Annotated in this window: 108 protein-coding genes, 2 tRNA genes and 2 pseudogenes (1 of these 112 running past the window's edge); 41 read left to right on the forward strand and 71 right to left on the reverse strand. The window is 66.5% G+C overall.

Annotated elements, in window-relative coordinates:
* Positions 1 to 900: the 3' portion of a YccS family putative transporter gene (gene yccS, locus BMY69_RS06475; RefSeq protein WP_090176225.1), read on the forward strand. It extends 1,191 nt beyond the left edge of the window; only the last 900 of its 2,091 coding nucleotides appear in the window; its start codon lies beyond the left edge, outside the window; the stop codon is at positions 898 to 900.
* 80 nt (positions 901 to 980) lie between these two features.
* A complete protein-coding gene (locus BMY69_RS06480) occupies positions 981 to 2,138 on the forward strand; it encodes an isovaleryl-CoA dehydrogenase (protein ID WP_090052399.1) in 1,158 nt (385 codons plus the stop codon).
* Positions 2,139 to 2,207: 69 nt separating this feature from the next.
* Here BMY69_RS06480 and BMY69_RS06485 read toward each other — a convergent pair whose 3' ends face one another.
* Positions 2,208 to 5,060 carry a S8 family serine peptidase gene (locus tag BMY69_RS06485; protein WP_177191089.1) on the reverse strand — a complete coding sequence of 951 codons (2,853 nt, stop codon included), beginning with the start codon at positions 5,058 to 5,060 and terminating at the stop codon, positions 2,208 to 2,210.
* 173 nt (positions 5,061 to 5,233) lie between these two features.
* Positions 5,234 to 8,047 carry an autotransporter serine protease gene (locus BMY69_RS06490; RefSeq protein ID WP_143070399.1) on the reverse strand — a complete coding sequence of 938 codons (2,814 nt, stop codon included), beginning with the start codon at positions 8,045 to 8,047 and terminating at the stop codon, positions 5,234 to 5,236.
* A gap of 186 nt (positions 8,048 to 8,233) precedes the next feature.
* On the opposite strand from BMY69_RS06490, the gene BMY69_RS06495 reads away from it, so the two are divergent.
* The 5 genes from BMY69_RS06495 (at position 8,234) to BMY69_RS06515 (ending at position 14,665) form a co-directional block, all read left to right on the forward strand.
* The gene (locus tag BMY69_RS06495) at positions 8,234 to 9,409 is read left to right on the forward strand and encodes a thiolase family protein (protein ID WP_090176232.1); all 1,176 of its coding nucleotides are present in this window, start codon (positions 8,234 to 8,236) and stop codon (positions 9,407 to 9,409) included.
* 166 nt (positions 9,410 to 9,575) lie between these two features.
* Complete coding sequence (locus BMY69_RS06500) at positions 9,576 to 9,959, forward strand: hypothetical protein (RefSeq protein WP_090052390.1); 384 nt, start codon at positions 9,576 to 9,578, stop codon at positions 9,957 to 9,959.
* Positions 9,960 to 10,132: 173 nt separating this feature from the next.
* On the forward strand, positions 10,133 to 11,740 hold the full coding sequence (locus tag BMY69_RS06505) for a carboxyl transferase domain-containing protein (protein ID WP_090176235.1): 1,608 nt from the start codon (positions 10,133 to 10,135) through the stop codon (positions 11,738 to 11,740).
* A gap of 74 nt (positions 11,741 to 11,814) precedes the next feature.
* A complete protein-coding gene (gene xseA, locus BMY69_RS06510; protein ID WP_090176238.1) occupies positions 11,815 to 13,161 on the forward strand; it encodes an exodeoxyribonuclease VII large subunit in 1,347 nt (448 codons plus the stop codon).
* Between the two features lie 73 nt (positions 13,162 to 13,234).
* Positions 13,235 to 14,665, forward strand: a complete 1,431-nt coding sequence (locus tag BMY69_RS06515) for an aldehyde dehydrogenase family protein (RefSeq protein ID WP_090176240.1) — start codon at positions 13,235 to 13,237, stop codon at positions 14,663 to 14,665.
* Here the strand turns inward: BMY69_RS06515 and BMY69_RS06520 are convergent.
* Together BMY69_RS06520 and BMY69_RS06525 are read right to left on the reverse strand one after the other, a co-directional pair.
* Entirely contained in the window at positions 14,643 to 16,025 is a 1,383-nt protein-coding gene (locus tag BMY69_RS06520; RefSeq protein WP_090176243.1) for an FAD-containing oxidoreductase, read from the reverse strand. The two genes, BMY69_RS06515 and BMY69_RS06520, sit on opposite strands and share 23 nt — an antisense overlap.
* 81 nt (positions 16,026 to 16,106) lie before the next feature.
* Positions 16,107 to 16,183, reverse strand: a tRNA-Arg gene (locus tag BMY69_RS06525).
* Positions 16,184 to 16,404: 221 nt separating this feature from the next.
* On the opposite strand from BMY69_RS06525, the gene BMY69_RS06530 reads away from it, so the two are divergent.
* From BMY69_RS06530 to BMY69_RS06560, 8 genes are all read left to right on the forward strand, one after another.
* Positions 16,405 to 17,820, forward strand: coding sequence for a hypothetical protein (locus BMY69_RS06530; protein WP_090176245.1), 1,416 nt, complete (start codon positions 16,405 to 16,407; stop codon positions 17,818 to 17,820).
* 90 nt (positions 17,821 to 17,910) lie between these two features.
* Positions 17,911 to 19,047 carry a hypothetical protein gene (locus tag BMY69_RS06535; protein ID WP_090176248.1) on the forward strand — a complete coding sequence of 379 codons (1,137 nt, stop codon included), beginning with the start codon at positions 17,911 to 17,913 and terminating at the stop codon, positions 19,045 to 19,047.
* A gap of 9 nt (positions 19,048 to 19,056) precedes the next feature.
* Complete coding sequence (locus BMY69_RS19560) at positions 19,057 to 22,041, forward strand: RHS repeat domain-containing protein (RefSeq protein WP_177191090.1); 2,985 nt, start codon at positions 19,057 to 19,059, stop codon at positions 22,039 to 22,041.
* Complete coding sequence (locus BMY69_RS06540) at positions 22,038 to 24,275, forward strand: RHS repeat-associated core domain-containing protein (protein WP_177191091.1); 2,238 nt, start codon at positions 22,038 to 22,040, stop codon at positions 24,273 to 24,275. Before BMY69_RS19560 ends, BMY69_RS06540 begins: the two co-directional genes overlap by 4 nt.
* Before the next feature lie 66 nt (positions 24,276 to 24,341).
* The gene (locus tag BMY69_RS06545; RefSeq protein WP_090176250.1) at positions 24,342 to 25,091 is read left to right on the forward strand and encodes a hypothetical protein; all 750 of its coding nucleotides are present in this window, start codon (positions 24,342 to 24,344) and stop codon (positions 25,089 to 25,091) included.
* A gap of 12 nt (positions 25,092 to 25,103) precedes the next feature.
* Positions 25,104 to 26,657: an RHS repeat-associated core domain-containing protein gene (locus BMY69_RS06550; RefSeq protein WP_143070400.1), complete on the forward strand. Its 1,554-nt coding sequence runs from the start codon at positions 25,104 to 25,106 to the stop codon at positions 26,655 to 26,657.
* A gap of 95 nt (positions 26,658 to 26,752) precedes the next feature.
* A complete protein-coding gene (locus BMY69_RS06555; protein ID WP_177191092.1) occupies positions 26,753 to 28,066 on the forward strand; it encodes an aminotransferase class I/II-fold pyridoxal phosphate-dependent enzyme in 1,314 nt (437 codons plus the stop codon).
* Between the two features lie 99 nt (positions 28,067 to 28,165).
* Positions 28,166 to 28,678 (forward strand): hypothetical protein, encoded by a 513-nt coding sequence (locus BMY69_RS06560; protein ID WP_090176258.1) that lies wholly within the window; start codon positions 28,166 to 28,168, stop codon positions 28,676 to 28,678.
* Between the two features lie 197 nt (positions 28,679 to 28,875).
* Here the strand turns inward: BMY69_RS06560 and BMY69_RS06565 are convergent, their stop codons facing one another.
* Entirely contained in the window at positions 28,876 to 29,136 is a 261-nt protein-coding gene (locus tag BMY69_RS06565) for a DUF2188 domain-containing protein (RefSeq protein ID WP_090176261.1), read from the reverse strand.
* Between the two features lie 205 nt (positions 29,137 to 29,341).
* Here BMY69_RS06565 and BMY69_RS06570 point away from each other — a divergent pair, with 205 nt between their 5' ends.
* The 7 genes from BMY69_RS06570 to BMY69_RS06600 all read left to right on the forward strand — a co-directional run bounded on the left by BMY69_RS06570 (position 29,342) and on the right by BMY69_RS06600 (position 40,393).
* A complete protein-coding gene (locus BMY69_RS06570) occupies positions 29,342 to 30,877 on the forward strand; it encodes an L-piperidine-6-carboxylate dehydrogenase (protein ID WP_090176264.1) in 1,536 nt (511 codons plus the stop codon).
* A 16-nt stretch (positions 30,878 to 30,893) separates the two neighbouring features.
* Complete coding sequence (locus BMY69_RS06575) at positions 30,894 to 31,661, forward strand: class I SAM-dependent methyltransferase (RefSeq protein WP_090176267.1); 768 nt, start codon at positions 30,894 to 30,896, stop codon at positions 31,659 to 31,661.
* A complete protein-coding gene (locus BMY69_RS06580; RefSeq protein WP_090176270.1) occupies positions 31,661 to 32,689 on the forward strand; it encodes a quinone-dependent dihydroorotate dehydrogenase in 1,029 nt (342 codons plus the stop codon). Before BMY69_RS06575 ends, BMY69_RS06580 begins: the two co-directional genes overlap by 1 nt.
* Positions 32,690 to 32,706: 17 nt before the next feature.
* On the forward strand, positions 32,707 to 33,726 hold the full coding sequence (gene murB / locus BMY69_RS06585; protein WP_090176952.1) for a UDP-N-acetylmuramate dehydrogenase: 1,020 nt from the start codon (positions 32,707 to 32,709) through the stop codon (positions 33,724 to 33,726).
* Positions 33,727 to 33,917: 191 nt separating this feature from the next.
* Positions 33,918 to 36,239, forward strand: coding sequence for an RHS repeat-associated core domain-containing protein (locus BMY69_RS06590; protein ID WP_090176273.1), 2,322 nt, complete (start codon positions 33,918 to 33,920; stop codon positions 36,237 to 36,239).
* Positions 36,240 to 36,343: 104 nt separating this feature from the next.
* Positions 36,344 to 38,503: a polyphosphate kinase 1 gene (ppk1, locus tag BMY69_RS06595; RefSeq protein ID WP_090176277.1), complete on the forward strand. Its 2,160-nt coding sequence runs from the start codon at positions 36,344 to 36,346 to the stop codon at positions 38,501 to 38,503.
* A 180-nt stretch (positions 38,504 to 38,683) separates the two neighbouring features.
* Positions 38,684 to 40,393 (forward strand): GGDEF domain-containing protein, encoded by a 1,710-nt coding sequence (locus BMY69_RS06600; protein WP_090176280.1) that lies wholly within the window; start codon positions 38,684 to 38,686, stop codon positions 40,391 to 40,393.
* A 13-nt stretch (positions 40,394 to 40,406) separates the two neighbouring features.
* Here the strand turns inward: BMY69_RS06600 and BMY69_RS06605 are convergent, their stop codons facing one another.
* Genes BMY69_RS06605 through BMY69_RS06615 form a run of 3 tightly spaced genes read right to left on the reverse strand, consistent with a single transcriptional unit; the run spans position 40,407 to position 44,476 of the window.
* Positions 40,407 to 42,671, reverse strand: a complete 2,265-nt coding sequence (locus BMY69_RS06605) for a thiamine pyrophosphate-dependent enzyme (protein ID WP_090176283.1) — start codon at positions 42,669 to 42,671, stop codon at positions 40,407 to 40,409.
* Positions 42,672 to 42,691: 20 nt separating this feature from the next.
* The gene (locus BMY69_RS06610; protein ID WP_177191093.1) at positions 42,692 to 43,303 is read right to left on the reverse strand and encodes a glutathione S-transferase family protein; all 612 of its coding nucleotides are present in this window, start codon (positions 43,301 to 43,303) and stop codon (positions 42,692 to 42,694) included.
* 3 nt (positions 43,304 to 43,306) lie between these two features.
* Positions 43,307 to 44,476 (reverse strand): acyl-CoA dehydrogenase family protein, encoded by a 1,170-nt coding sequence (locus BMY69_RS06615; RefSeq protein ID WP_090176288.1) that lies wholly within the window; start codon positions 44,474 to 44,476, stop codon positions 43,307 to 43,309.
* 190 nt (positions 44,477 to 44,666) lie between these two features.
* Here BMY69_RS06615 and BMY69_RS06620 point away from each other — a divergent pair, with 190 nt between their 5' ends.
* Positions 44,667 to 45,218 carry a hypothetical protein gene (locus BMY69_RS06620; protein ID WP_090176290.1) on the forward strand — a complete coding sequence of 184 codons (552 nt, stop codon included), beginning with the start codon at positions 44,667 to 44,669 and terminating at the stop codon, positions 45,216 to 45,218.
* A gap of 77 nt (positions 45,219 to 45,295) precedes the next feature.
* The gene (locus BMY69_RS06625) at positions 45,296 to 46,171 is read left to right on the forward strand and encodes a DMT family transporter (protein ID WP_090052358.1); all 876 of its coding nucleotides are present in this window, start codon (positions 45,296 to 45,298) and stop codon (positions 46,169 to 46,171) included.
* A gap of 7 nt (positions 46,172 to 46,178) precedes the next feature.
* Here the strand turns inward: BMY69_RS06625 and BMY69_RS06630 are convergent, their stop codons facing one another.
* From BMY69_RS06630 to BMY69_RS06640, 3 genes are all read right to left on the reverse strand, one after another.
* The gene (locus BMY69_RS06630; RefSeq protein WP_090176293.1) at positions 46,179 to 47,108 is read right to left on the reverse strand and encodes a 5'-nucleotidase; all 930 of its coding nucleotides are present in this window, start codon (positions 47,106 to 47,108) and stop codon (positions 46,179 to 46,181) included.
* A gap of 42 nt (positions 47,109 to 47,150) precedes the next feature.
* Positions 47,151 to 47,909 carry an NAD kinase gene (locus BMY69_RS06635; RefSeq protein WP_090176296.1) on the reverse strand — a complete coding sequence of 253 codons (759 nt, stop codon included), beginning with the start codon at positions 47,907 to 47,909 and terminating at the stop codon, positions 47,151 to 47,153.
* A gap of 196 nt (positions 47,910 to 48,105) precedes the next feature.
* Entirely contained in the window at positions 48,106 to 53,025 is a 4,920-nt protein-coding gene (locus tag BMY69_RS06640; RefSeq protein WP_090176299.1) for an NAD-glutamate dehydrogenase, read from the reverse strand.
* 270 nt (positions 53,026 to 53,295) lie between these two features.
* Between BMY69_RS06640 and BMY69_RS06645 the strand changes: the two genes are divergently transcribed.
* From BMY69_RS06645 to BMY69_RS06655, 3 genes and pseudogenes are all read left to right on the forward strand, one after another.
* Complete coding sequence (locus BMY69_RS06645; protein WP_090176301.1) at positions 53,296 to 53,952, forward strand: TetR/AcrR family transcriptional regulator; 657 nt, start codon at positions 53,296 to 53,298, stop codon at positions 53,950 to 53,952.
* The gene (locus tag BMY69_RS06650; RefSeq protein WP_090176304.1) at positions 53,949 to 55,175 is read left to right on the forward strand and encodes an efflux RND transporter periplasmic adaptor subunit; all 1,227 of its coding nucleotides are present in this window, start codon (positions 53,949 to 53,951) and stop codon (positions 55,173 to 55,175) included. The genes BMY69_RS06645 and BMY69_RS06650 overlap by 4 nt, the downstream gene beginning before the upstream one ends.
* Before the next feature lie 12 nt (positions 55,176 to 55,187).
* Positions 55,188 to 58,349: pseudogene (locus tag BMY69_RS06655) on the forward strand (multidrug efflux RND transporter permease subunit); the annotation flags it as partial.
* Between the two features lie 760 nt (positions 58,350 to 59,109).
* Here the strand turns inward: BMY69_RS06655 and BMY69_RS06660 are convergent.
* Entirely contained in the window at positions 59,110 to 60,294 is a 1,185-nt protein-coding gene (locus BMY69_RS06660; protein ID WP_343124094.1) for an acyl-CoA dehydrogenase family protein, read from the reverse strand.
* Between the two features lie 145 nt (positions 60,295 to 60,439).
* Here BMY69_RS06660 and BMY69_RS06665 point away from each other — a divergent pair, with 145 nt between their 5' ends.
* From BMY69_RS06665 to metH, 3 genes are read left to right on the forward strand one after another with little or no spacing between them, the layout of a single operon-like run.
* Positions 60,440 to 61,378: an ArsR/SmtB family transcription factor gene (locus BMY69_RS06665; RefSeq protein ID WP_090176312.1), complete on the forward strand. Its 939-nt coding sequence runs from the start codon at positions 60,440 to 60,442 to the stop codon at positions 61,376 to 61,378.
* Positions 61,378 to 62,460 carry a homocysteine S-methyltransferase family protein gene (locus tag BMY69_RS06670; RefSeq protein WP_090176315.1) on the forward strand — a complete coding sequence of 361 codons (1,083 nt, stop codon included), beginning with the start codon at positions 61,378 to 61,380 and terminating at the stop codon, positions 62,458 to 62,460. The genes BMY69_RS06665 and BMY69_RS06670 overlap by 1 nt, the downstream gene beginning before the upstream one ends.
* On the forward strand, positions 62,457 to 65,156 hold the full coding sequence (gene metH / locus BMY69_RS06675) for a methionine synthase (RefSeq protein WP_090176317.1): 2,700 nt from the start codon (positions 62,457 to 62,459) through the stop codon (positions 65,154 to 65,156). Before BMY69_RS06670 ends, metH begins: the two co-directional genes overlap by 4 nt.
* 30 nt (positions 65,157 to 65,186) lie before the next feature.
* Here metH and BMY69_RS06680 read toward each other — a convergent pair whose 3' ends face one another.
* The 8 genes from BMY69_RS06680 to pilV all read right to left on the reverse strand — a co-directional run bounded on the left by BMY69_RS06680 (position 65,187) and on the right by pilV (position 73,417).
* Positions 65,187 to 65,516, reverse strand: a complete 330-nt coding sequence (locus tag BMY69_RS06680; protein WP_090052338.1) for a lipid-A-disaccharide synthase N-terminal domain-containing protein — start codon at positions 65,514 to 65,516, stop codon at positions 65,187 to 65,189.
* Between the two features lie 458 nt (positions 65,517 to 65,974).
* Positions 65,975 to 66,049, reverse strand: a tRNA-Val gene (locus BMY69_RS06685).
* A gap of 38 nt (positions 66,050 to 66,087) precedes the next feature.
* Positions 66,088 to 66,720 (reverse strand): GspH/FimT family pseudopilin, encoded by a 633-nt coding sequence (locus BMY69_RS06690; RefSeq protein WP_090176320.1) that lies wholly within the window; start codon positions 66,718 to 66,720, stop codon positions 66,088 to 66,090.
* Positions 66,720 to 67,157, reverse strand: a complete 438-nt coding sequence (locus tag BMY69_RS06695) for a type IV pilin protein (RefSeq protein WP_177191110.1) — start codon at positions 67,155 to 67,157, stop codon at positions 66,720 to 66,722. The genes BMY69_RS06690 and BMY69_RS06695 overlap by 1 nt, the downstream gene beginning before the upstream one ends.
* Positions 67,147 to 70,872: a pilus assembly protein gene (locus BMY69_RS06700; protein ID WP_090176325.1), complete on the reverse strand. Its 3,726-nt coding sequence runs from the start codon at positions 70,870 to 70,872 to the stop codon at positions 67,147 to 67,149. Before BMY69_RS06700 ends, BMY69_RS06695 begins: the two co-directional genes overlap by 11 nt.
* Before the next feature lie 10 nt (positions 70,873 to 70,882).
* Positions 70,883 to 71,497, reverse strand: a complete 615-nt coding sequence (locus tag BMY69_RS06705) for a pilus assembly PilX family protein (protein ID WP_177191095.1) — start codon at positions 71,495 to 71,497, stop codon at positions 70,883 to 70,885.
* Positions 71,498 to 71,519: 22 nt separating this feature from the next.
* Entirely contained in the window at positions 71,520 to 72,872 is a 1,353-nt protein-coding gene (locus BMY69_RS06710; RefSeq protein ID WP_090176332.1) for a PilW family protein, read from the reverse strand.
* Entirely contained in the window at positions 72,869 to 73,417 is a 549-nt protein-coding gene (gene pilV, locus BMY69_RS06715; RefSeq protein WP_218143130.1) for a type IV pilus modification protein PilV, read from the reverse strand. The genes BMY69_RS06710 and pilV overlap by 4 nt, the downstream gene beginning before the upstream one ends.
* Positions 73,418 to 73,591: 174 nt before the next feature.
* On the opposite strand from pilV, the gene BMY69_RS06720 reads away from it, so the two are divergent.
* The 3 genes from BMY69_RS06720 to BMY69_RS06730 all read left to right on the forward strand — a co-directional run bounded on the left by BMY69_RS06720 (position 73,592) and on the right by BMY69_RS06730 (position 74,578).
* Entirely contained in the window at positions 73,592 to 73,945 is a 354-nt protein-coding gene (locus BMY69_RS06720; RefSeq protein WP_090176338.1) for a hypothetical protein, read from the forward strand.
* 70 nt (positions 73,946 to 74,015) lie between these two features.
* Positions 74,016 to 74,198, forward strand: coding sequence for a hypothetical protein (locus BMY69_RS06725; RefSeq protein ID WP_090176341.1), 183 nt, complete (start codon positions 74,016 to 74,018; stop codon positions 74,196 to 74,198).
* 119 nt (positions 74,199 to 74,317) lie between these two features.
* Complete coding sequence (locus BMY69_RS06730; protein WP_090052322.1) at positions 74,318 to 74,578, forward strand: hypothetical protein; 261 nt, start codon at positions 74,318 to 74,320, stop codon at positions 74,576 to 74,578.
* A 15-nt stretch (positions 74,579 to 74,593) separates the two neighbouring features.
* On the opposite strand, the gene BMY69_RS06735 is transcribed toward BMY69_RS06730, so the two are convergent.
* Positions 74,594 to 75,154 carry a GNAT family N-acetyltransferase gene (locus BMY69_RS06735; RefSeq protein WP_090176343.1) on the reverse strand — a complete coding sequence of 187 codons (561 nt, stop codon included), beginning with the start codon at positions 75,152 to 75,154 and terminating at the stop codon, positions 74,594 to 74,596.
* Positions 75,155 to 75,308: 154 nt separating this feature from the next.
* On the opposite strand from BMY69_RS06735, the gene BMY69_RS06740 reads away from it, so the two are divergent.
* Complete coding sequence (locus BMY69_RS06740; protein WP_090176346.1) at positions 75,309 to 75,743, forward strand: hypothetical protein; 435 nt, start codon at positions 75,309 to 75,311, stop codon at positions 75,741 to 75,743.
* Positions 75,744 to 76,067: 324 nt separating this feature from the next.
* Here the strand turns inward: BMY69_RS06740 and BMY69_RS06745 are convergent, their stop codons facing one another.
* Positions 76,068 to 76,295 (reverse strand): hypothetical protein, encoded by a 228-nt coding sequence (locus BMY69_RS06745; protein ID WP_090176348.1) that lies wholly within the window; start codon positions 76,293 to 76,295, stop codon positions 76,068 to 76,070.
* Between the two features lie 279 nt (positions 76,296 to 76,574).
* Between BMY69_RS06745 and BMY69_RS19565 the strand changes: the two genes are divergently transcribed.
* On the forward strand, positions 76,575 to 76,742 hold the full coding sequence (locus BMY69_RS19565; protein WP_177191096.1) for a hypothetical protein: 168 nt from the start codon (positions 76,575 to 76,577) through the stop codon (positions 76,740 to 76,742).
* On the forward strand, positions 76,742 to 76,930 hold the full coding sequence (locus tag BMY69_RS06755; protein ID WP_090176354.1) for a hypothetical protein: 189 nt from the start codon (positions 76,742 to 76,744) through the stop codon (positions 76,928 to 76,930). The genes BMY69_RS19565 and BMY69_RS06755 overlap by 1 nt, the downstream gene beginning before the upstream one ends.
* A gap of 386 nt (positions 76,931 to 77,316) precedes the next feature.
* Here BMY69_RS06755 and BMY69_RS06760 read toward each other — a convergent pair whose 3' ends face one another.
* Positions 77,317 to 77,640, reverse strand: a complete 324-nt coding sequence (locus tag BMY69_RS06760; protein ID WP_090176357.1) for a hypothetical protein — start codon at positions 77,638 to 77,640, stop codon at positions 77,317 to 77,319.
* Positions 77,641 to 77,733: 93 nt separating this feature from the next.
* Positions 77,734 to 78,012, reverse strand: a complete 279-nt coding sequence (locus tag BMY69_RS06765) for a hypothetical protein (RefSeq protein ID WP_090176360.1) — start codon at positions 78,010 to 78,012, stop codon at positions 77,734 to 77,736.
* A 165-nt stretch (positions 78,013 to 78,177) separates the two neighbouring features.
* On the opposite strand from BMY69_RS06765, the gene BMY69_RS06770 reads away from it, so the two are divergent.
* Positions 78,178 to 78,459, forward strand: coding sequence for a hypothetical protein (locus tag BMY69_RS06770; RefSeq protein WP_143070402.1), 282 nt, complete (start codon positions 78,178 to 78,180; stop codon positions 78,457 to 78,459).
* Between the two features lie 6 nt (positions 78,460 to 78,465).
* Here the strand turns inward: BMY69_RS06770 and BMY69_RS19570 are convergent, their stop codons facing one another.
* The 10 genes from BMY69_RS19570 to BMY69_RS06820 form a co-directional block, all read right to left on the reverse strand.
* Positions 78,466 to 78,615, reverse strand: coding sequence for a hypothetical protein (locus tag BMY69_RS19570; protein ID WP_177191097.1), 150 nt, complete (start codon positions 78,613 to 78,615; stop codon positions 78,466 to 78,468).
* Positions 78,616 to 78,674: 59 nt separating this feature from the next.
* Positions 78,675 to 78,854, reverse strand: coding sequence for a DUF3606 domain-containing protein (locus tag BMY69_RS06780; protein WP_090176368.1), 180 nt, complete (start codon positions 78,852 to 78,854; stop codon positions 78,675 to 78,677).
* A gap of 64 nt (positions 78,855 to 78,918) precedes the next feature.
* Complete coding sequence (locus BMY69_RS06785) at positions 78,919 to 79,608, reverse strand: SOS response-associated peptidase (protein WP_090176372.1); 690 nt, start codon at positions 79,606 to 79,608, stop codon at positions 78,919 to 78,921.
* Between the two features lie 34 nt (positions 79,609 to 79,642).
* Positions 79,643 to 80,137 (reverse strand): hypothetical protein, encoded by a 495-nt coding sequence (locus tag BMY69_RS06790; RefSeq protein WP_143070403.1) that lies wholly within the window; start codon positions 80,135 to 80,137, stop codon positions 79,643 to 79,645.
* Positions 80,134 to 81,021: a hypothetical protein gene (locus tag BMY69_RS06795; RefSeq protein ID WP_090176378.1), complete on the reverse strand. Its 888-nt coding sequence runs from the start codon at positions 81,019 to 81,021 to the stop codon at positions 80,134 to 80,136. The genes BMY69_RS06790 and BMY69_RS06795 overlap by 4 nt, the downstream gene beginning before the upstream one ends.
* A 7-nt stretch (positions 81,022 to 81,028) precedes the next feature.
* The gene (locus BMY69_RS06800; RefSeq protein ID WP_090176379.1) at positions 81,029 to 81,724 is read right to left on the reverse strand and encodes a hypothetical protein; all 696 of its coding nucleotides are present in this window, start codon (positions 81,722 to 81,724) and stop codon (positions 81,029 to 81,031) included.
* The gene (locus BMY69_RS06805; protein ID WP_090176381.1) at positions 81,724 to 82,023 is read right to left on the reverse strand and encodes a hypothetical protein; all 300 of its coding nucleotides are present in this window, start codon (positions 82,021 to 82,023) and stop codon (positions 81,724 to 81,726) included. Before BMY69_RS06805 ends, BMY69_RS06800 begins: the two co-directional genes overlap by 1 nt.
* Positions 82,023 to 85,517 carry a TipJ family phage tail tip protein gene (locus BMY69_RS06810; protein ID WP_177191098.1) on the reverse strand — a complete coding sequence of 1,165 codons (3,495 nt, stop codon included), beginning with the start codon at positions 85,515 to 85,517 and terminating at the stop codon, positions 82,023 to 82,025. The genes BMY69_RS06805 and BMY69_RS06810 overlap by 1 nt, the downstream gene beginning before the upstream one ends.
* A 73-nt stretch (positions 85,518 to 85,590) precedes the next feature.
* Entirely contained in the window at positions 85,591 to 86,331 is a 741-nt protein-coding gene (locus BMY69_RS06815) for a phage antirepressor KilAC domain-containing protein (RefSeq protein ID WP_090176385.1), read from the reverse strand.
* Positions 86,328 to 86,627 carry a hypothetical protein gene (locus BMY69_RS06820; RefSeq protein WP_090176388.1) on the reverse strand — a complete coding sequence of 100 codons (300 nt, stop codon included), beginning with the start codon at positions 86,625 to 86,627 and terminating at the stop codon, positions 86,328 to 86,330. The genes BMY69_RS06815 and BMY69_RS06820 overlap by 4 nt, the downstream gene beginning before the upstream one ends.
* A 406-nt stretch (positions 86,628 to 87,033) precedes the next feature.
* Between BMY69_RS06820 and BMY69_RS06825 the strand changes: the two genes are divergently transcribed.
* The gene (locus BMY69_RS06825) at positions 87,034 to 87,552 is read left to right on the forward strand and encodes a helix-turn-helix domain-containing protein (protein ID WP_143070405.1); all 519 of its coding nucleotides are present in this window, start codon (positions 87,034 to 87,036) and stop codon (positions 87,550 to 87,552) included.
* Position 87,553: 1 nt separating this feature from the next.
* Here the strand turns inward: BMY69_RS06825 and BMY69_RS06830 are convergent, their stop codons facing one another.
* The 37 genes and pseudogenes from BMY69_RS06830 to BMY69_RS19265 all read right to left on the reverse strand — a co-directional run bounded on the left by BMY69_RS06830 (position 87,554) and on the right by BMY69_RS19265 (position 110,998).
* Positions 87,554 to 88,237 carry a tail assembly protein gene (locus BMY69_RS06830; protein WP_218143131.1) on the reverse strand — a complete coding sequence of 228 codons (684 nt, stop codon included), beginning with the start codon at positions 88,235 to 88,237 and terminating at the stop codon, positions 87,554 to 87,556.
* A 39-nt stretch (positions 88,238 to 88,276) separates the two neighbouring features.
* Positions 88,277 to 88,636, reverse strand: a complete 360-nt coding sequence (locus tag BMY69_RS19255) for a hypothetical protein (protein WP_143070406.1) — start codon at positions 88,634 to 88,636, stop codon at positions 88,277 to 88,279.
* 30 nt (positions 88,637 to 88,666) lie between these two features.
* Positions 88,667 to 89,068 carry a C40 family peptidase gene (locus BMY69_RS19880; protein WP_255364477.1) on the reverse strand — a complete coding sequence of 134 codons (402 nt, stop codon included), beginning with the start codon at positions 89,066 to 89,068 and terminating at the stop codon, positions 88,667 to 88,669.
* Between the two features lie 103 nt (positions 89,069 to 89,171).
* A pseudogene (locus BMY69_RS19885) lies at positions 89,172 to 89,402 on the reverse strand (C40 family peptidase); the annotation flags it as partial.
* On the reverse strand, positions 89,402 to 90,109 hold the full coding sequence (locus BMY69_RS06840; protein WP_090176394.1) for a phage minor tail protein L: 708 nt from the start codon (positions 90,107 to 90,109) through the stop codon (positions 89,402 to 89,404). The pseudogene BMY69_RS19885 and the gene BMY69_RS06840, both read right to left, overlap by 1 nt.
* Entirely contained in the window at positions 90,106 to 90,441 is a 336-nt protein-coding gene (locus tag BMY69_RS06845; protein ID WP_090176955.1) for a phage tail protein, read from the reverse strand. Before BMY69_RS06845 ends, BMY69_RS06840 begins: the two co-directional genes overlap by 4 nt.
* Before the next feature lie 2 nt (positions 90,442 to 90,443).
* A complete protein-coding gene (locus BMY69_RS06850; protein ID WP_090176396.1) occupies positions 90,444 to 93,260 on the reverse strand; it encodes a phage tail tape measure protein in 2,817 nt (938 codons plus the stop codon).
* Positions 93,257 to 93,568, reverse strand: coding sequence for a DUF1799 domain-containing protein (locus BMY69_RS06855; RefSeq protein ID WP_177191099.1), 312 nt, complete (start codon positions 93,566 to 93,568; stop codon positions 93,257 to 93,259). The genes BMY69_RS06850 and BMY69_RS06855 overlap by 4 nt, the downstream gene beginning before the upstream one ends.
* Positions 93,569 to 93,576: 8 nt before the next feature.
* Positions 93,577 to 93,885, reverse strand: coding sequence for a phage tail assembly chaperone (locus BMY69_RS06860; RefSeq protein ID WP_090176402.1), 309 nt, complete (start codon positions 93,883 to 93,885; stop codon positions 93,577 to 93,579).
* Positions 93,885 to 94,541 (reverse strand): phage tail protein, encoded by a 657-nt coding sequence (locus BMY69_RS06865; protein WP_218143132.1) that lies wholly within the window; start codon positions 94,539 to 94,541, stop codon positions 93,885 to 93,887. The genes BMY69_RS06860 and BMY69_RS06865 overlap by 1 nt, the downstream gene beginning before the upstream one ends.
* A gap of 82 nt (positions 94,542 to 94,623) precedes the next feature.
* Positions 94,624 to 94,974 carry a tail completion protein gp17 gene (locus BMY69_RS06870; protein ID WP_090176405.1) on the reverse strand — a complete coding sequence of 117 codons (351 nt, stop codon included), beginning with the start codon at positions 94,972 to 94,974 and terminating at the stop codon, positions 94,624 to 94,626.
* Positions 94,967 to 95,500: an HK97-gp10 family putative phage morphogenesis protein gene (locus BMY69_RS06875; protein WP_343124093.1), complete on the reverse strand. Its 534-nt coding sequence runs from the start codon at positions 95,498 to 95,500 to the stop codon at positions 94,967 to 94,969. Before BMY69_RS06875 ends, BMY69_RS06870 begins: the two co-directional genes overlap by 8 nt.
* Complete coding sequence (locus BMY69_RS06880) at positions 95,481 to 95,822, reverse strand: phage head closure protein (RefSeq protein WP_090176411.1); 342 nt, start codon at positions 95,820 to 95,822, stop codon at positions 95,481 to 95,483. Before BMY69_RS06880 ends, BMY69_RS06875 begins: the two co-directional genes overlap by 20 nt.
* 2 nt (positions 95,823 to 95,824) lie before the next feature.
* Positions 95,825 to 96,148 carry a head-tail connector protein gene (locus tag BMY69_RS06885; RefSeq protein ID WP_090176414.1) on the reverse strand — a complete coding sequence of 108 codons (324 nt, stop codon included), beginning with the start codon at positions 96,146 to 96,148 and terminating at the stop codon, positions 95,825 to 95,827.
* Positions 96,141 to 96,467, reverse strand: coding sequence for a hypothetical protein (locus BMY69_RS06890; RefSeq protein WP_143070407.1), 327 nt, complete (start codon positions 96,465 to 96,467; stop codon positions 96,141 to 96,143). Before BMY69_RS06890 ends, BMY69_RS06885 begins: the two co-directional genes overlap by 8 nt.
* Positions 96,468 to 96,516: 49 nt before the next feature.
* Positions 96,517 to 97,761 carry a phage major capsid protein gene (locus BMY69_RS06895; protein ID WP_090176419.1) on the reverse strand — a complete coding sequence of 415 codons (1,245 nt, stop codon included), beginning with the start codon at positions 97,759 to 97,761 and terminating at the stop codon, positions 96,517 to 96,519.
* A 14-nt stretch (positions 97,762 to 97,775) separates the two neighbouring features.
* On the reverse strand, positions 97,776 to 98,714 hold the full coding sequence (locus BMY69_RS06900) for a head maturation protease, ClpP-related (protein ID WP_218143133.1): 939 nt from the start codon (positions 98,712 to 98,714) through the stop codon (positions 97,776 to 97,778).
* On the reverse strand, positions 98,666 to 99,967 hold the full coding sequence (locus BMY69_RS06905; RefSeq protein WP_218143134.1) for a phage portal protein: 1,302 nt from the start codon (positions 99,965 to 99,967) through the stop codon (positions 98,666 to 98,668). Before BMY69_RS06905 ends, BMY69_RS06900 begins: the two co-directional genes overlap by 49 nt.
* Entirely contained in the window at positions 99,967 to 101,643 is a 1,677-nt protein-coding gene (locus BMY69_RS06910) for a terminase large subunit (protein ID WP_090176425.1), read from the reverse strand. The genes BMY69_RS06905 and BMY69_RS06910 overlap by 1 nt, the downstream gene beginning before the upstream one ends.
* A gap of 4 nt (positions 101,644 to 101,647) precedes the next feature.
* Positions 101,648 to 101,920 carry a hypothetical protein gene (locus BMY69_RS06915; RefSeq protein WP_143070408.1) on the reverse strand — a complete coding sequence of 91 codons (273 nt, stop codon included), beginning with the start codon at positions 101,918 to 101,920 and terminating at the stop codon, positions 101,648 to 101,650.
* A gap of 328 nt (positions 101,921 to 102,248) precedes the next feature.
* Positions 102,249 to 102,563, reverse strand: coding sequence for an HNH endonuclease (locus BMY69_RS06920; protein ID WP_218143135.1), 315 nt, complete (start codon positions 102,561 to 102,563; stop codon positions 102,249 to 102,251).
* Positions 102,564 to 102,572: 9 nt separating this feature from the next.
* The gene (locus BMY69_RS06925) at positions 102,573 to 102,800 is read right to left on the reverse strand and encodes a hypothetical protein (protein ID WP_090176433.1); all 228 of its coding nucleotides are present in this window, start codon (positions 102,798 to 102,800) and stop codon (positions 102,573 to 102,575) included.
* Positions 102,801 to 103,040: 240 nt separating this feature from the next.
* A complete protein-coding gene (locus tag BMY69_RS06930) occupies positions 103,041 to 103,322 on the reverse strand; it encodes a hypothetical protein (protein WP_090176436.1) in 282 nt (93 codons plus the stop codon).
* Positions 103,319 to 103,621: a hypothetical protein gene (locus BMY69_RS06935; protein ID WP_090176438.1), complete on the reverse strand. Its 303-nt coding sequence runs from the start codon at positions 103,619 to 103,621 to the stop codon at positions 103,319 to 103,321. Before BMY69_RS06935 ends, BMY69_RS06930 begins: the two co-directional genes overlap by 4 nt.
* Positions 103,621 to 104,127, reverse strand: a complete 507-nt coding sequence (locus tag BMY69_RS06940) for a lysozyme family protein (protein ID WP_143070409.1) — start codon at positions 104,125 to 104,127, stop codon at positions 103,621 to 103,623. Before BMY69_RS06940 ends, BMY69_RS06935 begins: the two co-directional genes overlap by 1 nt.
* Positions 104,124 to 104,672 carry a glycoside hydrolase family 19 protein gene (locus BMY69_RS06945; protein WP_090176443.1) on the reverse strand — a complete coding sequence of 183 codons (549 nt, stop codon included), beginning with the start codon at positions 104,670 to 104,672 and terminating at the stop codon, positions 104,124 to 104,126. The genes BMY69_RS06940 and BMY69_RS06945 overlap by 4 nt, the downstream gene beginning before the upstream one ends.
* A gap of 152 nt (positions 104,673 to 104,824) precedes the next feature.
* Positions 104,825 to 105,457, reverse strand: coding sequence for a hypothetical protein (locus BMY69_RS06950; protein ID WP_090176446.1), 633 nt, complete (start codon positions 105,455 to 105,457; stop codon positions 104,825 to 104,827).
* A 35-nt stretch (positions 105,458 to 105,492) separates the two neighbouring features.
* Positions 105,493 to 105,711: a hypothetical protein gene (locus tag BMY69_RS06955; RefSeq protein WP_090176449.1), complete on the reverse strand. Its 219-nt coding sequence runs from the start codon at positions 105,709 to 105,711 to the stop codon at positions 105,493 to 105,495.
* Positions 105,708 to 106,058 (reverse strand): hypothetical protein, encoded by a 351-nt coding sequence (locus BMY69_RS19260; RefSeq protein WP_143070410.1) that lies wholly within the window; start codon positions 106,056 to 106,058, stop codon positions 105,708 to 105,710. The genes BMY69_RS06955 and BMY69_RS19260 overlap by 4 nt, the downstream gene beginning before the upstream one ends.
* A complete protein-coding gene (locus BMY69_RS06965; protein WP_177191100.1) occupies positions 106,055 to 106,558 on the reverse strand; it encodes a Ref family recombination enhancement nuclease in 504 nt (167 codons plus the stop codon). The genes BMY69_RS19260 and BMY69_RS06965 overlap by 4 nt, the downstream gene beginning before the upstream one ends.
* Positions 106,555 to 106,953 carry a hypothetical protein gene (locus tag BMY69_RS06970; protein ID WP_090176455.1) on the reverse strand — a complete coding sequence of 133 codons (399 nt, stop codon included), beginning with the start codon at positions 106,951 to 106,953 and terminating at the stop codon, positions 106,555 to 106,557. Before BMY69_RS06970 ends, BMY69_RS06965 begins: the two co-directional genes overlap by 4 nt.
* The gene (locus tag BMY69_RS06975; protein ID WP_090176458.1) at positions 106,950 to 107,294 is read right to left on the reverse strand and encodes a hypothetical protein; all 345 of its coding nucleotides are present in this window, start codon (positions 107,292 to 107,294) and stop codon (positions 106,950 to 106,952) included. The genes BMY69_RS06970 and BMY69_RS06975 overlap by 4 nt, the downstream gene beginning before the upstream one ends.
* Positions 107,287 to 108,675, reverse strand: a complete 1,389-nt coding sequence (locus BMY69_RS06980) for a replicative DNA helicase (RefSeq protein WP_090176460.1) — start codon at positions 108,673 to 108,675, stop codon at positions 107,287 to 107,289. The genes BMY69_RS06975 and BMY69_RS06980 overlap by 8 nt, the downstream gene beginning before the upstream one ends.
* On the reverse strand, positions 108,672 to 109,427 hold the full coding sequence (locus BMY69_RS19575) for a Pyocin large subunit (protein WP_177191101.1): 756 nt from the start codon (positions 109,425 to 109,427) through the stop codon (positions 108,672 to 108,674). The genes BMY69_RS06980 and BMY69_RS19575 overlap by 4 nt, the downstream gene beginning before the upstream one ends.
* Positions 109,427 to 109,660, reverse strand: a complete 234-nt coding sequence (locus tag BMY69_RS06990; protein WP_090176462.1) for a hypothetical protein — start codon at positions 109,658 to 109,660, stop codon at positions 109,427 to 109,429. Before BMY69_RS06990 ends, BMY69_RS19575 begins: the two co-directional genes overlap by 1 nt.
* A gap of 438 nt (positions 109,661 to 110,098) precedes the next feature.
* Positions 110,099 to 110,554 (reverse strand): phage regulatory CII family protein, encoded by a 456-nt coding sequence (locus BMY69_RS06995; RefSeq protein ID WP_090176465.1) that lies wholly within the window; start codon positions 110,552 to 110,554, stop codon positions 110,099 to 110,101.
* Positions 110,555 to 110,734: 180 nt separating this feature from the next.
* Entirely contained in the window at positions 110,735 to 110,998 is a 264-nt protein-coding gene (locus BMY69_RS19265; protein WP_143070411.1) for a helix-turn-helix domain-containing protein, read from the reverse strand.
* Positions 110,999 to 111,017: 19 nt separating this feature from the next.
* On the opposite strand from BMY69_RS19265, the gene BMY69_RS07000 reads away from it, so the two are divergent.
* From BMY69_RS07000 to BMY69_RS07010, 3 genes are all read left to right on the forward strand, one after another.
* The gene (locus BMY69_RS07000) at positions 111,018 to 111,731 is read left to right on the forward strand and encodes an XRE family transcriptional regulator (RefSeq protein WP_177191102.1); all 714 of its coding nucleotides are present in this window, start codon (positions 111,018 to 111,020) and stop codon (positions 111,729 to 111,731) included.
* 30 nt (positions 111,732 to 111,761) lie between these two features.
* The gene (locus tag BMY69_RS07005; protein ID WP_143070413.1) at positions 111,762 to 112,157 is read left to right on the forward strand and encodes a hypothetical protein; all 396 of its coding nucleotides are present in this window, start codon (positions 111,762 to 111,764) and stop codon (positions 112,155 to 112,157) included.
* A gap of 283 nt (positions 112,158 to 112,440) precedes the next feature.
* Complete coding sequence (locus BMY69_RS07010) at positions 112,441 to 112,923, forward strand: hypothetical protein (RefSeq protein ID WP_090176473.1); 483 nt, start codon at positions 112,441 to 112,443, stop codon at positions 112,921 to 112,923.
* The last annotated feature ends 456 nt before the right edge of the window (positions 112,924 to 113,379 follow it).

Genomic DNA, 113,379 nt, shown 5'->3' on the forward strand with positions numbered 1-113,379 from the left:
GCGCTGGTGCAGGCGCTGCATCCCGGCCATGGATTCTGGGTGCTGCTGACCACGCTCTTCGTCTGCCAGCCCAGCTACGGCGCCACGCGTCGGCGCACCCTCCAGCGCATCGCGGGAACGACGATCGGCCTCGTCGTCGGCTGGGCACTCCTGCGCCTGCTACCGGGAGGAGAATGGCGGCTGCCGGTCATCGTCGCCGCCGGCGCGGCGTTCTTCGCGTTCCGGTTGCGCCGCTATACCGCGGCGACAGCGGTGATCACGCTGTTCGTCCTGCTCTGCTTCGATCTCGTCGGCGCGGGTTACGCGGCCATCGGCCCGCGCCTGCTGGACACGCTCCTCGGGGCGCTCGTCGCCGTCGCGGTCCTCCACTACGTGCTGCCCGACTGGCGCGTCCGCCGGCTCGACGACATCGTCGCCGACGCGCTACTGGCGTACGCTCGTTACCTGCAGGCCATCGCGACACAGTACGTGGACGGCCGCGCGGACGACCTGCCCTACCGCGTCGCGCGGCGCGACGCCCATGCCGCCCAGGCAGCCGTCGCGGGAAACGTCGCGGAACTGCTCGCCGAACCGGGCCATCCGCGCGAGCGGGGCGAGCGGGGGTTGCGCCTCGTGGCCGAGCTCCAGGCCGGGCTCTCGCACCTGTCGACGCTCGGCGCGCACCGGCAGGCGCTGCCCGCGGCGGACGCCGCGACGGCCACGGCGCTCGCCACCGCGATCGCCCATCGGTTCGATGCCCTGGCGGAACACGTGCGGGCGGGCACGCCCGAGGCTCCGATGGATGGCGCCAGCGTCGCCGATGAGGGTACCGACGCTCCCGACGCGCTGCGACTGTTCACCGCTCAATGCCGCCTGCTGACCCAGGTACACGACCGGATCGCCGCCCTCCCGCCCGTCTGATGCTGCGACGCGCCGTGGCTTGACGGCCGCCCCACGCTACGATGGGTAGCTTTTTCCACGCTTACCCCGGAGTTGCACCCATGCGTCCGTTCTCCCTCGGTGAAGACCTCGACCTCCTGCGCGAAAGCGTGCACGCCTTCGCGGAGAAGGAGATCGCGCCGCGCGCCGACCGCATCGACCGCGAGAACGTGTTTCCGGAAGACCTCTGGCGCAAGTTCGGCGACATGGGCCTTCTTGGCGTGACCATTCCCGAAGAGTTCGGCGGTTCCGGTCTCGGCTTCCTGGCCCACATGATCGCGATGGAGGAGATCTCGCGCGCGTCCGCGTCCGTGGGTCTTTCCTATGGCGCGCACTCGAATCTGTGCGTGCAGAACATCTACCACAACGGCAACGACGCGCAGCGGCGCAAATACCTGCCGAAACTCGCCAGCGGCGAGTGGGTGGGCGCGCTGGCGATGAGCGAGCCGGGCGCCGGGTCGGACGTGGTCGGCTCGATGAGCTGCCACGCGGAACTCGTCGGCGACGTGTGGGTGGCGAACGGCAGCAAGATGTGGATCACGAACGGCCCCGACGCCGACGTGCTGCTCGTGTACATGCGCACGGCGCCGCGTCCCGCGGGCAGCCGCTGCATGACCGCCTTCATCGTCGAGAAAGGCATGAAGGGCTTCTCCACCGCCCAGAAGCTCGACAAGCTCGGCATGCGCGGTTCGAACACCTGCGAACTGGTGTTCGACAACTGCGAGATTCCCGCCGAGAACATCGTCGGGGAGGTCAACGAGGGCGTGCGCGTGCTTATGGGCGGCCTCGACACCGAGCGCCTCGTGCTCTCCGGCGGCCCGATCGGCATCATGCAGTCGGCCATGGATCTGGTGCTGCCCTACGTGCGCGAGCGCAAGCAGTTCAACGCGCCGATCGGCACGTTCGGCATGATGCAGGCGAAGGTCGCGGACATGTACACCGCGCTGCAATCGTCGCGTGGCTTCGCTTACATGGTGGCCCAGCAGTTCGACAACGGCGTGAAGTCGCGCATCGATCCCGCCGCCTGCCTGCTCAACGCGTCGACCAACGCGGTGCAGGTCGCGCTCGAGGCCATCCAGGCGCTCGGCGGCAACGGCTACATCAATGAATTCCCGGCCGGCCGGCTGCTCCGCGACGCGAAGCTCTACGAGATCGGCGCCGGCACCAACGAGATCCGCCGCATGCTGATCGGCCGCGAGTTGTTCCACGGCAAGTCCTGAAGCGACCGATGCGATAACCGATGTCCTGTGGGAAGCCCGCTCGCGGGCTTCCCACAACCGATTCTCGACTTACCACTTCATCCGGAACGTCGCGCTCGCCGAGCGCGCGTGATCGCGATCCGCGAAGCGCTGGTCCACGTCGAACCCGATCTGCGTCCGGTCGCTCACGTCCCATCCGAGCGTCATGCCCGCCGTGCCGGCGCGACGCGACAGACCGATGCCGTCCACCGGTGCCCACTGGGCGATGCCGGTGTAGCGCGCGGAGAACACTTCGCCCTTCGTCGCGAACGCGTTCTGCCAGCCGAGTTTCGCATCGAGGTGCAGCTTGCCCATCGACGTGAACCACGACGCACCGGCGCGCAGGCCGAAGCCGGCCTGCCAGCGCGAGGTCGTCTGCCCGTTCGCGCTGAGGCCGAAGCCCTGGCCGCCCGTTTCCTCGAAGGCGTCGCGACGGATGCTGGCGTGCTGCACGTTGGCGAACGGCGTCAGCGAGAACGCGCCTGCATCCGTACGATAACCGACCTCGCCGTAAGCGACGTTGTAGTGCCCGGTGTTGTCGCCGCCGGCGAACGCGGCCTGGTCGCCGAAGCGCAGCAGGCGTTGCGTGTTCCCGCGGAAGTTGCCGAAGCCGAGCCGGCCGACGCCGTACCAGTTGGCGCCACGCGAGCCGGCGTAGAGCATGCTTTCGGTCGAACGGTTGCGCTGGCGATCGAAGTTGCCCGACAGCTGCCCGTTGCTCTGCATCTGCGCGAACGCGACGCCCGCGAAACCGTTGCTGCCGATGCGGATGTCGTTACCCGCCAGGCCACCGTTGAGCTGGAAGCCGACGTTGCCGAAGCCCGATCGGCTGAGGCCGCCCTGCCCGTCCAGCGACTGCATCCACGCGCCGCCGGCACCCTGGCTGTCCAGGTGGCTCATCAGCGCGTCGTTACCGGCCTCGATGCCGGCGAGGGTCACCGCCGTGCTCGCGGCGTAGAGCTGGCCCGAGAGCGATTCGAGCGATGCGCGCGCCGTCGCCGTGTCGCGCGACTGCTGGATGCCGCCGGCCGCCACGAGCGTGCCCTGCGCCACCGCGCCCGCCGCGGAAGGCGACGTGAGCACCTGGTCGAGCTTTTCGAACGCGCCATCGAGACGCTTCGCCGACGAAACCGCCGCGGCCGAATCGGCCATGGTCGTCGTCGCGACGTTGATGACCTTGATCTGCGACGTGTCGACCCAGACTTCGCTCGCGCCGTACTGCAGCGTCGTCGCCAGGAAGATGTTCGGCTCCGTCGTGAAGCTGGTGAAGCTGCCGTGCACCGCGCTCGCCGTCAGCACCTGCTGGTGCATCGTCGGCACGTAGCCGTCCGTCACCCCGGCGACGTGGAACTCGCCCGCGAGCGTCGCGATACCGTGCACGACGAGTGGCGCGCCGAGTGTCTGCACCAGCGTGCCGGTGCTGGTCTGGGTGAAATCGCCGTCGATGCGCGCGCCCGCCGCGGTCGTCTGCACGCGGCCGCTGTTGGACACGGTGCCACCGATGTTGCGGCGCGCGATCAGCGACCCACCTTGTTTCACCGTGGCGCTACCCGGGAAATCCCAGAGCGCGTCGAGCGTCGCAGCCGCGTTGATCGTCGACGTGCCCGTGAACGTGTTGTTGTTGCTGGCGAGCACCAGCTTGCCGGTTTTCGCCCCGTTGCCGGCGCTGTTGCCGTTGACGAGGAATCCGCCCGTTCCCGCGATGTCGTTATAGAACGTGACATCGCTCTCGCCGAGATCGACGGCCATCTGGCCCCAGTCGAGACGGCCAGGGCCACGGATGGCCTTGCCCACGTTGAGCCGGCCGTAGCCGAAGACGGGATCGACGCCCGGATCGCCGAGGTCGTCCGCCGTACCAAGGAGGATCTCGCGCACCGTCGACATGGAGAACGTGGGGAACACGCCCTTGACCACGGCGGCCGCGCCGGACACCTGCGGCGCGGCGAACGACGTGCCCGACGCCGTCACGTAGGCCGGCTTATCCGCCGTCGAAGTGGCCGCGAGGGCCACGACATCGCCAGGGGCGGCGAGGCAGTAGTTCATCGCCTTGCCGCAGTGGTTCGAGTACGAAGCCAGCTGGTCGGGCTTGTTGCCATCCAGCGCCACCACCGCAAGCCATCCCTGCTCGAGCGCCGGCACGCGGAACGGCAGGGCCGCGAGGTCGGAGGGGTCAGCCTTGCTCTTGTTGCCGGCGGCGAACACATAAAGCGCACCGCCGGCCGCGGCACCGTAGGCGTTGGCGAAGCTGTTCGTGGTGTCGGTGGAACCGGCATCCCAGTAGAGCCCGTCCCACGAATTGTTGATGATCTTCGCACCCGCCGCGATCACGTCGCTGTTGATCGAGCCCAACGGGTTGGCGGAGGTGACGACATTACCGTTGCCCGAACCGTCGTCGGTCGGCGCCTTGTCGGCGATGATGCGGGCGGACACGATCTTCGCACCGGTCGCGATGCCGCCGGTGAACGTGCCCGACGCCGCGCCCGCGGCGAGTTCGGCGACGACGGTGCCGTGACCCACCGCGTCCGGCACCGAAACATTGTTCGCCACGGGATCGACGTAGGTCAGGTTCGCCGCGACGCGACCGGCGAGCGCGGGGTTGGCGCCGTTCACGCCGGAATCGACGATACCGATGACGACATCGGCGCCGGTCGCGCCCGCCGCGTGCGCGGCCGCGCTGTTCGTGGCCGTGATCTGCACGTCCACCGGGAAGGCGTAGGTAGGGGCGGCCGGGGTCGACGGGGTGGTCGTGGCCGGCGGGGCGGCCGGTGTCGTCGGCGCGACGACGGCCGGGACGTTGTAGCTGTTCTTGCTACCACCACCGCCGCCGCCACAGGCGGTCAGGCCCACACTCACGGCAATGGCCAGCGCGAGGTCGCGCTGACGCAGCTGAATGATCGTATTCACGTTGTCCCCTGGTCTTGACGTCAATGTCGTGCACCGCGATCCGTGGTGCCCCTGGCGCGGATAGTGCCACATTTTTTTAAGAAAAAACTCAACGATCATGTCACGTTTTCGCGGTCCTGCCGTTTTTTCTCGATAGGCCCTTTCCAGCGGGCGGCAGCGCGCGGCAACGCCCGCTACCACGCCTTCCGATAGCTCAATCTGCCGGACCGCGACCTGTCCCGGTCAGCGAAGCGCTGATCGAGGTCCAGCGCCAGCTGGCTGCGTTCATCCATATCCCAGGCCAGGGCCATGCCAGCGGTGGTGGCGTGGCGCGACAGGCCGATGCCCTCGACCGGCGCCCATTCGGCCAGCCCCGTATAGCGCGCCGAAAACACCTCGCCACGGGTGACGAACGCGCCCTGCCACGCGAGCTTGCCAACGAGCCGCAGGCGCCCCGCCGATGTCAGCCACGTGGCGCCTCCGCGCACACCGAATCCCGCCTGCCAGCGCGAGGTCGTCTGGCCGACGCTGCTGAGGCCGAAGCCGGCACCGCCGGACTCCTCGAACCCGGACCGGCGGATGGACGCGAACTGGACGCTGGCGAATGGCGTCACGGAGAACGCACCGGCGTGCGTGCGATAGCCGGTTTCGCCATAGACGACGTTGTAGCGTCCTGTGCCTTCGCTGCCCGCGAAGGCTGCCTGTTCGCCGAAACGGAGCAAGCGCCGCATGTCGCCCCGGAAGCTGCCGTAGCCGAACCGCCCGACGCCGTACCAGCGGTCGCCACGCGATCCGGCATAGAACATGCCTTCGGTCGCGCGGTTGCGCTGACGGTCCACGTTGTCCGACAGCTGGCCGCTGCTGCGCATCTGCGCGATCGCGACACCGGCGAAACCCATCTGCCCGAGCCGTACGTCGGCGCCAACGAGGCTGCCGCCGACACTGAAGCCGACGCTGCCGAAGCCGCCGCGGCTGAGGCTGCCCTGCGTCCCGAGCGACTGGGTCCACGCACCCGTGGCTTCCTGGGCATCGAGGTGCTCGATGAGCGCGTCGTTGCCCGCATCGATACCGGCCAGCGTGACCGCCGTACCCGCCGCGTAAAGCTGGCCCGAGAGCGACTCGAGCGAACGTCGCACCACCTGCGTACTGCCCGACTGCTGGACGTTGCCCGCCGCGACCAGCATCGAAAGGTTCTGCATCGACGGGTCGATCGTCCCGTCCGCGAGGCCGCGATCGATCCGTGCGAACGCGCCGTCGAGCCGGCGCGCCGACGACTGCGCCGCTACCGATTGCGGCATCGTTGTGGCGGCGACGTTCGCCACGCTGAGGGTACGCGTGTCGAGCCACGCTTCCGTCGGCGTGTACTGCAGCGTCGCCGAGAGCAGCACGCCGGTACCCAGCGTCATGGTCTGGAACGCACCGTCGATGCCACCGGCCTGCACCACGGTCTGGTGCGAGGTGGGCACGTAGCCGGGCACCGCTCCGGCGATGGTGAGATCGCCGGTCAGGTGCGCGGTGCCGGCGACGATCAGGGGCGCGCCGAGCTTCACGGTGAGTTTCCCGAAGTCGGGCGTCGGCCAGAAATCCTTACCAACGTGGACCGTCGTGTCGCCGGTCACCAGCTCATGATCGATAAAGAGGTTCCCGCCGATGTCGCCATGCGTGACGACCCTTCCGCCCGCATAGAGGTCGGCGGGAAAACCGTGGAGACTTTCGACGTTCCCGTAGACGCTGGTCCGGCCTTTATAGGTATTGGTGCCGGCGAGGATGATCGTCGTGTCGGCATCGGTCTGCAGGCGCAAGGCACCCTTGCCACCGATATCGTTGCGGAAGGTGACCGAGTGCCTGCCGGTCGCCGTCAGGTCGAGGAGCTCGTCGTCGATGCTCGCCGGTCCGCGAATGGCCCGCGCCACGTTCAGGCGACCATTGCCGAATACCGGATCGATGCCGGGCGCGCCCAGATCGTCGGCGGTAGACAGCAGCACCTGCCGCAGCGAGTCGTAATTCATCTCGGGAAACGCCTCCAGCACGAGCGCGGCGGCTGCGCCCACCTGCGCGGCGGCGATACCCGTTCCGCTACGGACTTCGTACACAGGACGGTCTTTCGTCGACGTCGCGGCGAGCGTGATCACGCTGCCAGGCGCGGCGAGGCAATAGTTCGCGGTCGCGCCGCACTGATTCGAATCCGCCGCCAGCTTCGTCGGGTCCGTGCCGTCGAGCGCCACGACCGTCGTCCAACGCCTCCAGACACCGGTGTTCCGATAGGCCGGTAGCGTCGGAAGCGCCGCGACGTTGTTCGGATCCAGCTTTCCCGCGTCGCCTGCGGCGAACAGATATAGCGCGTTGCCACCGTAGAGCGAGGAATACCATTTCTGCGTCAGGCTCGTATCGGATGTATCCCAGTCGGCTCCGCCCCAGGAATGAACGTCGACGCGCGAATACAGGTTGCCCGACGAACCGTTCTTTACGTTCGTCAGCATCTCGGGAGTCACCGTCGACGTGGGCAGGCCGACGGGAGCCTTGTCCGGCACGATACGCGCGGAGCGGATGCGTGAGCCCGGCGCGATACCACCGCCGAAATCGCCCAGCGCGGATCCCGCGATGATCTGGGCGACCGCGGTGCCGTGGCCCGAGACGTCGCCCTTGCTCGTGTCGTTGGTCGACGGGTCCACGATCGACGTCTGATAGGCGATCTTCCCCGTGAGCGCGGGGTTGGTCGCATCGACGCCGGTGTCGTAGATCGTGACGTCGAAACCGGTACCGGTGAAGCCGGCGGCATGGGCCGCGTCGGCGTGGGTCAGCGAAAGGTGCGCGTTCAGGCGTGGATCGACGGTGGGCGTGGCCGGCGGCGTGACGGGCGGCGGCGTCGTGGGCGGAGCTACGACAACCCCGGAGCCTCCGCCTCCTTTCGTCCCACCACCACCGCCACCACCGCATGCGGTCAGTACCATGCACACGCACACCGCCAGCGCAAGCTCGCGCCTGCGCGGAAAAGCCACGTACTTCATCCGGATCCCCTTGTCGACGTCATTGTCGGGCCGGCGCCCCCGCGCGGCCTCCCCTCGCAAGATCTTGGCACAGGCGTGAGGATCCCCGCCATGCCGCGGCGCAGATTGCCCCGCCACCGGCCGGCTTGCGATACTCGAACGGTTTTCCGCCCGATCGGGCGGCCTTCCGAGCATCACGGAGTCACCATGTCCGACATCGTCATCGCGGGTGCCAAGCGCACCGCCATCGGTTCCTTCCTTGGCCAGTTCACGGGCGTCCCCACCCCCAAGCTGGGCTCCATCGCGATCAAGGCCGCGCTCGAACAGTCCGGCATCGCGCCCGCCGACGTCAGCGAAGTGATCATGGGCTGCGTGCTGCCGGCCAACCTCGGCCAGGCGCCCGCCCGCCAGGCCTCGCTCGAAGCCGGTCTGCCGACCGCCACCGGATGCACCACCATCAACAAGGTGTGCGGATCCGGCATGAAGGCCCTGATGCTCGGCCACGACCTGATCAAGGCCGGTTCGGCCAGCATCGTCGTCGCCGGCGGCATGGAGTCGATGACCAACGCGCCGCACATGATCGCGGCGCGCACGGGCATTCGCTACGGCGACGGCCAGCTCGTCGATCACATGGCGTGGGACGGACTCACCAATCCGTACGACGGCAAGGCCATGGGCATCTTCGGCGAGCAGTGCGCCGACAAGTACCACTTCACCCGCGAAGAACAGGACGCCTACGCGATCGCGTCGGTCGAGCGCGCGCAGGCGGCGCAGAAGGCGAACGCCTTCGCCAACGAGATCGTTCCCGTGACCGTGCAGGGCCGCAAGGGCGCGCAGGACTTCGCCGAGGACGAGCAGCCCGGCCGCTCCGACGTCGCCAAGATTCCCACGCTGCGCGCCGCCTTCCGCAAGGAAAACGGCACGATCACCGCGGCGAGCTCGTCGTCGATCTCCGATGGTGCCGCGGCGCTCGTCCTGCTTTCCGCGGACGACGCGAAGGCGCGGGGCGTCACCCCCCTCGCCCGCATCGTCGCCCACGCCACGCACTCGCAGGAGCCGGAGTGGTTCACCACCGCGCCGGTCGGCGCCATTTCGAAGGTGCTCGACAAGGCCGGCTGGAAGGCTGGCGACGTGGATCTGTTCGAGATCAACGAAGCGTTCGCCGTGGTGCCGATGGCCGTCATGCGCGAACTCGGCGTGCCGCACGACAAGGTCAACGTGCACGGCGGCGCCTGCGCGCTGGGTCATCCGATCGGCGCCAGCGGCGCCCGGATCGTGGTGACCCTTCTCAATGCGTTGACGGCACGTGGGGCAAAAAGGGGTGTCGCCGCGCTGTGCATCGGTGGCGGCGAGGCAACGGCGATCGCCATCGAATTGGTGTGAACCGGATGTCTACGACATAAGGCGGAACGTTTCAGGAAAAGGATCACGCCATGTGCATGGGCTTTAATGCCCCCTGAAGCGACACGGCCCCTCATATAGCTAAGCAATTAGAACTGAGCTATTAATACGCCCGCCTAACGGCATTCCACGGCTAAGGAGAACCACAATGAATTTGACGCGTACCCTTCTCGCCTCTGCGCTCGTCGCGCTTCTGGCAGCTTGCAGCAACGGCGCGCAGGATTCCGCGCAAGACGCCCAGAAGTCGGCTGCAGATGCCCAGCAGCAGGCGGACAAGGCCCAGCAGGCCGCCGACCAGTCGGCCAACGCCGCGACCAACCAGGCTGCCGACCAGGCTCAGCAGTCGGCTGAGCAGGCCAAGGACGCCGCTTCGCAGGCCCAGGCCGCCGCTTCGGCTTCGACCGCCGGTGGCGCTTCCGACGCCGCGAAGGACGCCGCTTCCAACGCCGCCGACCAGGCTGAAAAGTCGGCCGACCAGGCGAAGGACGCTGCCGACAACGCCAAGAGCGCTGCGGACGATTCCAAGAAGTAAGCCCTCGCGCTTGCATGTTGGATCAGGAAACGGCCACCTTCGGGTGGCCGTTTCTTTTGCAATCTCCAGCTCCCACCTCCCATCTCCCATCCCCCGGGCATTGCCGCGCCGCAACGTTCTCCATTAGCCGCCGCCCGCTATCATTCGCGTTTCGTCCTCGCGCGAACGCCTCCATGCCCATCATCACCTCGCAGCTCGACACCCGCTCGGCCGATTACCATGCGGCGAGCCAGCGCCTTCGTAGCCTGACCGACGATCTTCGCGAAACGCTCCGGCGCACGGCCGAAGGCGGCGGTGCGAAAGCGCGCGAAAAGCACGTCGCCCGTGGGAAGCTGCTGCCGCGCGAGCGCATCCGCGCGCTGCTCGACCCGGGCTCGCCGTTCCTGGAAATCGCGCCGCTCGCCGCGCACGACATGTACGACGGCGCGGCGCCCGCCGCTGGCGTCATCGCGGGCATCGGCCGCGTGATGGGCCAGGAGGTCGTGGTGCTGGCGAACGACGCCACGGTCAAGGGCGGTACGTATTTCCCCATGACGGTGAAGAAGCATCTTCGCGCGCAGGAAGTCGCGATGGAGAATCGCCTGCCCTGCATCTACCTCGTGGACTCCGGCGGCGCATTCCTGCCGCTGCAGGACGAGGTGTTTCCCGACCGCGAGCACTTCGGCCGCATTTTCTACAACCAGGCGCGCATGAGCGCGCAGGGCATTCCGCAGATCGCCGTGGTGATGGGCTCGTGTACCGCGGGGGGCGCCTACGTGCCGGCGATGAGCGACGAGACGATCATCGTCCGCGAGCAGGGCACCATCTTCCTAGGGGGGCCGCCGCTGGTGAAGGCCGCGACGGGCGAGGTCGTCGATGCCGAGGCGCTGGGCGGCGCGGACGTCCACACGTCGGTCTCGGGTGTCGCCGACCATTTCGCCGAGAACGACGCGCACGCGCTGTCGATCGCGCGCGACATCGTCGGCTCGCTCAACCACGTCAAGAAACAGCCGCTGGCGGTGCGTGCGCCCGTGGAGCCGCGCTACGCGGCGGAAGAACTCTACGGCGTGATTCCCGAGGACACCCGCCGCCCGTTCGACATCCGCGAGGTGATCGCGCGCCTGGTCGACGACTCCGAGTTCCACGAATTCAAGGCGCGCTACGGCAAGACGCTCGTCACCGGCTTCGCGCACATCCACGGCTACCCCGTCGGCATCGTGGCGAACAACGGCATCCTCTTCGGCGAATCGGCGCAGAAAGGGGCGCACTTCATCGAACTGTGCAACCAGCGCAACGTGCCGCTCGTGTTCCTGCAGAACATCACCGGCTTCATGGTCGGCCGCAAGTACGAGAACGGCGGCATCGCGAAGGACGGCGCAAAGATGGTCACCGCCGTCGCCTGCTCCCACGTGCCCAAGTTCACGGTCGTCATCGGCGGCAGTTTCGGCGCCGGCAATTACGCCATGTGCGGACGCGCGTACGGCGCGCGCTTCCTGTGGATGTGGCCCAACGCGCGCATCAGCGTGATGGGCGGCGAGCAGGCCGCGTCGGTGCTGGCCACCGTCCGCCGCGACGGCATCGAGGCCGGTGGTGGTTCGTGGAGCAAGGAAGACGAAGAAGCCTTCAAGGCGCCGGTGCGCGAGCAGTACGAGAAGCAGGGCCATCCGTACTACGCGAGCGCCCGCTTGTGGGACGACGGGATCATCGATCCGGCCGATACCCGCCGCGTGCTCGGCCTGGCGATTTCGGCGTCGCTCAACGCGCCGATCGAACAGGGACGCTTCGGTGTGTTCCGGATGTAGCCGACACCTGAGGAATGTCACCTAAGTCCCCGCCCCATCGACATTCCCTCCGGCCGTGATACCCTCGTCGACCCATGTCCGCCTTCGACGACCGCGCGCCCGCTGAGATCTTCACGCCCTCCGGCCTGAACCGGCTGGTGCGCGATCTGCTGGAGCACGCCCTGCCGATGGGCGTCTGGATCGAAGGCGAGCTCTCCAACGTGGCGCGCCCCGCGTCGGGACACGTGTACTTCACCCTGAAAGACGCCAACGCGCAGGTACGCTGCGCGATGTTCCGCACGGCCGCCTCGCGGCTGCGCTTCCGTCCGGTCGACGGCATGCACGTGCTGATGCGCGCGAAAGTCGGCCTTTACGAAGCGCGCGGCGAGTTCCAGCTGGTGGCCGACCACATGGAGCCGGCCGGCGAAGGCGCGCTGCAGCGCGAGTTCGAGCAGCTCAAGGCACGCCTCGGTGCCGAGGGCCTGTTCGCGCCCGAGCGCAAACGCGCCCTGCCCGCCTTCCCGCGCCGTATCGGCGTCGTCACCTCGCCTTCCGGCGCGGCGATCCGCGACGTGCTGAGCGTGCTCGCCCGGCGCTGCCCGCTCGCCGAGGTCGAGGTACTGCCCGTGCCGGTGCAAGGACGCGAGGCACCGCCGGCGATCGCCGCGATGTTGCGACGCGCGTCGGCGAGCGATCGCTACGACGTGCTGCTGGTGACCCGTGGCGGCGGCTCGCTCGAAGACCTCTGGGCGTTCAACGACGAGACCGTCGCCCGGGCGATCCATGCGAGCGCGGTCGCCGTAGTCTCCGCCGTGGGCCACGAGGTGGATTTCACCATCGCGGACTTCGTCGCCGATCTTCGCGCCGCCACGCCTTCCGCCGCCGCGGAACTGCTCGTGCCCGACCGCGCCGACCTGCAGCGCCGGCTCGACCGCCTGCGCCAGCGCATGGCCACCGTCATGTCGCGTCGCCTGCAGGCCGCCGCGCAGCGTGCCGATCAATGGCAGGCGCGTCTTTCGGCGCAGCGTCCGCAGGCGCGGCTCGCGCGCGATGCGCAGCGCCTCGTGGCGTTGCGACGCCGGCTCGAGCTCTCCATCGGCCAGTCGAACCATCTCCGCCGCGCGCGCCTGGAACGTTTGCAGGCACGCCTCGCCGCGCAGCATCCGCGCCTGCGCCTGACCCCGTCGCGCGTGCGCCTCGCCGAACTGCGGCAGCGCCTCGCGACCACCATCGAACGCCGCCTGGAACGCGACCGGCTGCGCCTCGCGCAGCAGGCACGCACGATGCACGCCGTGAGCCCGCTCGCGACGCTGGAACGCGGCTACGCGATCGTGTTCGATCAGCGCGACGCCGTGGTCCGTCGTGCCGGCGACGTCGCCGTCGGCGACCGCCTGCGGGTCATGCTGGGCAGCGGCGAGATCCAGGTCCGCCGCGAGGACTGATATCCCGCGTCGACGGCGGATGAACGTCGCAGGCGCGACACTCCGGCCATACCGACCCCATCGAGGCATCGCCATGCTCGACAAGAGCTACCCCTATTACCTCGCCAACCGCGCGGTGAAGTCGACCCGCAAGGTCGACGTCGTCGACAAGTACACGGGCAAGATCGCGACTCGTGTGGCGCTCCCCGACGAGGGAGCCCTCGACAAGGCGATCGCCGCCGCGCACGCCGCCGCGCCAGCGATGAAGCGGTTCCGTCCGTACGAACGCCAGGCGGTGCTCGAGCACTGCGTCACGCGCTTCACGCAGCGCCGCGACGAACTCGCCTACGCCCTCTGCGTCGAGGCCGGCAAGCCGATCAACGACGCGAAGGGTGAGGTGACTCGCCTCGTCGAGACGTTCAAGATCGCGGCCGAGGAATCGGTGCGGATCAACGGCGAAACGATCAACCTCGAACTCTCGCAGCGATCGGCGGGATACCACGGTTATACGCGCCGCGTGCCGCTCGGACCCGTCGGTTTCATCACGCCCTTCAATTTCCCGCTGAACCTCGTCGCGCACAAAGTGGCACCGGCGATCGCCGCGGGCTGTCCGTTCGTGCTCAAACCGTCGGAGCGCACGCCGCTCGGCGCGTTGATCATCGGCGACGTGCTCGCCGAGACGGACCTGCCGCGCGGCGCGTTCTCGATCCTCCCGCTGGACGGCAAGCACGCCGATCCCCTGGTGACCGATCCGCGACTGAAGCTCCTGTCGTTCACCGGCGGCCTGGTCGGCTGGGACCTGAAGGCCCGCGCGGGACACAAGAAGGTGACGCTGGAGCTTGGCGGCAACGCCGCCTGCATCGTCGATGCCGACCAGGGCGATCGTCTCGATGCCGTCGTCGACCGCCTCGTCTTCGGCGCGTTCTATCAGTCGGGCCAGAGCTGCATCAGCGTGCAGCGCATCCTCGTCCACGACGACGTCTACGACGCGCTGCGGCGCAAGCTGGTCGCGAAGGTGAAGGCGCTGAAGGCGGGCGATCCGAAGAAGAAGTCGACCTTCCTCGGGCCCATGATCGACGAGACGGCGGCCGAGCGGCTGGAAGGCTGGATTCGCGAGGCGAGGAAGGCCGGCGCGCGCGTGCTCTGTGGCGGCGGGCGCAAGGGCAGCATGCTCGAAGCCACGCTGCTGGAGAACGTGCCGCGCGACGCGAAGCTGCAGCGCATGGAGGCCTTCGGTCCCGTGGCGCTCCTGCAACGCTTCATGACTTTCGACGAGGCGCTCGCGATCGCCAACGACTCGGATTTCGGCCTGCAGGCCGGGGTGTTCACCAACGACCTGCGCCACGCCATGCGCGCATGGGACGAACTGGAACAGGGGGGCGTCATCGTCAACGACGTCCCGAGTTTCCGCGTGGACAACATGCCCTACGGCGGCGCCAAGTCGTCGGGCATCGGCCTCGAAGGCGTGCGTTACGCCATCGAGGACATGACCGAGCTCCGGCTCATGGTGATGCGGGAGGCCTGAGGTCGCCGATGACGGTCGGGATCAGCTCCGACACCGTCGGATGGATCGGCACCGCCCATTGCAGGGTGTCGATCGGGGCATCGGCGTTCATCATGTCGAGGATGCCGTGGATCGCTTCGTCACCGCCGGTACCCAGGATCGCGGCGCCAAGGATGCGCTTCGTTTCCGCATCGGCGACGATCTTCATGAAGCCGTACGTCTCGCCTTTCTCGACCGCGCGCCCGATGCGCTTCATCGGGCGCTTCGACACCAGCAACTGCCGCCCGCTCGCACGCGCCTGCGTTTCGGTCATGCCGACCCGCCCGAGCGGCGGGTCCACGTAAAGCGCGTAACCGAGGATGCGGTCGCTCACCTTGCGATCGCCACCGTCGAGCAGGTTCGCGGCCACGATCTCGTAGTCGTTCCACGCCGTGTGCGTGAACGCGCCCTTACCGTTGCAGTCGCCCATCGCCCAGACCCCTTCCGCGGTCGTCGCCAGATGGTCGTCGGTGACGATGTAGCCATGCTTGTCCACCTCGACGCCCGCCTTGTCCAGGCCGAGATCGTCGGTGTTCGGCACGCGGCCGACGGCGAGCAGCACGTGCGAGCCGGTGACGACGGGCGCGCCTTCGGTACAGTCGACGCCCACCGCGACGCCATCGGCGTGCTTCGCGAGCGTGATGCAACAGGCGCCCGTACGCACCGCGATGCCCTCGTCCTCGAGGAAGGCGCGGATCTCGGCGGAGACGTCCTCGTCCTCCCGCTGAACGAGGCGCGGTCCCTGCTCGACCACCGTCACCTTCGCACCGAACCGGCGGTACATCTGGGCGAACTCGAGCCCGATGTAGCTACCGCCGACGACGATCAGGTGCTCCGGCACCGACTCGAGCGGAATGATCGTGCTGTTGGTGAGGTAATCGACCTCGTCGACACCCGGGAAATCGGGAACGCGTGCGCGGCCGCCGACGTTGAGGAAAACCTGTGAAGCCTCGAGCGTCTCGCCATCGACCTCGATCCGGCGCGGTCCGGTGAACCGCGCGTGCCCACGGATCAGCGTGAGACCCGGCATGCCCGCGAGCCAGTCCTCGTTGCCCTTGCGCGAATCGAGGATCACCTTCCGGGCGCGCGCCGCGACGGTCGGCATGTCGATCGTGATCGTCCCGACACCGACGCCGTACTCGGCACCGCGCTGCGCGAGGCGCGCGGCGTAGGCGCTGGCGACGAGCGTCTTGGTGGGCTTGCAGCCGGTGTTCACGCAGGTACCGCCGACGAGGTGGCGCTCGATGAGGGCGACGGTTTTCCCGGCTCCGGTGAGGCGGTTGGCCAGCGCGGGCCCGGCCTGGCCGGCTCCCACGATGATGGCGTCGAACGTACGGGCCACTGTGCTTTCTCCGGAGGCGATGACCCGCCCATCGTAACGGATGGCGGGAAATATGCCTTGCACGAAGCCGCGATGCGGGAATGGTGACCCCGGCCCGATTCGAACGGGCGACCTTCCCCTTAGGAGGGGGACGCTCTATCCAGCTGAGCTACGGGGCCTCGGCATGCCTGCCCGGCCGAGATGGCCTTCGTGCATATGCTACCGGATGCCCCCCGGGAGGACAAAACCCGAGCGTCGGCATGGCGATGCAACAGGCAAGCTCCGCACGTTCCGGATCCGCCTATCGAATAGGGTACCGCCCGTCGTTGGCTCGGTGTAGCGTGGGATCCACACAGGCCCGACACGGCCAACCACACCTCAAGGACGAGGGGATATCCGGATGAATCAGCCGTCAGATCTGCGTGACTTCGATAAGATCGTTTATTTTCGGATCAGAAAGGAAAATCCGGACCAGGACACAACGCAGCACCACACGACCGTTGTCTTCAAAAATCACTTCCAGATGTGTCCGATCATCATCGAGGTCCTTGCCTACAAGGGGGATCAGCCGGTCGAGATCGACCCCTCGCTCATCTCGATCATCGACATGGGCACCCGCGAAGACCTCCTCGTATACGACGAGGGGGGGCTCTGGCCTCTGGACAAATGGCACTGGTCCAGGAAGCGTCGATACGAAGGAACGATCCTTTACGACGAGAGCTTCATACATAGGGTCGACAAACTCGTCCTGGACGCTCGGCTTGCCATCGAGCACCCCGCCCTGCCGATGACGGTCCGGGGCGGTCGTTACGAGTCGCTGACGTCCCCTGGAACGACGTGGGAAAAGCAGTGGTTCGATGGCCTTGTCGACTACCATCGGACGCACAAGACCGGCCACGGAAGCCTCAGTTCGTTCGAAACGACCGACGAACAACGCAAGCGCCTGAACGCATGGGCGCGACGGGCGGGAGCAGCAGACGATATGTCTCGAGACGAGGCGCTGCATACGATCGTCAAGGACGAAGACACGCAGGTCGTCGGTGCACAAGTCTTCCGGTTCTATGTCTCCTGTCCCGGCAGAGCGCCTGATGACCCAATCACGATCGCGGCGGGCGTGCGCACCTCTGTCGGCGATACAGTCTACAAATCGACGACCGCGAACAAAGACATCGAAGATGAAGATGGTCAGGGCGACGGTTCGGGCCGATTCTATTCGACCGTGACGATCAACGCGGTAACCATGCCACACCTGGGACTGGCGTCGTATGGGGTGAAAATGACGGGATCGGTAAGCACGCTTCACTACTCGCACACGGGAATCACGGATGACACAGCGCGGTCATTCTGGCACCACCTCAACGTATCTTTCGACGCCATACCCATTCCGCTATGGAAGCTGTGCGCCGTCGACGATCCCTACGCCGACTTCCCGCCGGCCGGTGGTGGGCTTCTGCGGCACACCGGCAAGGACAATGGCGCCGAATGGTCCACCGTCATGACCCAGTCTCCCGATTCAGGCACCGACTGGGAGCGCGACGCGGCCGGTATGGAAGCCGTCGGGGGAGGAGAAAGCCTCTCGATGCTGGAACTGCGCCAGCGCTACATCAAGAATGATTACAGCGGCCCTACGGCCGCTGGCCTGGTCATGATCATGGGAGGGAAGCACTGTCAGTTCCGCACCGAAAACCATGTCACTCTCGACGACTCCAGGTACCGCAGCAGGTTATTCGCTCTTCTGGATGTCCATGGCAACAGCAACCTGATACGCGTCAGCATCGACACGATGAACTTCATCGACATCCATGATCCCTGGTAACCACGACGAACGTTTTCGCAGCGCCTGACGTCAGCGTTCCGATCGCATCAGGCGACCGGATCCAATCAATTCGCCGCACAAGGACGTGCCATGAAGCAGCCCGCAAGTCGCCCATCGACCGTGCGTACCGAGACGTACGTTGAAACCCGCCTCGAAGCGCGCAAGGAGACGCGTGTCGAAGTCAGGGAAGCGGCGCCCGATCGATCCGCGTCGCCTCCGCCGCGTGACGAAGGTCCTGCGGCCATCCCGACGAACCGCATCACTTTCATGGACATCCATCTTGCAACCGTCGCCGTCTTCGCGAACGGCAGGCAGCAGATCCAGGTCGACCTCGAAGTCTGGGCCGTCGATGAGTTGGGCTTTGAAACCCATCTCACCGATGAGGAAAAGAAGTCGATCAGGCTGATCGACTACCGATACCCGGACCAGATCGTCCCTGATAGCTCGCAAGTCCCCCCGAGTGATTATCGGGGATGGGCCTCGCAGACCTTCTCGCTTGGGTACGCCCCGTTCCCCGGGCCTGCGCCCGAGGCCGACCGCGACCGACACAGGGACGGACTCCCGCGCGAGATAAAGGACTTCGAGACCCGCTACCTGACGTCGAACGGCAGATCCATGGAGTCGCTCGTGGTCGCGTTTTCGGTGCTTGGCCAGGACGGCGTCACGTATCGCAGCAACGGTACGAAGCTGGTTGACGGGCACGAGTACAACTTGACCGGCTGCGATGCAAAGGACCGGATCGTCAGCCCCCAGGCGCCGGAGCATTTCGCGTCGGATCGATTCGTTCTGACAGGCCTCGCCGAAGGCGAAAGCAACTGGTTCGACCGCAAGCTGAAGCTGTGGATAGGCGATTACGCGGGGCCATCGCTCGGCATCCGCTCCGGGGAATGCAGACCGGGAGGCATCCTCCTGTGGGACGACTTCTCGGATAGCCATGCCCAGTTCACCGGGTACGCGGGCCCTGCGTCCAGCGCGCTGCAGTGGCATCCATCGATAGCGTATCCCGAAGATCTGCGCCTTCCCGAACTCGTCACCGAGCCGGGCGACGAACGTATCTGCGTGATCGAGCTGTGCGGACGCGACAACTTCTACCCGAAACCCGTTCTTCCCGGTGGCGAGCCCCTGCCAAGCGAGATGACGGTCCACATGATCGACATCTACGGCACCGACCAGTCGTGCCGTCTTCGTCTGGTCAAGCGGAAGTGGGGATTCCTGGAAATCTACTGAGGACGAGCCATGGATCGGCAGACTTACGCATCAGGGCCCGGCGGCGAGGACATGTACTCGACCGCGTACAATTTCTACAGCCACATCTCTGCCAACGTGGACACGCGCACGGGCACCTACACGGCCAGCGTCGAGCTGACGACGGGCGAGGGCAACCTGTTGCGTGGACCGCACTTCGTGTTCCGGCTCGTTTTCAACCCCTTCAGCGCGCGAAACGACGGCTTCGGCGCCGGCTGGGAGCTCGACGTCAGCCGGATGGATCGCGAGCCGACCATTACGTTGCTGAGCGTCGGCGGCGGCGAGGTTCATAGAGTCGAAACCCTCGACGGCGGGCAACCGGCGAGGTTCCCGGACCGGAAGCTCGACAGTTTCCGGATGACACCCAGCGCCGATTCGAGCACGGCGACGATAGAGCACGTGACAGGCATGGTCGAAGAGCTGCGCTCCGTCGTCGGCGAACCCGGGAGGGTTTTGCGGCTTCACCGCATCGCGCAACCGAATGGCGATGCCCTCGAACTGAAATGGGCCATCCCTCCGTCCACAGGCATAGTGAGCCTGGTCAGTGTCGTCGATGCCGATCAGACGGAACTCCTCAACATCCAGTACCCGAACAGTCGCGATATCGTTCTTACGTTGCGCCGCGGGGGAGGCGATTCGCTCGAACTACATTTCATGCGCGAAGGTCCTCTGCTGACCAGGATCAGCATGCCGACCCTGTATGCACTGAATGCGCGAACGGTCGCCGCGGAGGAGCAGGCCTCCTGGGAGTTCGGATATACCCAGATCGGCTCGCCGCCGCTGACGCTGCTCAGATCCGTGACGACTCCGAACGGCGTGATCGAGACGGTGACCTACGACCAGGACGGACTCACGCTGCCCCCTCGCGGCCCCCGCGCAACGGTTCCTTGCGTCGACGGGAAGATACAGCGCCTCGCGTCGAACCCGGCCGTGGTGCTGACCTCCCATCAGTATTCCCTCGACCGCAACCACAACCATTACGGATACGGTGTGGTCGGCGACTGGCAAGACCGAACGGACCAGCTTCTTCACATGCCCCTGGGGCGATACGACTACGGTTCCCGGGAAATCCAACTGGACGACAACGGTGGGTATGCCGTCATTCGCGATCGTATCTACAATCACTTCCACCTGATGGTGCGGGAGACGACGCGGCGCAGCAAAGTCGTCCAGGAGATCGAAACGATCTACGGCGAGCTGCCCGGCCTGTCGTTCGAGGACCAGCCAAAGGCGCTTCAGCTACCTCATGCGGTGATCACCAGGCGCTGGCACCTCGACGCTCCCGACGCCGTGGCGGTGAGTCGGACCGACACCGATTACGACGCGTTCGGCAACGTCGTTCGCACATCGGACAGCACATCGGGCATTGTCGAAGTGTCCGACTATTACCCGCCGGAAGGCGAGAGCATCGGCGACGAAGTGCTATGCCCGCGGGATCCGCTGGGCATGGTGCGGAGGCTGAAGTCCCGCACGGTGAAGCCAGGCCCGGGAGGCGGCCACGAGCGCCGTGTGTCATACAGGTACTGTGAGGTCGACGTCCTCGCCAGCCCCATCGAGGGCGAGCAGGCCAGGGACGTCTACGTTCAGGCTTGCGCGGAAGTCGAGGAAGTGGCTGAAGACGGACTCTGGCGCACCCTCAGCGATAGCCGGCAGGGCTTCATCGACGATCACGGCGATCAGCATGGGTGTGTACGGGCCGAGATGAAGACCGTGGACGGCCTGAACGAGTATCGGGACTACGAATACTCCATCGATCCGGAAAGGACCCAACGCACCAGGGTCGTCACGCATACCGTCGATAACGGCACCGATCGTTATGGCATGCCCAGGCGAATCGTCAATCGATGGAGTGAGACGGAGCGCCTGATCGATGGACTCGTCACCGAAACGGTGGATGCGGCCGGCAACCGGTCCGTGACGGCGTTCGACGCGCTCGGTCGGCGCATCCGCGAGACTCTGCATCCGGGTGACGTCGATTACGAGACCTCGAGCCATTGGAGGTACATGCTCTCCCGATCCGAACGGTGGATCGAGCGCACAGGCGTCACCGGGCTGAAGCACCGCCAGTGGTTCGACACGGCCGGCCGGCCCATCGGGTCCGACGAACCGCTTGCCGACGGCGGCTCGTATCAGGCGCTGCAGCAGTCGTACGACACGCTGGGTCAGTGCACGATGGACATCGTGACCGATCCCATGACCGACGCTCCCGATATCGTTCTTACGACGGCATACGCGTATGACGATTGGGGACGTTGCGCGCGCACCTCGCTACCCGATGGAAGCCGCGTGGTTACCGAGACGATGCTCGTCGATCTGCCTGACCAGGACGGCAACGCGCGCATCGTCGAGCGGGTCCGGCAGTGGCAGGAGGAGGAAACCGGCGTACGTCCCGCCGGTTGGAGTGCCACCTACACCGATGCGGCAGGCCGAAAGATCCGCGCGGAAGCTGGCACATGGGTGCCCGGCTCGGGCGCCGACGACCCGCCGGTGCCCGAGCCGGTGGCGGTACAGTCATGGCTGTACGACGGGCTTGGGCGTTGCGTCGTCTCGATCGATGCCATGGAAAACAGGACGGAACAGATCTGGGATGCCCGCGACAGGGTTACCGGGACGTTGCTGCCCGACGGCACCCTGATCACCCGCGAGTTCGCACTCGGCCACGAAGGCGAGCTGGTCGCACGCCTGGCGGTCACCCCGAAGGATGGCGACACCATCGAACTCGGCCGACGCTCGTGGGATGGCCTCGGCCGCGTCGAGCTGGAGCAGGCAGGCAGCCTCGTTTACCAGCTCGCCTACGTGCCGGGCCAGATCAGTCCGGCCACCCGCACGCTGCCGGGAGGGGGAGTGTTGCATATGGAATACGACAGGCGGCTTGGCGAGGTTCTGCTCGACCTTTCGCTCGAAGAGCCAGTTACCGGCCGGACTCCGGGGAAACGGGCGACCATGGGCCGCCTGCAGCGAGGAGCGCTGCCATGAACCCGCGGCGGGCGGTCATGCTTCAGGCAGCCTACAACCGCAGGCTCGCGTGGCCGGAGACCGTCGCGACGCCGGCGGGACAGATGACCCTGGTCGCCGATTACCTCGGGCGCCCGTGCACGCGGCATATCGCGCTGGCGTTCGACACACCACGATCGGCCCATGTGATCCGGTCACCCGGCGGGCGCGACACCGAAACGATCGGCATCGATGGCACGCGCCTGCTGCATAGATACGACCCGGCAGGCCGACTCGAGGCGATCATCGGCGGCCGCTTCACGGCATCCTTCGCGTACGACGGTCTTTCGCGAGTCAGCTCACGAACCGTGACCGACGACGCCGGTCACACGCTGCGTGCGGAGTACGAGTACAACGAGCGGGGTCTCATGCACGCGACGACGTTCAACTGCCAGCCCGACGACAGCGTGAGTCGCCACGTCATGACGTGGCGGCCGGACGGAAAACTGGAAACTCGCAGCTGGCTGGGCGTGGCGGGAAAGGAGCAGAGGAAAGAACGTTTCTTCTACGACGCGCGAGGCCGCCTCGCCAGGCACGTGATCGAGGCCGACGGCGCGAGTGACTTCCCACTCGACGAAGCCAATCTTCCTTACACCGAGCAGCGTTTCGAGTACGACGCCATCGACAACCTGTGCGACATCGACACGGTCCTTGTCGATGGCCGGACCGATCGTGCCCGCTACGGTTACGACACGACGAACCCGGATCGCCTTGTCCGCGTGGAACACGCGCTTGCGGAATACGGACCACCGCGAAATCTGACGTACGACGCCGACGGGAACCTCCTGACCGACGGGCGGAACCATCTCGCATGGACGCGTTCCGGAAGGCTAGCCTCCGTCACAGCCAACGGCCGCACGACGCGCTACGAGGTGGGCCCGGACGGCCGGGTCAGCACATTGTGGCGTGACGGCACGGCCACATTTCGATTCCATGACGCCGATGGACTGGCGTTCGAATCGACGCTCACCGAGCAGCGCAGCTATCTGCGCGCGAAGGGGAACACCTTCGCCGAGACGGCTCTCTCGGGGGGAATTCATGTGTCGCTCCTGTTGGGCACCGATCACCAGGGCAGCGTCGTCGTCGAAAGCGATACGACATTACGAACGCGACGCTTCGGCGCCTACGGTGCACACGGCTCCGACGATTGCCTCGCGCATCCGGCGTTCACGGGAGAAATCGCCGAACGCGATTCGGGCTACTACATGCTCGGCGACCGTCTGTACGATCCCTGCCTACGCCGATTCCTGAGTCCCGATCCCGCCAGCCCGTTCGGCGCGGGCGGCATCAATCGTTACGCCTATTGCGCCGGCGATCCGGTGAACCGCATCGATCCTACCGGCGACTTGGTATACGAGTTGTTCATAACCGCGCTGACGGCTTTGCTGACATTCTATTCAGGGCCTTTCTACTCAGGCGCAGTCGCAACGGTCTTCGGTGCCGACCTGGGGTTCTTCGCGGCGATAACCACACCTGCCGGTAGCGCCGTCGCAGCGTCGGTGGTCTTCGACGTCGCATCGGTCGCGGTGGAAATGGGGGGCGTTTGGGGATTCGGACCGAGCAATCCCGAAGAGGAGCGATGGATGCAGTTTGGCTCGATAGCCCTGCTTGCGCTTGGCCTCGGCCCAGCGAGATATTTCGCCAAGGGCGAAAAGGCAGCGAAGCGTGTCGATACGTTCAACCGGTCGGCGCGCGCCGTCGGTGGTCGCGCTAACGAGGGTACCCAGCGATTCATCAACGTGGTCATGGACGCGATGGCCGCACGGCGACGCACGGAAGCCGCCACTTCAGCCTCCCCCGCCGTCATCCGCAGCACGGAACACAGTGCGGCCGAACCCGTCAGTTACTGGCGTCTACGGCGCACCGTGGGTAACGGTTCCCCGCCCCACCGGACACCACCCGCGGCGACCGCGCGACATGGATCGATAGCGGTGCCAGGACCCGAATCCCGACCATTCGTCACGGAGACGTCCTCCCGACCATCCGCACCGCGCTCCGAGCCGCGGCCGCCGACAGAAGGCGCATCCGAATCGACGACACCGGAAACCAGCGTACCGGAGGGATTCCATACACCTCGACGCACGACCTCCCCCGCCGCGCCCACAGCGCAGCACCGGGACATGCGGTCACCCGTCGCGCCGTTCGATGGGTCGAGGGATCTCCTGGATTCCCACCTGACCACGCTCCTCCAGCTGTCGGACGAGACTTTCGTTTAGCGCGTTCGCCCGGCGAAGGCCGCGCCGGCAACGCGCTGATGGGCAGATCAGCCAGGAAACGACGTCATGACGTGCCTCATGCATGCCGAATACGACCTGCGCACGCGCATGCCGCGCACCACCGTAACGCCAGCCGGCGAGATGGACATCGCCGCCGACGACCTGGGGCGACTGGCGCGGCAGGAGGTGCGCCTGAACGGCGATGTGCGGCGCGCGGCGGCATCGACTGTGTCGCCAGGCGGACGCGTTCTCGACGTGCTGCACGTGGACGGCTCGCGACGCGAGATCGGTTACGACGCGCTCGGTCGCCCCCAGACGATGCACGAGGGCGAGCTATCGGTCACGTTCGCTTACGATGGTCTTTCTCGACTGACGCGCCGCGCCACGGACGACGGCGGCAGGCGACTGACCGAGCGCTTCGCGTACGATTCCATGGGGCGTTTGGCAGAGCAGTCGATAGAAATCGTACACATGGCGCCGATGCGGCGCCGCCTGGCGTTCGCCTGGCAGGCGGACGGCAAGATGACGACGCGCGCCTGGTACGAGGACGAGCGGTTGCTCCGCACCGAGCACATGGCATACGACGCCCGTGGCCGCCTGGCCAGCCACGGCGTCACCGACGCGGCGGGGGACGAGCTTCCTCGCGACGAAGCCGGCAATGCGTATGTCGCACAAGCGTTCACCTACGATGCCATCGACAACCTTGCGAGTGTCCGCACCGAGATGCCGGACGGCGAAACCGACGTCGCCACGTATACCTACGATGCGTGGGATCGCGACCGGCTCCAGAGCGTGGTACACGTCCGCCCGGAATAAGGTCCGCCGGTGGTGCTCGCCTACGACCGCGACGGCAACGTGATCAGTGACGGTCGCGGCCGCACGTTCGGCTGGGATTCTGCCGGCAGGCTGGACACCGTGATGGAGGCTACCGGCACGTCCGAGTATCGCCACGGTCCAGGTGGTCGCATCTGCGCCATCGCGCGGGATGGATGCGTCACATACCGCTATCACGAGGATGGCGCGCTGGCGGCTGAGGTCACAGCGTCGGACGACGGCCGATCGATACCGGAAGAGCGACGCTACGTTCGTGCCGGGCGCGCGCTCGTGGCCGAGACACGGCTCGCCGCCGCGATACGCGAGACATGGCTGCTTGGCTGCGACACACAGGGCACGGTGCTTGTCGAAAGCGGTGGCGACGCGGTGCGAACCCGGACTTACGGGGCTTTCGGCCATCGCGACGCGACAGGCGACGGCGCGCGCTCCGGCTTCACCGGCACGGCCATCGACGGCGCCAGCGGCTGCTACTTCCTGGGCGACCGGCTCTACAGCCCGACGCTGCGACGGTTTCTCAATCCCGATCCCATCAGTCCGTTCGGCGGCGGTGGCCTGAACCGATACGGGTACTGTGGCGGCGATCCGGTGAACCGTATCGACCCGACGGGCAATAGCTGGGTGTCGACGTTCTTCACCGTCCTCGGGCTCGTGGGCGCCGTCGTCGGTGCGGCAGCCTCGATCATCGCCCTGCCCGGTGTGCTGGCCGCGGCCGCGACGACACCCAGCATGGTGATGGCGACCTCCGCCGTGGTCATGGAAACGGTCTCCGTCGTGGCCGAAGGCGGATCGCTCATCGCACAGGCAACGGGCTCGGAAGAACTCGCCACGATCTTCGGCGCGGCGGCGCTGGCTACCGGCCTCGCGTCGGCCGGGCTCGGCCTCTTGCCCAAGGCCTTGGCGAAATCGTCGAAATTTATGAAAGGCGCAGCGCAGGCCAGCGGCAGTCATGGCAACGCGGGCCAGCGAAGCGTCGTCCTCGGCGCGGGGCCGTCGTCGCAGGCCACTCCGCCACGTGAGATCGCCCGACTGGCGCCCGACGAGATCGATATGCGGCGAGTCGAAATCGTCAACGGCACACGGATCGTCGTGGACCCGATCGTCCATTCCGTCAAACATCCCGGAAACGCCCGGTCCCTGCACTACCTGATGGACTCCGCGGTGAAATCCGATGGCTTGACGGACGGGATCGCGCTGGCCATCGCGACGCAGCCGCGGTCGAAAGGGAAGCAGGTGGTCTATTTCTACACGGGTATCCACGGCAACGAGTTCGGCATGAACACGATCGGCAACCGCTTCGCCACACCCGACCCGACGTTCGGTGACACGCTCCCGCAGGCGGACTTCAATACCGTGAAGCGACTGCAGGCGCAATTGGGCTCCGGTTACAAGGTCAAGGTCAGGTCGCTGGCACGGGTCGATCCCGCGACGTATCACTCGTACCTCTCGCGGCCCGGGCATCACGTTCACTATTTCTGCTTCAGCCTCGTGGACGAAGGACTGGTGTCCGTGCTGAAGATCCCGCCCGACCTGCCCATCTCGATCCTCTAGACGGGAAACGCCGCTTTTACACACCGATTCGCATGGACGGCGGCACGCCACGCGCCCATGCTGATCCCGGGAGAGGAACTCCACGGATTCAGACGATGGACCATGCGACGGAACGCGACCGGATGCTGCTTGCCCTGACCGGGAGTGCCAGGGATTTCGCCTGCCCGACGGGCCCCGACCTGCTCGATCGTGTCGCGCCCTTCCACGCGTGGCAGCAGGCGCGCCGCGAACGATCGCTATGGAGCTACGGCAAGGTCTCGCATGCGGCGCCTCGCAGCACGTGCACCGTGCGGTACGACGACGGAACGTCCTCCACCGGCGTCAACCTCGCGACCCAGGATTACCTCGGGCTGTCCTCGCATCCGGCGGTTCTCGACGCCGCGGAGCATGCCCTTCGCGCCTACGGCGTTCACAGTGGAGGATCCGCCGTGCTGTTCGGCCGCACCCGTCTGGGCGTGGAGCTCGAGGCGGCGCTGTGCGACTACCTTCGAATGGAGCATGCCGCGCTCTTCCCGACCGGGTGGGCCGCGGGCTACGGCACGATCCAGGGCCTCGTCCGTGCGGACGATCACGTCGTTCTCGACGAGCGCGCGCACGCGTGCCTGCAACGCGGCGCGATGGACGCGACACGCCATGTGCACGCTGTGGCGCACCTCGATACGACCGAAGTCGAGCGGACGCTCGCGACGATCCGGGCAGGCGACACACGAAACGCGATCCTCGTCGTCACCGAATCCCTGTTCTCGATGGATTCCGACACACCGGACCTTCGGGCGCTGCAGGACATGTGCGACGCCTATCGCGCGACGCTGCTCGTCGATGTCGCGCACGACTTCGGTGCCACGGGTGCCGATGGGCTGGGCGCCATCGGCCGCCAGGGCATGACCGGACGGATCGACCTCGTCATGGGCAGTTTCTCGAAGACGTTCGCGTCGAACGGCGGCTTCGTGCTGACACGGTCCCGGGCGGTGAAGGAATACCTCACGATCTTCGCGAGCCCGCATAGCTTCTCCAACGCGCTCTCACCGGTCCAGGCGGCCGTCGTGAACGCCGCTCTCGCCATCGTTCGCTCACCCCAGGGCGCCGGCCGACGACACGCGCTCGCCGCCCGTTCCACGCAGATGCGCGCCGCCCTGTCCTGCGCTGGCGTGACCTGCATGGGGACCCGCTCGCCCATCGTGCCCGCCCTGATCGGCGACGATGCGCTCGCTCGACTCGTAGCACGCGCTCTGGCGACACGCGGAGTGATCGCCAACCTCGTCGAATACCCCGGCGTCCCCCGCGGAACGGCGCGACTCCGGCTGCAGTTGATGGCGACGCACACTCCCGCGCAGATCCGAAGCGCCGCGGAGGGCATCCTCGGTGCGTACGCCGACGCCAGCGAGCAGCACGGGATGCTCACGACATGATACCGGCCCCATGACCTCGGACGTCGACGACGACGATCATCAAACGACTGCGCTGGCCGCGGGACACGGAACTCGTCCACGGTAGTCAAGGAACACGCCATGCCAACCATCCTGAGCGCATCGTTTGACCCGGTCTCACGTTTTCCGCTGCAGGTCACGACGCCGGCTGGGCGGATGGACGTCGAGCGCGACGGGCTCGAGCGAATGACGGCCCAGCGGATCCACCTCCGGGGAGACGTTCCGCGTCGCTGTGCGTCGACGGTGTCCCCCGGCGGGAGGGTCGTCGCGAAGGCCATGGTGGATGGTGCGGAGCAGCGCGTCGACTTCGACTCCGTGGGCAGGGTAGCGCGCATCACGGGCGACGACGCCATCGTCACGTTCGAGTACGACACGCTGTCGCGTCCCGTGTCCCGCACGGTCGAACGAGCGGACGGCCTCTCGCTGACACGAAGGATGTCCTACGACGGGTTGGGACGCCTCCAGGCCATCGAATGGGTAACGGGCGACGCGCGACATACGCGCAGGATGTCGTGCGGGTGGAGACGACGCTCCGCGATGGAACGGTGGATATCGCGACATCGCGCTACGACGCCGTGGATCGCGATCGCCTGACGAGCGTCACACATAGCCTCGCGTCGCCAACGCGAGCAACTACCTCGATATGCTGGGCGGTGACCGTCCGTTGCAAATCCGCGATATCGGAGGCATCAGCGAAACCCTCATGATCCACTACATGCGAGAGCCCGGCGATGTGACCCACGGCTACTGCTACAGCGCCGGGTTCTGAGACGACGAGCGGTCCTTCGGCGTCACCTCACAAGGGCCAGGCGCCTGGCGGGCATCGGCGGCGGCCGGGTAGGCCGCTTCACGTCGCTGCCGAACGGCCGCCAGATCCCATCGGCGCCTTCGACGGCGATACTCGCGTCGCCACCGTCCGCGGATGCCCGGTTGACCGCCGCCTGCAGCGCCTCGAAGCGCGATGCGAAGGTGCCGACGGGCTGTCCTGCGAGGCGAAGCGTCCAGCGCGAGCCGTCGTCGGGGAGGTAGGGAACCTCGTAGACACGTGTCATGGGGCACTCCGTCAACTGGACAAGTTGAGGTAAAGCGTGCACTTGGGCCCGTCTTCGCAAGGTCTTGGCAAGTCGTCCCGGCGCTGACATGCCGCCGACATCCGTCCCGCGCCGCACAACGGGCCGTGAAGGGGGTGTTTGCTAGAATCCCGGTTTTACCCGTGCGCGCGGGCATCCCGTCGGTGCGCCGTCACAGGAAAGCATGATGTCAGCCAAGATTCTCGAAGCGCTCGGTCTCAACGGCAGCGAGTCCGGCACCTACCTCGGCAAGGGCCAGTGGGCCGGCACCACCGATGCCGGGACGCTCAGCCCCACCAACCCGGCGACCGGCGAGGTGATCGCCACGGTGCACGCCTCGAGCGCCGCGGATTACGAGACCATCGTCAAGCGCGCCCAGGACGCCTTCGCGGTATGGCGCACCACCCCGGCGCCGCGCCGTGGCGAGGCCGTCCGCCTGTGCGGCGAGGCGCTGCGCAAGCACAAGGACGCCCTGGGTTCGCTGGTCGCCCTCGAGATGGGCAAGATCAAGCCGGAAGGCGACGGCGAAGTGCAGGAAATGATCGACATCGCGGATTTCGCGGTGGGCCAGAGCCGCATGCTCTACGGCAACACGATGCACTCCGAGCGCCCGGGCCATCGCATGTACGAGCAGTGGCACCCGGTGGGCCTGGTCGGCATCGTCAGCGCGTTCAACTTCCCGGTCGCGGTGTGGGCGTGGAACGCCTTCCTCGCCGCGATCTGCGGCGACATCTGCATCTGGAAGCCGTCGCCGAAGACGCCGCTCTCGGCCATCGCCACGATGAAGATCGTCAACGAGGCGCTGAAGGAAGGCGGTTTCCCGGACATCTTCTTCCTCTTCAACGACGCGGGCACCGAGCTCGCCGAGCGCTTCGTCGACGACCGGCGCATCCCGCTCATCAGCTTCACGGGCTCGACGAAGGTCGGCCGCATGGTCGGCGAGCGCGTCGCGAAGCGCATGGGCCGCAGCCTCCTCGAACTCGGCGGCAACAACGCGATCATCGTCGACGCCTCGGCCGACCTGAAGCTCGCCATTCCCGCGATCGTGTTCGGCGCGGTCGGCACGGCGGGCCAGCGCTGCACCACCACGCGCCGCCTGCTCGTCCATTCCTCGCTGCACGACACCGTCGTCGAGACGCTGGTGAAGGCCTACGGCCAGGTCGAGCAGAAGATCGGCGATCCCACGCTGCCGACGACGCTGATGGGGCCGCTGAACAGCCCCGAAGGCGTGCAGGGTTACCTCTCGGCCATCGAAAAGGCGAAGGCCGCCGGCGGCACGGTTCGCACCGGCGGCAAGGCGCTGACCGACCGCAAGGGCAACTTCGTGCTGCCGACCATCGTCACCGGACTGAAGAACAGCGACGAGGTCGTGCAGACGGAAACGTTCGCGCCGATCCTCTACGTGATGCCGTTCGATTCGCTGGACGAAGCCATCGCGGAACAGAACGCCGTGCCGCAGGGCCTGTCCTCGGCGATCTTCACGCAGGACCTGAAGGCCGCCGAGCAGTACCTCTCGGCGTCGGGTTCGGATTGCGGCATCGCGAACGTGAACATCGGCACGTCCGGCGCCGAGATCGGCGGTGCGTTCGGCGGCGAGAAGGAAACCGGCGGCGGCCGCGAATCGGGTTCGGACGCCTGGAAGGTCTACATGCGCCGCCAGACCAACACCATCAACTACTCCGACGCGCTGCCGCTGGCCCAGGGCATCAAGTTCGAGTTCTGACGCGAAGAACCACGCCATGGCCGACCTGCGCTCCACCGAACGCTTCTCCGATCGCGTCGAGGACTATGTCCGCTACCGTCCGGACTACCCGGTCGCGCTGGTCGGCTGGCTGCATGGCCTCGGCGTCAACCCCGACTGGACCGTCGCCGATGTCGGCGCCGGCACGGGAATCTCCAGCAGGCTCTTCCTCGACGCGGGACACCGCGTCACCGCCGTGGAACCGAATGCGAAGATGCGCGACGCCGCCATCCGGTGGCTTCGCGACGAAGCGCGCTTCGTCGCCGTCGACGGCTCCGCCGAGGCCACCGGGCTGCCCGACGGCTCGACGGACCTCGTCATCGCCGCGCAGGCGTTCCACTGGTTCGATACGGAGAAGGTGCGCGCGGAGTTCGCGCGCATCCTGTCGCCACGCGGTCTCGTGGCCGTGTTCTGGAATTCGCGCCGGCTGACCGGCACGCCATTCCTGGAAGGCTACGAACGGCTGCTGCACGAATACGGCGTCGACTACGTCAGCGTCGCCGAGCGCTACGCGGACGACGACGCGATGACGCACTGGTTCGGCCATGGCTATCGCGGCATGGCGTCGTTCCCGCACGCGCAGAAGCTCGATCACGAGGCGCTGCTCGGGCGCCTCATGTCGTCCTCCTACGCGCCGAAACCCGGCCACCCCAACCACGAACCGATGCTCCACGCGCTGCGGTCGCTGTTCGACGCGACCCAGGACGGCGGCACGGTCGATTTCGAATACGACACCCGCGTCTTCGCGGGTCATCCGGGACCCTGATGTACGACCTGATCCGCCCCCTGCTCTTCGCCCTGGACGCCGAGACGGCCCACGGTCTCACGCTCTACGCCTCGGATGTCGCCCAGCGCAGCGGCCTCTCCGGTCTGATCGCGAAACCGCCCGCGGATCTTCCGGTGCGCGCCTTCGGCATCGATTTTCCAAATCCCGTGGGACTCGCCGCCGGGCTCGACAAGAACGGGGACCACCTCGACGGTCTCGCGGCGATGGGCTTCGGTTTCGTCGAGATCGGCACGGTGACGCCGCGGCCGCAGGCCGGTAACGACAAGCCGCGCATGTTCCGCCTGCCCGAGCACGAGGCCGTCATCAACCGCCTCGGCTTCAACAACGGCGGCATCGACGCGCTGGTGCGCAACGTGGAGAAGGCGAGCTTCCGCGGCGTGCTCGGCATCAACATCGGCAAGAACAAGGACACGCCGAACGAACGCGCGATCAACGATTACCTGTTCTGCCTCGAGCGCGCGTATCCGCTCGCCAGCTACATCACGGTGAACATTTCCTCGCCGAACACGAAAGGCCTGCGCGACCTGCAGGAAGAGGAAACGCTGCGCCGTTTCATCGGCACGCTGCGCGATGCGCAGGAGCGGCTCGCCGGCCAGCATGGCAAGCGCAAGCCGATGCTGCTGAAGATCGCGCCCGACCTCACGGAGGCCGAGCTCGACGCCATCGCCGACGTGCTGCTGGCTTCGGGCATCGACGGCGTGATCTGCACGAACACCACCGTCGATCGCGGCCAGGTCGCCGGACATCCGCACGCCGGCGAGACCGGCGGCCTGTCGGGCCGGCCGCTGTTCGCGAAATCCACCGCCGTGCTGCGCGCCATGCGTGCGCGCGTCGGCGACAGGCTGCCGATCGTGGGCGTCGGCGGCATCGTCGACGGCGATACCGCTGCCGGGAAGATGGAAGCCGGCGCCACGCTCGTGCAGGTGTATTCGGGCCTCGTCTACCGCGGCCCGAAACTGATCGCCGAGGCGGTCGCCGAAATCCGTCGCCGCGGGGTCGTGGCATGAACAACGCACCGGTGGACATGGGCGGCTTCTCGCTCGCCAGCGACGCCCCGCTAGGCCAGCGCAACACGCTGCGCGTCGATGCGCGCGCGAAGCTGCTGGCGGAAGTGCGCGATCCCATGAAAATCCCCGAGCTGCTGGACTACCCGGCGGTCAAGGGCGGCAAGGTGCTCGTGCTCGGCGAAGGCAGCAACCTGCTGATCAAGGGCGACTTCGACGGCACCGTGCTGGCCATGGCCACGCGCGGCGTCGAGACGTTCCAGCGCGACGATCGCGTGCTCATCCGCGTCGCCGCCGGCGAGCGCTGGGACGACTTCGTCCGCTGGTCGCTCGGGCAGGGATTCGCCGGCCTCGAGAACCTCATCCTCATCCCCGGCACGGTTGGCGCCTCCCCGATCCAGAACATCGGCGCGTACGGCGTGGAGGTCGCGGAATTCATCGACACGGTCGAGGCGTGGGACACGCACAAGGGCGAGTTCGTCGTGCTCGACAAGGCCGCCTGCGCATTCTCGTACCGCGACTCCACCTTCAAGCAGCAGGCCGGACGCTGGATCGTCGTCGCGGTCACGTTCGCCCTGCCCCGCGAGCGTCCGTTGTCGCTCGACTACGCGGGCATCCGCGAGGAAGTGGAAAAGATGGGCGTCGCCCGCGCCACGCCCTACCACGTGGCGGAGGCCGTCGTCCGCCTGCGTTCGCGCAAGCTGCCCGACCCCGCGGTGATCGGCAACGCGGGCAGCTTCTTCAAGAACCCGATCGTTCCGGCCGCGAAAGCGGACGCCCTCGCCCTCGCCCATCCCGGCATGCCCGTATGGCCGCATGCGGGCGATACGGCGAAGATCTCCGCGGGCTGGCTGATCGAAGCCGCAGGATTCAAGGGCGAGCGCGAAGGCGACGCCGGCATGTCCAACCGCCATGCGCTCGTGCTGGTGAATCACGGCAAGGCCACGGGGCCGCAACTGTGGGCTTTCGCGCAGAAGGTGATCGCGGGCGTGCAGGCGAAGTTCGGCGTGACGCTGGAGCCCGAGCCGCTCGTCGTCTAACGGAAGCGCCCAGCGGACGTCTCGCCGACAGCACGCGGCCCGGATGCACACACGATACAGGCACGATATCCATCGACACCGGCTGGGCGTGTCGCCGCACGTACCGAATTCGCACTGTGATCCTCATCGCTCAGCCGACGTGAAATCCCGCATGATCCGACGCATGGACGGGATGTCCGTGGAGGACGATCATGGAGAGACTCAGCACGCACACCTACGACCGGCGCACCGGCTTTGCGCTCGGGATGACAGCAGGAACCGAGGCGATCGACTTCACCGTCGACACCCTCGGCCGTCATACGACGCAACGGTTGCGCATGCCGGAGATGGATGAGCGCGTCGCCGATGTAAGCCTCTCGGCGAACGGGAGGCCGCTGGAGCAGCTCGGCGCCGATGGCATCACCCGCCGATTCTCGTTCGACGACATCGGACGATTGCAGAAGGTGACCGACGATCACGTCGACGTTACGCTCGCTTACGATTCGCTTTCGCGCGTGTCGTCCCGGGTCTCCGTGACAGCCGAGGCATCGATGATCGAGGAACTCACCTACGGCACCGACGGGAGGCTACGCCTCCAGTCGTGGATACACTCGACGCCGAACGAAACACGACACCATGCGGTGGCGCTTAGCTGGCGGCGCGACGGCAAGCTGAGCGGACGTCGCTATTTCGATGACGGCGACGTCTCTCGGGAGGAAGTGATGCGGTATGACGCACGTGGCCGCCTCGTCGATCATGAGATTGTCGAGGCGCGTGATGGCGCATGGCCGCGCGACGAAGACGGCCGGGAATACCGGCGGCAAGTCTTCGAGTTCGATGCGATCGACAACCTGACGCACGTCGAGACGATCTTCGTGGCCGGCGGAACAAACGTAGCGAGTTTTCATTACGACGCGTTCGACCCGGATCGACTTTCTCACGTCACGGAGACGGGGGGCGCCGGCGTTTCGATTTCGTATGATGCGAACGGCGCGATGATCGGGTTGCATGATCGCGATGGCCAGCACGCGCTGACGTTCGATGCCGCAGGACGCCTGACCTTCGCCGAGCATCCTGATGGTTCCTCGACGCGATTCCGCCATGGCCCCGGAAATCGCATCACAGGCGTGACGCACAACGGCGAGCTGACGAACCGAATCTTTCAGGACGGCCGCCTGGCCTGCACCGTCACGCGAGGTGGTGAAGCCCGTCGTTATGTCCGGGTCGGGCAGACGCTCGTCGCGGAAGTCGCGCTGTCCGCGGGCATCCGCACCTGCCTCGTCGGCGGCGACACGCTGGGATCGGTCGTCGTCGACGACGGCGAAGCACGTATCTTTGGCGCCTACGGAACGGGGACACCCAGTTCTGGTCGCGCTACCACTGCGTTCGCCGGCGAGGTTCCCACGCCCAGGTCGAACTGGTACCTGCTCGGTGCACGCGTCTACTCACCGGCGCTGCGGCGCTTCCTTAGCCCGGACCCATTCAGCCCTTTCGACCGAGGCGGACTCAATCGCTACGCGTATTGCGGCGGCGATCCCATCGGCAGGATCGATCCCAGCGGACAGTCGTGGCTCAATATCGCGCTTGGGATCGTCGGCGTCGCCGCCGCTGCCGTCGCCGCGGTGATTTCAGGCGGGACCGCGATCGCCGCGCTTGGTGCCACCGCTGGGTCGCTCGCGAGCGCCGTGTCCACGCCCACGGTCTTAGCCTTCTCGGCTGTGGCCGCCGTCGATATCGTCTCCCTCGTTGCCGAAGCGGGAAACACGGTCGCGACGATCACCGACAACGAATCCCTGGCGTCCATTTTCGGCACGATTTCATTAGCCACTGGCGCGCTCGGCGCTGCGGCAGGCCTGGCTTCGGTGGCCAAATCGACCGCAAAAGCGGTCAAGGCCTCCCTGGCGCATCGGAACTTCGTAGCAAACGTAGCGGCGTCAGGCGGCTCGGCAGCGAAAGCCTCGGCCGCGTCGCAGCCCCTCAGCGGTGTCTTTCCGCTGCATGTCGTCGCGCCTCCGCACATCCCGACATCCAAGTTCAATCCTAGGACGTATTCCCAGCTAAATCCGAAGTGGCATGGCAGCACCAAGGGTGCGGCGACGCATTATGCGGTCGACACGGAGGTAAACATCGTGGAAATCATTCAAAGGGTCAACGAACTCGCCTTGAATCTACCTCCCGGAGGCAACGGAACTCCGGTCTATCTCTACGGCGGCACTCACGGCTACCCGGACCAGCGCCCATTATGGGATGTGAACGGGCGACGCATCGGGGCCGAGGCCTGGATTGGTCAGGAGTTCAGGAAGCACTTGGACCGGCCTGCGGCCCTGCTCGATCGGAAAGGCTACCGGCTCGAATTCGTGCACACCCCGGACCTGCATGTGACCGAATTCGAGCGCTACCTGAACCGTCCAGGCATCCACATACATGGCACGTGTTTCAGCGTCGCCGATCCGAGGGTTCTGACCGCTTCAGGTATGTGGCCCGAGCCTGTATTCCACCGCTACGTCAACGGGTATGTCTCCTGGGCAGCCTAGGCTGGTCTCGGGTCACGGCCCTGTAACACCCCGGTCATACGCTTCCGCGGGCGGCGTACCATGGGGGCGTCGCGACACGCGACGAGGACGCAGCCCTGGACACGATGACGCCACCCAACGAATCGACCGCGCCGGCCAAGGCCGGCACCGCGCGAACCGCGCCGACGCCGGAGCTGCCCGAGGTCGACCTCAACGACACCAGCCTCTACGTCCACCGCGAGCTGTCGCAGCTGCAGTTCAACATCCGCGTGCTCGACCAGGCGCTGGACGAGTCCAAGCCGCTGATCGAACGCCTGAAGTTCCTGCTGATCTTCTCGTCCAACATGGACGAGTTCTTCGAGATCCGCGTCGCCGGCCTGAAGCAGCAGATCGCGTTCGACCACGAGATGATCGGCGCCGACGGCATCCCGCCGCGGCGCGTGCTGGCCGAGATCGCCGAGGTCGCGCACAGGCAGATCGAGCGCCAGTACACGATCCTCAACGAGAAGATCCTTCCCGCGCTGGAAAAGGAAGGCATCCGCATCGTCCGGCGCAACCAGTGGTCGCACAAGCAGAAGCTGTGGGTGCGCCGTTATTTCCGGCATGAGGTCGCGCCGCTGGTCACGCCGATCGGCCTCGACCCCACGCACCCGTTCCCGCGCCTGGTGAACAAGAGCCTGAACTTCATCGTGCAGCTGGAAGGCACCGATGCGTTCGGCCGCGATTCGGGCCTCGCCATCGTGCCGGCACCGCGCATCCTGCCGCGCCTGATCCGCCTGCCCGACGAGGTCAGCGAGGGCGGCGACAACTACGTGCTGCTGTCGTCGATCATCCACGCGCACGCCGACGATCTGTTCCCCGGCATGCGCGTGCTCGGCTCGTACCAGTTCCGCCTGACCCGCAACGCCGACCTCACCATCGACCCGGAAGACGTCGAAGATCTCGCGCGTACGCTCCGTGGCGAGCTGTTCTCGCGCCGCTACGGCGACGCCGTGCGCCTGGAGGTGGCCGACAACTGCCCGAAGCCGCTGGTCGACTACCTGCTGAAGCAGTACTCGCTCGAAGCCGATGCGCTCTACGAGGTGAACGGCCCGGTCAACCTTGCGCGCCTCTTCGAGATGACGCTGCAGCCCGCCTACGCGCGCCTGCAGTTCCCGACGTTCGTTCCCGCGTTGCCGAAGGCGCTGGCGGACGCGGAAGACATGTTCTCGGTGATCGGCAAGCAGGACATCCTGCTCTATCACCCGTTCGAATCGTTCTCGCCCGTCGTGGACTTCCTCCGCCAGGCGGCGAAGGACCCGCAGGTGCTGACGATCAAGCAGACGCTCTATCGCAGCGGCGCGAACTCCGAGATCGTCGACGCGCTGGTGGAGGCCGCCCGTGCCGGCAAGGAAGTCACCGCCGTGGTCGAACTGCGGGCGCGTTTCGACGAGGAGTCCAACCTGAGCCTCGCCTCGCGCCTGCAACAGGCCGGTGCGGTGGTGACCTATGGCGTCGTCGGCGTGAAGACCCACGCGAAGCTGATGCTCGTGCAGCGTCGCGAGAACGGCAAGCTGGTGAGCTACGCGCACCTGGGCACCGGCAACTATCATTCGGGCAACGCGCGCCTGTACACCGACTACAGCCTGCTCACGTCGGACGAAGCCCTTTGCGACGACGTCCATCGTCTGTTCCGCCTGCTGACGGGCATGGGCAAGGCGCTGAAGATGAAGCGCATGCTCTACGCGCCGTTCACGCTGAAAAAGGGCCTGCTCGACCTCATCGCGCGGGAGGCGGCGCACGCGGCCGCGGGCCGCAAGGCGGAGATCGTCTGCAAGCTCAACGCGATCACCGACCCGAAGCTGATCCGGGCCCTCTACCGCGCCAGCCAGGCGGGCGTGAAGATCGACCTGATCGTGCGCGGCATGTGCTGCCTGCGCGCGGGCATTCCCGGGGTATCGCAGAACATTCGCGTGCGCTCGGTCGTCGGCCGGTTCCTCGAGCACAGCCGCGTCTACTGGTTCCACAACGACGGCGAACCCGCGCTGTTCCTCGCCAGCGCCGACCTCATGGAGCGCAACCTCGACCGCCGCGTCGAGACCTGCTTCCCCATCGAGGGCAAGAAACTGCGCCAGCGCGTGCGCCGGGAGCTCGACATGTACCTCGCGGACAATCACTCGGCCTGGATCCAGCAGCCGGACGGCACCTATGTCCTGCTCCAGCCCGCGACCGGCCAGCCGGTCCGCGACGCCCAGACGCAGTTGCTCGAGCGATTCGGCGGCCTGGCGGCCCCCGAAACCGCCTGAACGATGAATCCGCGCGCACCACATGAGGGCTAGCCCGAAAGACCAAGGCGACAACGCGCCGGGTAACGGGCAGAATGGGGGCGCAGCAGTTGGGGGAGACGGGGTTTCTCGATCGAAACGCTTCCGGATCCACGCCGCGCGGCCCGTCGGGGCGCGCTAACGCGATCTGCGGGAATCGGAATGCGGGCAGGCAACCGGCACGGCGGGTGGATCCATCGTCTCTTGCAGGCGACGCTCCTCTGCTGCCTGCTGTTCGCCGGGTCCGCCGTCGCCAGCACGGTCACCGCCAACTGGCGGGAGGTCCGCCCGGGAGACACGCCGGCCGGCGTCCTTCGCGAAGCCGACCAGCGGCCGCTGCCCTCCTTCGACCCGACCCGGTTGCAGATCCTGCCGAACGCGCCGGCCGGAACCTGGGTGGTCGTGCGCACCATGCCGCCGTGGACCGCCGGCGACCGCGTCCTCAGCGTCCGCCATCCCGGCTACGGGCGCGTCTCCCTGTTCGACGGCGACCGGCTCATCGCCTCGACGGCGCTCGACGATTTCGGGCCACCGCTGCACGGCCACGGGCGCCTGATCTTCAACGTCCCCGACACGATCCCGCCATCGCGAGCGCTGTTGCTGAAGTTCGACGCCGGTGACGCGCCACCCGGCGCGGTGACCATCGCGATCGATACCTGGCCCGACTACCTGCGCGACGACGGCAGCTGGATGGTCTTCGCCACCGGTTGCTTCGCCGTGATGCTGACGATGGCGCTCATGGCGTTGTGCTTCGCGTTGATCCTGCGCGACATGACCTTCGGCTGGTACACCGCCTACCTGCTCTGCTACGCGCTGATCCAGGGCCTGCGCTCCGGTTTCGCGTTCCACCCGCTGGAAATGGAGTCGCTGGCCGGCATGGCGGACGTGCTGGGCGCGGCGGCGACCGCCCTATCCGTCTCGTTCGCCGCCCTGTTCGCGCTGCGTTTCGCGCGCATCGACGAATTCGTGCCGTTGCTGCGCACGCCCGTGCTCGCGTTCGCGCTGGTGATGCCCCTGCTCGTGGTGCTGCGTGCGACCGGCATCGACTTCCTGGTCGACATGGCCCAGCTGCTGCTCCAGCCGCTCGTGCTCCTCGGTGCGCTGCTGATGCTCGTCGCCGGCGGCATCGCCGCCTTCCGCGGATCGCGCCACGCGTGGTTCTTCCTCGTGAGCTGGACGCCGCTGCTGATCCTGACCGCGCTGTGCGGTGCGCAGCAGCAGGGCATGCTGGCCGGCGCCCCGTGGCTGCCCGACGCCGCGATCGCCGTCGGCGCGTTCGAGGCGATCGTGCTGTCGATCGGCCTGTCCGACCGGGCCCTGACGATCCGTCACGATCGCGACCGGGCGCGCGAGCTGGCCGACGTGGATCCCCTCACGGGGTTGCTCAACCGCCGCGCGTGGACGGAAGCCGCCACGCGGGTGTTCGAAGCCGGCACGGCGCGCCCCGTCGCCCTGCTCTTCTTCGACCTCGATCACTTCAAGGCGCTGAACGATCGCCACGGGCACGCCGCGGGCGATCGGGCGCTGGTGGCGGTCGCCACCGCCCTCCGCCACGAACTGCGCCCGTCCGACCTGCTCGCCCGCTTCGGCGGCGAGGAGTTCGTGGCCCTGCTGCAGGGCGTGGACAAGGAAAACGCGATGCAGGTCGCCACCCGGCTGTGCCGGCGCGTGCATCGCCTGGACATGAACGCCGCGGACGCCACGCTGACCGTCTCGATCGGCCTCGCCATGCGCTCGCCGGCCGACACCGTGCAGTCGCTGGTCGAGCGCGCGGACGCCGCGATGTATTCGGCGAAGCTCGCCGGTCGCAACCGCGCGGTCTGCGCGGGGAACGCCGGACCGGTGCTGGTCAGGCGCGGCGAAGCGAAGTAGCCCGCTTCCGCTATCAGGCCAGCTCTTTCGCCGCCGCGACGATGTCGTCGTCGCCCGGCAGCACCAGGAATGCCGCGCCGGCCAGCGGCGTGAACGTATCGGCGCCGACCACGCGGCGCAGCGGGACGTGGCCGAGGCCGGCTTCCACGATCGCGGTGATCACGCCCTCGCCCACGCCCGCGCTCTTGCGGCCCTCGTCCACGACGAGAATGCGTTTCGCGGTCGCCACCTGCGCGGCGATGAACGCGTCGTTGAGGGGTACCAGCCAGCGCAGGTCCACGACGCGCACCTTCCAGCCGCGCTCGCTTTCGATGCGCCGCGCGGCGCGCAGGCTCATCGGCACGCCGTTGCCGAAGGTGACGATCACCAGGTCGTCGGCCTCCTCGCCATAGACGCGGCCCTCGCCCAGCGGCATGGCTTCGCCCTGCGGGGGATACGCGAACTGCCACTGCCCGTCGCCGGGTTCGTGGAGGTCCTTGGTCATGTACAGCGCGATGGGCTCGAGGAACGCCGTGACGCGTCCGTCGACCTTCGCCAGGGCCGCCAGCGTGCGCAGCATCGTCGCCGCGTCGTCGCCGCGGCTCGGGCAGCCGACGACCAGCCCGGGGATGTCGCGCAACGCGGCGATCGAATTGTCGTTGTGGAAATGGCCACCGAAACCGCGCTGGTAGCCCAGCGACGCCACGCGCATGAGCATCGGGTTGCGGTACTGCCCGTTCGAGAAGAACTGCAGCGACGCCGCCTCGCCGCGGATCTGGTCGCAGGCGTTGTGGAAATACGCGAGATACTGGATCTCGGGCATCGGCAGCATGCCCATGTTGGCGTAGCCCTGCGCGAGTCCGAGGATCATGGTCTCGTCGAGCAGCGTGTTGAACACGCGGGCGTTGCGGAACGCCTTGTGCAGGCCCTTGGTCACCGTATAGACGCCGCCCTTCTGCGCGACGTCCTCGCCGAAGAGCAGGCTCTCCGGATACTTCGCCATCAGGTCGTGCAGCGCCTGGCCGATCTGGATCGCGAGATGCCGCGGCGGCTGCTTCTCCGGAAGCTTCGCTTCGCCGCCGAACACGCGCTCGCGCTCGGCGGGATCGGCTGCCCGCGTGGCTTCGGCGCGCACGGCATCGGGCGTGTACGGCGCCAGCGGGGCCATGACGTCGGCGAGCGCCGTGAGGCGCGGGCGGCTGTCGGCATCCTCGGCCGCCGCGAAGCAGCGCCGGCGGATGCTCTCGTTGAGCTCGAGCAGTTCGTCGCGCGTGTACAGCCCCGACGCGAGCGCGATGACCGCGCTGCGCAGCAACGGGTCCGTCGCCTCCAGGGCCACGAGCTCCTCGACCGAACGCCATTCGATCTCGAAGTCGGTTCCCGCATGGCCCATGATGCGCGTCGTCCCGAGGTGCAGGAACGTCGGCCGACGCGTGGCGCGGCAATGCGCGACGGCGCGCTCGACGTCCGCGTAACCGCCCGCGAGGTCGAGGCCGTCGGCGTAGAAGTAATCGAGGTTCGCGCGGTGACGGAAGTTGTTCGCGACCCAGCCGCCGGGCGTCTTCACCGAGATGCCGATGCCGTTGTCCTCGCACACGAAGAGGACCGGTGCGGGCAGCTTCTGGTAGGCGGTCCAGGCGGCGGCGTTGAACGCCGTCTGCGCCGTGGCGTGGTTGGACGACGCGTCGCCGAACGAGCAGATCGCGATCGAGTCGGCCGGGATCGGCAACGTATGGTCGATGCGGCGGGCCTGTTCGATCGCGATCGCGGTGCCGAGCGCCTTGGGCAGGTGCGACGCGATCGTCGAGGTCTGCGGCAGCACCCACAACGGCTTGCTGCCCCACACCTTGTGCCGTCCGCCCGAGGCGGGATCCTCGCTGCTCGCGGCGAACGACAGGGCCGAATCCATCACGGGATCCATGCCCGGCAGCTTGCGGAAACGCTCCGCCATGAAGCCGCCGCTGCGGTAGTGCAGGAACGCGGGATCCGTGTGCCGCGTGAGCCGCGCGACCATCGCGTTACCCTCGTGGCCCGACGAACCGATGGTGTAGAACACCTTGTTCTGCACGCGCAGCACGCGCGCCATCAGGTCGAGGTGACGGCTGATCAGCTGCGACTCGAACAACTCACGGAAGCCCCTCGCGTCCAGCGCGCTCCCGGGGAGAACGGGCTCATCGTCGCGGGGTGGCCGGCCGATGTCGCCCCGCCACTCCCTCACGAACTCCACGAAGTTCTGGTCGACGATCTCGGCGCGATTGAAACCCTTGTGACGGGCGGCGATGGGCTGCGGGACGGACATGGCGTGCTCGGAAGGAAAGATCAGACGGACATCGGCGAGAAACCGGGCCGCGCGCGGACGCGCTCCAGCCAGGTGCCGACGAGCGGCCAGCGGGACAGGTCGAAGCCGCCATCGGCGGCGCAATGCGTGTAGGCGAAGAGCGCGATGTCCGCGACGCCGAAACCGCCGCCGCTGAAGAACGGCTCGCGCGAGAGGTGCTCTTCCATGACGTCGAGGGCATGCGCGCCGCGCTCGCGCAGGCGTGGCAGCTCGGCGCGACGCTCGTGGTCTTCCGGCAGCCAGCGGCAAATGAAGCGCGCCACGGCGATGCAGGGTTCATGGCTGTACTGCTCGAAGAACATCCACTGCAGCGTGCGCGCACGGTCCCACGACGTCGTGGGAAGGTACGGCGTGCCTTCGGCGAGATAGCACAGGATGGCGTTCGACTCGGCGAGCCGGCGGCCGTCGTCGAGGACCAGCAGCGGCACCTTTCCGTTGGGATTGAGCGCGAGGAATTCGGCGGTGCGCGTCGCCCCGCGTGTGCTGTCCGTATCGACCCAGCGATACGGACGCCCGAGCATGTCCAGCAGCAACTGCAGCTTGTAGCAATTGCCCGACGAACGCAGGCCGTAGACGGTCGGCATGCCGGTCATCCGTCAGAACGCGTTGATGCCGGTGAGCTCGCGGCCGACGACGAGCTGGTGCACGGTCTCGGTGCCTTCGTAGGTGATGACGGATTCGAGGTTCAGCGCGTGACGGATCGCCGAATGCTCGGTCGTGATGCCGGCGCCGCCGAGGATGTCGCGGCAGTCGCGCGCGATGTCGAGCGCCATGCGCACGTTGTTCCACTTCGCGAGCGACACCTGCGTCGGCTGCAGACGGCCGGCGTCCTTCAGGCGGCCCAGCTGCAGCGAAAGCAGCTGCGCGGTGGTGGTGCGCCGGGCCATGTCGGCGAGCCTGACCTGGATGGCCTGGTTGGCGGCGAGCGGACGACCGAACAGCACGCGCTGCGCGCTGTAGTCGAGCACTTCCTTCAGGCACGCCTGCGCGGCGCCGATCGGCCCCCACGTGATGCCGTAACGCGCCTGGTTGAGGCAGCCGAGCGGGCCTTTCAGCCCCTTCACGTTCGGCAGGCGTGCACTGTCCGGGACGCGCACGTCGTCGAAGAACAGGCCCGACGTCACCGAGGCGCGCAGGCTCATCTTCTTGTGCACTTCCTGCGCGGCGAAGCCCTTGGTATCGGTCGGCACGATGAAACCCTGGATGCCGTCGTCCGTCTGGGCCCAGACGATCGCGATGTGCGCGAGGTTGCCGTTGGTGATCCACATCTTGGCGCCGTTGATCACCCAGTCGCCGCCGTCCTTGCGCGCGACCGTCTTCATGTTCGCCGGATCGGAGCCACCATGCGGCTCGGTGAGGCCGAAGCAGCCGATCACTTCGCCCGCGGCCATCCGCGGCAGGTACTGGCGCTTCTGCTCCTCGGAGCCGTAGGCGAAGATCGGGTACATGCACAGCGAGCTCTGCACCGACGCGAAGCTGCGCAGGCCCGAATCGCCACGCTCGAGTTCCTGGCAGATCAGGCCATAGCTCACGCCGTTCATCCCGGCGCAGCCGTATTCCTCGGGCAGCGTGGCGCCGAGGAGGCCCAGCGACGCGATCTCCGGCACCAGCTCGGCCGGAAACCGGCCCTGATCGAAGGCGTCGCCGATGATCGGAAGCACCTTTTCGTCGACGAAACGGCCGACGGCGTCCTGCACGGCGCGCTCCTCGTCGGTGAGGAGCGAACGGACGTCGTAAAGATCGAGCGGGTCGAGACGGTGGGCCATGGCGGGCGATCACATGCGGTTGGGGAAACCCCACGATTGTAGCGGCGGCCTTCACGCCGGGTCATGCGGGCATGCAGCAAGAGGACGGCGCGACGGGCCCGGGCCGGACGGCGCAAGACGCGCGGCGCCTACAGCCGTCGCCCGTGCCGGGGGCGAATACTCGCCCTCCCCCTCGATACAGGACCTTCCGATGCGCCCCTCACGTTACCTGCTCGCCCTCACCTGCCTCGCCCTCGCCGGACCCACCGCGGCGGAGGGCTACATGTTCGGCACCCTCGTCATGCAGTCCACCGATTCCGCGACCTATGGCGAAGTGCAGGCATTGACCCGTAACAGCCCCGTCGTGCTCATGCCCGCCGTGTACCCGGGCGACGGCACCCTGTTCGACAGGTTCAGCACCAAGGAGCTCGACCGTCTCGGCGTCTTTCGCGAAGACAACCCGTTCGAACTGGAGAAGATCAGCCTTCCCAACCCTGGCGATACCGGTCGAGTGGTCAACGATGCGGGGCGCTGCCTGACCCGGACGGCCGGGCTCGAATGGGCGCAATGCGACGGCGGCGACCGGCAGCGCTGGACCTTCCGCGACGATGCCTTGTGGACCCGCGTCGGCAACAAGGATTTCTACGTGGGCTTCCGGCCCGGCACACCCCGCGGCGGCCCCTGGGTGCTGCTGGACGGCGCCTCGGGCAAGCCCACGGTCCGGATCCTTCGCGGCGCCATCTTCCACGACTGGGAGCTCTGAGGCACCCGGCGCCGTCCCGCGCGTGGAGATCACGCGCGGCGGCGCATAATGGGGCTCACCCTTACCCGGGCCTGCCCATGATCAAAGGTGTCATCCTCGGCTTCGCCTGCTACGCCGCTTATGCGTGGAGCGACGCCTTCGTGAAGTCGCTCGAGGGCACCTTGCCCGCGTACGAGGCGGTGTTCTTCGGCGCGGTACTCGCCATGGCGGCGTTTCCGTTCCTCAAGAAGCCTGGCGATCGCTGGAGCGAGATCGTGATCTCGAAGATGCCCGGCCTGTGGCTCCTCCGCGCCATGGCCGGCGCCATCGGCAACGTCACCGCGGTCATGGCCTTCACGGCACTGCCCATGGCCGAGGCCTTCTCGCTGATCTTCCTCCTGCCGATCTTCGTGACCATCCTGTCCGTGGTGTTCCTGCGCGAACAGGTGGGCTGGCGGCGCTGGTCCGCGGTCATCGTCGGTTTTCTCGGTGTGCTCGTGGTGCTTCGTCCCGGTTTCCGCCACCTCGGTGTCGGCCACGTGGCGGCGATCATCTGCGGCATCACCGGCGCGCTCTCGATCATCGCGCTGCGCATGGCCGGGGCGACCGAAAAGCGCATCACGCTCTACGGCGCCGGCGTGATCGGCCCGATGATCGCGGGCTTCATCATGATGCTGCCGCATTTCGTCTGGCCGAACGCCCACCAGTGGTTCCTGGTGCTCGGCTACGGCCTGCTCGCCGCCGCGGGGGCGGTCCTGCTCATGCTCGCGACGCAGCACGCGCCCGCCAATCGCGTGGCGCCGACGCAATACAGCCAGATGCTCTGGGCGATCCTCTTCGGCTACCTCATCTTCCACGACCACCTGGACTGGCCGATGCTCATCGGCATCGTGATGATCCTCGGCGCCGGCCTCTTCACCTTCGTGCGCGAAGAGAAGAAGACGAACTGGTGGCGCTGGACGAACATCGTCTGATCGCCGGCTAGCGGTTGCTCACTCCGTGCGGTACGTGGCCCGTCGCGACGTGCCGACGTGCCGACTCGACGTTCGCCGGGGAGTCGTCGAAGAAGATGTCGGCGCCGAACGCGTCGAGGAACGGCCCCTTGTCCCGGCCGCCCAGGAACAGGGCCTCGTCGATGCGCACGCCCCAGCGACGCAGCGTGAGGATCACCCGCTTGTGGGCGGGCGCCGAACGCGCGGTGACCAGCGCGGTGCGGATGGGCGAGGTCTCGGCCGGAAACGCGGCCTGGAGACGGTGCAACGCGGCGAGGAAGCCGCGGAAGGGACCGCCGGACAGCGGCTCGGCCCAGCGCTCGGTCTCGCTGCGGTGGAACGCGTCGAGGCCCTGCTCCTGCGACACCCGCTCGCCCTCGTCGCCGAAGATCACGGCGTCCCCGTCGAATGCGATGCGCAGCTGTTCGCTGGAACGCTGCGGCGCCGTGGACGGCAGGATGGTGGCGGCGGCCACGCCGGCCCGCAGCGCGCGGCCGACGTCCTCGGCGTTCGCGGAGAGGAAGAGATCCGCCTTGAACGGCGCGATGTAGTCGGACGTCGGCGCCCCGCTGGTGAACGCGGCACGGGAGATGTTCAGGCCGTAATGCTGGATGGCGTTGAAGATCCGCAGGCCGGTATCGCCCGAGTTGCGCGAGAGCAGGATCACTTCCACGGGCGGCAGGTCGCCGGAGAGCGCGTTCAGGCCCAGCAGCTTCTGCACCAGTGGAAACGCGACGCCGGGTTGCAGCAGCTCGTCTTCGTGGTCGATCTGGAACGCGCGGTACGCGTCGAGGCCTTCGCGCTCGAAGAGTTCGTGGCTGTCGCCCATGTCGAACAGGGCGCGCGACGAGATCGCCACGACGAGGCGGTTGTCGCGGACCGAGGAGGCGGCGTGGGCGTTGTGGGTGTCGTCGTTCATGGCGGCATCGTAGCGCAATGGGGCTTCTCGAATCGCCGGTGGCTACTCCGCGAATTGCTCGTCGAGGATGCGCTGCTGGAGGTTGTGCTCCGGATCGAACAGCAACCGCACGGCATGCCGCCGCGACTGCTTCACTTCCACGGAACGCACGTCGCGCACCTCGTGGAAATCCGCCGTGGCGCTGATCGGGCGCTTGTTCGGATCCTTCGTCTCGAAGCCGACGCGCGTGGCGTGAGGAAGGATCGCCCCTCGCCAGCGGCGCGGCCGGAACGGGCTGATGGGCGTCAGCGCCAGCACGTTCGCGTCCAGCGGCAGGATGGGGCCGTGCGCGGAGAGGTTGTAGGCGGTGGAGCCGGCGGGCGTCGAGACGAGGATGCCGTCGCACACCAGCTCGTCGAGCTTCATCTCGCCGTTGAGGCTGACCGTCAGGTGCGCGGCCTGGTTGCTCTGGCGGAGCATGGCCACCTCGTTGAATGCCAGGGCGCGGTGCTCGACGCCGTCGCAGCAGGTGGAGTGCATTTCCAGCGGATGAAGGACCGCGGGGTGCGCCCGTTCGATGCGCTCCGGCAGGTGATCCATGGCGTGCTGGTTCATGAGGAACCCGAGCCGGCCCAGTTTCATGCCGTAGAACGGGATGCCGAGCGTGCGATGGGCATGCAGCGTGCGCAGCATGAACCCGTCGCCGCCCAGCGAAACGATGATGTCCGCGTCGCCCGGCGCGACGCCGCGGTAACGCTTCTTGAGCGCCGTGAGGGCGCGTTGGGCGACTTCGGTCTCGCTGGCGACGAAGGCTAGGCGCATGGGCTGGGAGCTTCCTGGTCCAGCGGCGAGCTTAGTGCGTCGCGCCGCGTCCGGATAGCCTGAAACGATCTCGCAGACCCGATCGCGGATACGATCCGCTTCCGCCCCTCCGGTAGCGAAGTCCGCCTTCTACCGGAGGGTGGGAGCCGATCGCATCGGCGATCCGGGGCCCCTCGTGCTCGGGGGCCCCGATCGATCACACCGGGATCTGCGCCAGCTGCGCCAGCCTGCGGACCGCGACCGAGGCGATCGGGTAATCCGCGTTCTGGGTGAGGATCTCCGCCAGCATCGCGCGGGTGTACTTCAGGGTCGGGTCGTCGCGGTCCAGCCAGGCCTTCACCGGGCTCACATCGGTGCGATCGCCGGCCACGCTGAGCACCTGCAGCGCGAGGGCGCGATGCTGGGCGTTGAGCTCGTCCAGCAACGAGCCGCGCGCCTGCGCATGCCATGCGCCCTCGACAGCCAGCGCCTCGATCTGGCCACGCAGCCAGTCGAGGTCCAGCGCCTCGGCCAGTTCGTAGAACACCGTCGCGACCGTCGCGATGTCGCGGCCGCTCTGGCGCGACACTTCCACCATGTCGAGCGCGGAGCGCAGCACCGGCACGCGGGCCAGGCGGATCGCCAGCGCGTTGGGCACGCCCAGGCCTTCCCACTTCTCCTGGCTGGCCGCGAAGTCGCCGCGACCCGTGTTCGTCAGGGCGTCGGGCAGCGCCTTGCGCAGCGTCGTGACGTCGTTGGCATAGCGGTCGACATTGGCGGCGATGTCGAGCGAGCCGCCGGGGCGATTCAGCAGCCAGCGCGTCAGGTGGCGCAGCAACGACCAGATCTGCAGGACGGCGTCGATCTGCGTGTCCTCGGCGATCTTCCCGTCGAGCGCTTCGATGTCCGCCCACAGGTCGCGCGCGTCGAGGATCTCGCGCGCGGCGGTATAAGCCTTCGCGATCGCCGCCGGGCCCTGGCCCGTGTCCTCCTGCATGCGCATCATGAACGTCGCTCCCATGCGGTTGATCGTCGAGTTGGTCACCGCGGTGGCGATTATCTCGCGCTTCAGGCGATGGCGCTGCATGTGCTCGGCGTACTTCTCGTGCAGCGGCACAGGGAAGTACCGCACCAGTTCGCGCGAGAGGTACGGATCTTCCGGCACGTCGGAATCGAGCAGCTGCTGGAACAGCCGGATCTTGTCGTAGCTCAGCAGCACCGACAGTTCGGGACGCGTCATGCCCTGTCCGCGGAGCTTACGGTCGGCCAGTTCCGCGGCCGTCGGCAGCGACTCCACCTGGCGGTCTAGCAGGCCCTCGGCCTCGAGCGTGCTGATGAAGTGGGCCATCGAGCCCAGACGGCGCACGGACTGGTGCTCCATCACGGTGATCGCCTGGTTCTGGCGATAGTTGTCCCACAGTACGAGGCGGCCGACCTCGTCGGTCATCTCGGCGAGCTGCTTGTTGCGACCTTCGAACGTGAGCTCGCCACGCTGCACGGCGTCGTTGAGCAGGATCTTGATGTTCACCTCGTGATCCGAGGTGTCCACGCCCGCCGAGTTGTCGATGAAGTCCGTGTTCATCAGCACGCCGGCCTGCGAGGCCTCGATGCGGCCCTTCTGGGTCATGCCCAGGTTGCCGCCCTCGCCCACGATGCGGCAGCGCAGTTCGCTGCCGTTGACGCGCAGCGCGTTGTTCGCGCGGTCGCCCACGTCGGCGTGCGTTTCGCTGGTCGCCTTCACGTACGTACCGATGCCGCCGTTCCAGAGCAGGTCGACCGGCGCCTTGAGGATCGCCGAGAGCAGGTCGGACGGCGCCATGTGCGTCACCTCGGCGCGGATGCCGAGGGCGGCGCGGATCTGCGGCGACACCGGAATCGACTTCGCGCTGCGCGGGTACACGCCGCCACCGGCCGAGATCAGCGACTTGTCGTAGTCGTCCCACGAGGAACGCGGCAGCGCGAACATGCGCGTGCGCTCCTTGAACGACACCGCGGCATCCGGATCCGGATCGAGGAAGATGTGCCGATGGTCGAACGCGGCCAGCAGGCGGATGTGCTCCGAAAGCAGCATGCCGTTGCCGAACACGTCGCCGGACATGTCGCCCACGCCCACCACCGTGAAGTCTTCCGCCTGGCAATCGCGGCCCAGCGCACGGAAGTGGCGCTTGACCGATTCCCACGCGCCCTTGGCGGTGATGCCCATGCCCTTGTGGTCGTAGCCGTTGGAACCGCCCGAGGCGAAGGCGTCGTCGAGCCAGAAGCCATGCTCGGTCGAGATCGCGTTGGCGATGTCGGAGAACGTGGCGGTGCCCTTGTCGGCCGCGACGACGAGGTACGGATCGTCATTGTCGTGGCGCACGACGTCGTGCGGCGGCACGACGTTGCCCTCCACGAGGTTGTCGGTGATGTCCAGCAGGCCGTTGATGAACATGCGATAGCACGCGATGCCCTCGGCCAGCTGCGCGTCGCGGTCCGCACCGGCCGGCGGACGCTTGACGAAGAAGCCGCCCTTCGAACCGACGGGCACGATGACGGTGTTCTTCACCATCTGCGCCTTGACGAGACCGAGCACCTCCGTGCGGAAGTCCTCGCGGCGGTCGGACCAGCGCAGGCCGCCGCGCGCGACGGGACCGAAGCGCAGGTGGATGCCCTCCACGCGCGGCGCGTAGACGAAGATCTCGCGGTACGGCACCGGCTTGGCGAGGTCGGGCACCTTGTGCGAGTCGAACTTGAAGCTGATGTACGGACGGAACGCGCCGTCCCATGCCTGGAAGAAGCTCGTGCGCAGCGTGGCGTGCACCAGCGCGATGAAGCTGCGCAGGATGCGGTCCTCGTCGAGGCTGGAGACGTTGTCGAGCAACGCCTCGATCGCCTCCTCCACCGCCTTGACCTGGTCCGCGCGCGCGCTGCCCAGCGAGGCCACGAGGTTGCCGATCAGGCCCGGATGGGCCGCCAGCGTGTCGGCGTCCATCAGCGTGTGCATCTCGTGCGAGAGCATGCTCTCCGCGTGCTCGCGCTCGGCGCCGTCGAGGCTCTCGCGACGTGGATCGAAGCGCGCGTTGAACAGCTCGACGATGAGGCCGGCGATGGCGGGGTAATGGTTGAGCGCGTCTTCCATGTACGCCTGCGAGAACGCCACGCCCGTCTGCAGGAGGTACTTGCAGTAGCTGCGCAGCACGGCGACCTGGCGCCAGCCCAGCTTCGCGCCCAGCACGAGGCGGTTGAAGCCGTCGTTCTCGGCATTGCCGCGCCAGATCTGCTCGAAGGCGTCCTCGAAGAGCGTGCCGACCTGCTCCACCTCGAACGCGAGGCGACCGACCGGCTGGACCTCGAAGTCCTGGATGAACAGGCGGCTGTCGGCCACCTTCACTTCGTACATGTGCTCGGTGAGCACGCGCAGGCCGAGGTTCTCCAGCTGCGGCAGCACTTCGGACAGCGCGATGTCGGAGCCGGAACGGTAGACCTTGAAGCGCAGTTCCTCCGGCCGGTGCGGCGGGTGGTAGAACGACATGCTGATCGCGTCGGGGCCATCGAGCCCCGCCAGCGCGCGGACGTCGGCCGCGGCGACCTGCGGCGCGACCTCGTCGACGTAGCCGGCCGGCAGCGCCTTGCCGTAGCGGTTGGCGAGGATGATGCCCTGCTGCTCGCCGGCGCTCTCGATGAGGCGGTCGCGCAGTTCGTCGTGCCAGTTGCGGGCGATGGAGGCGATCTGCGCCTCGATGGCGGCCGCGTCGTACACCGGATGGTCGCCGATGCGCGGGCGCACGACGACGTGCAGGCGGACCAGCGCCGCCTCGCCCATCAGCACCGCGGAGTCGACGTGCTCGCCGTGGAAGGCCTCGCGCAGCACGCCTTCGACGCGCTCACGGACCGTGGTGTTGAAGCGGTCGCGCGGGATGTAGACGAGGCAGGAGAAGAACCGGCCGTAGCTGTCGCGGCGGATGAACAGGCGCGTGCGCGTGCGCTGCGCCAGTTCGAGCAGGCCCATGGCCAGCGCGAAGAGCTCGTCGGTGCTGCACTGGAAGAGCTCGTCGCGCGGCAGCGTGTCGAGGATGTGGCGCAGCGCCTTGCCCGAATGCGAGTCGCGCTTCAGGCCGGAGCGGGACATCACGGCTTCGCACTTGTCGCGCACGAGCGGCACGTGCTGCGGGTGCGCCATGTACGCGTTGGACGAGAACAGGCCGAGGAAGCGCTGCTCGGCGACCGGCCGGCCCTTGTCGTCGAAACGCAGCACGCCGATGTAGTCCATGTAGCCCGGACGGTGGATCGGCGAACGCGCGTTGGTCTTGGTCAGGATGATGGCGTCCGTGGAACCCGAGCGCGGCAGCTCGTTCGCCGCCAGCGTGCGCAGCGAGCGCGGCGCCAGCGAGCGTTCGGCGGTGCGCAGGATGCCGAGGCCGGACGTTTCCACGGCCTTCAGGACCTCGTCGCCCGCGTCGGCGGCGACTTCGTATTCGCGGTAGCCCATGAAGGTGAAATGGTCGTCCGCCACCCAGCGCAGGAAATCGGTGGCCTCACGGACTTCATCGGCGGTGTACGGGAGCGACCGACGGCCCAGGTCCTCCGCGACCTCGACCATCTTCGCGCGCATGGCGCGCCAGTCGTCCACGGCCTCGCGGACGTCGGCGAGCGCGGTTTCCACGTTCGCCTTGAGGGTGTCGAGCTCGGTATCGTCGATGCGATCGATCTCGAAGCGCATGATCGACTCGGTCGTCGGGCCGGAACCGATCGACTCCAGCACGCCCGACGCCGAACGCACCACCGGAACCACCGGGTGGATGATCGCGTGGATGTCGGCATGGGCCGCGGCCACCATCGACACGGTGTCGACCAGGAAGGGCATGTCGTCGGTGACGACCTCGACCACCGCGCGGGTGCCCGAGACGCCCGGGTTGTACACACGAACCTTCGCTTTACCCGGCGTGCGCTCGCGCGCGAAGCCCAGGAGGTCGGCGATCAGCGCGGCCCAGCGATCCGGCGCGTGCAGCGCGTGGTCGGCCGGGGCGATCCGCTCGAAGAAGGCCTCGATAAAAAAGCGCGCCTCGTTGAGGCGCTCCGCGGGGTAGTCGATCTTTTTGAGTTCATCGAAGACAACGGCGTGGAACGGGCCGTTTTCGGCAGCGCGAATCGCATTCATGGGCGGATTATCGATGTGGGGAAGGTCGGGAAATCCGTGAAAGCATAGCTCTCACGCATGTCATGTAGCCACACCGGCCGGGGCGCGCCGTTGCCGTATTTTCACTGCGTCGCCGCATCGATCGCGCACGAAACGCCCGGTCGCGGCATGCACTGCTCGTCCTCGCCGCATGTGCATCGCAACAATACGCATGCGAATGCGTGGCATGACCGTTGACGATGGTCCGGCGGAGATTCTAAACTGGACGGTATAGTCCAGCAGGTATGCGAAATGTCGAACCTGGATGCCCGCCCCGCTTCCGATCACCAGCAGCGGGTGCTCCAGGCGGCGTGCGCACTTTTCCTGCGCGACGGATATCGCGTCAGCATGGGCGCCGTGGCACGCGAGGCGGGCGTGTCCAAGCAGACCGTGTATGCGCATTTCGACAACAAGGACAACCTGTTCCACGCCGCCGTCGAACAACTGGTCTTGCCGCTCCACGCCAGCCTCGCCCCCGAAAGCGCCGGCCTGGCCTCGATGCTCCATGCACTCGCCAGGGCGCACCACACCTACGTGATGGACCACGCGCACGTGGCGCTGGGTCGCATGCTGATCGCCGAGGCGCCGCGCTTTCCCGCGGCGGCGCGGACGTTCTTCCGGACTGCGATCGATACCGTCGCGACCCGGCTGGCGCGCTGCATGGCCGAGGCGATGGAACAGGGACGCATGCGCGCCGAGGACCCGGACGTCGCCGCGGAGCTGTTCCTGTCCATGCTGCATGGGCTCGAAGGCGACCGGCGTTTGTTCGGAATGCGCGCGAGGGGTCAGAAGGCACAGGACGCGTGGGCCCGCCACGCGGTAACAGTATTTATGCACGCCTACGACATCCACCCGGATGCCGGGGCGCGAACGAACAAGAAACCCGGAAAAGGATCGGAGTCCCCATGAATCCCCTGCCCCTGCGCTCGTCCCTGCTGGCCCTCGGCCTCGCTGCGGCGCTCGCCGCCTGCCACAAGCAGGAAGCTCCCCAGCAGCCGCCGCCGCCCGAAGTCGGCACGATCACCGTCCAGCCGCAGAACGCGCCGCTGGTGCAGGACCAGGTGGGCCGCGTCTCCGCGTTCCGCACCGCGGACGTCCGGGCCCGCGTGCCCGGCATCCTGCTGCATCGCCTCTACGACGAAGGCACCGACGTCAAGGCGGGCCAGAAGCTGTTCCAGATCGACCCGCAGCCGCTCAAGGCCGAGCTCGACGCCCAGCTCGCGCAGCTCGCCTCCGCGCGCGCCTCGGCGGTCAACGCCAAGGCGCAGGCGGACCGCGCCCGCGGCCTGATCGGCAAGAACTACGTGTCCCGCCAGGACCTCGACACCGCCGAGGCGAACCAGCGCACGGCCGACGCCGCCGTGAAGCAGGCCGAGGCCAACGTGCAGTCCGCCCGCATCAACCTGGGCTTCACCGACGTGGTCTCGCCGATCGACGGCCGCGCCGGGCAGCAGCAGGTCACCGAGGGCGCCCTCGTCGGCCAGAACGAAACCACGCTGCTGACCCAGGTCGACCAGCTCGACAAGGTCTACGTGAACTTCAGCGTCTCGGTCTCCGACCTCGACGCCATGCGCCGCGCCGCCGCAGCCGGCGCCGCGACGCTGTCGCCGACCGACCAGACGACCGTGCGCATCATGCTCCCGGACGGCTCGGACTTCGGCGAGGCGGGCACGCTCGATTTCTCGTCGGCCACGGTCAATCCGCAGACCGGTACCGTGAGCCTGCGCGCCCTGCTGAACAACCCCGACCAGCGCCTGCTCCCGGGTCAGTTCGTGACGGTGAAGGCCACGCTCGGCGACCTGCACAACGTGTTCCTGGTGCCCCAGGCCGCGGTGCTGCGCGACGCCAACGACGCCTACGTGATGGTCGTCGGCGAAGGCCACGTCAAGGATCCCCAGACGGGACAGGACAAGACGATCCCGTCGGCCGCCGTCCATCGCTCGGTGAAGACCGACCGCATCGTCGGTCCGAACTGGATCGTCACCGGCGGCCTCAAGCCGGGCGACCAGGTCATCGTCCAGGGCCTGCCCAAGGCGAAGGAAAACGCCCCGGTCAAGGCATCGCCCGCGCAGGCCGCTCCGGCCGGCGCGTCGACCGCCGCCGGCGCACCCCACGCCGCGGCCGGGCAGTAAGGGAGTTTCGTCATGCCGAGTTTCTTCATCGACCGCCCCATCTTCGCGTGGGTCGTGGCGATCCTGATCAGCCTGTGCGGCACGATCTCCCTGCTCAACATGGGCATCGAGTCGTATCCGAACATCGCACCGCCGCAGGTCGTCGTCACGGCGACCTACCCGGGCGCGAGCGCGGACACGACCGAAAAGACCGTGACGCAGGTCATCGAGCAGCAGCTGACCGGTATCGACCACCTGCTCTACTTCAGCTCCGCCTCGAGCTCCAGCGGCACGGCCACCGTGACGCTGACCTTCGAGACCGGTACGGATCCCGACATCGCGCAGGTCCAGGTGCAGAACAAGGTGTCGCTCGCGACGCCCCGCCTGCCCTCGGAAGTGACGCAGCAGGGCGTCGTGGTGGCCAAGTCCAACCCCGACTTCCTGATGTTCGTGGCGCTGACCTCGTCCAACCCGACCATCGACGGCAACCGCCTGACCGACATCGTGTCGTCGCAGGTGCTCGACCAGATCGCCCGTATCCCCGGCGTCGGCAGCACGCGCCAGCTCGGTTCGGAATACGGCATGCGCGTCTGGCTGAACCCGGACAAGCTGCGCGGCTACGGCCTCTCGGCCACGGACCTGCGTAACGCGCTCAGCACGCAGAACGTCCAGTTCGCCGCCGGCTCGATCGGTACCGACCCGGCCGTGGACGGCCAGGGCTTCAGCGCCACGGTGTCGGCCGAAGGCCGCTTCACCTCGGCCGAGGAGTTCTCGGACATCATCCTGCGCGCCAACAACGACGGCACGGTCGTGCGCCTGAAGGACGTCGCGCGCGTCGAGCTCGGCCCGCAGACCTACGGCTTCAACGCGCAGTGGAACGGCACCCCGACCGGTTCGTTCGGTGTGCAGCTGCTCCCGGGCGCCAACGCGCTCGACGTCGCCAACGCCGTGCGCGCCAAGATGGCGGAGCTCGCCAAGAGCTTCCCGGACGGCGTGACCTGGTTCGCGCCGTACGACACGACGAAGTTCGTGACCATCTCGATCGAGGAAGTGGTGCATACCCTCGTCGAGGCGATCATCCTCGTCTTCCTCGTGATGCTGCTGTTCCTGCAGAACTTCCGCGCGACGGTCATCCCGACGCTCGTCATCCCAGTGGCGCTGCTCGGCACGTTCCTCGGCCTCTCGCCGCTGGGCTTCACCGTCAACCAGCTCACGCTGTTCGGCATGGTGCTGGCGATCGGCATCGTGGTCGACGACGCGATCGTCGTGATCGAGAACGTCGAACGCATCATGTCCGAGGAAGGGCTTTCGCCGAAGGAAGCCACGCGCAAGGCCATGGGCCAGATCACCGGCGCGGTCATCGCGATCACGGTGGTGCTCGCCGCGGTGTTCGTGCCGTCGGCGCTGCAGCCGGGCGCATCCGGCATCATCTACAAGCAGTTCGCGCTGACGATCGCGGTGTCGATGGGCTTCTCGGCCTTCCTCGCCCTGTCGTTCACGCCGGCGCTGTGCGCGACGATCCTCAAGCCGACGCACGACCACAAGAAGAACATCGTCTACCGCAAGTTCAACCAGGTGTTCGACTGGGTGCAGGGCACCTATTCGGGCCACATCGGCAGCGCCGTGCGCCACGCCCCGCGCTGGATGGTGGTGTTCGTGCTGATCGCGGTGGTGATGGGCTTCCTGTTCGTGCGCCTGCCCACCAGCTTCGTCCCTGACGAAGACCAGGGCTACGCGCTGGCGATCGTGCAGCTGCCGCCGGGTTCGAGCATCGCCCGTACCGAGAAGGTGATGACCGACATGCGGTCGATCATCCTCAAGGATCCGTCGGTCGAGGGTGTGTTCCAGATCTCCGGCTTCAGCTTCGTCGGCTCCGGCGAGAACGTCGGCATGAACTTCATCCGCCTGAAGGACTGGGACCAGCGCGACCTCACGGCCACGCAGATCATCCAGCAGATGAACGGCAAGATGCAGGCCGTGCGCGACGCCACGATCTTCGTGGTGAACCTGCCGACGATCCGCGGCCTGTCGCAGTTCGGCGGTATCGACATGTACCTGCAGGCCCGCGCCGGACAGTCCCGCGACGAGCTGCAGCAGGCGCGCAACATCTTGCTGGGCGCCGCGTCGCAGAACAAGGCGCTGGTCGGCATCCGTCCGAACACGCTGGAAGACGCGCCGCTGCTCCAGCTGAAGGTCGACCGCACGCAGGCGCAGTCGATGGGCCTTTCCGTCAGCGACATCTACACGGCGGTCCAGCTCACCCTCGCGCCCGTGTACATCAACGACTTCCAGTACGGCGGCCGCGTCAAGCGCGTCCTGTTGCAGGCCGACGCGCCCTACCGCATGGGCACCGACGCCTTCGAGCACATCTTCACGCCGAGCGGCCTCGCCTCCTCGTCGTCGTCCTCGACGTCGTCGGCCGCGACGGGCGGCACGGTGGCCAGCGCCTCCACGGGGCTGGACGCCGCGATGATCCCGCTGTCGACGGTGGTCAGCTCGAAGTGGACGATGGCCGCGCCGACGCTCAACCGCTACAACGGTTACTCCGCGGTGGAAATCGTCGGTAACGAAGCGCCGGGTTACTCCACCGGCCAGGCCATGGGCATCGTCGAAGGCATCGTCAACGACAAGCTGCCCAAGGGCTTCGGTTACGACTGGACCGGTCAGTCCTACCAGGAAATCCTGTCCGGCAACTCGTCCACGCTGCTGCTCGCGCTGTCGGTCGTGATCGTGTTCCTCTGCCTCTCCGCCCTGTACGAAAGCTGGTCGATCCCGGTTTCCGTGCTGCTGGTGGTGCCGCTCGGCATCCTCGGTACCGTCGTCTTCTCGATGCTCCGCGGCCTGCCGAACGACATCTACTTCAAGATCGGCATGATCACCGTCATCGGCCTGGCGGCGAAGAACGCGATCCTGATCGTGGAGTTCGCGGTGGAACAGCAGCAGGAAGGCAAGACGCTGCGCGAGGGCATCATCGAGGCCGCCCGCCTGCGACTGCGCCCCATCCTGATGACGTCGCTGGCCTTCATCCTCGGCGTGTTCCCGCTCGCGATCTCCACCGGCGCGGGTGCGAACTCCCGCCACGCGATCGGCACGGGCGTCATCGGCGGCATGTTGTTCGCCACGTTCCTCGGCCTGCTGCTGATCCCGGTGTTCTACGTCAGCGTCCGCCGCCTGCTGGGCGACAAGCTCGACGAGGTGTCGCACAACATGCCGAAGCCCGGCCACGATCCGGACGGCGACGGCCCGCACGGCGGCCCCTCGAACGGTCCGTCAGGCGGTGGCAACCCGTCGACGACCATCGTGCCGCACGCGCCGAATGTGGGAGACGTCACCCACTTCGACTCGGACCCGCGACGCGGAACGGATCGACCGTAACGAAAAAGCCCGGCGAAAGCCGGGCTTTTTTTTGCGGGACCGGACCTTGCGCGTGACCTTGATGACAGCGGCGAAGAGCCGTCGCGGCCGGGTCCGCTCCCACCGAGCGACATTGTGGGAGCGGACCTGGCCGCGACAGCTTCTCGCGATCACCTCGGAGCTGGCGCGCGAGCTTGATGACCGGGGCGAAGAGCCGTCGCGGCCGGGTCCGCTCCCACTCAGCGACATGGTGGGAGCGGACCTGGCCGCGACAGCTTCTCGCGATCACCCCGGAGCTAGCGCGCGAGCTTGATGACAGCGGCTAAGAGCCGTCGCGGCCGGGCCCGCTCCCACTCAGCGACATGGTGGGAGCGGACCTGGCCGCGACAGCTTCTCGCGATCACCTCGGAGCTGGCGCGCGAGCTTGATGACCGGGGCGAAGAGCCGTCGCGGCCGGGTCCGCTCCCACTCAGCGACATGGTGGGAGCGGACCTGGCCGCGACAGCTTCTCGCGATCACCCCGGAGCTGGCGCGCGAGCTTGGTGACCGGGGCAAGCGCTGTCGCGGCCAGGTCCGCTCCAACAGGGGGAGCGCGGGGCGATCAGCGCAGGCCGGTTTCCGCCCGCGCGATCACGAGGCGCTGGATCTCGCTCGTGCCTTCGTAGATCTCGGTGATCTTCGCGTCGCGGAAGTAGCGCTCCAGCGGCATTTCCTTCGAATAGCCCATGCCGCCGTGGATCTGCACGGCCTGATGGGTGATCCACATCGCGGCTTCCGAGGCCACCAGCTTGGCCATCGAAGCCTCGGTGCCGAAGCGGCCGCCGGTCTTCTCCACCTGACCCTTGGTCCACGCCGCGCGCAGCGTCAGCAGGAGGGCCGCGTCCAGCTTGCACTTCATGTCGGCGATCTTGGACTGCGTCATCTGGAACGTGCCGATCGGGTAGCCGAAGGCCTTGCGATCGCGCGACCACTGCAGCGTGGCCTCGTACGCGGCGCGCGCGATGCCCACCGCCTGCGACGCGATGCCGATGCGGCCGGCGTCGAGCACGCCCATGGCGATGCCGAAGCCCTTGCCTTCGTCACCGAGGAGGTCTTCCTTCGGGCAGACGTAATCGTGGAACTCGATCTCGCACGTGGCCGAGGCGCGGATGCCGAGCTTCGGTTCCGTCTTGCCCGCGAGGAAGCCGTCGCGCTTCGTGTCGATGATGAACGCCGACACCCCACGGGCACCGATGCCTGGCGTGGTCACGGCGAACAGCACGATGTAACGCGCGACCGGACCGGAGGTGATCCAGCTCTTCTTGCCGTTGATGACCCAGTCGCCATCCGCGTTCTTCACGGCGCGCGTGTGCATGTTCGAGGCATCCGACCCCGACTGCGGCTCCGTCAGCGCATAGGCGCCGATCGCCTCGCCCGACGCGATGGCGCGAACGTACGTCTGCTTCTGGGCCTCGTTGCCGTACTTCAGGATGCCGTTGCAGAACAGCGAATTGTTCACCGACATGATCGTCGAGGTGGCGGCATCGGCGGCGGCGATCTCGACCATGGCCAGCACGTAGGCCACCGGGTCCATGCCCGCGCCACCGTATTCCTCGGGCACCTCGATGCCCATGAGGCCGAGCTGGCCCATTTCCCGGATGTTCTCGAGCGGGAATTCACCCTTCGCGTCGAGTTCGGCGGCGACGGGTGCGATGCGCTTCTGGGCGAAGTCCCGGGCGATGGACTGGATCGACAGCTGGTCGTCGGTAAAACGGAAATCCATGGGTGTTCCTCGCGCCGGTCCGATGGGCCGGCAAAGTCTGGTGGAATCGAGCCCGCCATTCTAACGACCGTCCGGCGACAAGCCTCCCTGCACTGCAACATGTCCGCTTGACGCACGCGCGCGTCGGCCCCATCCTACGTATCTCTATATCGCGATATAAGGATGTTGGATGGATCTGTCGACGGCCTCCACGGTGCTGCGGCTCCTGGCCGATCCAACCCGTGTCCGGCTCCTGGCCCTGCTCGACCGCGAGGAACTGACGGTGGCCGAACTGGCCGCCGTGCTGCACCTCGCCCAGCCCCGGGTGTCCACCCACCTGGCGAAGCTGAAGGAAGCCGAGCTCGTCCGCGACCGCCGCGCCGGCGTCTCCGCCTACTACCGCGCCAATGTCGAGGCCGATCCGACCCTCGTCGCGCTCGTCGCGTCGCTGCGCGACACGTTGAGCGACGCCCTGCTGCGCGAGGACGCCGAGCGCCTCCCCGCCGTGCTGGCCCAGCGGGCCCGCGCGGAAGGCTGGGCCGACACCGTCGCCGGCGACATGGAACGCCACTACTCGCCCGGCCGCACGTGGGAAACGCTCGCCCGTTCGCTTCTCCAGCTGCTCACCACGGGCGACGTCCTCGACATCGCGTCGGGCGACGGCGTCACCGCGGAGCTGCTCGCGCCCCACGCCCATTCCATCGTCTGCATCGACAGCTCCGAGCGTGTGGCCGACGCGGCGCGGCAGCGGCTTTCGGCGTTCTCCAACGTCGATGTGCGCACGGGCGACATGCACGCGCTGGACCTCGGCGACCGCCAGTTCGACCTTGTCCTGCTGCTCCACGCCCTCACCTATTCCGACCGGCCGCAGACCGTTTTCGACGAGGTCGCCCGCGTCCTCAAGCCGGGCGGTCGCGTGCTGGCCTCCACGCTTGGCGAACACGATCACCGCGCCGTCGTGGAACCGTTCGATCACCGCAACCTCGGCTTCACCTGCGAGGGCCTGACCGAGCTGGCCCGCAAGGCCGGCCTCGAGGTGGTCAGCTGCGAGCGCCTCAGCCGCGAACGCCGCGCGCCGCACTTCGAGGTGGTCAGCCTCCTCGCGCGCAAGCCCCAAGGAGACGCTTGATGAGCACCCTGCCCTGGCTCCACCCCGACCGCGTCGCCCTGATCCAGAAGGGGCTGGCGGAACGCATCATGATCCTCGACGGCGGCATGGGCACCATGCTGCAGGGCCACCGGCTGGACGAATCCGGCTACCGCGGCGAGCGCTTCGCCGGCGGCCACGACAGCACGCACGACCACGGTCACGACCATCCGGGCGAGTGCGACCTGAAAGGCAACAACGACCTCCTGCTGCTGACCCAGCCGGACATCATCCGCGGCGTGCACGAGGCATATCTCGAAGCCGGGGCGGATTTCATCGAGACCAATACGTTCAACGCCACCCGCGTCAGCCAGGCCGATTACCACCTGGAGCACCTGGTGCCGGAGCTCAACCGCGAGGGCGCGCGCATCGCGCGCGAAGCCTGCGACGCCATGACGGCGCGCACGCCGGACCGTCCCCGCTTCGTCATCGGCGTGCTCGGCCCCACGAGCCGCACGGCGTCGATCTCGCCGGACGTCAACGACCCGGGTTACCGCAACGTCTCCTTCGAGGAGCTGAAGGCGAACTACATCGAGGCCGCGCGCGCGCTCATCGAAGGCGGTGCCGACACGATCATGGTCGAGACCATCTTCGACACGCTCAACGCGAAAGCCGCCCTGTTCGCGCTCAGCGAGCTCTTCAACGAGCTCGGGGCGCGCGTGCCCGTGATGATCTCCGGCACGATCACCGACCGCTCCGGTCGCACGCTGTCCGGGCAGACCGCCGAGGCGTTCTTCTACTCCGTCGAGCACATCCAGCCGCTGTCCGTGGGCCTCAACTGCGCGCTGGGTGCCGAAGACCTGCGCCCGCACGTGCAGATGCTCTCCCGCATCGCTGGCGCGGCCGTCAGCACGCATCCGAACGCCGGCCTGCCCAACGCGTTCGGCGAGTACGACGAGACGCCCGAGACCATGGCCGCCACGATCGAAAGCTTCGCGGCCGAAGGCCTCATCAACATCGTCGGCGGGTGCTGCGGCACCACGCCGGCCCACATCGCGGCCATCGCCGCCGCCGTGGCGCCTTACGCGCCGCGTGTGCCGAAGGACGACGCGCAAGCCGCATGAGCATCCGATATACACGCCTCTCCGGCCTCGAGCCGCTGGTCATCACGCCCGACCTGAACTTCATCAACGTCGGCGAACGCACGAACGTCACCGGCTCGGCACAGTTCCGCAAGCTCATCAAGGAAGGCCGCTACGAAGAGGCGGTGGAGGTCGCGCGCCAGCAGGTGGAGAACGGCGCGCAGATCATCGACATAAACATGGACGAGGGCCTGATCGATTCCGAGGCGGCCATGACACGCTTCGTGAACCTGATCTCGTCCGAACCGGACATCGCCCGCGTGCCGATCATGGTCGACTCGTCGAAATGGAGCGTGATCGAGGCCGGCCTGCGTTGCATGCAGGGCAAGGGCATCGTCAACTCGATCTCGATGAAGGAAGGCGAGGCCGCGTTCCTCGAGCACGCGCGCAAGGTCCGCCAGTATGGCGCTGCCGTGGTGGTGATGGCGTTCGACGAAGTCGGCCAGGCGGACACGAAGGAGCGCAAGATCGAGATCTGCTCGCGCGCCTTCGAACTGCTCGTGGACGAAGTGCACTTCCCGCCCGAAGACATCATCTTCGATCCCAACATCTTCGCGATCGCCACCGGCATCGAGGAGCACAACAACTACGCGGTCGACTTCATCGAGGCCACGCGCGAGCTGAAGAAGCGCTTCCCGTCGTCGCACGTCTCCGGCGGCGTCTCCAACGTGTCGTTCTCGTTCCGCGGCAACAACCCCGTGCGCGAGGCGATCCATTCCGTGTTCCTCTACCACGCGATCGCCGCGGGCATGGACATGGGCATCGTCAACGCCGGCGCGCTGGCGATCTACGACGACCTGCCGGAGGAGCTGCGCGAGCGCGTCGAGGACGTGGTGCTCAACCGCCGCGCCGACGCGACCGAACGTCTCCTCGAGATCGCCGACCGCTACAAGGGCGGCAAGGGCGAGGTCGCGGTCGAATCCGCCGCGTGGCGCGAGAAGCCGGTGGTCGAGCGCCTCAGCCATGCGCTGGTGCACGGCATCGACCAGTTCGTGGTCGAGGACACCGAGGAGGCACGCCTCGCGGCGAAGCGTCCGCTCGACGTCATCGAGGGCCCGTTGATGGCCGGCATGAACGTGGTGGGCGACCTCTTCGGCGCGGGCAAGATGTTCCTGCCCCAGGTGGTGAAATCGGCCCGCGTGATGAAGAAGGCCGTGGCGCACCTCATTCCGTACATCGAGGAAGAGAAGCTGCGCTCCGGCGACGCGGGCAAGAACAACGGCAAGATCGTGCTCGCCACCGTCAAGGGCGACGTCCACGACATCGGCAAGAACATCGTGGGCGTGGTGCTCCAGTGCAACAACTTCGAGGTCATCGACCTCGGCGTGATGGTGCCGACGCAGAAGATCCTGGACGTCGCCCGTTCCGAGAACGCCGACATCATCGGCCTCTCGGGCCTGATCACGCCCTCGCTCGAGGAAATGAGCCAGGTCGCGCGCGAGATGCAGCGGCAGGACTTCCAGGTTCCGCTGATGATCGGCGGCGCGACGACGTCGCGCGCCCATACCGCGCTGCGCATCGAACCGCACTACAAGTCGCCCACGGTGTGGGTGAAGGACGCTTCGCGCGCCGTGGGCGTGGCGCAGTCGCTGGTCAGCAAGGACCTCGTCGACGAGTTCATGGCGAAGGTGCGCGCCGAGTACGCCGAGGTGCGCGAGCGGCACAAGAGCCGCGGCACCGGCAAGCAACTCGTGCCGCTCGCCAAGGCGCGCGCGCAGCGCTTCCAGGGCGACTGGCAGGCGTACACGCCACCCGTGCCGCGCACGCCGGGCGTGACGGTCTTCGACGACTACGACCTTGCCGAGCTGCGCTCATACATCGACTGGTCGCCGTTCTTCAACGCATGGGAGCTGGCGGGCAAGTTCCCGGCGATCCTCACCGACGAGGTCGTCGGCACGCAGGCATCGGAGCTCTATCGCGACGCGCAGGCCATGCTCGATCGACTGATCGCGGAGAAATGGCTCACGGCGAAGGGCGTCATCGGCTTCTGGCCGGCCAACCAGGTCGGCGACGATATCGAGGTGTACGCCGAGCCGGGCAGCGGCAAGCGCAAGCCGGTCGCCACGCTGCGCCATCTTCGCCAGCAGGCCGACAAGCCCGTCGAGCGGCCGGATTTCTGCCTGTCCGACTTCATCGCGCCGCGCGACAGCGGTGTCGAGGACTGGGTCGGCGGCTTCGCCGTCACCGCCGGCATCGGCATCGACGCGCACGTCGCACGCTTCGAGGCGGTGCATGACGATTACTCGTCGATCCTGCTCAAGGCGCTGGCGGACCGCCTGGCGGAAGCCTTCGCCGAGCGGATGCACGAGCGTGTCCGCAAGGAGTTCTGGGGCTACGAGCCGGACGAGGCGCTGGACAACGAGGCGCTGATCTCCGAGGCCTACCGCGGCATCCGCCCTGCCCCGGGCTACCCCGCGTGCCCGGAACACAGCGAGAAGCGCACGCTGTTCAACCTGCTGGACGCCACGGCGCACACGTCGATCGAGCTGACGGACAGTTTCGCGATGTATCCGACGGCGGCCGTCTCGGGATGGTATTTCTCGCACCCGGACAGCCAGTACTTCGTCGTGGGCCGCCTGACGCGCGAACAGGTCGAGGACTATGCGAAGCGCAAGGGCTGGGATCGCACCGAGGCCGAACGCTGGCTCGCGCCGTACCTCGATTACGACCCGGACTGAGGGCCGGGGCTCGGCTTTGTGGGCCTGCGCTCAGTCCTCCGCCCCGCCCGGCTTCACCGTCTCCTGCTTGTCCCGGTGCTTCAGGTGCGCGAACACGTTGTAGAACGACACCAGCATCGGGAAGGCCGTCTGGATGATTCCGACGGAATCGTTCTTGCCCCAGATGAAGTAGGCCAGCGTGAGCACGCTGCCGCTTACCGACAGGTACCAGAAGGACATGGGTACCGTGACCTTCTTGTTCTTCTTCGTGGCGTAGAACTGGACGAACCAGCGCGCGGTGAAGAGCAACGTACCCAGGAGACCGATGATCTTCCATGGGGTCAGGGTCAGGAGATGGAGGTCGGCGAGGGCTTCGTGCATGGCGGTGTCCGGGCGATCGATCGGTGCATTCTAGGCGACAGGCCGTGAGGATGCCTTAGCGGGCTCGTCATACCGGCGAACGCCGGTATCCACGGCGACCACCTTCACCGATGCGATGTCGCCAGCCAGGCACTGGGGACGTGGGTACCGGCGTGCGCCGGTACGACGGGGGCGATGGACCGGAAAAAAGAAAACCCGGCGCTGGGCCGGGGGCTCGTCGAATCGATGGTGGGCGGTACAAGGATCGAACTTGTGACACCTGCCGTGTGAAGGTTCGCTGCTACGCCGGGCCGGCGGCTTCAAACGACGAAGCCCGGCATTAGGCCGGGCTTCTGGAATCGATGGTGGGCGGTACAAGGATCGAACTTGTGACACCTGCCGTGTGAAGGTTCGCTGCTACGCCGGGCCGGCGGCTTCAAACGACGAAGCCCGGCATTAGGCCGGGCTTCTGGAATCGATGGTGGGCGGTACAAGGATCGAACTTGTGACACCTGCCGTGTGAAGGCAGTGCTCTACCGCTGAGCTAACCGCCCATCGAGCCCGGTATATTACGGACCCCCACAGGGGCCCGTCAAGCGTAACAGGACGAAGTCAGTGGCAGCGGGACGACCACGATCGATCCAGACGCGCGCAGGGTGAGCAACGAGCCCTGGATACCGGTGGTGTTGGTGCCAGTCTCCGTGGTGGGCAGGCCCGCCTTACGCGGGCAGGCCACGAACGAAAGCGTCGTCCGACCCGCGCTGGTAACGAACTCGCCCGTCTGGTTGAAGGTGAAGATCAGACCATCTTTACCGCGCACCGAGACATTCGTCATCCCCGTCGTGTAACGAAGCAGCTGCATGCTGCCATCGTTCTTGAACGGCTGGTTCGCCCCCGCGGACGTCACGTCGTACGAATACACGATCCAGCCCACGTCGTAGTTGTACGGATCCGATTTCGCTTCCTGGCAGCTGGTGCCCGTCGTGCTACGGCACAGGGAGACGAAGCGATGCTGGCTGGCTGCCTGTCCGCGCGCGAACTGCATGTCGGCGGAGAGGGAGTTGATGGCGTTGGCGACACTGCTACGACTCATCACGGCGCGAAAGCTCGGTACGGCCACCGCCGTAAGGATCGCGAGAACGAAAATCGTGACCATCAATTCGATGAGCGAGACGCCGCGCATCGCGCCGACGGGCCCTGGGGATTTGCCGCTCAGCGCGCGCATCACCAGCAACGCCCGTTGCTGTTCTTCGCCGTATCCGTCAGCGCCGGCAGCTTCGTCCCCGTCGAATCGATGCTCAGCGCGCCGCACTTGTCGCTCTTCTGCGCGCCCGTCGCTACCGGCGTCGCGGTAGCGGTGTAGCTTTTCGTAAGATCGTTGGAAGCGATCGTGACGGTGTAATAGCCCTTTTCGGAGGTCGCGCTCTTCAGCTTCAGATCGCCGGTCACCGGGTCGGCGCCATACTTGTTGAATGTCGCGTAGTACCGCTCCTGCGCGTTGGCCACGCGCATGAGCAGCTCCTGACCGTCCGCGCGACGGGCGCGGAAGGCGTAGCGGCTATACGACGTGATCGCCACGCTCGCGAGGATGGCCATCACCGCGACAACCACCATCAGCTCGAGCAGTGTGAAGCCACCCAGGGTCCGGGCTTTACTGGTCATTGAGGATTCTCCAGGAACGACGGCGCCAGATGGGGGAGCCGATCGAGAATGCATCCGTCTTGCCCTTCAGCGTGACACCCGGAACCAGCGTCGTGCCGCCGCCGATCAGCGTCGCCGCCGGCAGGTTGCCCGTGGCGGGTGGATTGTCGACGCGCGCACCGGCCAGCGTGTAGCCGGCACCGAAGGAACCTGTGCCGCCGACACCCGCGCCGGCCGAACCTGTCGCCGCGTCGATCACCATCAACGCACCGGCGCGACCCGGGTTGCAGGGATCGGGACTGGTCGGGATGAGCGTAGTGATGATCGCGCGGTTCGTGTTGAACAACGCTGTTGGCGTCACGACCACGCGTTCGCCCGCCGACACGTCGAGGTCGAAGAACCAGCCGCCCTTGGTCGTGGCGACCGCATTCGATGTCAGGCCACGGTTCTGGCTCGCATCCTCCACGAGATCCTGTTCCTGCAACTTGTCGCGCGTCCAAGGCAGGCCCGTCGTGCTATTCAGGCCCGTATCGCGAATACCGTAAACGGACTGGGTCTTCGCACCCACGGTCGTGCGATCGTCCGGGCCCAGGAACTTGCCCGTGCCGAACACCACATCGAAATACTGCGAATTCGGGTCGGGGAAAAGACGTGGCATGACCGTGATCGGCTGATCGTTCGCCGCGGTCCCCGTCGGGCTGCCCGCGGTGGCCTTGTACAACAGATCGACCGTTCCCTTGCTTATGTCCCTCAGGTCGAAGCGCCAGAGGTTGCCGGCCAGGTCGCCTGCAAACGCCACGTCGTCGATCTGGTCGTTGTCGTAATCGCCGAGCACCGGGGGACCCAGGCCAAAGCTGTTCACGTCGGCGCCGCTGTACTTCAGGGGAGTCTTGAATTCCTTCAGGAGCTCTCCCGTCTGCGCATCGAGCACGAACAGCGAACTCTGCTTGCTCGTAGCCGCCGCCGCGCCATACGCGGGATCGAGACTGTCGGTGGGAAAATAGCCTGCGGGCACCACGACAACCCACTTGCCGTTGGCAAGGCGGCCCACGTTCGGCTGGCCGAAGGTGTAACCGAGGTTGGCTCCGTCGGGCGACGACGAATTGAACTCCCAGAGCACCTTCTTGGCCACCGCGCTCGTCGACGTCCCGGTCGGGTCGGTGATGTCGATCGCATAGATGCCGCGGCCGCCGTAGCGCAACCCGCCAATCAGGATCGTGTGCCATCCGGTCGATGAGTTCGTCCGGTTCTGGCTGAAGTACACATCGCGGAAGATGGGCGTCGCGTCCACCGTCGGCTGATACGCGAAGTTGTCCTTCCGGGTGAAGTACCACAGCTTGTTGTACGACGCGGCGGGCACATACGCCCACTGCTCCGCACCCGGCGTGGCACCGGCGGCCTTCGCAAGGCGAGCATCGAACGCGTGCATCATGCCGTCGTTGGCCGCCACGTAAAGTATCGGCTGACGGGTGAGGTTGTCCGACACATACTGCGAATAACTGTTTTTCGGATCCTTCTGATAGGCGGCCGTCTCGGGCGCCGGAGTCTTGGCGTCGATCGGCGGAAAATAATCGCGATACCCGCTCGCCGGATAGCTGACGTAAACCGGCTGCGCGTTGACGATGGGGCCCAGCAGGAGCGAACGCGTACGCAAGAGCCCACCCTCCTCCGTGCGATCCCCGCGAACCCAGTTCACGCGCTTCTCGCCGTTGGCGTCGGTGGTGCCTGCGACCGGATCCGCGACGTCCCAGATCGCCTTCTGCGCCGTCGTCATGTTGGCGTACCTGAAATCGATGCCATTGCCTTCGCCGGGTCCGGCGCTCGTCACGATGACGCGAGCGGCTTTGCTATCGGTGAGCAGCTTTCCGGCCTCCCAGAGCAGATTGCCCTGGTTACCGCTCGAGGTCACCGCATAGGCCTCCAGCTTGCCGGTCCAGTCGGAAGACGAGAACGACGGCACGTACGTCACCGAATCGGTACTGATCACGCCGGAACTCAGCGCGGCGGAGACTGCGCTGGATGAGGTCGAAATCACCGAATTGATGATGTTGACCAGGCTGTTCACGAGGGTGGCCGGGTCGGATGCACTGAAGAAGCCGCCACGGCTGTCAATGGCGCCATGCCAGGTGTCATCGATGCCCTCGGGCGAGTTGTTCGCGGGCTGCGGCCAGGCCTTGGTGCCCGCCTTCAGTGCCGGAAGATCGCTTGGAAAGTTAAGGGTACCCGCGACACCGAGCGTCACGAAGAACTGGGCGACGTGCTGCCAGGTCGCAGGATCGTTGGCAGGGTTCCAGTAGACCTGATCGTTCGCGGCGATATTCTTCGGATCGACCGGCGTGTCGGACGTGAGGTCGGCCCAGTAGGGCTTTACGCCGTCGTCGAGGGTCGGCTGGGAATCCGTCGCCCAGTAGAACCAAGCGATGTTGGCCATCGACGACGGAACCGCGTCGCCGGCCACGTTGCTGTACACCTTCGAATTGATCGAGCCGGGGTCGTACGCCTTCTTGTCGGGAAGCGTCTGCGCCGTCTGGGTAATGTTTGCCTTGCTTTCCATCTTCGCGGGCAGCGTCGGGTTGCCCTCGTTCCAGTAGCCGTCGGTGACGAGCATATGGAAGTTGCGCCGGCACACGAGATCCTTGCTGTCGTTGCCGCTAAGCCCGTTCCAGTAGGGATCGTTCTTGTCCTTGCTCAGCGTCGAGCGGAACACGTTCGACGCACGAATCGTCGCAGCGCGTGCGGGCGTCGTACTGCTACCGACCACCTGCGTGATCCAGTCGTAGAAATCGCGACGAACGTCCGAACCCAATGCACCGATGTCGAGCAGGACCGCGCTGGTTCCGAAGCGCGTCGCCGGGGCGCTGCTGCTCGCCATGTTCTGCCAGGCGATTCGCACCGAGTTGCCGATCTTCGAGAAAGCCTGGGTCAGCGTCGTGCGCGTCATCATGTTGCGCGTACGGTAATAAGCGAACCAGTTGGCAAAGTTCTGGTAGTCGGCCACCGGCACGGCGACGGCCTCCCAGTTGGACGCCTTGTACAACTCCTTAGCGTTCATCGACTTGTCGGCATTGAGCACGTTTGCAGTCGAAATCAGGCGAAAGTAGTACGGCCCGCCGTTGGGACTCAGGCCATTCGGATCGACAACTTTGCCATCGAAGGGATTGACCGCGTCCGGCGTGCAGTCCCAGCGCGAATCGAGCACACCCAGCACGAGCTTTCCGTTGAGGATCGCCACGCGGCCATCGTTCGCACTGTCCGAGCTGTCCTGGTTCGAGCGCACGACCGCGGCACCCGGTATCTGCGCATTGACGCGCCGATTCACGTCGATGCCATTCATCCAGACGGCAGACAGCGTCTTGTCCGCGTTGGGATAGGGCGTGCCGTCGTAACCCACCGGCGGCGTATAGACGATGTTCGGGTTGTAATACACGCCGTTCATCGCGGACGAGCGCAGGTCGGTCTTGTCCTTGATGCGCGGATCGATGACGCCGGCGCACATCCACGGGCTTTTGGTTCCCCAGCCCGCTTCGTCGAACGGGCGCTTGTCGCCCATGAAATAACTCTGCATCGACCCCGAATCGTCGAACGTCACCGCGATGTTCGGGGCCACGGACGTCGTCAGGTCGGGCGGGGGTGCGCCGAGGTTGGTGCGGTCCGCCAGAGCGATGCCCGGCAGGGCGCCGAAGGCAGTGAGGGCCACCGCGGCAGTGGCCGTAAGCAGGCGATGCGTTGCGCTCATGACGGATCCCTCAGTTGGCCTTGGCCGCGAACGTCGTCTCGAGGGCACGAACGGTGTTGTCGTTCGCGCCTGTCGATCGGGCGGTGATGCGATAGACGTGACTGTCGACGCTGGTGTTTCCAGTGCCGGGCGCGGACTGACCCGATTCGTGCTGCGTGCCGGAACCGGGAGGCAGCTCCACGCCCAGGTCTTCGATCAGGTACACAGGATCCTTCGTGAGCTTGAACGTATTGTCGGTGCTGGCCTTGGTGAGAGTGCCCGCCGAATACGTCGTGCTGGCGGTGGCATCCCAGCCCTTGGCGTTGCGGAACTTCTCGACGTCGGCATTCGTGATGGTGGCGTCGTACTTGTAGCAGACGGGGCCCGACGTGGTGCAGGCCATCGGCGTCGTGTTGCTTGCTGTCCACAGGCGCCATTCCGCACCGCGCAACGCCGATTCCGCGCCGAAATCCGCGAGCTGCGAGCTGCGCAGACCGCCGACGAGCCGTAGCTGCATCAGCGACGTGCCCGACGCCGCCATGGCGAGGATCGTGATCAACAGAAGGAAGATCAGCGCGACCACCAGCACGACGCCCCGCTGGGCGCCAGGCGGCGGCACGATCATTCGGGAAGGGATGGTTTTCATGTGCACTCCGGAACGCATCGCGTCAGGGGTTGTAATTACGCAGCATCACCAGCGAGGTGAACTGACGACGAAGGCGTCGCGTCTCGAACCCCTGCGCGGTCGGCTTGATCGCGAGGCTCGCCGTCGTGGCGCTCGCGGGATCCACCGGCGCGTAGGTGCCGTTGGCCGAGTCGGGGGTATAGACGAAGGCCGTTTCGGGGGCCGTCAGGTTGGGCATGCTCATCTGGCTCGCAAGCAGCAACGAGACTTCGATGCTCTTGACCGCGCGCCACGCGCAACCCGGATCCGTCGGTGACAGCGTGCTGGCCGTCGGCGGACAATCGGTCCGCTTGTCCACCTGATCGGCCGTCAGAAACTTCACATTGCCTTTCGCGTCCTCGACACCGTAACGGAATGTCAAACGCTCAACGCCGCGGACCAGCTCCTGATCGGGCACGGAAACCGTGTTGCCATTGACCCGGCGCATGAGGGCGCCCGTTTTCACGCCGGTCGCCGAGCCGTCGTCACTGACGACCTGCACATAGTAGGTAACCGTCTGCATGTCGTCGACGAAGTCGTACAGGCGCGACGCCGATTGCGGCTGCGGCGGCTGAGGTGCCGAGAAGTTGTTCGTGGCGTCGGGCTTGATGGTCTTCGTCTTGTTACCCGTAACGGCGAACACCTGCGCACCGGAGCAGTCGGCCACCAGGGCCATGGGGCTCTTGAAATCGGTGACAGGCGGCTCACCTGCCGTGGGCGCCAGATCGATCTGCGTCAGCGCGGTACCGACCGACGTCACCTTGCTGGTGTCGCCCAGACGCCAGCCACGCGACACATCGAGATAGCGCATGGTCAGGACATCGGTGCCGATGACCCGATTGCCGACCGCCGTGCCTGCCGTGTCGAGATCGCCGCCAAGGAAGGCGACAGGGATCGGCAGACACGCCGCCGTGCCCGTGCAGTTGTACCCACGCATGAACATGAACGACGGCATGGGGTACGCGGCCGTCGGCGCGGCGGGATAGGTGATCTCGCCCGACTTCTCGCCCCACTTGCTGGTGTTCTCGAACATGGCGGGCAGCAGCGATTTTGCGAGCACGCGTGGCGTCCGCAATCCATCCAGTGCCAGGCCCGACGACGTCGAGCTGGCGATGCCGCCGGTGTTGTTGCAATACATGCCGTTCGCGGCGGCGAGGTCGTCGGTGAGCTGGCCGAGGGCGAACCGGCCGTCTTCCTGGATACGCGCAAGCTGCGTCTGCACCCGGTTACTGCTCGACGTCGACAGGAATAGCGTGATGATGCCACCGGAAACCAGCAGTCCAAGCACCAGCGCGACCATCAGTTCGATGAGGGTCACGCCGCGCATGGCTCGAAGATGGAAGGTACGCACGGTCATGGTTGGAACACCCAGGTAAAGGACTGGAGGCTACCGTCTGCGGTGTTGTCGTCCGTGCTGCCGTAGCCGCGCTCGGCCCACGTGATGATCATCGTGCAGGTGCCGCCGAAAGGCGGCCGCATGGCGATCACCGCGGTCGGGTCATAGGACATGTCCGTGGCTTTCGTGCAGGCGATGGTGCTCGGGCCGAGCCCTGGCAGGAACGCCTTGAGCTGGGACGTCCACAGAAGCTTGTCGCGCTTGGCAATGTCTTCCGGACCGCACGCCGCCGATACGTCGCACTTCGGGACGGTGCCTGTCGTGTAGGGGAAGGTGTCGGAGTAATAATCCTTCCACAGACCGTACGGGTTGGCCCGCATGCGATCCGCCATGCTGCTGGCGAGAAACGTTACCTGCGTGCGCACAAACGCCGTTTGGTTCGACCGCGTCGAGACGATCAGAAGGCCGGCGAGGCCGATGAGGCCCAGGCTGAAGATCAGCACGGCCATCAGCACTTCGATCAGCGACACGCCGCGCATACCGCGACGGGAACGAATTCTGGCCACGTCGGCTCCCCCTGCATTTTCCCTGACCGTAGACTAGCCCGGCGCCCACAGGTCGCAAGGGACTTCCGACAAGCGGTAGTGGCTCGCCGACGAGTGGCCCGACGAGGGTCGGCACTCGCGCTAGGATGACACCCCGTACCGCCCTGCTTCCGGGGCGACGACCTGGGGAACACCATGCGCGTGACCTTGACCATCGTTTTGATCGCCGGCACAGCGTGGACGGGCCTGGCGATGGGACAGTCGACGACGCGACTTCCGTCGGGCGTCTATCTGGACGACGCGGGGATGGCGGCTGCCTATGCGGCGAGCTTATGCGGCATGCCCCCCGCGAATCTCCAGGCCTTCCGACAGAAGCTCGACACACTCAGCCCGGGCGGTAGCGGCAGCGCGCCCTACCACGCCGGCGAAAAGCAGGCGATCGACATCATCAACGGCGTGCGACAGAACGACAGCGACACAAGCGAGCTGGCCCAACGGGTCTGCCCGCGCTCGCAGGCAATCGTCGACAGGGTGCTGTCCGTACCCTGACGAGAGGCTGACGACGCTTTCACGGCAGTCAGCGCTCCATGGTCCCTTCATCATGACGAGGATCAGGCCCATGTCGCACGACCGCCAGGATGTGACGCACCCCGACCACGGCCAGCCCGGCCGCAAGGAAACTGAGGCAGAGAAAAAAGAGCGCAAGGAGCACGCCAGCGATAACCAGGATCAGGCATTGGAAGAGACGTTCCCGGCCAGCGATCCGGTTTCGCCCTTCGTGCCGGCGAAAGCACCCGACTGAACGAATGACCACCGACACGACGCCGGGATGTGCTCCGACACACCGGCGTCGCCTCGGCAACACGAAGTGGTCACGAAAACGCGCGGAGAATGAGCGGGCTAAGAACGGAGTTTCATTCCATGCTCGCCCAGTACGTCTTCACTTCCGCCAACGCACCTTTCCGCATCGTTCGCCACGGTCATCGCTGGCGCGCGTTGTTTGGCGATCGCGAGGCAGGCCGCTACGACACGCCGGAAGACGCGATCCGCGATCTGCGGGCCGCGTTTCCTGAAGCGAAGTTGCCGCGCCGCCTGAGCGACTGGCGCTACCTCCCGGAGGCCGCCCTCCTTCACCTGCCGCCGCCGAGCGCGGCCGTGGTCGCGCGACTCGCCGCCGCCTGACTGTAGAGAGGCGCCCTAGCCGGCCGCCGGCCACTCCCGCGCCAGCATCGCGAAAATCATGTCGTCCACCCATTCGCCACGGAAGCGGTAGCTCTCCACATGGTGGGCCTCCTGCCGGAAGCCCAGCGACCGTAAGAGCGCGATGCTCGCCACGTTCCTCGGATCGACGGAGCCGACGGCGCGGCGATACCCCCACTCGCCGAACGCCAGCGTCAGCATCGCGGCCATGGCCTCGCGGGCGTATCCCCTGCCCTGACACTCGGGCCGCAGCGATACGCCGAATTCGATCGCGTCGTCGACCGTCGCGGGAAAATGGATGCCCAGGTCCCCGACGAGGTTGCCCGTTCCGCGGTCGCGAACCGCGAGCTGGAACCAGCTGTCCGGCACGGCGAACGCCTGTCCGCTCTGGCGGGCGATGAAATCGTCCGCTTCGACGGGCGTGGCCGGCTTCCAGCCTTGGTACCGCGCGACGGCGTCGTCACCGCGATACGCGAACAGGATGGGTCCATCGGAAGGCTGAAGCCGGTCGAGCAGCAGCCTGGGAGTCGTGTGAGAGGTAAAGAGAGGTCCGTTCATCGCCGCATCGTCGGCGCTCGGACGGCGTAAGGCAAGCCGGCCATCGACGGCCGCCGAAACTTTACGCAGCGCTTACCCGGAAAGCGCCCGTCCGGCGCAGCTTTTTTACGCACCCCGCGTGGAAACTGGCGTCCCCCATTCAAGGAACGCATCGATGTCGATCGTCGTCATCACCGGACCGCACGCCGAGTCGGATACGCCAGACCCAGGCAGCTCGGCGATGTGCCGTCTGTGGGAACGCGCGCAGGCGGCCGGCGTCGATCTCGCCTGGCGCCGCTGCGACACCTTCGCGCAGCTCAGCGGATGCCTCGAAGCACCCGGCGACGATGCCGAGCTGCTCCTTCTCGACGTCGACGCCGAGCAGCTGCCCAGCGCGCTGGTCGACCCGGTCCGCGACGCGCTATCCGCGCTGCGCGTTCCCTACATCGAAGTCCACGATCGCAGCGCCGCGACCGACGCCTCGTCGCTCGCACCCGGCCACCCTTCGCTCGTGAGCGTCGTCGTGCCCGGCAACGCCATCGCCGGCTACGACATGGCCCTCTCGATCGGCCTGCGGTTCCTGAAAGACGCCACGCGCCTCGCGGCATAGCGCCGTTGGAGCGCACCTGGGCGCGATGGCTGCTTGCGGCAAGCACCCCATCGCGCCCAGGTGCGCTCCAACAGCGTGATGGGGCTTGCCGCGAGCGCCCCGTCGCGGCCCATAAAAAAACCCGCCTGTTGGCGGGTTTTTCGTGCCCTGATCTTGCGACCCTGGGCGAATGCGTGGTGCGGAAATAGGAATCGAAGTTCACGGCGCAGGCGTTGCGCCCCAACGCCTCTACATCCGATGACGCTCGACCTACTCACAGCCGTACTCACAATTGGCATCCGTTGGGTCCGCCCCTTCTCGCGATAGGTGCGAGGGCTGGGCCGCCTATCTTCCCGGTAGGTTGAGATGCCGCCATCCACCGGATGCGGTCTCCTGCATGATCTCGACCACACGCGTGCCGCCACCGCTGGCGGCGCACTCAAGTGCGAACTCCACGGCGCGGCCCTCCGAATTGAACGACTGGGTCTCGCCCTGCCAGAGAACACGCCAGACACGCTCGTTGATGCCCGGGAAGCAAATGAACACCCGGCGCGGCTTCCACACGTCTTTCAACTGCGTCTCCGACGGAGCTCAGCGCGAACGTCCCACGAGTTCTCCCCGACCGTTCGCACCGCCTGGCGTAGCGCGAGTTCGGAGACACCAAGCACTCTCGTCCAGTAGGACATGTCCGAACGGAGGCAGACGTTCACCTTGGTGATGTCTGCGGGTGAAACGACCTGGCGAGAAGGTGTCATGGGCGGGGCCTTTGGCGAGCAACATCATTGACAGACCGAGGGTTACCCCGACGTGACGGTCGCGACCGGTGAGACCAAGTGGTCAGAAAATGACCACATGACCTTCAGCCGATCGAACCGACGCGAGCGCGAAGAGCGCCGCGAGCGCAGCAACTACGTCAGCGGCGGCCCAGGCTTCCGGTTCTGCCAGAAGCACCGCCAGCGCTATCGCGACGCCTCCCTCTGCCCCACCTGCTTTCCGCCGGCCACCGCCCGGACGCGCTGATGGCGTACTACGGCCGCACCGAACGCGCGCGCTCGCGCCAGTCGAAGCGCGAGATCGAGAACGCCTGGGTGATCTGTCCGACGCATGGCGGCTACAACCCGTGGCAGCGCACGATGGCCGGCCTACGCCGCGGCGAGTGCCCAAAATGCCAGGCCGAGCGCTACGAGGCCGCCTTGAGGGGTCAATAAGCAAATTCGGCAACCTGCCCTAAGGTGTCATGGATGCCATTGCGATCGCCTTCTAACATCCGTCTGGACGGGACACTGAAATGAGGTGGGGATGGGGATCGCAGACATACGCCGCCAGAATCTGGTGCGCGTACTGAATCTGTTGCACAGGGAAGGACTTACAACACCCGAAGAACAGGCACGTTTTCTTGGGAATATCGTCCCACCAAGCAAGCTCCGACTCATGGTCGAAACCGAGTCGGTGATCCCTGAAATCTTCGCGCGAGCCGTCGAGCACCGGCTCAGGTTCGCGCGTGGCTGGATGGACCAGGAGAACGTGCCCGGCCGTGCCCGTCAACCCTTGGAGGAGGATCGCGCGCCGGACTCGTCAGATTAACGCCCGGACCTCATGAGCGATCCTCCGCGCCTTTCGGCTTCCGCGGCGGAAGCCCGTGGGGCGTCACACGGCGCGTCCGGTCCATCGGCTTCGGCTCGATCCGCCGGCAGGCGGCCCACCGCTCCACCATGCGCTTTGCCTGCCGCTCCGAGCCCGCCCGCGCCTCGATCGACGCGTCCCGGTCCCCGTCCGGGAAAAGGCTCACCCTCCACTGCGTGCCGTGCGCCAGCTCTCGGATCATCACGAACGGCACGCCGTTCTCCGCCGCGCCGTAGATCTGCGGCAGCGGCGCACTGAGGGCATCGGACGGCTTGTACCAGGTGACGGTGGACATGGCGCGGGACGATACGCGCGGCGAGTCTCATAGAGCTGGACATCGCGGCACGCCGCATAGCGATGGCGGCACCAGGTTCCTAGGGGCTTCACCTCATGGCTGGCGAAGGGCGGCGTAGCAGCGAATCTCGAAGAGCAACTCACCGAGCTGATAGGCCAACTCGCGGTTGCCGAGGCGCCCGGAATCGAGCGCGTACTTCAGTCGCTGCGCTCGAGCGGCAACTTGGTCGCACCGAAATGCGATCGCCACGGAGGCCAGCGTGCCGAGCCCGGCCGATGCGCCTTCGCGGTCCCCGCGGTCCAGGCAGCGTTCTACGCTGTCGAGCGCGCTCGCGAGGGTATCTTCCCAGTTAGCCGATACCTGTCCCGGCATGTGTCCAGTCGCACCGTCCCCAAAATGGCAGACTACCCGAGGGCGCGGACCATGTCTGTGCAAAAGCTATCCTGCCCGAATTCACAACCGAGCTCACATCAGCTCAACGAGAGCTTTGAATGCCAGCGCACGCCGGCCCGCGCTACCGACATGAGGCACGCTCCCGTGAAAATTCGCGAAGACCATGTGCTGACCATCGCAGAGATCGTGTGCGATGCGGCCGCCGCCGGTGACGCGGCCCTCGCGCGCGACTTCGACGAAGCCCGCTTCCGGTCCCAGCTCGCCGCGGCCAGGGCCGATGCCGCCGGACTGGTGGACGTGGCGTTCGCCGCCGCACTACTCCTCGAGGCCCTGGGTGATCCGGGTACGCTTCCGAAACCCGGGTATGGCGAGGCAATGAACCGCCTCGCTATCACTCTCGACGTGGTCGGCTTCGATCCGCTCTGACGACCGTCAGGAGCGCAGGACGCTCCAGGAGCCGTCCGCCTGCTCCGACTTCACGATCACTTCCTCGCCCGCGCTCTCAAAGAACTGCGCAAGAACGACGGCCGCAGTGACGGCGTCGTCCTCGGACGCGTAGAAGTGCTCGGTGCGTTTGTTCATCGTCACCCGCCACAACCCTCGATCCGTCGTGGGACGAGCCACGTAGATGACTACGTCCATCATGCCTTGCCGAGCGCCTTCCGCACGTCCGCGGCCATGACTCCGACCCGCTTCACGACCGCGCGGAGCTCCTCCTCGGACACGTCGAGCACGCGGGTCCAGTACTGGACCTCGTAGTCCTCGTTCACGTTGATGCGCTGCGCGTCGGCGGGCCCGCGGTTGCTCTTGTCGTCGCTCATGATGACCTCTCCCGTAGTGGTCCTGAGCGTCCTGATCCAGCCGTCGACTCTTCGCGAAAGTTTTCTAAAGGCTGACTGGCCTTACTAACTCGGGGCCTTTGTTCTTCGGGGAGCCCACGGCCTTCGGCACGGGGTAGTAGACGAGGTCGGCCTCAGGGGCCGCCGCCAGCGTTGCGCCAGCGTCCTCGGGCGAGCCGTCCATCCACACCTCCCAGAGGTCGGGCGGGAGGATCACGGGCTGCCGGTCGTGGATATCGCCGGAGACCCTCCCAGGCTCGCCGGTGATGATGGTGAAGGTGTGGGTCCAGTCCTCGGCGTCCGAGGCGCGCCAGCCCTCCCACAGCCCGGCGAACATCAGCAGGTGACCGGCTGGGTCGTGGATGAAGTACGGCTGCTTGTTCGGCGACTCGCCCTTCCACTCGAAGTAGCCGCTCGCCGGCACCAGGCACCGGCGCTTCTTGAATGCGTTCCGGAACGAGGGCTTTGTGGCCACCGTCTCGGCGCGCGCGTTGATCGTCTTCGCGCCGAGCTTCAGGTCCTTCGACCAGGACGGGACGAGACCCCAGCGGAACGCCTTAGCCTCGTAGCCCCGCTGCCCGTGCGCGACCACCAGCGCCTTCTGAGTCGGCGCGATGTTGAACTGGTCCTCGCGCAGGTGGATCTCGCTCATGATGTCCAGCTCTAGCTGGTCCAGCACCTCGCGAGCCTCGCGGCTCAGGCTGACGGGTCCGAAGGTGGCGTAGCGTCCGCACATGGCCGCAGCATACCGCCGCGCCGTGACGACGGTGTCAGGCCGGCTGCTCGATCGGCGCGTGCACCTCGATGATGGTCCCCGGCGCGTGCACGAGCCAGCCGAAGGCCTCGGGCTGCGGTGCCAGCGCGATCACCTCCTCGAGCGTGGGGATCGGGTCGGGCAGCTGGCCATTGAAGCCGGCCTGCCACTGCGATGCCCAGCGCCACAGCGCGTCGCGCCAGGCGATCATCGCCGCGGCATCGCCGGCGAACTGCGGCACGCCCGAATCCTTGTAGGACACGCACGAGAGCACGGAGTCGTAGGCGTTGGTCTGCGCTGTGAGCTCCATCCACGCCTGCAGACCGGGCGTGAACCTGGCAACGTAGTCGTCGAAAGAAGGCGTCGGTACTGGGTCCGGCACGTTGCCGGCATCGATCCACGCTCGGTACAAGTCGCCGAGGAGGCCGCCGTCGATCGGCACCAGTGTCCCGGTCGCCCTGTCGAGTACGAATGCCGGGTCGTGGGTCTGCTGGTATCGGGTCATACTCATAACCGCGCGTCCGCCGTCCAGTTGAGTGCGAACGCCGTCAGGCCGCTGGCCGTAGCCGCCGCGCCGTAACGGAAACCGTTCACCGTGATGTTGTCGGCGATGCCGTTGAACGAGTTCGCCGTGTAGGAGTAGGCGGCATTGATCGCGGCGACCGCCCGCTTCTGGACCTTGAACGATGCCGTGAACGTCGCCGTCTGGTTCGCGATCATGTAGAAGTCCGCGTTCTGACGCCCTGCCTCGTAGTAGCGCTGGGCGGCCGCGAGCTCCACCGCGATATGGCGGCGCTCAAAATTCGTCGCGAACGAGCCAAGCTCGAGCTGGACACCTCGGCGCTTTGCCGGTCCGTCGAACGACGTCGCTCCCGCGGTCGACAGAAGCATGAATACGTTGCTCGTCAGCGAGGACGGAACGACTAGCGTCACCGACTGCTTCCCTGCCCCGGCAGGAATGGTTCCCGTGGCCGTGGTGGCGGTTGATCCGTCGGGCTGAAGCTTCACCGTGATGGGCGCCGAAGGGTTCCACACCGATACCGTGACCGTAGCGTTCGCGATGTCTGGGGTTTCCAGCACCTGCGCTATCGTCCCGGTCAGGGTGATCGTCGTCCGGTCCGACGAGAGCGCGAAGGTTGCCCCAGCACCGACGGTGCGCCACATGTCGTAACCGTAGGTGTTTGCTCCCATCGCTCCACCCGCGAACGCGGCCTGATTCACGCGTAGGTCGCCGTTCAGAAGGAGGCTCCGACCTCCCTGGGCGACGACGATAGCTTCCACGGGTGAAAGTCGCAGATCGAGATCGGCGCAGTTCTGGTCGAGCTTCATCAGGGCGGCGGTGCCGTTGTCGCCACCCTGCGCCGTGGGCCGAAAGTCGATACGCGAAATTGCCATGCATGCCTCAGCTGTTTGCCACGTCGACGACGAGGTAGTTGTATGCGTCCTGACGGGACGAGTTGTTGAATGGCTGGCTTGCGGGGTGATCGGCCGCCGGGCTCATCTGCCCTGACCACGTCACCTGTTGGCCTGCCACCACGGCCATCGGGTAGGTCACGAAATCGATCCACGGGTACGGCGGTGGACCGCCCGGGGCGCCGACCACCTGCGATTGGTAGAAGTACGCCATGTTTCCGGAGACGATCGCGGGCGAGCCGGAATAGGTGGTGGTTCCCGACGGGAACCCGTTGGTCAGGTTGCCGTTGACGCTTCCGATGATGCGCATGTAGCGCTGCCTGGAATCGAAGACGGTGACGCCAGTGGTTGGGTTCCTGATCCGAAGGCCGACGCGGCCGGACACGGCTCCGTAGATGGGCTCATCGAACAGCCACCACTCGATGGTTCCGGAGGTCGCGGCCACCATGAACGTGTACGTGGTGTTGTTCCCCGACCGCGTCGCGCCGACCATGGCACACGGGTTATTGCAGCGCCATGCGATGACCGGCGCGTTCCCACCCAACGTCACGGTCGCGATGCGCCATGTGTTTTGCCATGGAGTCGTTGCTTGCAGCGTGCCCTTCGCGCGCAGTGCGAGATTGCGATAGGTCTGATCGATCTGGATCGCGTTGGCCGCGTTACGTGCTCGAAATCCGACGGCCATCAGGTCCAGAACCCATAGGTGACATCGACGGATCGGCGGTAGCCTGACCCAATGCCCGATGGCCAGGACCACGTGATGCCCGTCGAGCTGGCGACGATCGTGGGCGGGATCGATCCGCTCGACGCGTCACCGGATGGCATCGTCGCGAAAAATGGCGTGCCGTTGGCGAGGTTGCCGTCAGCGATCGCCCCGTCCGATGTGCCGGTGTTGAAGGTCCCCAATACCTTGGTGAGGTGGGTGGTAAGCGTGATCAGCTCCTGCCCCGTGTCGGGGTCGCGCACGCGTAGCCCGACCGCCATCAGCCCAGGTCCCCCAGCTCGACCACCACGACGCCGTTCGCGTTGTTGATGAGGCGCCAGCTCGTGGAGTCCTCGTTGATCGTGTGGACGTTGCCGCGGACTACGCGAAGCCCGGACTTGTTAAGCTCCCACACCGGCAGCCCATTAATCAGCGCCGTCGACGCGATCTGGTTGCCGATCATCGCGTTGGTGATCCAGCCCGTGCCGATGAGCGCCTGGCTGATGAACACCTGGCCGCCCTGAATCACGAACGGGTACGTGACCGGTATCGACCCGTCGGTGGCGTTGATGACCGCGAACGTACCGGCGTTGACGATGACCTGAGACGTCACATCGCCGCCGCTGTAATCGACGCCGAGCGCGATGCCAGCCATGTAGCGCTGGCCATTGGCGGCGACCTGCGTCTTGATGACGTAGCTGGCCGAGACCTTTCCGTCCAGCGCCGCCGTGGTGCGGCTCACCTGCTCGATCGAGGCCGAATATCCCGCAACCGTCGCCTGCACGATCTCGGTCTGCTGGGCGAGCGCGCGATCGGCCGTCACCTGCGCGACGGTGTAGGTGTACCAGCCAGCGAAGGGCATGGTTTCCCAATCGCCAGCATCATCGCCCGGCCCGGTGTATTCGCCGGCGGACTTCGGGTTGACCTGCGCGTAGACGGCGTCGGTGCGCGATGCCGTCGCCTGCACCTCGCCATCGAGCTCGTCGACCAGCAACGTGGTGTCATGGATGGCCGCCGCTTGCCCATAGGCGGTCTGCTCCACGGTACCGATGTCCTCCCAGAACGCCGGATTGGTCCCCGGCTTCGCGCCGCCGGCGGGGACCGCCTGCGCGGCGCGCCATAGGCGGCCGCCGTCACTCACGATGGTGCCAGCGGCGTAGGCCGTTCCCGTGGCCCACTCCGGCGCGTTCACGTACTCGCCGAACGCGGCCGCGGCATCGATATCGGCCAGCAGCTGGGCCGTAAGCGCGCTACGCCCGATCAGGCCCGCCCAGTACGCCTGCATCGCAGGGTCTTCCGGATCGGAGATCGTCTGGCCGTTGACCGCGCCGCTCTCCGGATACCAGCCGCCGACGTTGCCAGCCTTGTCGACGATACGCCCCCAGAAGAACAACGATGCGCCGCCGGACAGGCCGTGCAATTCGGTGTGGTTGCCCGGGTACGCGTAGTCGCCGAGGTGGTAAGCGACCGTGTCCTGCGCGTCCGGGCGCACGGGCGTCTCGCTCGCCCAGATCTCGGTGCGCTGGGTGTCCGTGGCGTTCGGCGGGAACGTCCAGTCGAGCCCGATGCCGAACGGCAAGGACGTCGTCGTCAGCGTGGTGAGGCGCGGCGGCTCGCCGGTTTTGCCCGTGATTGGCGTGGCCGCGCTGAGCGCCGCGATCGACGGCGTGCGACCGACGTTGAACGCGGTGACGCGCGCGATATACGTGCCGGTGTAGACGCCCACGATGTCGACCGACGTGGTCGGCACCGTGCCGGCCTGAATCCACTGGCCGTTGTCCTTCTGCCATTCGACCTTGTAGGTGACCGCGCTCTCGGCCGCGTCCCACTCGATCGTCATTACGTTGTTCGCGATGCCCTGCTCCACCACGACGTGCCCCGATACGCGGACGTTCGTCGGCGGCTTCTGGGCGCCGGTTGGCAGCGTGCTAATCGGCGGAATCTGGATCGTCGCGCCACTGTCGATATGCGCGAACTTGCTCGCGTTGTGCTGCACGGCCGTGATCGTGAAGCGGATCTCGCCCTGCCCCGAGTCCTCCGACACGCTGAGGATGCGGAAGGTCTGGTTCACCAGCTCGTCGCTCTCCACCGTCCATACCGACTGAGGCACGGGCACGTCGGTGAAGCCCTGGCCCACGTAGAGCTTCCGGCCGTCGATCTGGCTGATCGTGCGCGTCTGCGCCGTGCCATTGGGCAGGTGGACCGTCAGGGTGTCACCGACGGCGACCTGACCCGGCTCGCGGTCGACGAGTACCCACCCGGCCGCAGCGTCGCTCAGGCGGCCCGCCTGCCGCATGCCAGCGCGCTTCGGGTCCTGCACCCGGATGATCTGCCCCGGCGCCGCGCGCAGGCCCTCGAGGCCCACGGCGAACGTCACCGAGTCGGTTTCGTACTGGCTCGTCGTCAGCGCCCACAGGCCGCGCCGGTGCGCCTGCCCTTGGCTCGTGGTGCCGAAGGCGACGAACTCGGTCGGCTGGACGCCATAGCGCGCGATCGCGTCGTTGTCGGGGACGTACTCGACGCGCTGCTTGAAGTTGTTCGACGGGTCGTTCCACGTCACCTGCGCGGTCGAGAACCGTGTCTTCCGCGCGCTCGATTGGTAGGTGAACCGGCCGTCGATCACGTTGGCCGCGGTGTAGGTGTAGACCGGGTCCTGCGGCATGTCCGCGACGGTCGTGATCGCGCTGCCCATCCAGTAGCTGACGCCGCTGAACACGGAAGCCACGTCGCCGAGCAGCCGGAAGGCGTCTTCGCGCGACTGCAGGTAGGCCGTGCAGCGGTAGCGCGGCTCCTGCCCGCCCTGCCCGTCTGGCACGAGCTGGTCGCAGTACTGGGCGATCCGGTACAGCTCCCACTTGTTGATCAGCGAGGCATCGACGAGGTCGCCGATCCCGTAGCGGTCGTTCACGACGAGGTCGTACAGGATCCACGCCGGGTTGTCCGTCCAGCCGATCTTGAACGACCCATCCCACACGCCGTTGTACGAGCGGGTCGCCGGGTCGTAGTTCGTCGGGATGCGGATCGTCCGGCCCCAGCAGACGTACGAGCGGACGGGGATGTTGCTGAACTGCGAGGCGTCGCCGCTGATGGCGACGTAGGCGGTGTTCGGGTAGCGGAGCTTCGCGTCGACGATCTCGGTGATCGACACGACGCGGGTCGTGTCGGCCGTGGTCGCGCTGTTCGCGTTCGGCGTCAGGCGGCGCACGCGCACGTTCCAACCGAGGGTCGCCCGCGGCAGGTCGACGCGGTGGGTGCGCTGGTACGGGCCGCTGGCCTTTCCGTTGAACGCCGTGGTCAGAACGGTCTGGTACGCGCCGCCGTCGGTGGAGACGTCGATGGCGTACTGGACCATGTAGCCGTTGATGTCGCCGTTCTTCGTGTTGCTCTTCTGCAGCGAGTCCGCCTGCAGGGTCACGGCGAAGGCCGAGAGCGCGAGGTTGTTGAGCGCGCGGACCCACGGCGTATCCGACTTGAGCTCGGTGGAGACGGCGATCTCGTTCTTCACCGACCCGTAGCCGGGGATGTAGCTCTGGTCCTGCGTGCCGGTGCGGATCTGCACGGATACGCCGCTGAAATTCAGCGTGCCGTCGGCGTTGGCCACGGGCGTGCCGTCCAGCAGCACCGACTGCAGTCCGTTGACCAGGCCGCCGATCTCGCCCTCCGAAAGCAGGTCCTCGATCTGGAAGTAGGAGATCGAGCGAAGGGTGTCCGGCGCTTCGACGGGCGTGTGCGTGCTGCCGCCGCCCTTGGCGCCGAGGATCAGGTCAAGGCCCATGGATGTCCCATAAAAGAGGCCCGCACATGGCGGGCCTGGTGGTTCGGTACCGCAGAGCGGCGACTGGTTGCGGTTAGCCCGCGTCGTATTCCTCGGCGAGTTCGACGCCAAGCATCTTCGCGAGCTTGGCGAGACCGGCCGGAGTGACGCGGACCTGATGGCTGACCTTGTCCTCTCCGACCTTCTCGTCGAAGTAAGCATGGACCTTGTGCGTCAGGAAGCCCGCCTTCGTTTTGTCGGCGTAGCCCATCCATCCGCCCTTCGGTCCGCGGAAGAGCCACTCTTTCTCGTGCATCCACTGCGCCAGCTTCCGCTCGGGCATCTGTAGGGCTTTTGCGGCTTCCCGGAGGCAGAGCGAGCCGTCCGCGCCGGCGATGCGACGAAACGCCACCACGGTCGGCTCCATTTCCTTCACCTGCCCCTCAAGCGCCAGCACCTTCTCCGTATAGCCCAGCAGAACCCCGCGCAGTTGCTCCGGGTCGTTCAGCGCCTTGAGCATGTCGCGCTCCGTCGGCTCCGGCGCGTCGTAGGCCCGGATGACCTTCAGGTGGAATGCCGGGCTGATCCACATGGCATAGGCGTAGACCAGCTCCTTCACCACGAATGTGCCTTGCTCCACCCCGCCACGCTGGACCGATACCGGGATTCCGGTATCGGTCAGTTCGGCTACGAGGTCCTGAGTCTGCTGGCTTGCAAGCCAGTAGCCCGGGCCGTGCCGTTTCTCGCCGCCCGCTGCACGATGCAGGTCGTTCAGGCTGTAGCGACCCTCAGCGTCACGGCGGATGCCCACCTGGGCCACGATCAGGTTCTTCATGCACGTGCTCCCTTTGGCGCCGCTCCGGCGATGAACTCGATGAAGGCGCGCTCGACGGCGCCCTTCTCGGCAGGCATTGCCGAGACGATGTCGACCAGGCGCTCAGTCCAGCCGGTGGCCTCGGCCCAGTCCAGGAAGTCGACGGCGAGCTGCTTGCCGTAAAGCTGCAGCGCCAGATCGGGGCCGACCAAAGGCGGCGGGCACCACCAGTTCTCACCCTGAACGAACGCGAGGCACTTGGCCGGCTCGAAGCAGCGGTCGTCGTACGAACGGTATATGGTTGCGCGGACCGTCATGGCGTGCGACCTCGCGCTACGGTGTGAAACGTTGTAGAGTTATCCACAGAAATTTCCTCGTTAGGGATTTCGATCTGAGCCCCGGAGCGCGCCAACGCTTTCGGGGCTTTTTCATTTGCGGGTACGTCGGTGAAACGCCTCTTACTGTCCGAGGCCTGAGCCAACGCGAGGATCCGGACCGCTTCCCGATTTACGGACCTGTCACTGATGCGAGCCCGGCATACCAGCCACTCCTTCAGATCACTCGGAAGTGAAAGTGACAGAAACACACGCCCTACCTTTTCCACATGCCCTCCTCTCCTGTTGAGTTTTGGCAAGTTTTGTTGCTTTTTGGTGCGTTGTCAAGACAGATGTTGCGTTTCGTTGCGGGTGACATACCCTACCGGCCAAAGCAAGCGAGGTAGCCGTGGCAGCTCAGTTTCCAGAACGCCTTCAGAAGCTCCGGATTTCGAAAGGCATGAATCAACGGGACCTGGCTCGAGCTGTGGGCATCAGTCACACTCAAATCAGCCGATACGAAGCGGGCGAGGCCAACCCGAGACCCCCGGTCCTAATCCGCCTCGCCAATGAACTCGGTACGAGTGTGGACTACCTCCGGGACGGTCTGGACGACGATGGCCAGCGCGCCAGTGTCGAGGCACTTGTCGGTGAGGGACCTCTTACCGAGGCGGTGCCGATCACCCTCGAAAACCGACACTTCGAATACATCGTGTCGAAGTCGGGCAAGCTCGGAATCAGCACCGATGCTTTCGTGCGGATGATCCTTGATCTCGGTCTGATCGCTGAAATGGATCGTATGCTCGAGCTTGATCCGAGCGACGAAAACGCTCGTAGCCTGCGAAAACAGTTGCTCGAAAGCGCAAATAACGCCCAGCGCTATTTGGCTGAACTGAAAGAAAAAAAAGGCAAAGGACGGCGGCGCTGAACTAATCCGGCTCGTATGGCGTCTTCTTGCCGTTGCCGCCTGCGGTGCCGACGCCGACATTCGAGGGCCGCGAGCTGTAGTCGACGGCCTCGATGCCGGCCGATGCGACGACGCTCCCAATCTCCATCGGGCCGCCGTAAAGGATCGGTACGGGCGCGCCCTGCGCGGTCACGTTCACCGGTCCGTTGAAGATGTAGCTGGCCTGGTTGGCGGCAGAGTCGGCACTCCCATTCCCCAGCTTCGGCTGCGGGCTCAGCAGCTGGACCACGCCGCCGGCCACCATCGACAGACCGAGTCCTGCAATCGCCGTTCCGATCGGACTGGCAGTACCGAAAGACCAGCCGGTGATGATGCCGCCAATCACGATCAGAACGACGCCGACCACTGTCTGGAGGACTCCCGCGCGCTTCGCACCGCGGTGGACAGGAGCAATACGCACCTCCCCGCCAGCGGGCTCTCTGAGCTGATCGCGCCCGATGTTCTCGGCGTGCTCGCCACGGCCGCGAAAAACGGCGAATTCGATACCGCGCTCGTGCGCCGAGGCAAGGTATCCCTGGAAGCCTGCGATCATCGCGCACAGCGCAGCGATCACCTCGGCAGGAGTCTGGGTATCGAGGTAGAGCTTGAACTCTCTCCCGAACCTCTTCCCAAGCACGCCGCTCAGTCGCACGTTCGTCGGTTTCATCGATTCACCCATGAAAAACCCCGCCGAGGCGGGGTTAGATCACATACAAGATTTCGCGGCATCAACCCGCTTTCGTACTCGGCCGCCTACGTCGAGCGACGCCTGCGCGAATACCGAGATTTCTGACGCACCACCGGCCGACGACACTTCGGCAACTTCGCTCGGATATCCAGAAGCCGGCGAGACGATGACGAACTTCGCACCCTCCCGTGTTAATGCCGCACCGTTCGATTCCAGACCGATACGCTGATCGTTCCACGCCGAGGTGATGCACGACGCGGCTTCCGCTTCCCCCTTGCTAGATGAGAAGGTCGCAACCGGATGTTTCTGTCGCAGCTCATTCACCGAGGCGCACGCAGATGCACCGAGCACGAAAGCCAGAACTGTGAAGCGCTTCACGTTAGCCTACCCTGCCGAGAAATCGGAAGGTTACACCAGGCGCCACACGGAGCGCGTGACCTCTTGCCAGTACCCACCATATACGTCGCGCGAGCTCAGACGTCCGTCTAGGTGGTGCAGGATCAGGCTGTCGCCCAGATAGATCGCGGCGTGGTTCGGTACCAAGTTCTTCGATCGGATTTGCATGAGGATCAGGTCGCCCTCGGTGATGTCCCTCAGGTCGATTCTGCGGAAGCCGGCCTCCCTCATGGCATCGTCGCCATAGAGGTCACTCGCGCCGTCGTCCCACCAACCGTCCGCCCGCGGCGGGTCCGGCAGCAGCACGCCACGCTCGCGCGCGTACCAGTCGCGGCACAGCGCCCAGCAATCCAGCACGCCATGCGCCCAGGTGCGGCCCACGAGCGGCGCCTCGTAACCGGTCGGCTCGATCACCTGCGTTTCCGCCACCCTCCGGCAGCGCCGCGCCGGGCATGACCGAGACGATGATCCACGGAAGCTCCGACCGTTCGCAGCCGACGCGGTCGGCCTCCGACGGCCTCGCCGGCGCATTCGGGTGCGAGTGAACGATCGCCGTCACGTCGCCCTGGTCCTCAGCAGCGGCGAGGTCGCGCGGCGAGAGCACGAAGTGCTCGTCGGGCGTCGTGGCGAGGTTCTGGCACGGCATGTACCGCTCACGCCCGCGCCGCACGACGATGACGCCGCACGCCTCGCGCGGATACGCCTCGATGGCGTGCGCGTGGATGGCTTTCTCGGTATTTGCCTTCATCACTTGATCAGCGTCGCGGCTGGGAAGGAGCCATAGGGCAGTTCGGCGTCCTGCCCGAACCGAAGGCGGCACGACGTCAGACGGCCACCGCACATATCGAGCACCGGGTCGGACGTCGGCGTGTCGTCCGGTTTCGCGACGGCGGGGCCGGTGTAGCCGCAATACGGGCCGCGGTAGCCGCCGATGGCCAGCCAGCTGCAGACGTTCGCGATGATCTGCCGGCGAGGAAGCTGGCGGGCGCCGAAGTCCATCGGGCTCGACAGCTCGAAGGTCACCTGCGTGGAGTCCTCGGCGGAGCGCCGCTCGATGAACCAGAGCTCCGGCGGCACCTCCTGCTCAGGATCCGCCGTCGGGTTACCGCCGGGGAAGTTCACGGCGTCCAGGTACTTCCCCAGCGTGCGGCGTCGGGTGAAGCGGGCCCCGACGAGGTCCTGAAACGCAAGGCAGAGCGCCGTGATTCGTCCGTTGACGTTCCCGACGGCCAGCGTGGGCACCGGCGGTTGGTCCGGGTCGATCTTGAAGCCCTGCGTGGCGATCGGCCACGGCTCGTACGAGATGCCCTGCCAGATGATGGCACCGACCTGCGTGTACCCGTGGAATCGCAGGATGTCGCCCGCGCCGCCGTTCGTGATGGGACGGGCGTCGATCTCGAGAAGTTCCACCCATGCACCCGGCTCTAGGGTCTGGATGTCAGCGAAGATCGTCATGGCGAGAATTTCTGCTCGAAAGTTGCGCTGATCGTGTAGACGTCGCCGCCCTGGTGTACGGGGCTATACGAGGTGACCTTGTATCGGCCCTGCTCACCGAGCGGCGGGGTCCACAGGAAGGCGACGGCGCCAGCGTGGCGGCGGAAGAAATCACGAATGGCGATGACCTCGGCCCGGCTGCCGACGAACTGCATGGGCCACGTCTGGACCTCGTTGTTGATGCCGTCGGCCGCTTCCTGCGAGTAGCCGTCGCCGAACTGCGACTTGAGCACGCGGAAGGCCGCTTGACCAGCCGGCTGACCGATACCACGCCACGGGAACGTCTCGGCCATCGTCAGCCCCTCGCCCGCCAAAGCGCGCCACCCGGCGCCATGGCCCGCTGCAGTTCCTGCTGGGCAACCGCCCGCATGTTCTCGCCGAGCTGCTTACCGAAGGCCTGATAGTCGCCCTCGGCGGTGGTATCGCCGCTCCCGTCGGCGTTCACGACGACATCCACGTCGATCACCGTTCCTCCGCTTCCGCCGCCCACAGCCTCGACGCCAAGACGGCCACTGGACGTGCGGGTGAGCGGCATGATGGCCTCGCTTCGGCCCGGCTCTTCGCCGGCGACCCCGAGTGCGGCACCCTTCGCGAACGCGAAGAACGTCGGCTGGCTTAGGATCTGACCGGAATACTTGGACAGGCTGGGCGAGTCGTAGACGCCACCTTTGGCGTTGGCCGTCATACCAGGCCAAGACGTGGAGAGCGATCCGGAGCCGGTGTAGTTGCTGCCTCCGTTGAGCGCATCGCCAGGTCCCGAACTGTTCCCCGAGCCGATGAAGCTCAGACCCCAGTTCAGCAAGGTCGCCACGCTTCGGTTTGCTGCGATTCGCGCCGCCTGCGCGAACAGGGTCGACACGAAGCTCTTGATGCTCCGCTCGCCCTTCGTGGTCGCGTCGACGATGTAGTCGGAAAGGCCGCTAGCGGTATCGCGGATGAACGAATCGACCGTGCTCGCGTTGTCCTGCGCCTCGAAGGTGATGTCTTCGATAGCGCGGCGCGCACCGTTACGCCAGTCGCTCATGATGGCGAGGCGGCTGGACTGGTAGTCCTGCTCCACGCCAAGCATGCGATCTCGCGATGCCCGGAGCGCTTCCTCCTGCACGCGGTAGGACTCCGTCCCTTCTGCCACGCCGCGGTCGCGCAGCTGCTTCAGGCCGTCCGTGTAGGTCCGCTCGATGTCCAACCGGCGGCGCAGCTGCTCAACGGCGTCGCTGCCGCGACCATACTGTGCGAGGTCAGCGCTGTTTGCGTCGCGCTGGTTCTCTTCCTGGGCGTTGAGCTGCGCCATCAGCCGGGCCAGCTGCTCGGTCGCCTTGACCCGGTCGTCATTCGCCTTGTTCAGCTTGTCGGTCGTCTCCAGCTTGTCCAGCAGGGACTTGATGCTCGCGCGATCGGCAGCGTTGACCTTGTCGCCCGCAGCCTTGAGGTCAGCCTCGACCGCGATCCGGAGGCGCTGGGAGGCCGTGAGCTTGTCGGTGCTCGCTGCGTCCTGCTCATTGGCGGCGATCTGCTCCTGGAGCCGCTGAATCAGCGTCTGGCCAGGCTTCGCGAGAGCGGCCGCGGCGCGCGATTGCCCGTCGACAGCCTTCTGGTACTGCTCGTCGAGGCCCTTCAGGGCCTTCGTCTTGTCCTCGAGGATCTTTTTTTCGTTGCCCGGGTCGGCCTTGAGCGCGGCGGCCGCGGCATCGACGATCTTCTGCCGCTCGTCCTTGTACTTGTCGATCGTAGTGGCGTACTGCTTCGTCGCTGCATCGAGCACGCGCTTTCCGGCCGCACCATCCGCCTCGATCCGGTTCGCCGCGGCCGTGGCGACGCTCAGGTTGTCCTGCCCCATCAACTGGTCTTGGATCAGGTTGATGCTGGCCTTGGTCTTGTCGATCTCCTTGTTGATGTCGACGATCCCGTCGATGTTCCAGCGGAAACGCACGCCGGTTCGCGCCTGCGCCTGGAGTTCGGCGAGGTTAGACAGCTGCTCCTGAAGATCGTCGCGCAGGGTGTTGGGCCGCAGCGCATCGCCGACCGCGTTCCACAGACCGATCGCTTCGTCCTTCAGGGCGCGGAACGCCTTGGTCATTCCGTTCGCGTCGTCGAGGACATCCTTCGAGCGCGTCGAGACGGCGTCCGCATACTGCTGAAACAGCAACGCGGTCGCCTCCTGCTGTCTCCCCTGCTCGACCAGCGCCGCGACCTGGTCCTTCGTCGACTGGGTGAGGAAGTGGAACTGCTTGTCGAGCGCCTCGGCGGCCTTCACCGGGTCGTCAGCGAGCCTGGAGAACTGCGCGATTGTGTCGTCGATGGCTGCTCCGGTTGCCCGGTTCATCGCGACCGCGGCGCGCGCGACCAGCTGGATCTGGGTGCCGACGAACTGGCCGGACTGGACGACCTTCGTGACGGCGTCGGCGGCCGCTCCGGCGGTGCCGCCTACCTGCTTGGCGATGTCGCGCGCGGACGTCGCGAGCTGGTCGGCCGTCTGCCCTGCCTGGTTGCCGGTCAGCGCGAGGGCGTGCCGGAAGCCGTCCTGCTCGTCAGCGCCGTCCTTCCACAGCAGCACGAGGCCGCCGAGGGCGCCGGCCACAAGCGTGACCGGGTTGATCAGCGCGAGAAGGCTGCGGCCGAGCGCTCCTGCCGCCGGCACGATGCCGCCGAACATGTCCTTCAGCTGGCCGCCCTGCTGCAGAAGGATAGTGAGGGGGCGTTGCCCGGTTGCGAGGCCGGAAACGATGTCTGTGATCTGAGCAGGGACGCCACGCATCGCCGCGGCGCGTGCCTTCTCGCTCAGGACGTATTTGCCATTGGCGTCGGTGACACCCTTGGTGGCCGCCTCCTGAGCCGCTAGCTTGGCCTTGAGGTCATCAAGGATGCTCAGCGGCACGCCCTTGAGCGCGGCGTTGTAGGCGATCTGCTCGGCGCGCGTGAGCTTGAGCGTGTCGGCCTGACGAATGAGCGAATCCACACGGCGACGCTCGGCCGCCGACAGCTGCGCGTAATCCCGTTGCGCCTCCTGCGACATGGAGCTGACGCTCCGCTTCGCCGAGTTGATCGCGGCGTCGAACTGCGTCGTGTCGACGACGATATCGAGGCGCGCGGTGCCGATGCTGTCGTCGGTCATGGCTTCTTCGTGTGGATCAGCTTCAGGGCCTCGTCCTCGATGATCCGGAGGGCGTGGAGCATGTCGTCGTAGGCGTCAGTCGCCAGACCTTTGCGGTCCAGCTCGTGGAAGATCACCGCGTAGTCGAGGCCGACCGGACCGCCCGGGCCTTGCCGCCATTGCGTGGTGAAACCACGGAAGAAAAGGAGTTGTGGGAACGTCTCGGGCCAGAGCTCGACGAGCGTCTGCTCCTTCGGGAAGTCAGACGCGCGCAAGCCGATCAGCGAAGCCTGAGCGGCGGTGGGGCGCTCCCCGTAGAGCGCCCGCACCGCCTCCCTCAGTTTCCCTCGCGGGCCACCCTCAGCCCGGTGGCCCAGGCGGCGATGATCGCCTCGAGGGCACCGATCTGGTTCTGCTTGAGCACGGAAAGCGAGGAAGCATCGAGGGGCATGTCCGCGTCCCAGCTCTCGACGACTTCGAGTACCACGTCCGTCGCGGCCTTCTGGTCCGCAGCGAAGGCGGACAGGAGCGCTTCCGCCTCGTCCTGCAGCTTGTGCCGGAAGACCACCTCGAGCTTCTTCCGGACGCCCTGCCCGACGATGGTGATCGTTGCCGGGAAGGTGGGGTTCGCCTTGATCGTGAACATCAGGCGGCGGCCTCGTAGCGCACCGGATCGCCGATCAGCGAAAACGTGGCGGTGTTCTGCTGGTTCTCGTTCATGTTGCCCGTCGGGATCTTGTTGAACGACGGGTAGGCCAGGTAGTAGATGACGTCGCCGCTCGGCAGCGTGGCACGGAGCACAGCGGGCTGGCCGGCACGATCGAGCTTGACCAGCGCGTCGTACCACGGCAGCGCCGGGTCGTAGTCCATCTGAAGAGTGATCACGACCGGCGACTTCGTCGTCGGCTTCTGACGCTGCCGATTCGATTTGTCCTCCAGGTACTGATAGGTGAAGAACTGCTGGTCACCGCCGGTGACCGCGTCGCTGCGCACCTGCGTGAGCGGCACCCAGCCGGCGGCGACGCGCGCGGTGCCAGCACCTGCACCAGCCGGGAAGTCGGCCACTGAGGTGGTGTCGACCCCAACCAGCTCGAAGCTGTCGGCATCGGCATTGCCGGTCTTCGCGACCGTGTCGTTCAGCGCCGACCAGCCCGAGGTCAGCATGACGATGGAGCCATTGGCCGGCGGCGCGGCGGCGCTGGCGACGGCCGGGTCCGCGTTCGTGATGGCCGTGAGGGCGATCGCCGCCGCGAGGGTGGTCGACACGGCGTACTGGGTGCCGTTGGGGAAGAAGGAGCTCATGAGGATTCCTCTGTCGTGGAAACGAAAAACCCGGCGCTAGACCGGGTCGGAAACAGCGGCGCGGCGGCGCGGCTGGCTGGGTCTATTCCTTGACCCAGATGCCGAAGTCCTGGCGAGTGCCGTAGATCTTCAGCGTGTCCTCGTAAGTGCTGACGAAGGCGCCATAGGCCTGCGCCACAAGTGGACTTTCGATGATTGCCCGCTCGATCGAGCGGGCAATCGTGGCTGCGTCAATCCGGGTCATGGCATGCACGTTGATCTGGACGCGCGCGTGGCGGTGATCCGGCAGCGTCTTCTCGACGTACTGGTACGTCTCGCCGCCTACCTGTTGGTACGTGATGCACGGGAAGACCGGATTGTCTTCCGTGACGTCCGGACTGGCACCGCCAGCCGCAAGAGGCGCCAAGAGCGCGTACAGGGTTTCCTCAAGCATCGGAGCCCTCCGCGTCCCGTTCCCACTGCTGACGAAGCAACTGCGGCAGCCGCTCCCGTCCTCGCGCGATCATCGCTGCGCGCACGCGATCCGCCGCACCAGTGAGCGCCGGCCGCAAGAAGGGCCGCGCCGGAATCCACTTCGGCGACGGCAGCCGGGTCTTCATCGTGTAAAACCTTCCGTCCGGGAGCGCGGCGACCCTGAAAGGCTGCCAGTGACCGAATTCGAGCAGATGCCCGTGCGGCGCCTTGCGACCGTTCCACGCGATGACGTACTGGACCCGTTTGTCGTTGGACCCCGACTCTCGGTATGCGAGGTAGATCGAGGCGCGCAGCACGCCGTCCTTCACCGGCGCGCGGGCCTTTGCCTCATCGCGCAGGACCTGCCCACCGGCTACGCCCATGGAGCGTGCGAGGTGCGTCCGGAGGTCACCACGGAGTAGTTCGAGGGCATCTTCGAACTCAGTGACGTCGAACTCGGCCCTGTTGACGCCCGGGCCAGCCGCCCTAGCCACCGTTCGCTCCACGGTTGCACACGAGGTCCGTCCACTCCCGGCGATCCTCGTCCATCTGCACGGACGTGATGTCGTAGGGGATGCCGCCCATCAGCACGCGCATGCTTGCGTCGATGCCCTGCCGGTATCGGATCCGAAAGCTGTAGCGCGTGACCGAGGTGGCGACGCCGGACTGCTCGCCGGCGATCGTCCCCATGCCGGTCTGGCTCTTCACGTTCGCCCAGGTGATGACGTGGTCGACCCATCCCTTGATGGGCTGGCCGGCGGGGTCCTTGACCGTGCCGGGCTTCTGGATGGCGATGCGCCGGTTCAGCGATCCAGCCGCAAGGCCCATGGTCAGACCCCGAGGCCGACGCGGAACGGCTGAAGCAGCGTGCGCGTTCCGAGCGGAAGGTCACCCGACTCGCGGTCCCGATACAGTTGGCCGACCCGCAGAAGGATGGCCGCACGAATGGCATCGTTCACAACCATTGGATCGTCCCCGGCCGTACCAGCGAGCACTGCCGCCGCCATGTCTTCGGGGCTCGCGAAGACCGCTCGATTCAGGAATTCCAACGCGTCGATGACTGCCGCGCCGAGATAGACGCTGATGTCTTCGTCGGCATCGGCACGGACGTGCGCGATCGCCTGGTCCATGGTGACCAGCGGTGTATCAGCCATCGATCGCGGCCTGCAGGGCGTCGACGACCGTGGAGCGGGCTTTATCTCCCTTCGCCTGCTCGGCCTCGAGTGCCTCCGCCAGCAGCGCCTGGTCGGCCCCCTCGATCGCGGCGATTACTTCCGCCGCCTTCCGATCGATGAACTCGGCACCGGACGTGCGTGGGGCGGGCTTGGAACGCTTCGCAGCCACGTTCGAGCCTTCGAGGAGGCCGCGCGTCTCCAGCTCGCGACGGTGCAGCTCAGTCGTCTCGAACTCAGTCTGTGGCTTGCCCTCGAAGAGCACCGGGCGCAGGGTCCTGACCTTCACTTTGTCGTTCATGCGCATCTCCATCGGAGGGGCCGTCTGGCCCCTCCGTCAAAGTGAGAGATCAGCCGCCAGCACCCGCGGCAGCAGCGGTGAGCGAGCCGTAGATGAACGCTTCGGGCCGCTTCACGGCCAGCGCCACGCGCTCTTCGCAGCGGATGGTGATCATGTTCTTCTCGAAGTCGTCGTTGTTCTCGGTCGAGATCACGACGTTGGCGTCTTCGCGGTCGAACAGCTGGGCGCCGTAGGCGAACGAGCCGGTGAGGAACTTGCCCTGGAACGTGGCGATCTCCGTCTCGACGACCGGAAGGTTCCACAGCCGCGGCGTGGTCGAGCTCTGCGGGTTGCCGATGATGTAGCGGCCGAGGGTGTCCTTCTGGAGCTCGATCCGTGCCCAGTCGATGAAGTGCAGGACGTGGCCGGTCGCAGGGATGCGTGCCAGCTGCGCCTGCAGCATCGCCAGACGGAGATCATCGATCGCCGTGTGGTTGTCCAGCTCGAACGCCGGATCGAAGGCCGACGCCTGCGGCACGATACCGTGCAGGTGGGCGCCCGTACCGTCGCCGAACAGGATCTCGCCTTCCTCGGCGTACTTCAGTCCGAAGCGCATTTCCACGTCGACCGTGCTCTGCAGCTGCTGGAAATCGTCCATGATCTGCTTGGACGCCTTGAACAGGTGGGCGATCGTGGCAACGGGGGTGATCTTCGTCGCGAACTGGATCGTCGACTCGGGCTTCTTCGCGCCCTCGACCTGCACGGCGGCATTGTTCGTGAACCCGGTCATCTGCACCCAGAAGATCGCCGGCGAGGTCGTGCGTCCCGGCGCGATCAGGTCGCGGATGAAGAGGCGCTGCTTTGGCATGGCGTCGATGCCCGGCAAACGCTGCGGTTCGACAACGCCTTCGGCAACGCCCGAGCTCAGGAGCGCCGCGTTCACCGGAAAGCTGGCCCGGAAGTTTTCCTTCGAGTTGATGCGCGCTTGCACATCCTTCAGGCCCTGCTCGCTCTCGACCAGCTGCTGTCCCCAGCTCTTCGGCTTCGCGGCGGCACTGGCCTGGGCGGGGATGCGGGCGATGGTCTGTTCGACCTCGCCCAGCTCCGCGCGGAGCTTTTCCTGCGTTTCGCGCAGGCCGTTGAATTCGCTAGCGATCTTGTCGACGACGTCTTTCGTCGCTGCCGACAGGCTGCCTGCGTTCTTGGCTTCCTTGATCGCATCCTCGGCCTTGCGGCTAAATTCCTCGCTGGAGGCGTTGAGCTTCTTGGTCACGTCGTTCAGGAGCTGAACGATCTCGTTGCTACCGTCTGCCATGGTCGTATCTCCGATTAGATGGCTGCTGCCAGGCGGAGTCGCGCGAGTGCGACACCGAGACCGGCGTGGGTGTTGGCCTCGTCGGCCAGTGAGTCGGCAGCGTCACGCGTGCCCGGTCCAGCAGCGCCAGGCGTGCCAGACTTGATTTCGTTGAGGAGCTTCCGGCGCTCGCTACGCGACATGCCGGACTTCGCCAGCGCAAGGTCCAGACGATGCGCGGCGGCGCGCGTGGCGGAAGCGGTAGAGGACGATTCCGCTACGTCCTCGGCGTCGAGGAGGCTGTCGGCGAAGCCCTTCGCCACGGCATCGCTGCCGCCGATCCACGTTTCCTTGTCCATCATCGTCTGCACGGCCTTCGTGTCCTGCCCGGTACGGGCCACGTACACGTCGGCCATCGCCGCATCGAACGGCTCGAGGTAGTCAGCGGCTTCACGGAGGTCATTCCGGTTGCCGATCGCCACGATCCACGCGTTATGGATCATGAAGAAGGAGGGACGGCCGATCTGGATGGTGTCACCGGCCATGGCAATGATCGACGCGGCCGACGCCGCCATACCGAGAATCTTCACCGTCACCTCGCCCTTGTGAGCGCGGAGCATGTTGTAAATGGCGATGCCCTCGAACATGTCGCCACCTGGCGAGTTGATATTCACGGTCACCGGGTTGTTAGCGCCGATCGAGCGCAGCGCGGAGGCGATCCGGTTCGAGGTGACGCCATCGCCCCAGTAATCCGCGCCGATCACGTCGAGGATCGAGATAGAGCTTTCCTCGTCGTCAGCCGCGGCGCGAATGGACGGGTTCCACTGCTCCAGCGCTCGCGGTGAAAGGTCGCACTGGATCCCCGCCCGTGCGCGGGCCTCCGGGATACCCGGAAGTCGGTTGTGCTTCATCCGATCGTCCTCGCCTAAGCGGCCTTCGCGGCCTTTTCGTGGTTGTCGTCTTGGCCGAGCCACGACATGAGTGCGGCACGCGCGCGAGCCCCATCGGCCGGCACCTTGCCGAGCTGGTCGAGCGGAATCAGGTTCGACTGCACCGTGAGCACGTCGCCGCCCGGCACCGGCGGCAGGTTCTCGAGTCGACGCACGTCATTGCGGCTCATCCAGCCGTTCTGCAAAGCGTGGATGTAGAACTGGGCGCGGCCGGCGCTGTCGGCGCGCAGGAGACCTTCGACGCTGAACTCGGCGTAATACTCGTCGTTGGCGGCGCCCAGAAGGCACCGTTGGATTTCCTGCTCGATGTTTTCCAGCATCGGCGCAAGGGAGTGCACCAGGAACAGCAGGTTCATGCCTTCGACGCTCGATGCCCACGAGCTCTGCTTGTCCGTGTGCCCGACCATGTACGGCGGCACCTTGAACCAGCGGCAGATTTCCTCGACGTTGAACCGCCGCGTCTCCAGCATCTGCGCTGCTTCGGGGTCCATGCTGATGCCCTGATACTTGAGGCCTGCCTCGAGGACCATCAGCTTGCCTGCGTTCTTGCTGCCGGCGAAGGTGTTCAGGCTCTTCCGCAGCTCTTCACGCTGGCCCGGTTTCAGCGTTCCGGCTTCGTGGGTGAGCACGCCCGAGGTCTGCATACCGTTCGCGAAAACCGCACCCGCCGCCTCGTCGGCGGCCATCGCCGACCCCAGAACGTCACGCCCGTACTTGAGCGGATCGGATCCACACACACCGTCGAGGCCGAAGCCCCGGATGTGCATCATGTCGTCTTCGGCGATCTTCCTCGGTTGCTTGCCCGGCTCACTGAACGTGTACTCGAGCGCACCGCTATCGAGGCGCTTGACGGTCACGCACTGGGGCAGGAGCGGAACCAGCGATACGATCTTGCGCCCGACCCGGACTTTCTCCACGAATGCGTTGTGGCGAAGGCATAGCGATGCGACGAGCATCAGCATGAAGCGAAACGGGGTCATTTCCTTGTTCGGCGACTGGCAAAGCACTCGGAACAGCTCGTGGTTCCTCGCAAGCTCGCGCGAGCCATCAGGCAACCGCCGATACAGCTTCAGGGGCAACGAAGGAACGGTTTCCGAGACGAGCCGCACGCACGCCCAGACGGTCGACAGCTGCATCGCGCTCTGCGCCGACACGCTCTTCCCGCTCTTCGACGTGCCGAACCATTCCTGCCAGAACTCCGACGACGTCAACTGAATCGGAATACCGAGCCAGTTGATCAACGCCGATTTGACCAGACCGGGCTTCTTTTCGGCCATCAGACGCCCACCATGATCGGGTTGCTTACGAAGCCGTCGATGTCGCCGCGGCCTTCCGGGTTGAGCGCCATGAGCGACGCCGCGTTGAAGAGGGCCATCAGCGGGTCGATCTTCGCCGTGCCGCTGGCCTGCTTCGTGATGTTGATTGCATTGCTGGTGACCACGATGCGTGCGTTGCCCACGCACCAGTTCATCATTGGCTGGCCGCCGTGCCACAGCGTGCCCTCGGCCAGCTTCCGTTCGACGGTCTTGATCGCGCCGCCGAGCTTCCAGCCCTGGCTGATACCGACGATCTTGTCCTTCGGTACACCTGCCTCTTCCAACGCATCGAGGACGCCGCCGAGACCGGCGGGATCCACGCCTACCATGTCGAGCAGACCAGCGCTTTCGATCTGGGCGACAAACTGCGCAAGCTCCGCGACGTCGTCGCCGATCCGCGTCACCAAGGTGAGGTGACCTTGCCGAGCGAAGTCGCGAAGCGCTGGTGCGATCTCCGTGCGGCGCGCCAGAACGGACGGATGAGCCCAGGCATGGGTCCAGGCCAGCCACTCCTTCGTTACTCGATGCCGACCGATCGCGGCGGCACCGAGCAGGTCGTCCAGTCCGCCGCCGTCGACGCCGAAGTCGATGACCTCGGACCACTCCAGCAGGTACTCGAACGTGACCTCACGGCGCTCCTGTTGCTCCCAGAAGTCCGCGCCCGCCCAGCGATCAGAGCGGAGATTGAGGCCGATCTCGACGTTTAGGTGCTTCGCGAGGAACTGCTGGAGCGTGCCATCCGTCTTTGGCAGGTTCTTCCGGAGCTGATCTTCGAGCCATTCGGCGCTGACCGAGCGCCCCATGTTCGGGTTGGTGATGTAGAAGTTCTTCGGATCCAGGTAGGCCTTCGCCTTCACCATGTCCGGCGGGAATTCGTACAGCACCCCCAGCGATTTCCGATCAACGATCGTGCCGTCCCGCACGTCGCGGAAGTAGTGCAACTTCTCGCGAAACACCCCGGCCGGCGGGTCATCCGCCTGAGTGCTCAGCAAGATCACCCAGCCCTCGTTGCGGGAGATCTGGCCGCCGAAGGCCTCCATGAACATCGCTTCGGCGTTGGCCCGTTTTCCGAAGAGCCAGTGCTCATCCACCAGCACCTTGCCGGATTTCTTGCCTGACACGGTGTCCGTGTCGGCCGCCACAACCTTCAGCGAGGCCTTGGAGTCTCGCCGGGTGATCGTCCGGATGTGATCCTGCACATGAAACAGGTCGCTCAGCTCTTCATCCGCGCGCACCATACCCGCGGCGGGCTTGAAGCTGTTGTCGGCGACCTCCTTCGTCGGCGCAAGGATGAGGTGCTCCTCGTCCTCGCGCCAGCACAGGATGACCGCCGTCAGCATGATGCCCGCGGCGATCGTCGACTTCGTGTTCTTCTTGCTGATCAGGAGAAAGAACTCACGGATCAGCTGGTTGCCCGTATCCGCATCGTAGGCGCCGAAGATGGCCGCCACGAAGTCGAAGACCCATTGCTCGCTGCACTCGCCGAAGGTCGGCTTGCCGGGAAGGTCCACCACCCGGAGCTGCTTGAAGATGCCGAGCGCGCGCTCGGCTTCGTCGGGGAAGATCGGCGGCGGGATGATCGACTGCCCAGCAACCAGGCGCTCGGCCCAGTCGGGACAGGCGGTACTCCAGTCCATCCGATCAGTTCACGTTGTTCCGGCGCGGCGGCGGGGCAGCTCCGAAGCGGCTCCCGCCGCCGACAGCCGCGGCGGCGGCGTCCTTCGCCGCCTTCTTACCCTGCTCGCCCATTTTTCCGTGCACGTACGGCGCGGCGGCGACGGCCATTCGATCGCGCCGTTCGCCTTCCGCCCTGGGGTTGTTCATGACGTGGAGCATGTACTCGAGTGGGCTCATCTTCGCCGGCAGCACCTCGCCCTCGAAGACCGGGTCGCTCGGCGGCGGTCCGGGAGGCAACACCGTCACCTTCCCGGCCTTTGACTTCGTCTTCTTCGTGTCCGCTTTCGATGCGGACGCTTTCTTGCCCTTCGAGCCGCTCCCTTTCGGGCGGCCAGCGCCTGGGCGAGGACCACCGCGCGGCATGCGTCACCTCGGTGCGCCGGATCGGGCCGAAAGCCTTGCGCGGCGCGGGTCGTTTGATTTCCGGCCCCTGTTGCAATTAATCAAACAGGGGAAATTTTCCGTGCGTGAGAGGACGGTCGGTTTCCCAGCCGATTCGCTCCGAACTTTTGCCCCGCCCCCACCCTCGCGGCGAGACGCCCGGGTGGCCGGCGGGTGGCCGAGGTCAGGGTCCGCGCGCCCGGCCGAGGTCGGCCTGGGTCTTGCGGTGGTGGCACCCGTCGAGCCCGATGCACAGCACCTGGCAGTTGTCGTCCACGTCCGCACCGCCGTTGGTCAGGGCGACGACGTGGTCGAGCTCGAACTCGTGCATGGCGACCAGCCGACCGCAGGCGGCGCAGTGCGGGTCACGCGACCAGATGCGCAGGCGGCGCTCCTGAAGCGCCCTGCCTGTCGTCCGCCGGTCCGCGGTGCGCTGCGTCGCTGGCTGCCGGGACGGCGCCATCGCAACCCGGCTACCGAGCGTCCGCAGCTTCGGCACGCTCAGCCATCAGGGCTTGCTGGAGGGCGTCGCGCTGAGCTTGGCACTGCCCGACGATTCGAAGAACTCTTCCGACGCCTGCCGCACGTAGTCCGTCTTCTCCATCAGCGCGCTGTCCACCGGAGAAAGCCGACACTGCAGCGGCGCTGGCGACCTGACAGGTTGCCCACTGGTCGCGCAGCCGCCGATTACCAGCAGTGAGATCGGCAACAGCCTGCTCGGCATCACGTACTGCATCGGCCTTGCCTCTCTCGTAGCTCGCGGCAGCGGACGCGATGCCCGCCGCCTGATGTTCTTCCCGCGACCGCTGCGCCGCTTCAGCCTGCGCGCTCGCAAGCGCCAGGCCGGCGTCGGCCGCGGCGCGGTCACGCTGCAATTCGGCAAGGTCGGCACGGGCGGACTCGCCCCGTACGTACCATCCAGCGCCGAAGGCAGCTGCGGCGAGCGCGAGCGCAGCGATCGCAGCCAGCCTCACGCTCACCGTCGGTCCTCGATGCGGTCGATACGGTGGTTCATCCGATCCGACTCGCGCTCTTGGCAATGCTGGTACAGGTCCTCGTAACGGTTGCGCGCCGCAGTGATGCGGGTCGCCTCGTCACGGGTCACCGCCGCCTCGCGCTGCGCGCTGACCGAGGTCGCGCCGAAGTAGCTGGTACCACTCAAGCCGGCGACCATCATGGCGACGGCCAGGCGCTGTGACACCTGTGGACGACGGCGCTCGCTGCCCGGCACATGCGCTGCGCTGGATCCATCGGTCATGGCGTCTGCGTCTGGCTGGTGGGCGGCGTGGCCGCGGCGGTAGGCGCTGCCGCTGCCGGCGTGGCGTTGGCGAGAATTTCGGTTTTCCGGTCGCTGTCGCTGCTGCGGCCGAAGAAGAAGCTGACGATGACGCCGGTCGCGGCGCCATTCCACGCGGTGAGGATCGTGCCGAGCAGCACGCTGTCGGCGCCGGTTGGCAGGCCGTTACGCAGCATGAAGTCGACGACCCGGAAGTCGAGGACCCACGCGCCGATCACGATTAGGGCCGCGATCGACTGCACGTAGGTCCCGCGACGCATCAGTGCGTCCAGGCGATCGGGACCAGGCCGGTACGCATCATTCGCGCAAGCTCGAGCATGCGGCGGCGCTCGCCGTTCCCGGTCGCCCGCTCCGGCCATCGGGTCATCAGCAGCACGTCCTGCGCGTCATCCCACCGGGACTGGCTGATCGCGTCCCACAGCTCGCGACACTGCATCAGGGCGTGCGTGCCGATCACCATGGCTACATGAGCGAGGACGGCGAGCCGGACCGAACCCAGTTGCGGGTAGATGACCGTGCGCGGGCGCAGCGAGCGCACGAAGCGGCGGATGTCGCGCCCGAGCAGATCGGTCATTTCAGCTTTGCTCACGGCGCGAGTCGAGGCGATGCGCTCGAACGAGCTGATGCCACGATCCTCGACCGCTTCGATGGCGCCGAGGAACGGCGCGTAGGCACTGATGTGCTGCATGGCGACCTCGGCCGCATGCGCTTCGGTGGCTTCTACGCGCTCGTGGACCATGGCTACTTCGTCGTCCTGCTCGGTCACTGCACACCCAGAGCGCGTTTCGCGATTGCCCAGCGGCGCTGGCGATCCTCCCACCCGTTGGGCAGGCCGTCCTTGTTCTTGCCGTTGATCCGGATCGACAGGCCGAGGAAGTCGCCTCGGTCCGCGTACCGGTTGAGCCCGTTCGCCTTCCAGAACCATCCCGCGGCGCGCGCCGCCAGCAGCGGCTGCTCCAACAGTTGCGGGTTCCTTACCAGGTCGACGCCGAGGGCGGCGGAAGCCTTCGTGTAGTTGGCTCGCCCGGTCAACTGCGGCAGGCCGCGCCCCATGAAGCGCTTGCCATCGCCGGGCTGCGTATTGCCGAGGTCGGCACGGCCTTCGTACCGCCGCTGCGCCGCGTTCGGCCCCCAGACCTCGCGCAGCAGCGCGAAGCCCGCCGTCTCGTGCGCCCACTCGGCGACGAAGGCGGCTTGCTGTGCTGGGGTGACGACGTCGAATTCGGCCATGGCCGCGGTGATCGGCGCAGCCCACTCGTTGGCGCGCGGCCCGGAAATCCCGGTGGCCGCCTGCAATGTCTTGGCGTCCATCGGAGCTCCGTAGGAAATTGGCCTGCACGACGAGGGGAGCGCCGTGCAGGCCGATCGTCCCCGCGGCGGGACGAAACGAAAAACGCCCGACCGAATGGCCGAGCGTTTGTGACGATACGGATAATCTAGGGTTGAGTGACAGGATGCAACTGTCACTCGATGCGGCGCATGAACTCCCTTCGCGCCGGTTCCAGTGAGGCCTGGCAGAAGTCGATCAGCCACGTGTACACAGGCGCGATCGAGGTCCGATAGGTCTCCCGGTTCACCCCCACCATTTCGGCGCGTGCGCGGTCGCTGACCTTCGCACGGCCGGACGTCTCGCACGTCGCGCAGCCGCGAATCTTTCCCTCGATCATCACGAAGCCGCGGCCACGGCAGTCGGGACAGAGGCATGCGGCGCTCATTTCCGCGAGGACGGCGATCCGGATCTTCGCGTAAGGCGAGCCGGGACCGACACGAGGCCATTGCTCGGCCTTCGCCGCATCCACCGCGGTACTCGCGACGCGCCGTTGGCGGTCCGATTCTGCGACCTCGGCACGCAGCTGGGCGGTGATGAGGGCGTCGCTGCGGCGCCTCCACTCCCCGAGCTGCGCCTCCATCAGGAGCCTGTCCAACTCCTTCGCCGCGAGCTGCGCTCCCTCCGGCCACCACAGGCGGCACATCAGCTCGCGGCCGAGGCCGGGCGACACCATGCCGATCGCGGCGGCGATGTCCTGCGCGGTCAGCTCGGGGAGACCACCGCGGCCGACGTCGTATCGAATGTTCGTTGGGTTAAGGCGTGCCATCAGTTCAGCCGCTCGCATCTTCAGGGTCCCCTTGGTTACTTCCGCGTGTCGTGCACGGCGCCAGCGGCGCCGCTCTTCTTCTGTTGCTTCGCCGTCCGGCGCAGGTCGCCGGCGGCGCGCTTGAGCATGCCGGCGAGGTTTTCGCACCGGACCGCCAGTGATTCCGGTTCGTAGGGCTCATTCACCAGCACGTTCAACGACCCGCGCACTGAGGCGAGGATGCGTTCGGCGCGAGTGGCGAAGTGGATGGTCATGCCGGCCGAACCTCGATCCGCACGCCGTACTGGTGGGGAGCGCCGCGCTCCTGGTCGTACTCGAACCGGATGCGCGAGCGGTCCTTGTCGTCGATGCCGTAGGCGTCCGCCACGCCGTCACGAATGGCCTTGAACACACCCTGCAGGTTGTCGTCGTCCAGGGAGCGGGGCGCCACCCGAATGAGGCGGACCACCACCGGAAGCGGGGGGCGCTTCGCATCGAGCAGGGTCCAGTGTGCGGCCTCGCGTTCTCGTCGCACGCGACTCGCGCGGGCGCGCCAGTGCTCGCGGGCGTTCAGGCTGCCCTTGAGGCGCATGTCGTCGATCTCGATCACGAGCGGCTTCACGAAAACACCTCGGCCCCGTCGAGCATGAGGGTCTGGTACGCCAGCAGCTCGTCGTCGGTGCCGTACACCTCACGGAAGCGGCGCGGCTCGCGCCCGAGGCTTGGCCCCAGCTTCTCAGCCTGCCCCCGGTAGCCTGCCTCCGGGTATGGCAGGCGCTTGCCCTGGTGGTGGTAGTGGCACAGGCAGATCGTGAACGAGTGACCGCGGCGCCGACCGCCCGACAGCAGGTGGTGGATCTCAAGGTCGTTCGCGTAGCTCGCGCGCGCCAGCCCGTGGTCGACCAGGTTGAGGTGGCATGCCACGCAGCCGCGCCGGCGGCACTCGGCCCAGCGGCGCTTCTCGGCGTCGGTAGCGGCCTTCGCCTTCCCGCGCCGCAGTGCGCGCCGGATCGCTACCGCGCGCGACTGCACCGCCGTCAAGGCTTGACGAATGGCGGTCATGGCAGCGAAGCCGCGGCGCGCCTTGAGCGGGGTCTTGCGGATCAGGGGTGTGCGCTTCACTCGGCGGCCACCCCGTCGCGAGCTGCACGCCATTCGTCGTCGTAGGGCAAGCCCTCGGCGCGCAGCTCCGCGATGATCTCCCGGCCGAGCGCCTCAGCCTCTTCTGGCACAAGCGTGAAGTCCCGGATGCCTGACCAGCCCTTCCGCTCGATGATGAGCCCAGCTTTCGCGAGACGACCCAGGTGATTGCGAGCGGCGGCGAGCGAACATCCCGCCACCTTGGCGTAGTCCCACGAATGCAGGCCCGTCAGGTGCAGGGTGTGACTCGTAGGTTCCCGCGTGCTGATCGTCGAAACCTTCGGGAGGCCGGCATAGTTGTTCCGATAGGCCCATGTGGAACGGGCCTTCGTCGCAGCCACCGCCGCCTTCTTCGCTTCGATCAGGTCACTGCTCACTCGTCCACTCTCCACGCGTTGGGCTTGATGGCGCGCTGGGCGCGCAGGTTGTAGGTCTGGCGGTTGTCCGGCTGCTTGCCGAGGATCCGTCGCCAGGCCGCTTCGTATTCGGGGAGGTGCGCCAGCTTGTCGCCGTCGACACCGATGCCGGGGAGCACGGGCGGCTTGCCCAACACCTCGCCGGCGGCGTTCACCGCGTGCACGACACGCGGCTTGATACCCACGGCGCGCAGGCCGTCGACGATCTCCATCGCGAATGGATGGCGGGCGCGGTTGGCCTCGCGCTCGACCTCATAGCGCTGAAGCTCGCCACCGATGCGCGCCAGCAGGTCGTCAGGCATCCCAGTCCCTCCCCGGGCGCCAGTCGGCGAACTTCATCGTCTCGGCGATCCACTGCGTGCGGACGAGGCCTGTCGGGCCGTGGCGGTTCTTCTCGATCAGAATCTCGGCCAGGCCCTTGTCCGCGGTCTCGGCGTTGTAGACCTCGTCGCGGTAGATCATGGCGATCTGGTCGCCTTCCTTCTCGATCTCGCTCGAGTCGGACAGGTCGCCCATGTTCGGGCGCTTGTCGGCGCGATTCTCGACCTCGCGACGGACCTGCCCGAGCGCCACGACCGGGATGTCCAGCTCGCGGCCGATGTCCTTCAGGCCAGCGGCGACCTCGGCGACCTGCTCGTTCTTCTTCGCGCGGCGGTCCGAGCCGTGGATGCGCTGGATGTAGTCGACCCACAGCACACCGATATCGCGCTCCTGCTTCCATCGGCGCGCAGTGCGCTGCACGTCGGCGATGGTCACGCTCGCGCGATCGTTGATGACCAGCTCGCGGTCCTGAAGGCGCTGGACCGCGAAGAACATGCGCTCGAGGTCGCTCTCATCGTGGGAGCCGTTGCGCAGGCGTGAGGCCTTGATGCCCGCCTCGATCGCGAGGAAGCGCGCGCCGAGCTGGACGACCGGCTGCTCGGTGGAGATCAGGCCGGCGGGAACGGGCACGGTTTCGACATCACCGCTGTCGCTGCGGCGCTGGCGGCCGGCGGCCAGCGCGAGATTCAGCAGCAGCGCGGTCTTGCCCATCGCGGGGCGCGCGCCGATGACGATCAGGTCGGAGTCGTGGAAGCCGCCGAGCACGTCGTCAAGGTCGGTCAGGCCGGTCGAGATACCCGGCACCAGACCGCCCAGGCGCTTCACCTCTTCGGCCCTCTCGTACGCCAGCGACAGCGCCTGGCGGAGCGTGAACTCGGTGGTCGTCTCGACCCGCTGCATGCCCATCAGCTCGGTGATGCCGCTGTCGAGCAGTTCACCCGTGTCGTCGTTGGCGGCGAAGGCCTGCTCGACGAGCCGCGTCGCGGTGTCGATGACGCGGCGCCGGGTCGCGTGGTCGCGCACGATGGCTGCGTAGGCGACGATGTTGGCCGCGCTCGGCGTCGTGTTTGCCAGCTCCATCAGGTACGTCGCGTCGACCATGTGGCCGAGGTCCTTCGCCACAAACCACTCGCCCAGGGTGATCGCGTCGCAGGGCGTGCCGCGCTCGGACAGCCCCAGCATGGCCTTGAAGATCACGCGGTGGTCGCGGCGATAGAAATCGTCCGGCGCGAGGCGACCAGCTACGCGGTCGAGCGCCCGCGGCGACAGCATCAGGCCACCCAGCACGGCCTGCTCGGCGTCGTTCGAGTGGGGCGGGACGCGCAGGCCCATCGCCGCGGCTTCGGCGCGGAAGCTGGTCATCGGGCGATCTCCCGCGTCAGCTCGCGGCGCGGTCGGACCGGGTTAGGCTGGCGACCGCCGCCGTTAGACCGTGACGGGCTTGCGCGGCGAATCCAGTTGCGCAGCGTGGCCGACCAGTCGAGCTTCACCGCATCGGCGCCGGGCTTGGCGCGCCAGTAGTCGCGGAACGACGCCAGCTCGGCGCGCAGATCCACGTCGGGCCGCTCGGCGCGAGCCCACTGCACGTCCTCGTCGCTGGGCTGCCAGTCGTCCGGCAGCCGTGTGCCGCGCTTGCTCGGCGGCTTGTCGCCCTGTCCTCGTTCGTCGGAGACGAGTTCGAGGGTAGGCGCCGACGCAGTCGCGCCCTGCTCTTTCTCTTCTCTTCTCTTCTCTTCTCTGGTCCGCTTTGCGTCCGCATTCGATGCGGACGTCTTTCGGACTTCCCTCTTCCGGTCGGCGTCCTGCGCACGGCGCTTCGCGGACTGGCCGTTATGCTTGTCGAAGTCAGGCAGGACAAGGCTTTCGCCGTCCTGCGCCAGCCAGTTCACGGCGCTCATAGACGCCGCGAAGCCCGGCCAGTTGAGCAGTTCGTCGACCGTGCCGAAGTCGTAGCCTTCGATCTTTCCATCGGCCGAGTGCGCGTCGAAAAGACACCACACGGACATGAGTCCGCCGACCACGCGCAATCTGTCCGCTTTCAATGCGGACGCCATGCGGACAACCTTCGGATGCGTGAAGAGGTCCGAACGCATCTTGATCCAGTCGCCAGCCATCAGTGCACCGCCGCGGCACGCATCGCGCGCTCATCAGCCAGCCGCTGCGCAGCCCTGCTACGCACCTCGTCGCCGTTCACGTCCAGCGTGAGGCAGAGCCAGGCCATGCAGCTGGATGCGATGTCGTTCACCGACGCGGCGGCGTCGCTGTTTCCCGCGGCGGAAGCGCGCGCGGCGAGGCGAACCGTCATTGCTGCGATGGTCGCGAGATCATCAAGGTCGTTGTCGTGCATACCTACTCCGGGTTCCGGCGAAGTGCAGACACGCAGCCGGCCGGATCCGGTTGTCCCCGGGAAGCTACCCCCGGGTTAGCGTGCTGCTGGTTGAACAGGGGAAGCTGTGGACGCGGCGGTGGCCGGTCCCAGCGGGAAGGCGTGCGCAGAATCAGGTCAGCGGCTGTGTCCCAGTCCGGCGTCTTTCCGCAGGCGTCCAGCTGCGCCATGTCGGCGCATGCTTGGCGGTAGCCCGGGAACGCCAGGTGGTTCACCGATCGGGACTCAGCGACGGCGAGCAGGTGAACAGGCGACCGTTCCACTTTTCGGTGGGGTCTACCGCTTGCGGGTCGTAGCCGTTCGGCTCGGCCCATATCGGGCGCGGCGAAGGACAAGGCCGACCCGGGTCCGTGAAGCGACACGCCATGTCATCGCACCAGCACATGCGTGACGGGCCGCTCATGCCGACACCGGGGCGGCATGAGCCGCGACGCGCAGGCGGTTGATCAGGCCGATCAGAGCGGCTTGGTTCGCATGGCCCGCGGCGGCGATCGCGTTCATTTCGTTGAAGGTGATGACGTTGTCCGCGAGCGCGTCGTGGATCGTGCGCGACAACTCGCCTTCGGCCATGCCGAGGTCCAGCAGGTGGTGAACGACCGTGCGGTCTCCGCCCGCGCCGTGGTCGATGCGCGCCAGCGCGTAGCCATGCTCCTGCGCCAGCGCCTGGAGGATCCGGTGATCGCCGGTCGCCGCCATGATCTCGTTCGCCTCGGCGAGCGTCAGGTGGTTCGTCGTGTTGTTGACGTTGACCTTGTTGCGCAGGATGCCGGCGGACACGCCGATGCGCGGCGCGAGCGATTCGGCACCACCCGGATAGGCGTGGACGGTCTGGGCGGCGGCGTCGAGAACATACATGGGCGTCTCACTCACATGAAGAATTGGCGGAACCCCGCCGGTACAGTCCTCACCATGGAAAACAGGGTGAGCAGGGAATCAGGGGACTTCGTTCGGGTGGCGCGTCAGCGCCCTGCCCGCTTGGCGATCGGCCAGAGCACGCAGGTCGCGAAGAAGACGATCGAGAGGACGGATGCCACGTCAGGCCACCTTCCCGGTCAGAACAGTCGGAGTTGCTTCGGCCGTCGCCCCTGCCGAGGCGGCCGGGCTTCGGTGTCGCCCAGCGTCCTCCGGCGGGAACAGGTCGGGTCGCTTCGCCCTGGCCTGCCACTGGCGCGCCTCGGGCAGCAGCTCGTCCTCTGGCCAGTTGGAGACGGCGGCCTTGCCGACGCCGAAGAACTCGGCCAGCTGGATGTCCTTGGTAAAACCAAGGGCGGAACGAACGGCGCTTTTGGTCAGGTCCATGTGGCGCGAGTCTAGAGCTATGAACTTTGCTCAGTCAAGCTCTCTGAACCGCTTCGTCCCTATCTTCGCGCCCATGAGCATGGGGACCCGACTTCAAGAAGCGCTGGATCTGCGGCAGCGCACTGCGCCTGACGTGATCGCGGCTTGCCGCCTTTCGAAGGGCGCCATCTACAACATCCTGAACGACACGACGAAGCCCGAGAAGGTGCGCGCGGAAACCATCAACAAGGTCGCCGGCTACCTCAATGTCAGTCGGGACTGGCTGGTTTGGGGCAAGGGCTCGGCCGACGACGTCGAGCAGGTGGCGGAGGAAGGCTGGGCCGACATCATCGGCGTGCGCCAAGCCGCCGCCCTGGGCGAGGGTGCGGTGGTCGATGACTACGCCGAGACCCACAAGCTGAAGTTCCGGGCCGAGAGCCTCCGCCGCAAAAAGCTTCGGGCTGATCGGCTGGCGGTGCTCTACGGCCGCGGCGAGTCCATGGCGCCCACGATCAAGAATGGCGACGCCATCCTGTTCGACACTTCAGATATCGAGCCTCGTGACGACAAGATCTACGTGATCAGCTACGAGGGTACGCTCATGGCCAAGCGGCTGGTCGAGCTGGGCGGGCGCTGGTTCATCGCCAGCGACAACAAGGACGACCCGAAGTGGCGCAAGCCCGTCGCGGTCGAAGAAACAAGGCAGTTCGCCATCCACGGGCGCGTTCGATGGATCGGTAGCTGGGAAGACTAGCCTCGTGTAGGGGAAACCCTACAGACGGTTATGCACGACGATGACATCCTTTCTCAGGTTTCATCCGAGATCCATTTTCATACTTCAGGGGGCAATGTGGCAGAGAACGAAGGGCCTTCGGGGCCCGTGGTGCAGTCGATCCAGAATGGTAATTTGGCGTGGGTGAAGGGCCCGGGCCTGGGTAACGAGATTGTCGATCACGTCATCGTTGGCTCTGCGGAAATGACCGACGGTGAGAAGTACTACGTGGTGGCTCTCGGGCGGGATGTAATGACAGTGTCCGGGCAGGATCTTGCTGTGGAGCGAGTCATGACCTACGTCCACCGCATCCCTCCGAACCGGATGCGCGATCTCGCGCGCGGTGTCCTCGACACCCTAGGTGACGAAGTAGTCGAGAGCCTTGGATATGTCCGGAAGCCTCGCTGAAGAGCTCCGTGGGCGTTGGCCTGATCCCCCGACGAAAATTTCGGCGAAGGCATACGGCGCCGACGTGGAAATGATCACGGTCAATGCCCTCCAAGAAGATCCGGCTGTCACGGTGGACGATTGGAATAGCTGGTCGCCAGCTAGGCCATCCATACCCATCTTGTCATTTATTGATAGTAATTACAGTTACTTATCGTCGTTCATTTCCGCTGACCCTACGGGGTCCCTAGCCCCGCGTCAGCCAGCGCGTGCGCCTACGAAGGAAACGTATGAGAATGGAGCCATGACTCGCGACGAAATCGACCTCAAGCTCCAGCTCATAGAGGAGCGAATGGACGCTCGGCTTCAACGCATGGAGACTGCTTATGAAGGCCAAGTCAAACGGACTGACGAATTCATTGAGCGAATCGAGAGAGCTTCTGAACGTGCGAACCAACAGGTGGTCGACGGCATCTTGCGTTCCAAACAAGAAGCCAGCGACACCCGCAAAGAGTTGTTCAAAGACCTGGGCGATGCGGTTGATGGCGCTATGGACAAGGTGAAAGATAGCAATAAGTCTTTGAAATGGACGATCATTGGCACGGCTATCGCTACGGTACTAGCGCTCGGTGGTTTGGAATACGCGCTCAAGGCAGATGGCTGGTCGGCCTACCAAGCCGGGTCGGGAATTCAGCAATCCATCCAAACGGCAGCCGACAAAGCGGCCAATGATGCGGCTGCCAAAGTCAGGGCAGAGCAACCAAACGGCGATTCCAAGAAGAAGTGATTAAAGCCCGCTCCGGCGGGCTTTTTCCTATCATGGGCGGACGTCAGGGATAGGGGGAGGTCAATGCTCGCAGTCGTAGGCGCTATGGCGATCGCCGCGCTCGCCGCTCCTCAGATGATGATCGACCCGCCCAAGCTACAGGTTGCTCCCTTCCGGGTCGGCGGGCCGCCTGCGATGGCAGAAATACCCGTCTGTAACTGCCCCACTCGGTGCGATGCGGCCTGGGCTGCAGCGTCGGCGAGCATCGAGGAAATGAGCGGCATGCGCCTCCGGATGGCCACCCCTTCCCTGCTGGAAACATACGCTCCGACGGGCGCCGGCCTCTTCGGAGGGCGAGTTACGCGCCAGCCAGTTGGCAATGGCGCATATGCCATCCACGTCTCTTTCGACTCGTGGGCGCCTGGCCAGAACGCGGAGGCCAAGCGGCGACTCGCCCTGCTCAATGATCGCCTGCGT

It is taken from the genome of Luteibacter sp. UNC138MFCol5.1, assembly GCF_900110505.1.
Classification (GTDB): Bacteria; Pseudomonadota; Gammaproteobacteria; order Xanthomonadales; family Rhodanobacteraceae; genus Luteibacter.

Coding starts and splice junctions, on each gene's coding strand:
- BMY69_RS06580 (WP_090176270.1), top strand. CDS start 31,661: ATGTACGACCTGATCCGCCCCCTGCTCTTCGCCCTGGACGCCGAGACG.
- BMY69_RS07000 (WP_177191102.1), top strand. CDS start 111,018: ATGAACTTTGCTCAGTCAAGCTCTCTGAACCGCTTCGTCCCTATCTTC.
- BMY69_RS06860 (WP_090176402.1), bottom strand. CDS start 93,885: ATGTTCACGATCAAGGCGAACCCCACCTTCCCGGCAACGATCACCATC.
- BMY69_RS07005 (WP_143070413.1), top strand. CDS start 111,762: ATGCACGACGATGACATCCTTTCTCAGGTTTCATCCGAGATCCATTTT.
- BMY69_RS06570 (WP_090176264.1), top strand. CDS start 29,342: ATGTCAGCCAAGATTCTCGAAGCGCTCGGTCTCAACGGCAGCGAGTCC.
- BMY69_RS06620 (WP_090176290.1), top strand. CDS start 44,667: ATGCGCCCCTCACGTTACCTGCTCGCCCTCACCTGCCTCGCCCTCGCC.
- BMY69_RS06760 (WP_090176357.1), bottom strand. CDS start 77,640: ATGTCCACCGTCACCTGGTACAAGCCGTCCGATGCCCTCAGTGCGCCG.
- BMY69_RS06765 (WP_090176360.1), bottom strand. CDS start 78,012: ATGCCGGGACAGGTATCGGCTAACTGGGAAGATACCCTCGCGAGCGCG.
- BMY69_RS06490 (WP_143070399.1), bottom strand. CDS start 8,047: ATGAAGTACGTGGCTTTTCCGCGCAGGCGCGAGCTTGCGCTGGCGGTG.
- BMY69_RS06680 (WP_090052338.1), bottom strand. CDS start 65,516: ATGCACGAAGCCCTCGCCGACCTCCATCTCCTGACCCTGACCCCATGG.
- xseA (WP_090176238.1), top strand. CDS start 11,815: ATGTCCGCCTTCGACGACCGCGCGCCCGCTGAGATCTTCACGCCCTCC.
- BMY69_RS06500 (WP_090052390.1), top strand. CDS start 9,576: ATGAATTTGACGCGTACCCTTCTCGCCTCTGCGCTCGTCGCGCTTCTG.
- BMY69_RS06880 (WP_090176411.1), bottom strand. CDS start 95,822: ATGGGCCTTGCGGCTGGATCGCTGAACCGGCGCATCGCCATCCAGAAG.
- BMY69_RS19570 (WP_177191097.1), bottom strand. CDS start 78,615: ATGAACAAACGCACCGAGCACTTCTACGCGTCCGAGGACGACGCCGTC.
- BMY69_RS06785 (WP_090176372.1), bottom strand. CDS start 79,608: ATGTGCGGACGCTACGCCACCTTCGGACCCGTCAGCCTGAGCCGCGAG.
- BMY69_RS06895 (WP_090176419.1), bottom strand. CDS start 97,761: ATGGCAGACGGTAGCAACGAGATCGTTCAGCTCCTGAACGACGTGACC.
- BMY69_RS06705 (WP_177191095.1), bottom strand. CDS start 71,497: ATGAAAACCATCCCTTCCCGAATGATCGTGCCGCCGCCTGGCGCCCAG.
- BMY69_RS06945 (WP_090176443.1), bottom strand. CDS start 104,672: ATGGACGCCAAGACATTGCAGGCGGCCACCGGGATTTCCGGGCCGCGC.
- BMY69_RS06600 (WP_090176280.1), top strand. CDS start 38,684: ATGCGGGCAGGCAACCGGCACGGCGGGTGGATCCATCGTCTCTTGCAG.
- BMY69_RS06950 (WP_090176446.1), bottom strand. CDS start 105,457: ATGGCACGCCTTAACCCAACGAACATTCGATACGACGTCGGCCGCGGT.
- BMY69_RS06530 (WP_090176245.1), top strand. CDS start 16,405: ATGAATCAGCCGTCAGATCTGCGTGACTTCGATAAGATCGTTTATTTT.
- BMY69_RS06890 (WP_143070407.1), bottom strand. CDS start 96,467: ATGAACGACAAAGTGAAGGTCAGGACCCTGCGCCCGGTGCTCTTCGAG.
- ppk1 (WP_090176277.1), top strand. CDS start 36,344: ATGACGCCACCCAACGAATCGACCGCGCCGGCCAAGGCCGGCACCGCG.
- BMY69_RS19265 (WP_143070411.1), bottom strand. CDS start 110,998: ATGGACCTGACCAAAAGCGCCGTTCGTTCCGCCCTTGGTTTTACCAAG.
- BMY69_RS06545 (WP_090176250.1), top strand. CDS start 24,342: ATGACGTGCCTCATGCATGCCGAATACGACCTGCGCACGCGCATGCCG.
- BMY69_RS06930 (WP_090176436.1), bottom strand. CDS start 103,322: ATGACCGATGGATCCAGCGCAGCGCATGTGCCGGGCAGCGAGCGCCGT.
- BMY69_RS06645 (WP_090176301.1), top strand. CDS start 53,296: ATGTCGAACCTGGATGCCCGCCCCGCTTCCGATCACCAGCAGCGGGTG.
- BMY69_RS06495 (WP_090176232.1), top strand. CDS start 8,234: ATGTCCGACATCGTCATCGCGGGTGCCAAGCGCACCGCCATCGGTTCC.
- BMY69_RS06690 (WP_090176320.1), bottom strand. CDS start 66,720: ATGCGCGCGCTGAGCGGCAAATCCCCAGGGCCCGTCGGCGCGATGCGC.
- BMY69_RS06935 (WP_090176438.1), bottom strand. CDS start 103,621: ATGCGTCGCGGGACCTACGTGCAGTCGATCGCGGCCCTAATCGTGATC.
- BMY69_RS06990 (WP_090176462.1), bottom strand. CDS start 109,660: ATGCACGACAACGACCTTGATGATCTCGCGACCATCGCAGCAATGACG.
- BMY69_RS06865 (WP_218143132.1), bottom strand. CDS start 94,541: ATGAGCTCCTTCTTCCCCAACGGCACCCAGTACGCCGTGTCGACCACC.
- BMY69_RS06755 (WP_090176354.1), top strand. CDS start 76,742: ATGGCGTACTACGGCCGCACCGAACGCGCGCGCTCGCGCCAGTCGAAG.
- BMY69_RS06665 (WP_090176312.1), top strand. CDS start 60,440: ATGGATCTGTCGACGGCCTCCACGGTGCTGCGGCTCCTGGCCGATCCA.
- BMY69_RS06830 (WP_218143131.1), bottom strand. CDS start 88,237: ATGAAACCGACGAACGTGCGACTGAGCGGCGTGCTTGGGAAGAGGTTC.
- BMY69_RS06795 (WP_090176378.1), bottom strand. CDS start 81,021: ATGGCAATTTCGCGTATCGACTTTCGGCCCACGGCGCAGGGTGGCGAC.
- BMY69_RS06710 (WP_090176332.1), bottom strand. CDS start 72,872: ATGACCGTGCGTACCTTCCATCTTCGAGCCATGCGCGGCGTGACCCTC.
- BMY69_RS06735 (WP_090176343.1), bottom strand. CDS start 75,154: ATGAACGGACCTCTCTTTACCTCTCACACGACTCCCAGGCTGCTGCTC.
- BMY69_RS06610 (WP_177191093.1), bottom strand. CDS start 43,303: ATGACCGGCATGCCGACCGTCTACGGCCTGCGTTCGTCGGGCAATTGC.
- BMY69_RS06980 (WP_090176460.1), bottom strand. CDS start 108,675: ATGACCAGCTTCCGCGCCGAAGCCGCGGCGATGGGCCTGCGCGTCCCG.
- BMY69_RS06820 (WP_090176388.1), bottom strand. CDS start 86,627: ATGACGGTCCGCGCAACCATATACCGTTCGTACGACGACCGCTGCTTC.
- BMY69_RS06700 (WP_090176325.1), bottom strand. CDS start 70,872: ATGAGCGCAACGCATCGCCTGCTTACGGCCACTGCCGCGGTGGCCCTC.
- BMY69_RS06605 (WP_090176283.1), bottom strand. CDS start 42,671: ATGTCCGTCCCGCAGCCCATCGCCGCCCGTCACAAGGGTTTCAATCGC.
- BMY69_RS06670 (WP_090176315.1), top strand. CDS start 61,378: ATGAGCACCCTGCCCTGGCTCCACCCCGACCGCGTCGCCCTGATCCAG.
- BMY69_RS06505 (WP_090176235.1), top strand. CDS start 10,133: ATGCCCATCATCACCTCGCAGCTCGACACCCGCTCGGCCGATTACCAT.
- BMY69_RS06885 (WP_090176414.1), bottom strand. CDS start 96,148: ATGGCTGATACACCGCTGGTCACCATGGACCAGGCGATCGCGCACGTC.
- BMY69_RS06955 (WP_090176449.1), bottom strand. CDS start 105,711: ATGACCATCCACTTCGCCACTCGCGCCGAACGCATCCTCGCCTCAGTG.
- BMY69_RS06535 (WP_090176248.1), top strand. CDS start 17,911: ATGAAGCAGCCCGCAAGTCGCCCATCGACCGTGCGTACCGAGACGTAC.
- BMY69_RS06730 (WP_090052322.1), top strand. CDS start 74,318: ATGCTCGCCCAGTACGTCTTCACTTCCGCCAACGCACCTTTCCGCATC.
- BMY69_RS06810 (WP_177191098.1), bottom strand. CDS start 85,517: ATGGGCCTTGACCTGATCCTCGGCGCCAAGGGCGGCGGCAGCACGCAC.
- BMY69_RS06840 (WP_090176394.1), bottom strand. CDS start 90,109: ATGACGATCTTCGCTGACATCCAGACCCTAGAGCCGGGTGCATGGGTG.
- BMY69_RS06790 (WP_143070403.1), bottom strand. CDS start 80,137: ATGAGTATGACCCGATACCAGCAGACCCACGACCCGGCATTCGTACTC.
- BMY69_RS06480 (WP_090052399.1), top strand. CDS start 981: ATGCGTCCGTTCTCCCTCGGTGAAGACCTCGACCTCCTGCGCGAAAGC.
- BMY69_RS06995 (WP_090176465.1), bottom strand. CDS start 110,554: ATGTATGTTCTCGACGCCGCCGCCCAGACCGTCCACGCCTATCCGGGT.
- BMY69_RS06615 (WP_090176288.1), bottom strand. CDS start 44,476: ATGGCCCACCGTCTCGACCCGCTCGATCTTTACGACGTCCGTTCGCTC.
- BMY69_RS19560 (WP_177191090.1), top strand. CDS start 19,057: ATGGATCGGCAGACTTACGCATCAGGGCCCGGCGGCGAGGACATGTAC.
- BMY69_RS06905 (WP_218143134.1), bottom strand. CDS start 99,967: ATGGCCGAAAAGAAGCCCGGTCTGGTCAAATCGGCGTTGATCAACTGG.
- metH (WP_090176317.1), top strand. CDS start 62,457: ATGAGCATCCGATATACACGCCTCTCCGGCCTCGAGCCGCTGGTCATC.
- BMY69_RS06850 (WP_090176396.1), bottom strand. CDS start 93,260: ATGACCGACGACAGCATCGGCACCGCGCGCCTCGATATCGTCGTCGAC.
- BMY69_RS06635 (WP_090176296.1), bottom strand. CDS start 47,909: ATGCGCCTAGCCTTCGTCGCCAGCGAGACCGAAGTCGCCCAACGCGCC.
- BMY69_RS06565 (WP_090176261.1), bottom strand. CDS start 29,136: ATGACACGTGTCTACGAGGTTCCCTACCTCCCCGACGACGGCTCGCGC.
- BMY69_RS06555 (WP_177191092.1), top strand. CDS start 26,753: ATGGACCATGCGACGGAACGCGACCGGATGCTGCTTGCCCTGACCGGG.
- murB (WP_090176952.1), top strand. CDS start 32,707: ATGGGCGGCTTCTCGCTCGCCAGCGACGCCCCGCTAGGCCAGCGCAAC.
- BMY69_RS06845 (WP_090176955.1), bottom strand. CDS start 90,441: ATGGCCGAGACGTTCCCGTGGCGTGGTATCGGTCAGCCGGCTGGTCAA.
- BMY69_RS07010 (WP_090176473.1), top strand. CDS start 112,441: ATGACTCGCGACGAAATCGACCTCAAGCTCCAGCTCATAGAGGAGCGA.
- BMY69_RS19565 (WP_177191096.1), top strand. CDS start 76,575: ATGACCTTCAGCCGATCGAACCGACGCGAGCGCGAAGAGCGCCGCGAG.
- BMY69_RS19575 (WP_177191101.1), bottom strand. CDS start 109,427: ATGGCTGGCGACTGGATCAAGATGCGTTCGGACCTCTTCACGCATCCG.
- BMY69_RS06540 (WP_177191091.1), top strand. CDS start 22,038: ATGAACCCGCGGCGGGCGGTCATGCTTCAGGCAGCCTACAACCGCAGG.
- BMY69_RS06975 (WP_090176458.1), bottom strand. CDS start 107,294: ATGCCTGACGACCTGCTGGCGCGCATCGGTGGCGAGCTTCAGCGCTAT.
- BMY69_RS06560 (WP_090176258.1), top strand. CDS start 28,166: ATGCCAACCATCCTGAGCGCATCGTTTGACCCGGTCTCACGTTTTCCG.
- BMY69_RS06870 (WP_090176405.1), bottom strand. CDS start 94,974: ATGCTTGAGGAAACCCTGTACGCGCTCTTGGCGCCTCTTGCGGCTGGC.
- BMY69_RS06725 (WP_090176341.1), top strand. CDS start 74,016: ATGTCGCACGACCGCCAGGATGTGACGCACCCCGACCACGGCCAGCCC.
- BMY69_RS06910 (WP_090176425.1), bottom strand. CDS start 101,643: ATGGACTGGAGTACCGCCTGTCCCGACTGGGCCGAGCGCCTGGTTGCT.
- BMY69_RS06590 (WP_090176273.1), top strand. CDS start 33,918: ATGGAGAGACTCAGCACGCACACCTACGACCGGCGCACCGGCTTTGCG.
- BMY69_RS06815 (WP_090176385.1), bottom strand. CDS start 86,331: ATGAAGAACCTGATCGTGGCCCAGGTGGGCATCCGCCGTGACGCTGAG.
- BMY69_RS06695 (WP_177191110.1), bottom strand. CDS start 67,157: ATGACCAGTAAAGCCCGGACCCTGGGTGGCTTCACACTGCTCGAGCTG.
- BMY69_RS06800 (WP_090176379.1), bottom strand. CDS start 81,724: ATGGCCGTCGGATTTCGAGCACGTAACGCGGCCAACGCGATCCAGATC.
- BMY69_RS06650 (WP_090176304.1), top strand. CDS start 53,949: ATGAATCCCCTGCCCCTGCGCTCGTCCCTGCTGGCCCTCGGCCTCGCT.
- BMY69_RS06740 (WP_090176346.1), top strand. CDS start 75,309: ATGTCGATCGTCGTCATCACCGGACCGCACGCCGAGTCGGATACGCCA.
- BMY69_RS06625 (WP_090052358.1), top strand. CDS start 45,296: ATGATCAAAGGTGTCATCCTCGGCTTCGCCTGCTACGCCGCTTATGCG.
- BMY69_RS06720 (WP_090176338.1), top strand. CDS start 73,592: ATGCGCGTGACCTTGACCATCGTTTTGATCGCCGGCACAGCGTGGACG.
- BMY69_RS06925 (WP_090176433.1), bottom strand. CDS start 102,800: ATGCAGTACGTGATGCCGAGCAGGCTGTTGCCGATCTCACTGCTGGTA.
- BMY69_RS06780 (WP_090176368.1), bottom strand. CDS start 78,854: ATGAGCGACGACAAGAGCAACCGCGGGCCCGCCGACGCGCAGCGCATC.
- BMY69_RS06640 (WP_090176299.1), bottom strand. CDS start 53,025: ATGAATGCGATTCGCGCTGCCGAAAACGGCCCGTTCCACGCCGTTGTC.
- BMY69_RS06805 (WP_090176381.1), bottom strand. CDS start 82,023: ATGGCGGTCGGGCTACGCGTGCGCGACCCCGACACGGGGCAGGAGCTG.
- BMY69_RS06630 (WP_090176293.1), bottom strand. CDS start 47,108: ATGAACGACGACACCCACAACGCCCACGCCGCCTCCTCGGTCCGCGAC.
- BMY69_RS06515 (WP_090176240.1), top strand. CDS start 13,235: ATGCTCGACAAGAGCTACCCCTATTACCTCGCCAACCGCGCGGTGAAG.
- BMY69_RS06575 (WP_090176267.1), top strand. CDS start 30,894: ATGGCCGACCTGCGCTCCACCGAACGCTTCTCCGATCGCGTCGAGGAC.